This is a genomic window from Paenibacillus ilasis (assembly GCF_043195395.1).
Classification (GTDB): Bacteria; Bacillota; Bacilli; order Paenibacillales; family Paenibacillaceae; genus Paenibacillus_AQ; species Paenibacillus_AQ lautus.
This window is the reverse complement of sequence record NZ_JBHDJG010000001.1, coordinates 1-112892: the sequence shown is the minus strand read 5'-3', so window position 1 is coordinate 112892 and position 112892 is coordinate 1. Positions and strand designations below refer to the sequence as shown.

The 112892-nt window shown below is 50.0% G+C and carries 117 protein-coding genes, 16 tRNA genes, 1 rRNA gene, 1 pseudogene, 3 riboswitches and 1 other annotated feature (1 of these 139 running past the window's edge); of the genes and pseudogenes, 34 read left to right on the top strand and 101 right to left on the bottom strand.

The window, feature by feature from the left end; all coding sequences use genetic code 11:
• Positions 1-302: the start of a hypothetical protein gene (locus tag ACETK5_RS00675; RefSeq protein WP_394054109.1), read on the bottom strand. The gene continues 430 nt to the left of window position 1, outside the view; only the first 302 of its 732 coding nucleotides appear in the window; the start codon lies at positions 300-302; its stop codon lies beyond the left edge, outside the window.
• Positions 303-557: 255 nt separating this feature from the next.
• Between ACETK5_RS00675 and ACETK5_RS00670 the strand changes: the two genes are divergently transcribed.
• Entirely contained in the window at positions 558-656 is a 99-nt protein-coding gene (locus ACETK5_RS00670; RefSeq protein WP_394054108.1) for a putative holin-like toxin, read from the top strand.
• A 194-nt stretch (positions 657-850) separates the two neighbouring features.
• On the opposite strand, the gene ACETK5_RS00665 is transcribed toward ACETK5_RS00670, so the two are convergent.
• The 10 genes and pseudogenes from ACETK5_RS00665 to ACETK5_RS00620 all read right to left on the bottom strand — a co-directional run bounded on the left by ACETK5_RS00665 (position 851) and on the right by ACETK5_RS00620 (position 9444).
• Positions 851-1630, bottom strand: coding sequence for an AraC family transcriptional regulator (locus ACETK5_RS00665; protein ID WP_394054107.1), 780 nt, complete (start codon positions 1628-1630; stop codon positions 851-853).
• 6 nt (positions 1631-1636) lie between these two features.
• A complete protein-coding gene (locus ACETK5_RS00660) occupies positions 1637-2233 on the bottom strand; it encodes a LysE family translocator (protein WP_100539187.1) in 597 nt (198 codons plus the stop codon).
• A gap of 778 nt (positions 2234-3011) precedes the next feature.
• Positions 3012-3317, bottom strand: coding sequence for an ArsR/SmtB family transcription factor (locus ACETK5_RS00655; RefSeq protein WP_243390835.1), 306 nt, complete (start codon positions 3315-3317; stop codon positions 3012-3014).
• Positions 3318-3538: 221 nt separating this feature from the next.
• The gene (locus ACETK5_RS00650; RefSeq protein WP_394054106.1) at positions 3539-4288 is read right to left on the bottom strand and encodes a polysaccharide deacetylase family protein; all 750 of its coding nucleotides are present in this window, start codon (positions 4286-4288) and stop codon (positions 3539-3541) included.
• Complete coding sequence (locus ACETK5_RS00645; protein ID WP_100539527.1) at positions 4285-4875, bottom strand: YkoP family protein; 591 nt, start codon at positions 4873-4875, stop codon at positions 4285-4287. Before ACETK5_RS00645 ends, ACETK5_RS00650 begins: the two co-directional genes overlap by 4 nt.
• 404 nt (positions 4876-5279) lie before the next feature.
• On the bottom strand, positions 5280-6020 hold the full coding sequence (locus tag ACETK5_RS00640) for an ABC transporter permease (protein ID WP_100539190.1): 741 nt from the start codon (positions 6018-6020) through the stop codon (positions 5280-5282).
• On the bottom strand, positions 6013-6936 hold the full coding sequence (locus ACETK5_RS00635) for an ABC transporter ATP-binding protein (RefSeq protein ID WP_096776611.1): 924 nt from the start codon (positions 6934-6936) through the stop codon (positions 6013-6015). The genes ACETK5_RS00640 and ACETK5_RS00635 overlap by 8 nt, the downstream gene beginning before the upstream one ends.
• A gap of 275 nt (positions 6937-7211) precedes the next feature.
• Positions 7212-7477 (bottom strand): annotated as a pseudogene (locus tag ACETK5_RS00630) (alpha/beta hydrolase family protein); the annotation flags it as partial.
• Between the two features lie 336 nt (positions 7478-7813).
• Positions 7814-8746 (bottom strand): sensor histidine kinase, encoded by a 933-nt coding sequence (locus ACETK5_RS00625; protein ID WP_394054105.1) that lies wholly within the window; start codon positions 8744-8746, stop codon positions 7814-7816.
• Positions 8746-9444 carry a response regulator transcription factor gene (locus ACETK5_RS00620; RefSeq protein WP_076324789.1) on the bottom strand — a complete coding sequence of 233 codons (699 nt, stop codon included), beginning with the start codon at positions 9442-9444 and terminating at the stop codon, positions 8746-8748. The genes ACETK5_RS00625 and ACETK5_RS00620 overlap by 1 nt, the downstream gene beginning before the upstream one ends.
• Positions 9445-9659: 215 nt before the next feature.
• Here ACETK5_RS00620 and ACETK5_RS00615 point away from each other — a divergent pair, with 215 nt between their 5' ends.
• Positions 9660-9896, top strand: a complete 237-nt coding sequence (locus ACETK5_RS00615) for a transposase (protein ID WP_394054104.1) — start codon at positions 9660-9662, stop codon at positions 9894-9896.
• Positions 9897-10218: 322 nt separating this feature from the next.
• Here the strand turns inward: ACETK5_RS00615 and ACETK5_RS00610 are convergent, their stop codons facing one another.
• From ACETK5_RS00610 to ACETK5_RS00590, 5 genes are all read right to left on the bottom strand, one after another.
• Entirely contained in the window at positions 10219-10578 is a 360-nt protein-coding gene (locus tag ACETK5_RS00610; RefSeq protein WP_127593457.1) for a DMT family transporter, read from the bottom strand.
• A gap of 4 nt (positions 10579-10582) precedes the next feature.
• The gene (locus ACETK5_RS00605) at positions 10583-11152 is read right to left on the bottom strand and encodes a TetR/AcrR family transcriptional regulator (protein WP_326114144.1); all 570 of its coding nucleotides are present in this window, start codon (positions 11150-11152) and stop codon (positions 10583-10585) included.
• Positions 11153-11315: 163 nt separating this feature from the next.
• A complete protein-coding gene (locus ACETK5_RS00600; protein ID WP_100539195.1) occupies positions 11316-12122 on the bottom strand; it encodes an energy-coupling factor transporter transmembrane component T family protein in 807 nt (268 codons plus the stop codon).
• Positions 12119-13795, bottom strand: a complete 1677-nt coding sequence (locus tag ACETK5_RS00595; protein ID WP_394054103.1) for an ABC transporter ATP-binding protein — start codon at positions 13793-13795, stop codon at positions 12119-12121. The genes ACETK5_RS00600 and ACETK5_RS00595 overlap by 4 nt, the downstream gene beginning before the upstream one ends.
• Positions 13788-14417, bottom strand: coding sequence for an ECF transporter S component (locus ACETK5_RS00590; protein ID WP_100539197.1), 630 nt, complete (start codon positions 14415-14417; stop codon positions 13788-13790). Before ACETK5_RS00590 ends, ACETK5_RS00595 begins: the two co-directional genes overlap by 8 nt.
• 91 nt (positions 14418-14508) lie before the next feature.
• Positions 14509-14621, bottom strand: a riboswitch (TPP riboswitch).
• Between the two features lie 163 nt (positions 14622-14784).
• Here ACETK5_RS00590 and asd point away from each other — a divergent pair.
• Positions 14785-15588: an archaetidylserine decarboxylase gene (gene asd, locus ACETK5_RS00585; protein WP_100539198.1), complete on the top strand. Its 804-nt coding sequence runs from the start codon at positions 14785-14787 to the stop codon at positions 15586-15588.
• A gap of 67 nt (positions 15589-15655) precedes the next feature.
• On the opposite strand, the gene ACETK5_RS00580 is transcribed toward asd, so the two are convergent.
• The 3 genes from ACETK5_RS00580 to pdxR form a co-directional block, all read right to left on the bottom strand.
• Complete coding sequence (locus tag ACETK5_RS00580; protein ID WP_394054102.1) at positions 15656-16510, bottom strand: SDR family oxidoreductase; 855 nt, start codon at positions 16508-16510, stop codon at positions 15656-15658.
• A 581-nt stretch (positions 16511-17091) separates the two neighbouring features.
• The gene (locus ACETK5_RS00575; protein WP_100539200.1) at positions 17092-17877 is read right to left on the bottom strand and encodes a helix-turn-helix domain-containing protein; all 786 of its coding nucleotides are present in this window, start codon (positions 17875-17877) and stop codon (positions 17092-17094) included.
• 59 nt (positions 17878-17936) lie between these two features.
• Positions 17937-19400, bottom strand: coding sequence for a MocR-like pyridoxine biosynthesis transcription factor PdxR (pdxR, locus tag ACETK5_RS00570; protein WP_394054101.1), 1464 nt, complete (start codon positions 19398-19400; stop codon positions 17937-17939).
• 121 nt (positions 19401-19521) lie between these two features.
• Between pdxR and ACETK5_RS00565 the strand changes: the two genes are divergently transcribed.
• From ACETK5_RS00565 to ACETK5_RS00555, 3 genes are all read left to right on the top strand, one after another.
• The gene (locus tag ACETK5_RS00565; RefSeq protein ID WP_326114139.1) at positions 19522-20136 is read left to right on the top strand and encodes a pyridoxamine 5'-phosphate oxidase family protein; all 615 of its coding nucleotides are present in this window, start codon (positions 19522-19524) and stop codon (positions 20134-20136) included.
• A 125-nt stretch (positions 20137-20261) separates the two neighbouring features.
• Positions 20262-21560 (top strand): aminotransferase class I/II-fold pyridoxal phosphate-dependent enzyme, encoded by a 1299-nt coding sequence (locus ACETK5_RS00560; protein ID WP_394054100.1) that lies wholly within the window; start codon positions 20262-20264, stop codon positions 21558-21560.
• A 172-nt stretch (positions 21561-21732) separates the two neighbouring features.
• Positions 21733-21855 carry a hypothetical protein gene (locus ACETK5_RS00555; protein WP_009592125.1) on the top strand — a complete coding sequence of 41 codons (123 nt, stop codon included), beginning with the start codon at positions 21733-21735 and terminating at the stop codon, positions 21853-21855.
• A gap of 130 nt (positions 21856-21985) precedes the next feature.
• Here ACETK5_RS00555 and ACETK5_RS00550 read toward each other — a convergent pair whose 3' ends face one another.
• From ACETK5_RS00550 to ACETK5_RS00535, 4 genes are all read right to left on the bottom strand, one after another.
• The gene (locus tag ACETK5_RS00550; protein WP_394054099.1) at positions 21986-23206 is read right to left on the bottom strand and encodes an ABC transporter permease; all 1221 of its coding nucleotides are present in this window, start codon (positions 23204-23206) and stop codon (positions 21986-21988) included.
• Positions 23203-23955, bottom strand: a complete 753-nt coding sequence (locus ACETK5_RS00545) for an ABC transporter ATP-binding protein (RefSeq protein ID WP_100539205.1) — start codon at positions 23953-23955, stop codon at positions 23203-23205. Before ACETK5_RS00545 ends, ACETK5_RS00550 begins: the two co-directional genes overlap by 4 nt.
• A gap of 116 nt (positions 23956-24071) precedes the next feature.
• A complete protein-coding gene (locus ACETK5_RS00540) occupies positions 24072-25418 on the bottom strand; it encodes a DEAD/DEAH box helicase (RefSeq protein ID WP_394054098.1) in 1347 nt (448 codons plus the stop codon).
• A gap of 258 nt (positions 25419-25676) precedes the next feature.
• Positions 25677-26561 (bottom strand): LysR family transcriptional regulator, encoded by an 885-nt coding sequence (locus tag ACETK5_RS00535; protein WP_394057297.1) that lies wholly within the window; start codon positions 26559-26561, stop codon positions 25677-25679.
• A gap of 209 nt (positions 26562-26770) precedes the next feature.
• On the opposite strand from ACETK5_RS00535, the gene ACETK5_RS00530 reads away from it, so the two are divergent.
• Positions 26771-28051, top strand: a complete 1281-nt coding sequence (locus ACETK5_RS00530) for an adenylosuccinate synthase (protein WP_326117967.1) — start codon at positions 26771-26773, stop codon at positions 28049-28051.
• Here ACETK5_RS00530 and ACETK5_RS00525 read toward each other — a convergent pair.
• Complete coding sequence (locus ACETK5_RS00525; RefSeq protein WP_394054097.1) at positions 28038-28790, bottom strand: alpha/beta fold hydrolase; 753 nt, start codon at positions 28788-28790, stop codon at positions 28038-28040. The genes ACETK5_RS00530 and ACETK5_RS00525 overlap by 14 nt on opposite strands.
• Positions 28791-28938: 148 nt before the next feature.
• On the opposite strand from ACETK5_RS00525, the gene ACETK5_RS00520 reads away from it, so the two are divergent.
• Positions 28939-29880 carry a helix-turn-helix transcriptional regulator gene (locus ACETK5_RS00520; protein WP_394054096.1) on the top strand — a complete coding sequence of 314 codons (942 nt, stop codon included), beginning with the start codon at positions 28939-28941 and terminating at the stop codon, positions 29878-29880.
• A gap of 45 nt (positions 29881-29925) precedes the next feature.
• Positions 29926-30759 carry a nucleotidyltransferase domain-containing protein gene (locus ACETK5_RS00515; protein ID WP_394054095.1) on the top strand — a complete coding sequence of 278 codons (834 nt, stop codon included), beginning with the start codon at positions 29926-29928 and terminating at the stop codon, positions 30757-30759.
• Positions 30760-30770: 11 nt separating this feature from the next.
• On the opposite strand, the gene ACETK5_RS00510 is transcribed toward ACETK5_RS00515, so the two are convergent.
• Positions 30771-31544, bottom strand: a complete 774-nt coding sequence (locus ACETK5_RS00510; protein WP_394054094.1) for an SDR family NAD(P)-dependent oxidoreductase — start codon at positions 31542-31544, stop codon at positions 30771-30773.
• 90 nt (positions 31545-31634) lie between these two features.
• Positions 31635-32093 carry a chemotaxis protein CheX gene (locus tag ACETK5_RS00505; RefSeq protein WP_071222422.1) on the bottom strand — a complete coding sequence of 153 codons (459 nt, stop codon included), beginning with the start codon at positions 32091-32093 and terminating at the stop codon, positions 31635-31637.
• Between the two features lie 418 nt (positions 32094-32511).
• Here ACETK5_RS00505 and ACETK5_RS00500 point away from each other — a divergent pair, with 418 nt between their 5' ends.
• Both ACETK5_RS00500 and ACETK5_RS00495 read left to right on the top strand, forming a co-directional pair.
• The gene (locus tag ACETK5_RS00500; RefSeq protein WP_071222421.1) at positions 32512-33414 is read left to right on the top strand and encodes a LysR family transcriptional regulator; all 903 of its coding nucleotides are present in this window, start codon (positions 32512-32514) and stop codon (positions 33412-33414) included.
• A gap of 53 nt (positions 33415-33467) precedes the next feature.
• Positions 33468-34277, top strand: coding sequence for a histidinol-phosphatase (locus tag ACETK5_RS00495; protein WP_100539213.1), 810 nt, complete (start codon positions 33468-33470; stop codon positions 34275-34277).
• A gap of 232 nt (positions 34278-34509) precedes the next feature.
• Here the strand turns inward: ACETK5_RS00495 and ACETK5_RS00490 are convergent, their stop codons facing one another.
• Entirely contained in the window at positions 34510-35418 is a 909-nt protein-coding gene (locus ACETK5_RS00490; RefSeq protein WP_394054093.1) for a metallophosphoesterase, read from the bottom strand.
• A gap of 97 nt (positions 35419-35515) precedes the next feature.
• On the opposite strand from ACETK5_RS00490, the gene ACETK5_RS00485 reads away from it, so the two are divergent.
• The gene (locus ACETK5_RS00485; protein ID WP_394054092.1) at positions 35516-36895 is read left to right on the top strand and encodes an aldehyde dehydrogenase; all 1380 of its coding nucleotides are present in this window, start codon (positions 35516-35518) and stop codon (positions 36893-36895) included.
• A 72-nt stretch (positions 36896-36967) separates the two neighbouring features.
• Here ACETK5_RS00485 and ACETK5_RS00480 read toward each other — a convergent pair whose 3' ends face one another.
• The 5 genes from ACETK5_RS00480 to ACETK5_RS00460 form a co-directional block, all read right to left on the bottom strand.
• Complete coding sequence (locus ACETK5_RS00480; RefSeq protein WP_100539216.1) at positions 36968-37654, bottom strand: potassium channel family protein; 687 nt, start codon at positions 37652-37654, stop codon at positions 36968-36970.
• Between the two features lie 216 nt (positions 37655-37870).
• On the bottom strand, positions 37871-38671 hold the full coding sequence (locus tag ACETK5_RS00475) for an AAC(3) family N-acetyltransferase (protein WP_326114128.1): 801 nt from the start codon (positions 38669-38671) through the stop codon (positions 37871-37873).
• A 114-nt stretch (positions 38672-38785) separates the two neighbouring features.
• Complete coding sequence (gene sdhB, locus ACETK5_RS00470) at positions 38786-39550, bottom strand: succinate dehydrogenase iron-sulfur subunit (protein WP_076324823.1); 765 nt, start codon at positions 39548-39550, stop codon at positions 38786-38788.
• 19 nt (positions 39551-39569) lie between these two features.
• Complete coding sequence (gene sdhA, locus ACETK5_RS00465) at positions 39570-41312, bottom strand: succinate dehydrogenase flavoprotein subunit (RefSeq protein WP_076324824.1); 1743 nt, start codon at positions 41310-41312, stop codon at positions 39570-39572.
• Between the two features lie 16 nt (positions 41313-41328).
• Complete coding sequence (locus tag ACETK5_RS00460; RefSeq protein WP_100539217.1) at positions 41329-41997, bottom strand: succinate dehydrogenase cytochrome b558 subunit; 669 nt, start codon at positions 41995-41997, stop codon at positions 41329-41331.
• A 348-nt stretch (positions 41998-42345) separates the two neighbouring features.
• On the opposite strand from ACETK5_RS00460, the gene ACETK5_RS00455 reads away from it, so the two are divergent.
• The gene (locus tag ACETK5_RS00455) at positions 42346-43263 is read left to right on the top strand and encodes a LysR family transcriptional regulator (RefSeq protein ID WP_100539218.1); all 918 of its coding nucleotides are present in this window, start codon (positions 42346-42348) and stop codon (positions 43261-43263) included.
• 33 nt (positions 43264-43296) lie between these two features.
• Here the strand turns inward: ACETK5_RS00455 and ACETK5_RS00450 are convergent, their stop codons facing one another.
• Both ACETK5_RS00450 and ACETK5_RS00445 read right to left on the bottom strand, forming a co-directional pair.
• Positions 43297-43971 (bottom strand): potassium channel family protein, encoded by a 675-nt coding sequence (locus tag ACETK5_RS00450; protein WP_009592874.1) that lies wholly within the window; start codon positions 43969-43971, stop codon positions 43297-43299.
• 16 nt (positions 43972-43987) lie between these two features.
• A complete protein-coding gene (locus ACETK5_RS00445; RefSeq protein WP_326114127.1) occupies positions 43988-45328 on the bottom strand; it encodes a TrkH family potassium uptake protein in 1341 nt (446 codons plus the stop codon).
• 64 nt (positions 45329-45392) lie between these two features.
• Positions 45393-45537: riboswitch (cyclic di-AMP (ydaO/yuaA leader) on the bottom strand.
• A 291-nt stretch (positions 45538-45828) separates the two neighbouring features.
• Here ACETK5_RS00445 and ACETK5_RS00440 point away from each other — a divergent pair.
• Positions 45829-47517 (top strand): CPBP family intramembrane glutamic endopeptidase, encoded by a 1689-nt coding sequence (locus ACETK5_RS00440; protein WP_394054091.1) that lies wholly within the window; start codon positions 45829-45831, stop codon positions 47515-47517.
• Here ACETK5_RS00440 and uvrC read toward each other — a convergent pair.
• Both uvrC and trxA read right to left on the bottom strand, forming a co-directional pair.
• Positions 47489-49492, bottom strand: coding sequence for an excinuclease ABC subunit UvrC (uvrC, locus tag ACETK5_RS00435; RefSeq protein ID WP_394054090.1), 2004 nt, complete (start codon positions 49490-49492; stop codon positions 47489-47491). The genes ACETK5_RS00440 and uvrC overlap by 29 nt on opposite strands.
• A gap of 134 nt (positions 49493-49626) precedes the next feature.
• Positions 49627-49944 (bottom strand): thioredoxin, encoded by a 318-nt coding sequence (gene trxA, locus ACETK5_RS00430; protein ID WP_009592891.1) that lies wholly within the window; start codon positions 49942-49944, stop codon positions 49627-49629.
• 253 nt (positions 49945-50197) lie between these two features.
• Here trxA and ACETK5_RS00425 point away from each other — a divergent pair, with 253 nt between their 5' ends.
• The gene (locus ACETK5_RS00425) at positions 50198-50353 is read left to right on the top strand and encodes a hypothetical protein (protein ID WP_006212594.1); all 156 of its coding nucleotides are present in this window, start codon (positions 50198-50200) and stop codon (positions 50351-50353) included.
• Positions 50354-50471: 118 nt separating this feature from the next.
• Here the strand turns inward: ACETK5_RS00425 and dnaI are convergent, their stop codons facing one another.
• The 3 genes from dnaI to ACETK5_RS00410 all read right to left on the bottom strand — a co-directional run bounded on the left by dnaI (position 50472) and on the right by ACETK5_RS00410 (position 53462).
• Positions 50472-51425 (bottom strand): primosomal protein DnaI, encoded by a 954-nt coding sequence (dnaI, locus tag ACETK5_RS00420; RefSeq protein ID WP_100539222.1) that lies wholly within the window; start codon positions 51423-51425, stop codon positions 50472-50474.
• Positions 51426-51458: 33 nt separating this feature from the next.
• Positions 51459-52964 (bottom strand): replication initiation and membrane attachment family protein, encoded by a 1506-nt coding sequence (locus ACETK5_RS00415; protein WP_326117956.1) that lies wholly within the window; start codon positions 52962-52964, stop codon positions 51459-51461.
• 198 nt (positions 52965-53162) lie between these two features.
• The gene (locus ACETK5_RS00410; RefSeq protein WP_015737411.1) at positions 53163-53462 is read right to left on the bottom strand and encodes a YuiB family protein; all 300 of its coding nucleotides are present in this window, start codon (positions 53460-53462) and stop codon (positions 53163-53165) included.
• A 250-nt stretch (positions 53463-53712) separates the two neighbouring features.
• Between ACETK5_RS00410 and hemQ the strand changes: the two genes are divergently transcribed.
• Positions 53713-54462, top strand: a complete 750-nt coding sequence (hemQ, locus tag ACETK5_RS00405; protein WP_100539224.1) for a hydrogen peroxide-dependent heme synthase — start codon at positions 53713-53715, stop codon at positions 54460-54462.
• A gap of 69 nt (positions 54463-54531) precedes the next feature.
• On the opposite strand, the gene ACETK5_RS00400 is transcribed toward hemQ, so the two are convergent.
• Positions 54532-54792 carry a hypothetical protein gene (locus ACETK5_RS00400; RefSeq protein ID WP_076324835.1) on the bottom strand — a complete coding sequence of 87 codons (261 nt, stop codon included), beginning with the start codon at positions 54790-54792 and terminating at the stop codon, positions 54532-54534.
• Positions 54793-55986, bottom strand: coding sequence for an NAD(P)/FAD-dependent oxidoreductase (locus tag ACETK5_RS00395; protein WP_100539226.1), 1194 nt, complete (start codon positions 55984-55986; stop codon positions 54793-54795).
• A 481-nt stretch (positions 55987-56467) separates the two neighbouring features.
• Here ACETK5_RS00395 and ACETK5_RS00390 point away from each other — a divergent pair, with 481 nt between their 5' ends.
• Positions 56468-57469, top strand: a complete 1002-nt coding sequence (locus tag ACETK5_RS00390) for an NAD(P)/FAD-dependent oxidoreductase (RefSeq protein WP_127593487.1) — start codon at positions 56468-56470, stop codon at positions 57467-57469.
• A 195-nt stretch (positions 57470-57664) separates the two neighbouring features.
• On the opposite strand, the gene sda is transcribed toward ACETK5_RS00390, so the two are convergent.
• Positions 57665-57808 carry a sporulation histidine kinase inhibitor Sda gene (gene sda / locus ACETK5_RS00385; protein ID WP_006212600.1) on the bottom strand — a complete coding sequence of 48 codons (144 nt, stop codon included), beginning with the start codon at positions 57806-57808 and terminating at the stop codon, positions 57665-57667.
• A 298-nt stretch (positions 57809-58106) separates the two neighbouring features.
• Complete coding sequence (locus ACETK5_RS00380; protein ID WP_100539228.1) at positions 58107-58769, bottom strand: YheC/YheD family protein; 663 nt, start codon at positions 58767-58769, stop codon at positions 58107-58109.
• A 221-nt stretch (positions 58770-58990) separates the two neighbouring features.
• Here ACETK5_RS00380 and ACETK5_RS00375 point away from each other — a divergent pair, with 221 nt between their 5' ends.
• Positions 58991-59200: a hypothetical protein gene (locus ACETK5_RS00375; protein WP_100539229.1), complete on the top strand. Its 210-nt coding sequence runs from the start codon at positions 58991-58993 to the stop codon at positions 59198-59200.
• Between the two features lie 176 nt (positions 59201-59376).
• Here ACETK5_RS00375 and ACETK5_RS00370 read toward each other — a convergent pair whose 3' ends face one another.
• The gene (locus tag ACETK5_RS00370) at positions 59377-59736 is read right to left on the bottom strand and encodes a HesB/IscA family protein (RefSeq protein ID WP_076324840.1); all 360 of its coding nucleotides are present in this window, start codon (positions 59734-59736) and stop codon (positions 59377-59379) included.
• 392 nt (positions 59737-60128) lie between these two features.
• Here ACETK5_RS00370 and mqnE point away from each other — a divergent pair, with 392 nt between their 5' ends.
• Complete coding sequence (gene mqnE, locus ACETK5_RS00365; protein WP_100539230.1) at positions 60129-61235, top strand: aminofutalosine synthase MqnE; 1107 nt, start codon at positions 60129-60131, stop codon at positions 61233-61235.
• 157 nt (positions 61236-61392) lie between these two features.
• The gene (locus ACETK5_RS00360) at positions 61393-62451 is read left to right on the top strand and encodes an NAD(P)/FAD-dependent oxidoreductase (RefSeq protein WP_100539231.1); all 1059 of its coding nucleotides are present in this window, start codon (positions 61393-61395) and stop codon (positions 62449-62451) included.
• Between the two features lie 58 nt (positions 62452-62509).
• Here ACETK5_RS00360 and ACETK5_RS00355 read toward each other — a convergent pair whose 3' ends face one another.
• Entirely contained in the window at positions 62510-62758 is a 249-nt protein-coding gene (locus ACETK5_RS00355) for a YuzB family protein (protein WP_100539232.1), read from the bottom strand.
• Between the two features lie 82 nt (positions 62759-62840).
• Between ACETK5_RS00355 and ACETK5_RS00350 the strand changes: the two genes are divergently transcribed.
• Positions 62841-63086, top strand: a complete 246-nt coding sequence (locus tag ACETK5_RS00350) for a NifU family protein (RefSeq protein WP_006212609.1) — start codon at positions 62841-62843, stop codon at positions 63084-63086.
• 200 nt (positions 63087-63286) lie between these two features.
• Here ACETK5_RS00350 and ACETK5_RS00345 read toward each other — a convergent pair whose 3' ends face one another.
• From ACETK5_RS00345 to ACETK5_RS00315, 7 genes are all read right to left on the bottom strand, one after another.
• Positions 63287-64060 (bottom strand): SDR family oxidoreductase, encoded by a 774-nt coding sequence (locus tag ACETK5_RS00345; RefSeq protein WP_100539233.1) that lies wholly within the window; start codon positions 64058-64060, stop codon positions 63287-63289.
• A 205-nt stretch (positions 64061-64265) separates the two neighbouring features.
• Positions 64266-65108 carry a MetQ/NlpA family ABC transporter substrate-binding protein gene (locus ACETK5_RS00340; protein WP_394054089.1) on the bottom strand — a complete coding sequence of 281 codons (843 nt, stop codon included), beginning with the start codon at positions 65106-65108 and terminating at the stop codon, positions 64266-64268.
• Between the two features lie 68 nt (positions 65109-65176).
• The gene (locus tag ACETK5_RS00335; protein WP_076324846.1) at positions 65177-65845 is read right to left on the bottom strand and encodes a methionine ABC transporter permease; all 669 of its coding nucleotides are present in this window, start codon (positions 65843-65845) and stop codon (positions 65177-65179) included.
• Complete coding sequence (locus ACETK5_RS00330) at positions 65845-66861, bottom strand: methionine ABC transporter ATP-binding protein (RefSeq protein ID WP_127593495.1); 1017 nt, start codon at positions 66859-66861, stop codon at positions 65845-65847. Before ACETK5_RS00330 ends, ACETK5_RS00335 begins: the two co-directional genes overlap by 1 nt.
• A 107-nt stretch (positions 66862-66968) precedes the next feature.
• Positions 66969-67115, bottom strand: a riboswitch (SAM riboswitch).
• A 121-nt stretch (positions 67116-67236) separates the two neighbouring features.
• Complete coding sequence (locus ACETK5_RS00325; protein WP_100539236.1) at positions 67237-67956, bottom strand: Cthe_2314 family HEPN domain-containing protein; 720 nt, start codon at positions 67954-67956, stop codon at positions 67237-67239.
• 452 nt (positions 67957-68408) lie between these two features.
• Complete coding sequence (locus tag ACETK5_RS00320) at positions 68409-69383, bottom strand: COX15/CtaA family protein (RefSeq protein ID WP_100539237.1); 975 nt, start codon at positions 69381-69383, stop codon at positions 68409-68411.
• A 240-nt stretch (positions 69384-69623) separates the two neighbouring features.
• Complete coding sequence (locus ACETK5_RS00315; protein WP_071222388.1) at positions 69624-69968, bottom strand: thioredoxin family protein; 345 nt, start codon at positions 69966-69968, stop codon at positions 69624-69626.
• A 137-nt stretch (positions 69969-70105) separates the two neighbouring features.
• Between ACETK5_RS00315 and ACETK5_RS00310 the strand changes: the two genes are divergently transcribed.
• Positions 70106-71500, top strand: coding sequence for a DUF2515 family protein (locus ACETK5_RS00310; RefSeq protein ID WP_394054088.1), 1395 nt, complete (start codon positions 70106-70108; stop codon positions 71498-71500).
• A gap of 148 nt (positions 71501-71648) precedes the next feature.
• On the opposite strand, the gene ACETK5_RS00305 is transcribed toward ACETK5_RS00310, so the two are convergent.
• The 3 genes from ACETK5_RS00305 to ACETK5_RS00295 are packed head-to-tail and all read right to left on the bottom strand — an operon-like array spanning position 71649 to position 74564.
• On the bottom strand, positions 71649-73274 hold the full coding sequence (locus ACETK5_RS00305) for a putative polysaccharide biosynthesis protein (RefSeq protein WP_394054087.1): 1626 nt from the start codon (positions 73272-73274) through the stop codon (positions 71649-71651).
• A gap of 56 nt (positions 73275-73330) precedes the next feature.
• The gene (locus ACETK5_RS00300) at positions 73331-73810 is read right to left on the bottom strand and encodes a DUF456 domain-containing protein (RefSeq protein ID WP_100539529.1); all 480 of its coding nucleotides are present in this window, start codon (positions 73808-73810) and stop codon (positions 73331-73333) included.
• Positions 73811-73817: 7 nt separating this feature from the next.
• Positions 73818-74564: a Cof-type HAD-IIB family hydrolase gene (locus tag ACETK5_RS00295; RefSeq protein WP_100539240.1), complete on the bottom strand. Its 747-nt coding sequence runs from the start codon at positions 74562-74564 to the stop codon at positions 73818-73820.
• Positions 74565-74821: 257 nt separating this feature from the next.
• Here ACETK5_RS00295 and ACETK5_RS00290 point away from each other — a divergent pair, with 257 nt between their 5' ends.
• On the top strand, positions 74822-75283 hold the full coding sequence (locus tag ACETK5_RS00290; RefSeq protein ID WP_326117949.1) for an SRPBCC family protein: 462 nt from the start codon (positions 74822-74824) through the stop codon (positions 75281-75283).
• Positions 75284-75344: 61 nt separating this feature from the next.
• On the opposite strand, the gene ACETK5_RS00285 is transcribed toward ACETK5_RS00290, so the two are convergent.
• The 3 genes from ACETK5_RS00285 to ACETK5_RS00275 form a co-directional block, all read right to left on the bottom strand.
• Positions 75345-77405: a peptidoglycan D,D-transpeptidase FtsI family protein gene (locus ACETK5_RS00285; RefSeq protein WP_394054086.1), complete on the bottom strand. Its 2061-nt coding sequence runs from the start codon at positions 77403-77405 to the stop codon at positions 75345-75347.
• Between the two features lie 143 nt (positions 77406-77548).
• A complete protein-coding gene (locus tag ACETK5_RS00280) occupies positions 77549-78697 on the bottom strand; it encodes a transglutaminase domain-containing protein (protein ID WP_100539243.1) in 1149 nt (382 codons plus the stop codon).
• Positions 78698-78802: 105 nt separating this feature from the next.
• Positions 78803-79249 carry a hypothetical protein gene (locus ACETK5_RS00275; RefSeq protein ID WP_394054085.1) on the bottom strand — a complete coding sequence of 149 codons (447 nt, stop codon included), beginning with the start codon at positions 79247-79249 and terminating at the stop codon, positions 78803-78805.
• Between the two features lie 181 nt (positions 79250-79430).
• Here ACETK5_RS00275 and ACETK5_RS00270 point away from each other — a divergent pair, with 181 nt between their 5' ends.
• The gene (locus tag ACETK5_RS00270; RefSeq protein ID WP_100539245.1) at positions 79431-80600 is read left to right on the top strand and encodes an MFS transporter; all 1170 of its coding nucleotides are present in this window, start codon (positions 79431-79433) and stop codon (positions 80598-80600) included.
• A 433-nt stretch (positions 80601-81033) separates the two neighbouring features.
• Positions 81034-81381, top strand: a complete 348-nt coding sequence (locus ACETK5_RS00265) for a toprim domain-containing protein (protein ID WP_100539530.1) — start codon at positions 81034-81036, stop codon at positions 81379-81381.
• Positions 81382-81506: 125 nt separating this feature from the next.
• Here ACETK5_RS00265 and ACETK5_RS00260 read toward each other — a convergent pair whose 3' ends face one another.
• From ACETK5_RS00260 to ACETK5_RS00250, 3 genes are all read right to left on the bottom strand, one after another.
• Complete coding sequence (locus ACETK5_RS00260) at positions 81507-82124, bottom strand: SCO family protein (protein WP_100539246.1); 618 nt, start codon at positions 82122-82124, stop codon at positions 81507-81509.
• Positions 82125-82203: 79 nt separating this feature from the next.
• On the bottom strand, positions 82204-83142 hold the full coding sequence (cyoE, locus tag ACETK5_RS00255; protein ID WP_100539247.1) for a heme o synthase: 939 nt from the start codon (positions 83140-83142) through the stop codon (positions 82204-82206).
• A 285-nt stretch (positions 83143-83427) separates the two neighbouring features.
• A complete protein-coding gene (locus ACETK5_RS00250; protein WP_015737431.1) occupies positions 83428-83646 on the bottom strand; it encodes an alpha/beta-type small acid-soluble spore protein in 219 nt (72 codons plus the stop codon).
• Between the two features lie 121 nt (positions 83647-83767).
• Between ACETK5_RS00250 and ACETK5_RS00245 the strand changes: the two genes are divergently transcribed.
• Positions 83768-83935: a hypothetical protein gene (locus ACETK5_RS00245; RefSeq protein WP_164817467.1), complete on the top strand. Its 168-nt coding sequence runs from the start codon at positions 83768-83770 to the stop codon at positions 83933-83935.
• Between the two features lie 12 nt (positions 83936-83947).
• On the opposite strand, the gene trpS is transcribed toward ACETK5_RS00245, so the two are convergent.
• Positions 83948-84934, bottom strand: a complete 987-nt coding sequence (gene trpS / locus ACETK5_RS00240; RefSeq protein WP_394054084.1) for a tryptophan--tRNA ligase — start codon at positions 84932-84934, stop codon at positions 83948-83950.
• A gap of 90 nt (positions 84935-85024) precedes the next feature.
• Positions 85025-85267 (bottom strand) — a binding site (T-box leader).
• Between the two features lie 177 nt (positions 85268-85444).
• Between trpS and ACETK5_RS00235 the strand changes: the two genes are divergently transcribed.
• Together ACETK5_RS00235 and ACETK5_RS00230 are read left to right on the top strand one after the other, a co-directional pair.
• On the top strand, positions 85445-86428 hold the full coding sequence (locus ACETK5_RS00235) for an aldose 1-epimerase (RefSeq protein ID WP_394054083.1): 984 nt from the start codon (positions 85445-85447) through the stop codon (positions 86426-86428).
• A gap of 223 nt (positions 86429-86651) precedes the next feature.
• Positions 86652-86873 carry an alpha/beta-type small acid-soluble spore protein gene (locus tag ACETK5_RS00230; RefSeq protein ID WP_100539250.1) on the top strand — a complete coding sequence of 74 codons (222 nt, stop codon included), beginning with the start codon at positions 86652-86654 and terminating at the stop codon, positions 86871-86873.
• 93 nt (positions 86874-86966) lie between these two features.
• Here the strand turns inward: ACETK5_RS00230 and ACETK5_RS00225 are convergent, their stop codons facing one another.
• Entirely contained in the window at positions 86967-87371 is a 405-nt protein-coding gene (locus tag ACETK5_RS00225; RefSeq protein ID WP_394054082.1) for an O-methyltransferase, read from the bottom strand.
• A 286-nt stretch (positions 87372-87657) separates the two neighbouring features.
• Complete coding sequence (locus ACETK5_RS00220; protein WP_326117945.1) at positions 87658-89451, bottom strand: M3 family oligoendopeptidase; 1794 nt, start codon at positions 89449-89451, stop codon at positions 87658-87660.
• A 144-nt stretch (positions 89452-89595) separates the two neighbouring features.
• Here ACETK5_RS00220 and ACETK5_RS00215 point away from each other — a divergent pair, with 144 nt between their 5' ends.
• Together ACETK5_RS00215 and ACETK5_RS00210 are read left to right on the top strand one after the other, a co-directional pair.
• Entirely contained in the window at positions 89596-89781 is a 186-nt protein-coding gene (locus tag ACETK5_RS00215; protein WP_100539252.1) for a YycC family protein, read from the top strand.
• On the top strand, positions 89778-90008 hold the full coding sequence (locus ACETK5_RS00210) for a hypothetical protein (protein ID WP_071222370.1): 231 nt from the start codon (positions 89778-89780) through the stop codon (positions 90006-90008). Before ACETK5_RS00215 ends, ACETK5_RS00210 begins: the two co-directional genes overlap by 4 nt.
• A 78-nt stretch (positions 90009-90086) precedes the next feature.
• On the opposite strand, the gene ACETK5_RS00205 is transcribed toward ACETK5_RS00210, so the two are convergent.
• Complete coding sequence (locus ACETK5_RS00205) at positions 90087-90782, bottom strand: DUF2225 domain-containing protein (protein WP_394054081.1); 696 nt, start codon at positions 90780-90782, stop codon at positions 90087-90089.
• Between the two features lie 57 nt (positions 90783-90839).
• Positions 90840-91217: a globin domain-containing protein gene (locus ACETK5_RS00200; RefSeq protein ID WP_071222368.1), complete on the bottom strand. Its 378-nt coding sequence runs from the start codon at positions 91215-91217 to the stop codon at positions 90840-90842.
• A gap of 409 nt (positions 91218-91626) precedes the next feature.
• On the opposite strand from ACETK5_RS00200, the gene ylbJ reads away from it, so the two are divergent.
• Positions 91627-92856, top strand: coding sequence for a sporulation integral membrane protein YlbJ (gene ylbJ / locus ACETK5_RS00195; RefSeq protein ID WP_394054080.1), 1230 nt, complete (start codon positions 91627-91629; stop codon positions 92854-92856).
• Positions 92857-92920: 64 nt separating this feature from the next.
• Positions 92921-93724: an NAD kinase gene (locus ACETK5_RS00190; RefSeq protein ID WP_009591431.1), complete on the top strand. Its 804-nt coding sequence runs from the start codon at positions 92921-92923 to the stop codon at positions 93722-93724.
• A 61-nt stretch (positions 93725-93785) separates the two neighbouring features.
• On the opposite strand, the gene ACETK5_RS00185 is transcribed toward ACETK5_RS00190, so the two are convergent.
• Positions 93786-94325, bottom strand: coding sequence for a YutD family protein (locus tag ACETK5_RS00185; protein WP_394054079.1), 540 nt, complete (start codon positions 94323-94325; stop codon positions 93786-93788).
• Positions 94326-94352: 27 nt separating this feature from the next.
• Complete coding sequence (lipA, locus tag ACETK5_RS00180) at positions 94353-95246, bottom strand: lipoyl synthase (protein ID WP_071222365.1); 894 nt, start codon at positions 95244-95246, stop codon at positions 94353-94355.
• Positions 95247-95503: 257 nt separating this feature from the next.
• Here lipA and ACETK5_RS00175 point away from each other — a divergent pair, with 257 nt between their 5' ends.
• A complete protein-coding gene (locus ACETK5_RS00175; protein WP_394057295.1) occupies positions 95504-96550 on the top strand; it encodes a M23 family metallopeptidase in 1047 nt (348 codons plus the stop codon).
• A 106-nt stretch (positions 96551-96656) separates the two neighbouring features.
• On the opposite strand, the gene yunB is transcribed toward ACETK5_RS00175, so the two are convergent.
• The 6 genes from yunB to ACETK5_RS00145 form a co-directional block, all read right to left on the bottom strand.
• Positions 96657-97619: a sporulation protein YunB gene (gene yunB / locus ACETK5_RS00170; protein ID WP_394054078.1), complete on the bottom strand. Its 963-nt coding sequence runs from the start codon at positions 97617-97619 to the stop codon at positions 96657-96659.
• 162 nt (positions 97620-97781) lie between these two features.
• Positions 97782-98126 carry an ArsR/SmtB family transcription factor gene (locus ACETK5_RS00165; protein WP_100539258.1) on the bottom strand — a complete coding sequence of 115 codons (345 nt, stop codon included), beginning with the start codon at positions 98124-98126 and terminating at the stop codon, positions 97782-97784.
• 3 nt (positions 98127-98129) lie between these two features.
• On the bottom strand, positions 98130-98555 hold the full coding sequence (locus ACETK5_RS00160) for an SRPBCC family protein (RefSeq protein ID WP_100539259.1): 426 nt from the start codon (positions 98553-98555) through the stop codon (positions 98130-98132).
• Between the two features lie 199 nt (positions 98556-98754).
• On the bottom strand, positions 98755-99180 hold the full coding sequence (locus ACETK5_RS00155) for a DUF1801 domain-containing protein (RefSeq protein WP_100539260.1): 426 nt from the start codon (positions 99178-99180) through the stop codon (positions 98755-98757).
• A gap of 234 nt (positions 99181-99414) precedes the next feature.
• Positions 99415-100212, bottom strand: a complete 798-nt coding sequence (locus ACETK5_RS00150; protein WP_394054077.1) for a TrmH family RNA methyltransferase — start codon at positions 100210-100212, stop codon at positions 99415-99417.
• 74 nt (positions 100213-100286) lie between these two features.
• Positions 100287-100949 (bottom strand): potassium channel family protein, encoded by a 663-nt coding sequence (locus tag ACETK5_RS00145; RefSeq protein WP_076324879.1) that lies wholly within the window; start codon positions 100947-100949, stop codon positions 100287-100289.
• Positions 100950-101089: 140 nt separating this feature from the next.
• Between ACETK5_RS00145 and sspI the strand changes: the two genes are divergently transcribed.
• Positions 101090-101326, top strand: coding sequence for a small acid-soluble spore protein SspI (gene sspI / locus ACETK5_RS00140; protein ID WP_100539262.1), 237 nt, complete (start codon positions 101090-101092; stop codon positions 101324-101326).
• A gap of 82 nt (positions 101327-101408) precedes the next feature.
• Here sspI and ACETK5_RS00135 read toward each other — a convergent pair whose 3' ends face one another.
• The 27 genes from ACETK5_RS00135 to ACETK5_RS00005 form a co-directional block, all read right to left on the bottom strand.
• Positions 101409-102989, bottom strand: coding sequence for a peptide chain release factor 3 (locus ACETK5_RS00135; protein WP_100539263.1), 1581 nt, complete (start codon positions 102987-102989; stop codon positions 101409-101411).
• A gap of 121 nt (positions 102990-103110) precedes the next feature.
• Positions 103111-104658 (bottom strand): glucose-6-phosphate dehydrogenase, encoded by a 1548-nt coding sequence (zwf, locus tag ACETK5_RS00130; RefSeq protein ID WP_100539264.1) that lies wholly within the window; start codon positions 104656-104658, stop codon positions 103111-103113.
• Positions 104659-104795: 137 nt separating this feature from the next.
• Complete coding sequence (locus tag ACETK5_RS00125; protein WP_394054076.1) at positions 104796-105644, bottom strand: YwmB family TATA-box binding protein; 849 nt, start codon at positions 105642-105644, stop codon at positions 104796-104798.
• 305 nt (positions 105645-105949) lie between these two features.
• Positions 105950-106600: a response regulator gene (locus tag ACETK5_RS00120; RefSeq protein WP_036644768.1), complete on the bottom strand. Its 651-nt coding sequence runs from the start codon at positions 106598-106600 to the stop codon at positions 105950-105952.
• Complete coding sequence (locus ACETK5_RS00115) at positions 106578-107651, bottom strand: sensor histidine kinase (RefSeq protein ID WP_326096191.1); 1074 nt, start codon at positions 107649-107651, stop codon at positions 106578-106580. The genes ACETK5_RS00120 and ACETK5_RS00115 overlap by 23 nt, the downstream gene beginning before the upstream one ends.
• A gap of 41 nt (positions 107652-107692) precedes the next feature.
• Positions 107693-108337 (bottom strand): cell wall-active antibiotics response protein LiaF, encoded by a 645-nt coding sequence (liaF, locus tag ACETK5_RS00110; RefSeq protein WP_100539267.1) that lies wholly within the window; start codon positions 108335-108337, stop codon positions 107693-107695.
• Positions 108338-108507: 170 nt separating this feature from the next.
• The gene (locus tag ACETK5_RS00105; RefSeq protein ID WP_394054075.1) at positions 108508-109194 is read right to left on the bottom strand and encodes a PspA/IM30 family protein; all 687 of its coding nucleotides are present in this window, start codon (positions 109192-109194) and stop codon (positions 108508-108510) included.
• A gap of 1 nt (position 109195) precedes the next feature.
• Positions 109196-109675, bottom strand: coding sequence for a PspC domain-containing protein (locus ACETK5_RS00100; protein ID WP_100539269.1), 480 nt, complete (start codon positions 109673-109675; stop codon positions 109196-109198).
• A gap of 2 nt (positions 109676-109677) precedes the next feature.
• Positions 109678-110355, bottom strand: coding sequence for a PspA/IM30 family protein (locus tag ACETK5_RS00095; protein WP_100539270.1), 678 nt, complete (start codon positions 110353-110355; stop codon positions 109678-109680).
• A 68-nt stretch (positions 110356-110423) separates the two neighbouring features.
• Entirely contained in the window at positions 110424-110723 is a 300-nt protein-coding gene (locus ACETK5_RS00090; RefSeq protein WP_127593521.1) for a hypothetical protein, read from the bottom strand.
• Positions 110724-110952: 229 nt separating this feature from the next.
• Positions 110953-111032: transfer RNA gene (locus ACETK5_RS00085), tRNA-Leu, on the bottom strand.
• A gap of 8 nt (positions 111033-111040) precedes the next feature.
• A tRNA-Arg gene (locus ACETK5_RS00080) sits at positions 111041-111117 on the bottom strand.
• 12 nt (positions 111118-111129) lie between these two features.
• Positions 111130-111203: transfer RNA gene (locus tag ACETK5_RS00075), tRNA-Cys, on the bottom strand.
• Between the two features lie 11 nt (positions 111204-111214).
• Positions 111215-111289 (bottom strand) — tRNA-Gly (locus tag ACETK5_RS00070).
• A gap of 15 nt (positions 111290-111304) precedes the next feature.
• Positions 111305-111379 (bottom strand) — tRNA-Gln (locus ACETK5_RS00065).
• Between the two features lie 16 nt (positions 111380-111395).
• A tRNA-His gene (locus ACETK5_RS00060) sits at positions 111396-111471 on the bottom strand.
• Between the two features lie 24 nt (positions 111472-111495).
• Positions 111496-111569, bottom strand: a tRNA-Trp gene (locus ACETK5_RS00055).
• 6 nt (positions 111570-111575) lie between these two features.
• Positions 111576-111660 (bottom strand) — tRNA-Tyr (locus tag ACETK5_RS00050).
• A gap of 4 nt (positions 111661-111664) precedes the next feature.
• Positions 111665-111740 (bottom strand) — tRNA-Thr (locus tag ACETK5_RS00045).
• Between the two features lie 22 nt (positions 111741-111762).
• A tRNA-Phe gene (locus ACETK5_RS00040) sits at positions 111763-111838 on the bottom strand.
• 68 nt (positions 111839-111906) lie between these two features.
• Positions 111907-111983: transfer RNA gene (locus tag ACETK5_RS00035), tRNA-Asp, on the bottom strand.
• Positions 111984-112013: 30 nt separating this feature from the next.
• Positions 112014-112090, bottom strand: a tRNA-Met gene (locus tag ACETK5_RS00030).
• Positions 112091-112177: 87 nt separating this feature from the next.
• Positions 112178-112253, bottom strand: a tRNA-Val gene (locus ACETK5_RS00025).
• A 176-nt stretch (positions 112254-112429) separates the two neighbouring features.
• Positions 112430-112504: transfer RNA gene (locus ACETK5_RS00020), tRNA-Glu, on the bottom strand.
• A 16-nt stretch (positions 112505-112520) separates the two neighbouring features.
• Positions 112521-112612 (bottom strand) — tRNA-Ser (locus ACETK5_RS00015).
• Positions 112613-112617: 5 nt separating this feature from the next.
• Positions 112618-112693: transfer RNA gene (locus ACETK5_RS00010), tRNA-Asn, on the bottom strand.
• 72 nt (positions 112694-112765) lie between these two features.
• A 23S ribosomal RNA gene (locus tag ACETK5_RS00005) occupies positions 112766-112892 on the bottom strand; the annotation flags it as partial.

The window sequence follows — 112892 nt, the reverse complement described above, 5'->3', positions numbered from 1 at the left end:
AGCGACAGGTTTTTCGCGGCTATTCCGAGCACCTCTGCGTTAATGTCGGAACCGATGACGCGATGAATGCGCTGCCCGTGCAGCAGGCCCACCACCGTCAACAGATACGCCCCGCCGCAGCAGGGATCGAACAAGGTATAAGGCCCCTGTACCCCTTTTTTCTCCAATAGTTGAAAGCACCGCTGCGCAATCTCACTGGCTAGTCTAACAGGAAACGAAGTCGTTCCCTGCGCATTATACAGAACCCGGCCGCTGGCGAAATCCTCGTAGCTGCGCTGGGCTGACTCATAGATATATTCCATTCGAATGATTCCTTCCATCCGGCTAAAGCCTGAGTTAGTTTCAAATAATCCAAATACAGATTAACATCCCTGAGCCATATATCAAAATCCGCATGCTATACGTAACAGCCGCTGAAGTGGATTGAAGTCACATAGAAAAGCTCTAAATCTTCTCTCGACCAGACCATAATAAGCCCCTAAACGCAGGGCTTGTATGCTATAATTTGGGAAGTACAATATATCGGCTAATAAGGGCGGTCGGCTAATCTCCCCAGGATGGGAGGTGATGCCATGGAAGTATACCAAACATTGACGCTAATGATTTCGTTCGCGACGCTGGTGGTGTTAATACTTTCGTTCCATAAAAAGAAATAGACCGCCCTTGGTCAGGATCACGGTCTATTTCTGATCGGATTTCCTATAGCCGACCGCTCTTATAGCGGTACGTTGTACGCCGGGATCGTGTTCGCGCACGGTCCCTTTTACATTCTATACACATTATAACGGAGTTTATTCACAAATGCCAAGCCTGATTTGAAAAATCGCGCGAATGATCGGCGCCTGCCGCCTCACTTATCCAGATGGGACATATAATCAAATGCCGTCGTGCCGTACACATTCTTGAAATGCCGATTTAAATGGGCAAGATCCGTGAAGCCGCACTGGGTAACGGCCTGATATACATCCCGGCTGTCCTCGATCAGATGCTTGGCGCGTTCCACTTTGCAGTTCAGGTAATACTGATACGGAGACAACCCGGTATTCGCTTTAAACGTACGGATGAACTGATACTTCGACATCCCGAACTCCCCGCTTATTTCGTCCAGACGGAGAACGTGATCCAGATAATCCTGCATCATGTCTTTGGCCTTCCGCGTAAACACGCTGTCCTTCCGGCTGTCCGGGTTCAGAATATCATGGTTAAAATGTTCCGCCAGACCCAGAAGCAGCTCGCTGCTTCTTGCCTCCGGCTGACCGGTGAAGATCGACCTCGTCACATCCAGGATGCTCTTCCGCAGCCCGGCGTGATAGACAATCGGGGATTGGAACCGGACGATATCCTTTTTCTGGATCAATTCCAGGAATAGCTCCGGGTGAATGTAAATCATCACATAATCGATGCCCGTTCGTTCCTGGGACCAGCCATCATGCTTCTGCTCCGGATGGAACAGCATAACCCCGCTTTGGTAAGAGGCCTGCTGACTGCCGTCCAGCGAGTACTTCTGAATGCCGCGCAGCGTGACGCCGAGGGCATACTCCTCGTGATAATGCTTTTTATATTTGAAATCCGTCAGGCTCGCGGACAGCGCCGTAATGCCCACCGCTTTTTTATAAATAAACTGCTCCATCTTCCATCACCCCTTTATGAGCTCCGGTATGCCGGATACGACGATTGCCGAGTACAGCAGAAACAAAGCCAGGATCGTGTTGGTCGTTCTCCGATATTTTTGCATAATTCCTTGAAAAAGGCTACCGCACACGGCCCAGGTCATATACGCGGACAGCCCGATTAATGATACCGCGACAACAAACGCCGAAATGACAGGGCCAGCCGTATAATACGGCATGACGTAGCTGGGAATGACCGTTAGCGTAAACAAGACCACCTTCGGATTGAGAAACTGCATCAGAAAGCCGGACGTGAAGGATGCCGTTTGATTAGCGCCGGACTTGGATACGTCCATGGTATAAACCTGATACGTGAGATACAGCATGAACAGGCAGCCTACGATCCGCAAGATCGGCAGAATGATGGGCATGCCGGTAGACAGCAGCTGGCCCAATACGACGGAAGCAGCGATTAATAAGAAAAACGCGATGGAGGCTCCGGCAATGTAGCGCAAGGTCTTCTTCATGCCGGAGTTTTGAACCGAAGACAGAATGACGATGTTGGACGGTCCCGGCGAGAAAGCCACGATAAAACAGTAAATAAAAAACGAAGACAGATTCATGATGATAGCTCCTAACAAAGGAATTTCCTTTGTCATTATAGAGCTGGAGGCGAAGCGGGGCATAGTACATTATTGCAGCGGAACTAGAGCCGCACGGATACGGCTCTTCCGCAGATTCCAGTTCCTTCTATCGCCCTTAGTGACCGGACTGGTGTTCTTCGGTTGCTCCTGCGCATGCGCGCTGCCGGATAGATTCAGCAGAACGACCCCTGCGATGATCAGCAGGATCGAGAATACTGTCTTTCTTTCATATCCGATATATCAAATGATCCCGGCATGTTTTCGATCGATTCGTCTCGTCATCAAATATTTGAAATGACGTTGTTATAAGAATTACCGATTGGTATTTTGATTCTCAGTTGGGTAAACAAAAGAGCTCCGATGAAAAATCCCAACGAGTTCCATAGATAGAGCGAAACAGCGCCGAGTACAATAATCAAAGCACCGGAAAACGCATTGCGGGCCACTTCGCCACTTCGATACCTTGATAGCAAATGGAGAACAAGGAGTTTCCTTGCGTAAGCAGCTTCTTATCAAGGATTTTGGGAAGCGCCGACATTTGAGCCGGATCTATGTATTAAGCCTTGTTATTCGGACTTTTTGCTGAAACCAGTTTAATGCCTACCGCATATTCCTCGCTGTTAGTCATCTTGGAGGCTGAGGAGAACGCAACCCATTTTTCGAGCAAGACCTGAATTCCGCCATCGTCTCTTCCCTCTGTTCAGGCGAAAGCTGCATACGCAAGTTGATTTTTGTGCTAGAAGCTGCCTCATAATCATCAGCCAGTGCAGGATCGATCAGCTGGGTCCCACAGGTAGTTGAACCATTTGGCCTTGGACTTATAATATTTTTCTACAATACCGCCCACCGTCCGGATTTCCACCAGATCGATCAGTCCTCCATCATAAAGCTTTTGAATATGGTAATGAATGCTGCCCGGGGATTCTCCCAGTTCATAAGCCACCTGCTTGGAGGTTTTCGCCGTTTCAACCAGTGCTCCAATAATTTTAATTCTCTTCGCGCTACCCAGTAGTTTGGCCTGCTCCACGGAAATCTCGACGGATTGTGATTGTTCGTTTTTCATTCATATATCTCCCCGATCTAATTTATAGTTCATTCTATATAATTTATTTGTTCTAATTTTATAGATCAATTAAAGCCATAATAATCCACACTTTTCCATTTGTAAACATGCAAAATAAAAAAGCACAACCTCAAAATCCATAAGGCTGTACCTTTATGTTCGAACACAGCTTTATTAAAAGTATCTGGGGCCATGATCATTCTTTGTTAATATTACACGCATCATCCAACCCGAAAGCCTTTTGAAAGGTCGCTGCGCGAATCATGCGGCTTATGCAGCAGTTCATCGGCGCGGACGCATTCATACCCTTGGTTATGGACCGTGTCAATCACTTTCTCAAGGCTTGCGATCATTCTGCTTGGGGCATCAGGCTCCGCCCCCCAAGTATCTCCGCTGTCATGCAGCAAAATAATCGAGCCAGGTTCAAGCTGATCCAAGATCCGTTCTTTGAGCGGTTTGTTTTTGCTCCCCTTGCCCCAATCCCATCCCATGATCGACCACAGCACGATCCGGTATTTTCGCAAAGCAAATAAATCGCCTAAATTCAAAATCCCCCATGGAGGACGGTAAAATGCCGGGCGCTCGCCCGTGATTCGTTCGATGATATCGGCAGACCGGTGGACATGCTTGTTCCGGATATGGCGCGGACTCATTAGCCAATTGGGAAGATGGGAATAGTTGTGGATCCCGATTTGATGCCCTTCCATGTGGATGCGTTTCATAAGCTCCGGGTATCGCTCCGCTTTGCTGCCCAGTACAAAAAAGGTCGCCTTGATCCTTTTTTTCTTGAGAAGATCCAGCAGTTTAGGAGTATGCTGCGGGTCTGGGCCATCATCAAAGGTAAAAGCGATTTGCCGGCCACGCCGGCCGCGCAGGGTTACCCCAAATCCCCAGATCCGTGTGATAACATATGGAATGATCATATAGATAAAGACAAACATCAGCAGCAGATTCAGCATCACCATACTCATGCCGTTTCCTTAGAATAACGCAAAAGCAATGATTTTCTGGTCAGCATCAGCATTTTGGGCACAAGCTTGGGAGCATTTTTCTTCGTGCGTTCCCGCCCCACCGGATGCAGCACCCTGAGTAAAAGCCGCAAATAATAAGTAGAGAACACGCGAAACCCCTTGGATTCCAGCGGATGCAGCTCAAAACCGAGCCCGTGAATAATACCGCGGTGCAGCAGCGTTATTCCAGTCAAAGCTTTGACCTGCGCAAGCTCCGGTTCCGTCTCCATCGCCTCGCTAATTTGCTTGATCGATCTCCGCAGCATTCTTGCGGTCAAAAGCGCGGCCCGGTCAGCCCCCAGCTCTCTGGAAAGCTCCAATACCTGCCGGTTGTCCAAATGGAGTTCACCGACCCAATCCCCCGAATAAATCCACTCTCCGTCCTGGCACTTCAGGTTTTTTCCATGATGCCGGCGGATGACCAGCTTGCAAATCCCGTATCTTTTTATTCCGGCGCTGCGCAGTTTCGTGATTTGATCAAAAACCGCTTCCCAAGCCATCCATACCGACTGAGCGCTTGCCTTCGTAAGGGTAGCTAACATGTTCATTATGGTCACATCTTTCCTTTCCATTTTTGAATCGGTCTTCTGCAGTTATACCTCGCCTTTATTCCCTGCAGGAAAGGCATTTGTTTAGTTAGATGGCGGCAAACCAAAAACCCATGCCATTATTTTAAAAAATGATTCTATCTTTTCCCTTTCTTGTTTCTTAATGTTTTCTTAAGTCTTAATACTGGGGATATGTACTGAAGTTTGGCGGAAAATACGCGCACCAACAAAGGCATCATGCCCAGCCGGATCGCTTTTTTATCCGAGATGGATATGCACTACAAAATGCCGGAGCTAAGCCGGGCCGAATTCCCCGGAGATGAACACCAAATTCATGTAGGTATCTCCTTAAAAAAGCACCCTTCTTTCAGGCGAAGCTGCCGTTAAGAAGAGTGCTTTTTTAGTTAAGCCACGTCCACCTTATCTACGTTGCGGAACGAGAGATAAGCAATCAGGAGACCGATAACTCCCAAGATCAACGGTATCGTTATATTTCTGCTAAGCGAAAGGCCCTGGCTGTTGTTGCTGACTAAGACCACGATAATGATCGAGGACACGATCGTTGTCGGTACGGATTTTTTTCGCATCCCGAAGAATAAAGGAATGAGGCCGAGACACGCTGCTGACAGTGTTTGGATCAACAATTGGATCCCCGTATGCAGTAGTACGCCGGCCTCCAATTTTCCCGGAATAAACTGAAAATGGCTGTTCAGAGCCAGAATGGATATACAGGTAATAAAAGTCGAGATGAGCATCGCTCCAAACGTAAGAGCCAGAGCCAGCAGCATTTTCGCCATGATCAGTTTTTTACGCTCGACCGGGTACGTAAACAATAAGCTGATCGTTTTATTTTTGTATTCCTCAATAATAAGTCTGCTTAGCAAGACTGAAGCAAACACGATAAATACCGCACGGCAAAGTAGCCCCGCTATCGATAACGCATCGGCGAAACTCGTGAATGCAGGACCTCCACCCCCCTCCGTGTAGGCTATATCGGCGAAACTCCCGAATGCAGGATCTCCGCCCCCCTCCGTGTAGGCTATAAGAAGCATGAAACCGGCGCATAGGATCGTTGCAATAACCGCCCCTCTATAAAACCAGTTTAACTTCTGCTTTTTCATCTCCATACGGATCAGCTTAAGCATACTGCTCACCTCCGCTAATCTGATGCATAAAATACTCCTCGAGCGAAGTATGCTTATGGTTTATCGATTCAATCGCCACATCATTCAGTACCAGCGCTTTGGTCAATTCCTGCTGCGTAAATTTGGACTCGTAAATGCGTATGGCTGAATCACCGACGATTTTGAAATTGCTGACTTTCAGCTGATTTTCCAGTACAAATACAGCTTGTTTGCATTGTGGGGTCACAATTTCGATATAATCTGTGTTTTCGCTGCGCATCTCATCCATAGACACTTCGCGGATAAATTTGCCGCCCTGAAGAATGCCGATCGTATCTGCAACTTGTTCGATCTCACCCAGCAAATGGCTGGAGACCAGCAGCGTCATCCGGTACTCCTTGCTCAACATGCTCAGCAAACTTCTAAAATCCTTAATCCCGACCGGATCAAGTCCATTGATTGGTTCATCCAGAATGAGCAGCTCGGGTTTGGTTATAATGGCGCGGGCCATGCCCAGGCGCTGCTTCATACCAAGCGAAAATTCGGATACCGATTTGCCTTGGATGGAAGTTAGATTAACCATCTCAAGCGCTTCTTTAATTGCATGTTTGTTATAATAACCCATATATTCCGCATGCATCTCCAGATTTTCAATCGCCGTCATTTTATCGTAAAAAATCGGATACTCGATGATGCTGCCAATGCGTTTAAACATTTCAACCGATGAAGGCGTAAGCTTCTCTCCGAATATTTCAATTTCACCGCTGGTTGGTTTGACCAGATTCAGCATCATTTTCATTAGCGTTGTTTTACCGGCTCCGTTTGGACCGAGCAGTCCGTAAATCTGCCCCTGCTTGATATTCATACTGACGTCAGAGACAACATCTTTGCCTTTATAGGTTTTGCTGACATGGCGGGTACTGATGACATAACTCATTTATATTTACCCCTCTCACTTATCTCTTGATCATAGTATAACCGCCAACATTTTCATATTTCTTGCGCAATTCTTACGAATCTCTTAAGTGTAGAAAGCGACTCGATTATAAACAATCATATCACATGGAATAAACAAAGACCGGTTCACTCACAACCAGTCAGATCAATATGATCCAAATTGGTGCTGCTATTGAAAATAAACTCCACTTTAGTCTTCCTTTCTTCTGTATTAGATGTGTTACCTATTCCCTAGCAACTCTTACCTTATTTGCTCTACGGCTTCAGATTTTTATCCAAAAACTTGATCATTGTATTGAAGAAATCGAACAAGTTCTCTTCGTTGGTAAAGCCGTGTCCTTCATCACCCGCGGATCATTCGCCCCTTGAGCCACGAATCATGGCGTTACGATCTTATCGACGTGGAACACTGGCGAAATTTGCTTCAGCATTTCTTTGTCCTTTTCGGCATCACCGACACGTTCGTTTAAGAGATTTCTCATGGTCTCCCAATACGGTGGGATCGTTCCCAAGAACGAGAATCAAACAAAAAACCCTCTGACGCCAGCCATTGTAGCGTGACATCAGAGGGTTATTTCACTATTTATTTACAGCTACGATTTACGTTTGGTTCGCAGCGTTAGCGAGCTTCTTCTTGCGTCCTATTACTAATGAAACAGTTGGGGATGTGTTGGAATAAACAATTGCTACATTTACTTCCGATGCTAGCTTTCCTTCTGAAAGCTTTTAGGCGAATGCAGCAAATGCCTCCAAAGTAGCTTTTTTCCCAAAAATCTTTCAGCTTCGTAAGAATCGATTCCGTCTCCTCCGCTACTTTCGCTTTTTGTCTAGCACTAATATGATGTTAAGAAGCCGCGCTACGATAGCTTCTTTAACGAGATCGTGAAAACGGTCCGTTCATACGGCTTGCTTGCGACGCGAATTTCCCCGCCCATCAGCTCGATCAGTCTTTTCGTAATCGTCAGACCCAAACCGCTGCCCTGGAATCTTTTATTCCTTGAATCCTCCAGCGTATACATCCGCTCGAAAATAAGCTTCTGATCCCGTTCATGAATACCTTTGCCTTTATCCCAAATGTCGATAAGCACCCGGCCCTGTTCATCCCGCAGCTTCATGCCGATCACCCTGCCCTGTGAACCATAACGGATCGCATTGCTCAGCACATTGTTTAATGCGCGTTTTAGTCCTTCTTCATTGCCCCATGCATAAAGCGGCGTTTCCGGAATATCGATGTCAGCCTGCAACCCTTCGGATTCGATCAGATCATAAAACATCAGCATGCTGTTTCTGGAAATTTCATTGATATGTATGCGGGTCAGGGGCATCTCCTTATCCCCCGATTCCAGCTTGGCCAGGTCAAAAAAACGGTTGATCAACTCTACGATCTCTACAGTCTTCGTATGCACCTTATCCAGTAGCCGCTCCCTTTCCTCCATTGGCAAGTCGGCCTTCTGGTTCAACGTTTCGATATAACCGAGCACCACGGTAAGCGGCGTCTTCAAATCATGCGATATGTTTGCCAACATTCGGCGCATTGCGATTTCTGTACGCATAAATCCTGTCTCGGACTGCCTGGTTTGCAAAAGCAAGTGATTGATAGCAATCAACAGTCTACGATATCCTGGATCCTCCGTAAAAAGCAGCAGTTGCTCCTGCGAGGACGAATCCTTAATCGTATTCAGTTTATCGATGATGTAGCCAAGCTGCTTAGCTCTTTTTTTCCGACCCATCCACTGCATCACATTCAGCAACGCCAACATGATCACAACAATCAGCAGAACGGCAACCACTAAAATTCCCCCAAACGGTAGCCGATGCCCCACAGCGTTTTGATGTACTGCGGATCGGAGGGCTGATCTTCAATTTTGTCGCGCAAACGGCTCATATGCACATTAATGACATTTTCATCGCCGAAATAGTCGTCATTCCAGACGGATGTGAAAATGTGCTGCTTGGTGAATACCTTTTTCGGATTCGTCATAAACAACTTTAAGATTTGCAGTTCTTTGGCCGTCAGCTTGATCTCCTGGCCGTTTTTGGTCACGGTCAAATGATCCAGATCCATCTCTAGTTCATGGACCCGGATGATTTTATTTTGCTCAGTTGGGGGTGCTATTGCATAAGCCGTCACGCGGCGGATAGCGGCCTTCACTCTAGCCGTCAGCTCAATCATCGAAAAAGGTTTCGTAATATAGTCATCCGCGCCAAAACCAAGGCCGAGCGCCTTGTCCACTTCCCCATCCTTTGCGGATACGATCAGTACCGGCACATGGCTTTTCTCCCTGACTTTTTTTAGAAAATCCATACCGCTGATCTTGGGCAGCATCATATCCAGCAGTACGAGGTCATAATCTCGTTCGGCAAACCGCTCGAGCGCCTCCTCTCCGTCTTTGGCAAGCACCACCTGAAAACCTTCCATCGTCAAATAGCTCTCTACCATTTCGCCAATCGAGCTGTCATCCTCTACAAGAAGTATGTTCGAAGCCACGTCATTCACGCCTTTCTTTTTACGTCCATAACTCTAATATACTGGAAACAACGGCTCCGAGGTATATTCAGATTCATCTTCAAATAACCGCTCAAACTAAAATAACCCCACAAACTGATCTGTTGCAGCCTTGCGTACCGCCGAGTGTCGCATGAAGCACGTGTACAAAAATACAAATCGAAGGCTGCATGACCCGCATCTTTTAAATGTGAGGGATGCACAATGGACGCTATTTTAGAACGTTGTTGCGGTCTGGACGTTCATCAACTCATGCCAGCTCTTGGGCGGGGGGATGTCCAGGCAACCATGAGAGTGCTGGCAAAAAGAAAAGTTCTCGCATTCCTAAGGGCAAACGCATGCTCAAAGCGGTTTTATGCCAATGCGCATGGTCGGCCTCCATGACAAAAAGCTCTAGAATGCGGGCATTTTTTGACATGATCGTCAAACGATAAGGGAAGACGGATTGTAATATGAAGTGCGACACCTAAAACAAAATGGCCCATGCTGGTTTCGTGTAACATATTCCATTCGACTGATTCCTTCCATCCGGCTAAAGCCTAATTAGTTTCTAATGACTTTGTGTTAATACTTTCGTTCCATAAAAAGAAATAGACCGCCTTGGTCAGGATCACGGTCTATTTCTGATCGAATTCCTATAGTAAGGCCGCTCTTATGGCGGTACGTTGTACTCGGGGATCGTGTTCGCGCACGGTCCTTCTTCCATTCTACGCACGAGTACGGCCCTTCCGCAGATTCCGGTTCATTTGATCGTCCTTAGTGACCGGACTGGTGCGTCTTCGGTTGTTCCTGCGCATGCGCGCTGCCGGATAAATTCAGCAGAACGACACCCGCGATGATCAGCAGGATCGAGAATACTTTCAGGCCATTAATCTGCTCCGCAAAGAACATATAACCGATGACGGTAATGATCATGATGCCAAGTCCCGACCAGATCGCGTAAGCCACGGATATTTCAATCTGCTTCAAGCTCAGCGTCAGGAAGCTCAAGCTGCAAATATAGAACACCACCAGCAGCACGCTGGGCAGCGGTTTGCTGAACCCCTCTGACAGCTTCATGTTCAGCGTCCCCGCCACTTCAAACAGAATAGCCAAACTTAAATATAACCAATGCATAATCTCAAGACTCCTTCCGTTTCTCAGCGGCAATGCCGAACAATAAAATATCCATGACGGACTGCAGCAGCTCCCCCAGCGGCAATTGATGCTTCACCGTCGCCCTCGAATCGTAAATCTGATGAAGCGACCCGAGGTACAGATCGATGAACAGCGGCATGTGAATTCGCTTGATGCTTCCCTCGGCCATGCCCTGTTCCATCAGCTCGGTAACAATGCCCCATTCCTCTCGGAAAAAGGTGTCCAGCTTCTCCCATTGCGGATAATGCGACCGCTTCAAATCCGGCAGCATCCCCAGTTCCATCTTCTCCATCTCCTGGGGCAGACAGATTAGAATCTGGTGAATCTTCTCCAGAACGGTAAGCCCCTCATCCGCCGCAATGTCACGTTCGCGCTGCTGAATGTGCCGGATCATCCCGTCAATGATATATTCGACAATCTCTTCCTTGGATGAAAAATGCTCATAGATTGTCCGTTTGCTAATCGCAAGGCCGCGGGCCAGATCACTGACCGTAAACGTAAAGCCCTGCCGCTGAATCAAGCGGATCGTTTCATTCAATATTCGCTCGCGCACGTGAATAAACTCCCCTTCTGGTACTGAAAATACTTTTCTGGTACCACTAGTATTATAACGCCTCAATCAGCATGAAATCCAGGCCCTCTGAAGTTATTCTGATCTCATAAAAAAAGAACCTGCTTACACACCATAAGCAGGCTCTCATCGAGAAAACAACCGTTTAATCAAACCGCACGTCGCCAATGCCGAACCAAGGAAAATATCCGGCTGCCACATAAGCACAGCAGGCGGCGGCGGCGAGTAATCCGATGATTAGAAGATCGTAGCGGGAATAACGTGACGGGTAATAATACGTTCGAGCCTTCGCCCGATCCCCGTCAAATTGCTTCGCCTCCATCGCCGCGGCCACCCGGTGTGCCCGGCGGATGCTCTGCGCCAGCAGCGGCACCACATACAGTCCTGCGCGGTTCACCATGCCGCGAACGCCGCGAATCGGGCGGACTCCTCGTACCTTCAAGGCTTGGCGGCGGATTACATATTCCTCCCAGACCATGGGCAGCAGCCGGATCGAAGCCATGAAGCTGTAAGCATACTTGGGCGCAAGCCTCAGCTTCTGCATCAGACTGTAGAATAAATCCACCGAGGACGTTGTCGTAACAAGCAGCAGCCCCTCCGAGGCAAAGGCAATTCCCTTAAACCCCAGATGCAGCCCCCGATAAAAGCTTTCTTCCGATACCCGGAACAATCCCCACTCCCACCAGATCGTCTCCCCTTTCCCGAACAGCATCATGGAAGAGGAAGACGAAATAAAGGCAAGCAGAAACGGTATGAAAAACAGCAGCATCTTCCACGGCTTCACCCCGCTGAGCACCACGAGGCAGATCATAAAGATCAACGCCTGATACATGACAAAATCAAGATCATGGGTTAACACCGTCATAAAAAACAGCGCACAGATCAGTCCCAGCTTCACCACCGGATTCGCGCGGTGCAGCCAAGTGATCCGCACGGGATTCCATATATTCATGCGTTCACCCCCGTGAGGCGATGATCGGCCCCGGTTAGGTTTTCGCGAGTCTCATCAGCGCCATTCGCTCCGCCCGTCTCCCGTCCGGATTCCGTCCCGGTACACCATCGGGGGGAAGGCATGCTTGACGTCAACTGCCCCTCCCGGATTTCCCATATATGCGTGGCGACCCGCTGCGCGATCTCCATTTCATGCGTCACCATGAGAATGGCGGTTCCCGCGCGGCGCAGCTGCTCACACATCTCCAGAATCGCAAACGTATTCCGTGCATCCTGTCCGAAGGTCGGCTCATCCAGGAGCAGCACAGACGGCTGTCTTGCCATGGCCGTAGCCACGCTTAAGCGGCGCTTTTGACCTGTCGACAGCTGGTACGGATGCCTGGCCTCCATGCCCTTCAGTCCAAAGCGTTCCAGACAGCGGTCGGCCTGTGCCTTCGCTTCCTCCGGCGGCACATGATCCACCAGCAGGGAGTAAACCACCTCATCGCCGATGCGTTCCGTCAGGAATTGAAGCTCCGGATTCTGAAACACGAATCCGATTTGGCGCAGCTGCTGCTCTCTCTTCTTCCGCACCTTCCTGCGCCTGCCCTGAATGACCTCTTCCCCGCAGAGCACATAGGTTCCTTCGGCGCGAAGCAGCCCCATTAAACTGAGCAGCAGCGAGCTCTTTCCTGCTCCGTTCGGCCCAACCACCGCAATGAATTGTCCCGGAACCACCTCGGCTGAAGGGAGGGTGATGACAGGTTTATCCCATCTCATCCCCCTGAAATCCGCCAGTTGAATGACAGTTTCCCCATGCTGAGCGTATGGCAGAGCAGCCTCATACAGGAGATCACCTGCCTCATTGCCCAGCGCGTCGACCGGGGCGAATAACTCTCTGCCTTCCCGGGACTCCGCGTAATCTTCCCATACGCCGGGATACCAGATTCCGTAGGCTTGGAGTTCCCGCTCATATTCAGCGAATATCGCTGCTGGGGGACCTTCGCCCAGAATCACCCCATCCGGGCTGAACAGCACGACACGATCCACGTATTGGGCCATTTCTTCAATCCGGTGCTCCACGATGATCAGCGTACGCCCTTCCGAGACGGCCTTCACCGCGGACCAGATTTGCTCCCTGCCTTCCGGGTCGAGCAGCGCAGACGGCTCGTCAAGGAACAGGACCTCCGGCTCCAGCAGCAGAGCCGATGCCAGCGCCAGTCGTTGCTTCATGCCTTGGGACAAATGCCCGATCGGCATATGGAGCTCCTCAAGATCAAGTCCCACCTCGCGCAGGGCCGCTTGCATCCGCTCCTTCATCTCGTCGCGTGGGACACTTAGATTCTCCAGCACGAAAGCCAGCTCTTCATCCACGTACGGCATACAGAACTGGGTATCCGGATCCTGAAACACATAACCCCAAGAGCGCGGAACCAGCTGGGCCTCGCATTTCATCGGCACCTCCGTTGCGCGGGGAATCATCCCGCTAAGCACCTGCAGCAGCGTGGATTTGCCACAGCCGCTCGGACCGAGCAGCAGCACCTTCTCCCCGCGGACTGCCGAGAAGGAGAGGTCTTTGAACATCAGCCGCTCCTCGCCCGGATACTTCAGACGCAATCCCTCCACATACACGGCCGGTTCCGGAAGCATCTCAGCGGACTGAGCCGGAACCTGGCTAACCGTGGCATTAGACATGGCGCGGATCATCCAGTGCTTCGTAATCCTTCTTCGACGCAGGACGCAGCAGGGATGTCACGCCTGTACGGTCAAGCGCTTTGGCCAGCAGGAGCATCAGGAGGCCTGCAATGACGGCGCCGCTGAGTACCCGCATGCCGTATTTGGCAAGGAACATCCACGTCTGCAGGTCATCGGTATAGCTGTAATAGAAGTCCATGATCATCGAGCCGATGGCCGCGCCGGCTCCGGCAATCGCCAGCGTCCACGCGGAGGTGCTCCGATAACGGAATGCCGCGAATACCAATTCTGCCCCCAGTCCTTGAATGAGGCCATACAGCAGCAGGGTCAATCCCCAGCCGCTGCCAAACAGCACTTCCACGTGGGCCGCCGCCACTTCCGCGATGATGGCCACTCCCGGCTTGCGGATCAGCAAGTAAGCAAGCGTGGCTGCAGCGAACCACATGCCGTATAACAACTCATCCGCTTCAAAGAACAGCGGTTTTAACAGATTGTAAACCGAACCCCAGAAATGATAAATGACGCCAAGCACCAGCGATACCAGAACCGTCACCAAAATATCGCTTAACCGCAGCCCTTTTCGGGGCTGAACCCCCAACTTCTCTTGCACAGACGTTCCCATAACAACACATTCCCCTCTCCACCTCTATTTTTGTGTAAACACAACAAAAAACCGTCTGGAAAAACGCGCAGACGGAAAAATAGGCCCTATGTAGGCAGGGTCGGATATTCTCTACGCTGGCATTACCCAGTTCAGATTAACGGTCAACAGCGGATAACAGCTGCAATCTCAGCCTGATTCACTCAAGCCCCCGTATTCCTATTCGGTTTCATGTTAACTTTAAAATACACATTCGCTCCGGAATAAGCAAGAGCCTTTTTTCAAAAATGGCTATTTATTGATTTCCATCTCATTCTATGTCAATATCAGAGTGGTTGGCTTTTCCACCAACGTTTATTGCTGACACCTATGCACAAAGGAGAATGACATGGCTAAACAATTGCTGCGTCTGATGACTGAGCTATCCTCCCGCAAGTGGCTGTCCCGAATCATGGGACATTGTTCCCACAGCCGGCTGAGCCGTCATCTAATACCTGCATTTATACGAATTTATCAAATTCCGGCGCATGAAGCGGAGAAAGAAATCCACGAATACCGCTCACTGAACGAGTTCTTTTCCCGCCGGTTAAAAATAGGCCTGCGCGCCATAGATGATACCGCCGACGCTATGGTAAGCCCGGTCGATGCGACGATTTCGGCAATGGGCGCCGTCAACGCCGGCACCATTCTGAGCGTCAAGGGACAGGATTATACCCTGAGCGAGCTGCTCGCCAAATCGCCAAGAATGGAAAACTACATCAACGGTTATGCTTTTGTATTGTATTTAAGCCCGACCGATTATCATCGCATTCATTCCCCGGTAACCGGTGTTCAGGCGGAGAGCGAGCATCTGAAGGGCCGCGTTTACCCTGTGAACGATTTTGCGATGACCCATATTCGGAACGTGCTCAGCCGCAATGAACGCCTCATTACCTATATTGCGCATGAGTTCGGCGAAGTTGCCGTCGTGAAGGTCGGAGCCATGAACGTAAGCAGCATCCGTTATGCTGACGAGAACGTGAAGAAATACGGGATTGGCGATGAGCTCGCGTACTTTGAATTCGGCTCTACCGTCGTGCTTTTGACGGAGAACGGCACGTTTACTCCGCGCGGTGACCTGGAACCCGGCTCCAAGGTGAAGATGGGGGAACTCCTCGGTTTGCTTCATCCGTCCCCAGCCAGAAAAGGGTAATCCCATTCACCTTACCAAACATCGCATTTTACAAGTTAAGGCCATGAATCATTCGCGGCATGAATGATTAACGCCGGCCCAGCATCCGATACATGATCCGCTGAAACAGCCGATCCGGCAGCACGCCCTTGATCCATGCGGTTAGCCGCGTGCCTCGGGGCAGCAAATAGCGGAACCTGGGCTTAGCCATGGACGCAATTTTTGCCACAAGCCTGGCTACCTCCAGCGGATCCCCGCTTCCCCTGGCTGTCCGCTCGGAATACTCCAGCACGCCCTTCAGCAGATCGCTGTAGGGTGATCCTTCCTTTACCGCAAGCTCCCCAAAGCTTTTGTTCCAAATCGGGGTGCCATAGGCACCGGGCTGGATCAGCACGACATCGATGCCAAAGGGCATCAACTCCATGGACAGGCTTTCGCCAAACCCTTCCAAAGCAAATTTGGAGGACGCATAAGGTCCATAACCCGGAAAGCCGACCACGCCGCTAATGCTGCTCATGAGAATGATTTTGGAATGTCCGGTACGGCGGAGCAGCGGCAGCATTTGCTGCGTTACCGATACGGTCCCGAAAAAATTCGTCTCCATCTGCTTTCGCCAGCCGCTGAGCGGCTCTTCCTCCACCATGCCGCCTACCGCCTCGCCGGCATTGTTCACCAGCACGTCCAAGCGTCCATACCTCTGCTCTATCTCCAAAGCAGCGGCCTTGACTTGTTCCTCGATGCATATATCCAGCTGGAATACGTGAATGCGCCCGGCAACATCTGCTTGTTCGGCTCGGGCCAACAGTTCTGCCGCCGCCTCAGGCCTGCGCATACCCGCAGCCACGTCATAACCTGCTTTTGCCAGCTCCAGACTGATGAGCAGTCCGAACCCGCTCGACGCGCCCGTGATCAGCGCAACCTTTCCTGCTCCCGACGCTACCACCGGATCACCGCTTGCTCTGCCAATGCCACTCTCTCCTTCACTCGCGTCACCCTTCCGTTATCCGAAATGCCTGCCTGGTCCATGTTCCTAAGAACCCTGCGTTCAGCGCCTTATACATATTCCTAATATAACAAAATTTCGCAACGTAATCAGAGTCCCTATCCGTATATGCATCCATTAAATAGCCCCACAAAGTGGAGCCTATGCTTCGATGCTTATTCCAAATACTTTGCGGGGACCCCAAAACATATCGAAAAAAGGGAGCTATTTAGCTCCCTTTGCGTTCATCCAGAGAAAAGCGTATATGATAACGGGATTCAACGTTCCCCGTATGTAGGCCAAGTCTCATTAAAACCACACATCCTGATGATTCTGAGTCGTTGTCTTCATGCGGCGCAAGCGATTTCTGAAAATAGCGCAGCCACCACGACTGAAGAAACGTCCACGCACCCGTCTTCTTGGGCTCATTCCTCTCTCCCCCCTTCATAAAATGAAACTGTATTTCGTTTTTACCCTAAATCGCTTGCTATGAAACCCATCTGCCCTTCGGCCACTCAGGTAAGTTATGGAAGGGCGGGGGATCACCGAATCTCGGATGGGCTCTTGCCCGTATACTGCTTAAATTGCCGGCTGAAAAAGAAAATATCGCGGTAACCCAGCGCGTCGGCTACCTCCGTTACGTTCATCCCTTGATGCAGCAGCAGATGCTGCGCCCGCTCAATCCGCATCTGAATGATATAGGATTGCACCGGCGTGCCGATCAGTTCCTTGAACTTGATCGAGAAGTAACGGGGGGACAACCCCGCTCTGGCCGCCAAATCCTCGACCCGATGGGGAATCCCCGGGTGCTGGCGGACATAATTCGCGATTTCATGGATCGCCTCTGACAGCTGATTGCTTGCTTTTTTGACGACCGGCTCAGCGAGATCCGAGCGAAGCAGATGAATCATCAGCTGTTTCAGAATAAGCTGCCCCTCCTCCAATGATCCATAGGGCTTGTCCAGATACAAACGCACGTAACGCGCGAGCAAATATTCGAAATCCATCGTTTCCGTCAGCTTCCGATAAGATGCCGGAATCTCTTGGACCGGGTCGGTCACGTCAAAATGGATATATGTCAATACGAGCGGCTTCTGCGGGTTGTGCGTCGCGCTCGTATGATCTCCGGGTCGGAACAGAAAGCAGCTTCCTTTTCCCACGGCAAAGGGCTCGTCATTGAGCTCGACCGTGCCTTCACCGCTCCATACATAGAACAAATCATAATTCTGCATGGGTCTTTCGCGTTTTTGCCATTTCCAGCCCGGCTCACATACGATTTTGGCAAGCGCAGGCATGATTATAAAAGAAGACGGCGATGCATTCAGCATCACGTCATAACCCCCTCATCTCATTCAAAAATTGACCTCTTTTCCATCATACCCGTTTTTTATGTTTTTTGCATGTCCAGCCACGCCTGCGCAATCCGGGTAACCCCTTCTTCGATGCTGGCTATGTCCAGATGCGAGAAGCCGAAGCATGCCGCAGGTAACCTGGGGGTACGATGATATACCGATGCATCCCGAAACATGACGCCGCGTTTGCGTGCAGCTTCTTGGAGCAGGACATACTCTTCCTCAGAGCGCAGCCAGTTCGCATAAACGTGCAGGCCGGCATCGCCGGGATGAAGACGAAACAGTTCGGAGGCATGGGTATCCATCGCCTGGCGAAGCGCCTCATACCGCGCACCATACAGCCGGGTCATTCTTCTAAGATGCCGACCGTAACCCCCTCGCACAATAAAGCGTGCCAGCGCACGCTGCTCCAATACAGCTGGTGAAATCGGCTCGTAAAGCGCCTTGGCCTGCACAACCGCCTCAACCAGGCTTGGGGGAAGCACGGCATACCCGATGCGGAGCCCGGTAAACATCGTTTTGGAGAACGAACCGACAAAGATGACACGTCCCTCGGTATCCAGCATCCGCAAGGGCTCAATCGGCTTGCCGCCCCAGCGGAACTCGCTGTCGTAATCATCCTCGATAATAAAGGCCTGACGGCTTCGCGCCCAATTCAGCAGCGCCCTTCTTCGCTCCAACGGCAGCACCGCTCCCGTCGGGTATTGACGGCTGGGGCTTACGACAAGCAGGCCGGCGTCCCAGTCATGCGGTATCAATCCGGCATCGTCGACCGGGGATGGCAGCGGAATCCCGCCGCTCAGGCTGATGCCCCGATAGATGCCTTGATAGCCCGGATCCTCCATGACCACCTGATCGCCAGGATCGACCAGCAGCTGAAACATCAGGACAAGCCCCTGCATGGATCCGCTGAAAATCACGATATGCTCGGGGTCGGCCTGGATTCCCCGCGTAAAACGCAGATGTCCGGCTATCGCCTGCCGCAGTTCGAGATCCCCCTCCGGCGGCGCTCCGTTCTGCAGCTCGTTGCCCCCGCTTCCGCCGGCGTAGGATAACGCGCTCCTCCACTCCGAATAAGGAAAATCCTCCATGGGCATCCGTGCATTCGCGAATGAGATTGTACCTCGGGGAGGTTCTCTCAGCATCATCTGTGCCGAGATATAATCCCCGCTTTGGCTCACCAGTCGTTGCCCCCATGCCGAGAGCACCGGCGCTCCCTCGACCGGCGGCGGTTGGTCCACCATAGCGATCCCCTCCGCTACGTAAGTTCCGCTGCCCTGCCTGGATACAACATAACCTTCGGCCATCAGCATGTCATAGCTCTGCGCGGCCGAGCCTCTGGACACGCCATACAGCTTTGCCAGCTCGCGTGTGGCGGGAAGGCGGGTTCCTTCCGGCAGCTTGCCGCTATGAATGGCAGCACGAAGTGCGTGGTATAGAGCCAAATATTTATATCGATATTGTTCCACATACGTCTCGAACGGCAATCCCAGCTCCATAATGACGACTCCTCTATCATTTTTTGAAATTGGACTATATAAATTACTCTAAATTGGCGCTTTTTCCTTGTCAATGATCATCGTATGCTGTTATTCAAAATGATAGGGGGAGCGTTTAATCATGAGAAGAGACGAATTTGCGATGGAGGATCAACAAGAAATCGAGGATTTCCTCAGCGGCATGAGCTTTGGTTTCCTTGGAACAGCCGATGAAGAGGGAATCCCTCGTGTAACGCCATTGAACTTTGCCTATGTTAACGGAGCGTTCTATTTTCACGGCAGCCGGATGGGTGAAAAAATGGATCATCTGCGCCGGACGCCCGCCGTGTGCTTTACCATAGCTGACGAGTATGCACTGATCCCTTCCTATTTCTCCGATCCGGAGATGGCCTGCCCGGCCACGGCCTACTTCAAAAGCGTAACGGCGATCGGCGAGGTGGTGATCGTGGATGATCTGGAGGAAAAGGCGCTTGCGATGGAGGCACTGATGACAAAGCTGCAGCCTGAAGGCGGATACCGCACCATTGACGCGAGTGACCGGGCTTATATCCCCAGACTGAAAGGGGTAGCGGTCATCAAGCTCGCTCCGCAGCGAATGAGCGCCAAGTTCAAGTTCGGCCAGAACCTGAAGCCGGATCGGCTCCAGGCCGTCGTCGAAAGGCTTGAATGCCGCGGCAAAGAGCGGGATGAAGAAACCGCCGGGCTGATATGCAAGTATCATCCTGGACCGCGTTAAAGCATTACAATTATCCGTGACGGTTCCCGGGGTAGGTGGTATAATGTTAGGCAATGAAAACGTAAAGGCAACTTGTCACCTGCTCTTGCCTTAACCAAAAGTATTCGGAAGGAAGGAATCAGTTCATGAACCCATTGGTTGGTCAATTGAATGGAAAAATGCAAGCCGGCAATCCGCATGTGTACGACATGCTCTCCACACTCGGCAAAGAAATCTACTTCCCGAAAGAAGGCATCCTGAGCCAGTCTGCGGAAGCGACGAGCCATGCGAAAAAATATAACGCTACGATCGGTATTGCAACCGAAGGCGGAGTCCCGATGCATCTGGGCGTCATCCAAGACAAACTTTCGGCTTACCAGCCGAAGGATCTGTATCCGTATGCCCCTCCGGCAGGCAAGCCGGAGCTGCGCTCCGTATGGCGAAACAAGATGATTCAGGAGAACCCTTCGCTCGAAGGCAAGAGTTTCAGCAATCCCATCGTCACGAATGCGCTGACGCATGGTCTTAGCATCGTAGCCGATTTATTCGTGGATGAAGGAGACGCCGTTATTTATCCCGATAAAAATTGGGAGAATTATGAGCTGACATTCGGCATTCGCCGCCATGGCATTCATGTAACCTATCCTCTCTTTACGGACGATATGAAATTTAACGCCGATGGACTTCGTCAGGCTCTGCTAAGCCAGAAGGATAAAGGCAAAGCGGTCGTGCTGCTGAACTTCCCGAACAACCCGACAGGCTATACGCCTGGCGCTCAGGAAGGAGCCGCCATCGTGTCCGCAATCCAGGAGGCGGCCGAAGCCGGCATTAATATTGTCGTCGTTACGGATGATGCGTATTTCGGATTGTTCTTCGAAGATTCGTTGAAGGAATCGCTATTCGGACGTCTGGCAGGCCTTCACCCTCGCGTGCTTCCTGTAAAGGTCGACGGTGCGACCAAGGAAGAATTCGTATGGGGATTCCGTGTCGGCTTTATCACGTTTGCGGCAGATAATAAAGACGTGCTGGACGCATTGGAGCAGAAAACGCTCGGCATGATCCGGGCCACGATATCCAGCGCCTCCCACCCTTCGCAAACCTTTGTTCTGGAGGCGCTGAAGGCGCCGGAATTCCACGAGCAGAAGGAAGAGAAATTCGTTATTATGAAAGGCCGAGCCAACAAAGTGAAGTCCATTCTCGACAGCGGCAAATACGGTGATGCCTGGGAATATTATCCCTTCAACTCCGGCTACTTCATGTGCCTGAAGCTGAACACGGTAAACGCCGAGGAGCTCCGTTCCCATCTCATCCATGAGTATGGCGTAGGAACCATCGCCCTTGGCGAGCATGATCTCCGGATCGCCTTCTCTTGTATTGACGAGGAGTATTTGGAGGATCTGTTCGACCTGGTCTATAAAGGGATTCAAGACCTGCAGAAAGCTTAATGATCCACTGCATCTGACAGATATAACCGTTCAAGCATATAAAGACCGGGAAGAACCATCCCCGGTCTTTATTTTTTCTTCTGCCCTATATAAACGCTCGCCCATACACATAGACGATTAGCTACATACAATACCGTGTACTACAAATCAACGAACCGAAAGGGGAATGAACATGGGTGCAGTTGAAGAAGTAAGACACGGCGGATACGGCGGATACGGCGGTGGATACGGAGTTGGAGCAATCCTGGTTCTCTTTATCCTGCTCGTTATCATCACTCGTTCTTTCTGGGTGTAATGACAACTAGATAACAGCCGAACAGAAATCGCAGGTCGCCACACCACGCACTGCGATTTCTGCAAACGGAATAACCCATACTATAATGATAATAGAAGGCCGGGGCGTTAACGTCCCGGCCTCTTCCCATCTATTCGTCGTCATCGTCTTCACGCCGGCTCTTCCGGGCAGCAGCGCTTCGAAACAGAAACACAAGCACGATACCTGCAGCCAGCGTACCCAATATACGTCCGGGGGCACTAAGGATGCTCGGAATCAGTGGGAGCCACAGCAGCACAGCCCAGAACAGCTGCACCTGGAAGATCAGCCTCCCTTCATTGTCGCGGCGCGTTCCTTCCGGAAGCGGATAGACATGCAGCCAGAACGATTCCGGGTGAAGCTTTCGCAGTGCAGACAACTGAAGTCCGATGATCATCAGGCTGACCAGATACACAATCGCCGATACCAGACTATCCCGGGTTGCCCATACAAGAAAAGCACCCAGCAGTCCGACCCGAATCAGTATGCCCAGAATATCACTGCGTGTCAGGCTCTTAATGAGAAGAAAGCGATAGGCGCTTTCCTTCTTCCACGCCAATCCCTTTCCCCATCCGGAGAGCCATTTTCGCGCATGGACACGCTGCCCACGCTGAGGCACATTCACGAACCAGCTCAGCACCATCATCACCCGGCTCGCCTGTCTCTCCTCGACGGCGATTAATCGTTCCCAAGCGACCAGATGCTTGACGGGTACGGACAAGGCGGCAACATACGTGATGCCAAGCAGCGCCATGAATAGGAGGGCACGGCCCGTTGGATGCCATAACCAGGCGGCTAAGCTCAGCGCCGGAACGATCCAGCGGAGTACCCGGTAGGCTGCTGCCGCGTTCCTTGACACCATAAGCTGCTCCTTCCAGCTGCCGAAGCTGGACAACAGTTTAAACAGCGTCAGCACAACAAACGTAGCCAGCAGCGGTTTTGGCGAAACATCGCTGCGTATGTATAGAGGCCATAGGATTAACATCACCAGTCCTAAGCCGATGATTTTATATATGACGCCGCTGAACCATGCTGTACTGAAGTATTCCTTCATCCGGGATTCCTGCGGAATGAGAAACACCGTATCGGCCGGACGCAGATATGTGCGGATGCTGCTGTTGATCATGAGGGGCACAAGGAAAATCATCATGATCCAGCGAATCGGCAGATCCGGCGGGATTTGCTGCAGTAGTGCGGTGTACCAGGCAGCGAATGCAATCAGCAGAAACAGAAATACGACGGCTACCCCGCTCTGTATGACATAACCCAGATAGGGGAAAATTTCACCCCAGAACTGCCCGCGTCGTTTGACATACAGCTCACGCAGATTCATTCGCCTTTACCGTCCTGAATCAGCACATTAAACAGTTCCTCCAGCGACATGCCCGGTCTCCCGGCTTGATCCTGAATTTCCTTCAGCGTCCCCTGAGCAATGATGCTGCCGCGGTGCAGCACGATGAACCGGTCGCAATAATTCTCAATCGTGGAGAGAATGTGGGAGCTTAGCAATACCGAAGCGCCGGATGCCTTCAGCTCCAGCATGAAGTCAAGCAGCGAACGTATCCCAAGCGGATCAAGCCCAAGAAAGGGCTCGTCAATGATGTACAGGGACGGTCTGGCTACGAATGCGCACATGATCATCACTTTTTGGCGCATCCCCTTGGACAAATGCGTGGACAGGCTGTCCATCTTCTCTTCCATACGGAACATCTTCGACAGCTGCTCCGAACGTGCCTCATAATCTTCACGGGATACGCCATAGGAGCGCGCCGTAAATTCCAGATGCTCGCGTACTGTCATCTCCTCATACAGCAGCGGGGATTCGGGAACAAACGCCAAGGCGCCGTGATAGGCTTCCGAATGCTCTGTCCGGCTCTTTCCTTGAACCTGAATGCTCCCTTTTTGCGGATTCATCAGCCCGAGAATATGCTTCATCGTGGTACTCTTGCCCGCACCGTTCAGGCCGATCAAACCCACCATCTCACCCGGTTCAACCTGAAAGGTTACGTCATGCAGAACCGGTCGGTTCATGCTATACCCGCCGCTTAATCCTTGAACAGACAATACCGGCTGTTCACTCATTATCGATCACCTCTTATTCTGAAAAGTCCGGTCCCTATGATGTCGACCACATCCGTTGAATCGGACCCGAAAACAACATATCGGTTGCAAACCCTCGTTTATGGAGCTTACAGCCATTAGCTCCGAGGAGGCTTGTTCTTCAACCATTTCGGAGCGCCCTTGTTCTTGCGGTCCCGCTCCCTTTCACTCTGACGCTCACCTGATGCCTTTCCGCTTCCCGCCTTTCCATTGGCGCTGGTGGAAGCAGGCTTTCGGGCTGGTTTCTCTCTTCGGGCAGGACCTCCGGCTGACCCACTTGGGCCATGTCCTCGATTCTCTGGTGTAGAACGCGGGGATCTAACCTTCCCGCCATAAAGAGCACGTTCTTCAATCGATATGCCCAGCTCGCGATTGAACTTGCGCATGATGAACGTCTGACGATCCGTTACAAGCGTTATCGCCATGCCGCTCCGTCCCATGCGTCCAGTACGTCCCGCGCGGTGCGTATAATGCTCGGCATCAATAGGCGGATCGTAATTGATCACCATGCCGAGCCCTTCGATATCAAGTCCGCGGGCAGCGACATCGCTAGCCACTAAGAGCTTGGTACGCCCTTCTCTAAACGCATTCAGAACCCGGCTTCTAGTCATCTTGTCAGCATCACCATAGATGGCAGCCGCATTTAAGCCGAGGTAGTTTAACTTCGCTTCAACCTCTGCCAAATCCTCGGTGGCATTGACGAAGACAATTGCACGGTCGGGATTGTAATGCCGGACCACGCGGCGCAGCATGTCCAATTTGTCACGCTCTTCCGTCACAAAATAATAATGCTCCAGCGCGGACGGCGTCCGCTGCTCCGGATCGATTCCGATTTCGACCGGCTGATCCATCTCCTTCTTGACGAGCTCCGCCGTCTCCGGACTCACCGTGGCGGATAAGAATACCAATTGACGGTCACGTAATGCACTGCGCAGAATGCGATCCACATCGCCGGCGCCGCCCAAATTAAACACCTGATCCACCTCGTCCACTACGATCGTGGTCACTTGGTGCATCTTCAGTTTCCGGATTTCGATCAATTCCCGCACTCGTCCCGGTGTCCCTACAATCAGCTGCGGATGCAGCTTAAGCTTCTCGATCTGACGCTTGGCCGCGGCACCGCCGATGAGTCCGAGCACACCGATTCCGCGGGCTTCTCCGTAACGCTCGCTCTCTCTCACAATCTGTACGGCAAGCTCTTGCGTCGGCGCAAGAATCAATTTCTGGGCTCCCTTGATCTCCGGATCGATGCCCTGAAGCACAGGCAGCAAATAGGCAAGCGTCTTTCCTGTGCCTGTCTGGGAAGTTGCAAGCACGTCCTTGCCTTCGAGTATGGGCGGAATCGCCTCAGCCTGAACGGGAGAAGGCGTGACAATGCCAAACTCCGTTAATCTGGAGGACAAATCCTCGGCTATTCCTAATGTATGAAATGTAGTTGCAGTCATATGTTAGTCCATCCTTTTTTTAGATATCAGAAGTCTATCATTCCAAAGCGCGTCTGCCTGATATCGCTAGAAAAACCTTCCGATACATGTGGTTTGTTTACTTTTATAGTGGTGGTAGCAGGCGTGTTTCCTAACCAGTCTTGTTCGTCCTTTTTCATTATATGCCAAAACAGGAGTCCTCACCAAATCAAACATCCTAAACGGCAGTGAACAGCACTTCATACAGGGCCATTCGAATAGGCACGGTCACCCGTCTGTTTAAGGCAAAAGAGAAAGAAACGACTTGGCGGCAGAAGATAGCGGAATACCCCGAAGCGTTGCAATTCCTATGCTGCGCTCGGGAATCGGCGGATGGAGCGGCACCTCGATCAGCTGACCTGCTTGCAATTCCTCGTTAGCATAGTCGCGGATGACAAAAGCCAATCCAAAGCCGCTCCGGGCAAACTGAACCAGCAGCTCAATGCTGCCCAGCTCGAACTCGGGTTTGAGCGTGACGCCCTGCAGCTCGGCATATTGATCGACATACATTCTTGTGCTCCCGCCCCTCTCCAGCATAAGCAGCGGGTAGTTCTGGATATCACGCAGGGACAACGGGTGCTGTAACTGGGTCCGTTCCGCAAATGACTTACCGGCAACTAAGCAATCATGGATCGGGGAACTGGCCCGAAAATCGATTTGTTTATCGGAAGCCGGTAAATGAACGATGCCAAAATCAATCTTCCCTTCCTTGAGAAGGGTCAACGTTTCCGGGGTTGTGCGGTTGGAGATATGGATGCGAATATCCGGATAGGTGGCGTGGAAATACTCCAAATACGGCAGCAAGTAATACTTGCACAGCGTATCGCTTGCTCCAATATTGATTTCGCCGCTATGCAAATTATGCATGTCCGCAATCGCCTTCTCCCCGATCTCGATAAAGCTGAAGGCCTGCTCGATATAGCGAAACAGCACATCACCCTCCGACGTGAGTTTAACACCCTTGGTTGTCCGAAAGAACAGTGGTCCTCCGATCGTTCCCTCCAAATGCTTAATGGTATGGCTGACGGCCGGCTGGGTGATATGCAGATGTTCCGCTGCCCTCGATAAACTGCCGAGCCGTGCAGTCCAATAAAAGACACGATACCACTCCATATTGATTTCCATCATGATGACCTCGATTTTATCGAATAATAACGGGAACCTTTATTGAAAGATCAACTTAGAATTCATCCGTTATCCGTATTCTTCTCTACAGAATCGTATAACATAAATGAAACTAATGTCTACTATTACTAATATCAATTTTATTTATGATAATTTTACTCATATAATGAGCCCTGTAAAAGAAAAAGACCGTAGGAGGCGAACACGTTTTGACAGTCACAGCCATAGTAGGAGCCAATTGGGGAGATGAAGGCAAAGGAAAAATGACGGATGTTCTTGCCGCGCAATCGTCGTATGTCGTTCGATTTCAGGGAGGAAGCAATGCAGGGCACACCATTATTAACGATTTTGGCAAGTTTTCGCTGCATATGCTGCCGTCAGGTGTATTCTATCCAAACGTAACGAATATCATCGGTCCAGGAACGGCTTTGGATATGGAGGTATTGATCAAGGAGCTGCAGGAGCTGGAAGCAAGAAATGTCCCCGCCCCCAAACTGTTTATATCGGAGCGCGCCCAAGTCGTGCTTCCGATTCATCGGCTGCTGGATGAACTGGAAGAGGAACGGCTCGGTGCCCGGGGATTCGGTTCTACGAAACGCGGGATCGCACCATTCTATGCGGATAAATATGCAAAACTGGGCATTCAGGTCGCCGATCTGTTCCACCCCGAGCGACTTCGTGAACGGCTCGAGCAGATGCTCGCCATCAAGAACGTGCAGCTGCAGCATCTGTACGGGAGAAATCCGCTAAGTGTTGATGAGATGGTCAAGCAACTGTTGGAGTCCTTCCAGTTCCTGTCTTCGTATATCGAGGATACCACCACGCTGCTGCAGCAAGCTTATATGAAAGGAGATCCTATCCTCGTAGAGGGCCAATTAGGGGCACTGCGGGACCCGGATCACGGGATCTACCCGTTCTCCACCTCCTCCTCCACGCTGGCAGGTTATGCGCCGGTCGGAGCAGGACTGCCGCCGTACGCCATCAGCCAAGTCATTGCTGTGGTTAAGGCTTATTCAAGCTGTGTCGGCGCTGGCCCTTTCGTGACCGAGCTGCATGGAGATGAAGCGGAGGAACTCCGCCGCCTTGGCGGCGATGCAGGCGAATACGGGGCTACGACCGGCCGGCCGAGACGAATGGGATGGTTTGATACGGTAGCCACCCGTTACGGCTGCATGGTGCAGGGAGCTACCGAAGCCGTTCTCACCAACCTTGACGTCCTGGGGTATCTGGATGACATTCCCGTCTGCGTTGGCTACGAGTTAGAGGACGGAAGCATCATCGACCATTTTCCGGTAACGGCCGATCTGCAGTCTGCCAAGCCTGTTCTGAGAACACTGAAGGGCTGGACGTGCGACCTGTCGCACATCCGATCCTTTGACGAGCTCCCGGAAGCCGCACAGCAATACGTGCAGTTCATTGAATCATCCATTGGCGTTCCCATTAAGACAATTTCCGTCGGACCAAGACGGGATCAGATTATGATGAGATAACCGGGTAACGCCTGGCTTTCAGTTGATTTACGAAGCCTTCCAGAATCCGCTGGACTCCACGGGGATCACTCAGCATAGGCAGATGGCCGGTGCTAAGGCTCTCCACCCCATCGGCAATCAGATTGGCTATCATGCTTTCCTGCACGGATAATCCGAACTCTTTGTCTTGGGTGAGCTTCACATAAAGCTTCGGCACATCGGGAATAGACGCTTGAACGCGATCCGTATAGACTTTGCGGGATTCCGGAACAAACTCCGCTACGATTCGGGAGGCCTGCTCCTCCGGCAAATCACTGCACAGCCCAGTACGGATTGCGAATTCAGGCGGCTTCGTGCCTGCCGTTCTTAAGATGATCGGCATGATGACCCTTTGGGGAAACGGAAGCGCCGAAACAAACGAACCGCCGCGCTTAGGAATGGCCGCACCGATGGCAACAAAGCCGGCAACACGGTCGCCTAACCGGGATGCCAGTTCCATAGCCAAAACCCCGCCCAGGGAATGGGCCACAATGACAAACTTGTTCGTCCCCCACGCTCTCACCTGCTCGGTCATATGGTTTACGTAATCCTCCAGCCCCAAATGATGTCCGGAAATCACATTCCGATCCCGCAACGGGTATTCCACTTTCAGACACGGATGACTCAGCCCTTCCACCACGAAATCCCATATTCCTCCGTTCAATCCTGCTCCATAAATAAAAACAAATCCCAGCTCTTCTTTTAACATTTCTTGTTTCATTCTATCTTCTCCTCCCATAATGGACCCCGTTCCAAGGATTCAGCGTGAACCCTTGCTTCTTGAGAACATCATATCGTTTAAATAAGACAAATATTGTCTTATTTAAAGAATAAGATAAAATAAATGATACAGAGACGGAGGTTTGCCCATGCAAAAATCACAGCGCCTGATTCAATTAATGATGATGATCAATGCAAAAAAATCGTTTACCGTAAAAGAGCTGGCCGATGAATTCGGTCTCTCCGTCAGAACCCTTTCAAGAGATTTGGATGAGCTGAGCGGGCTCGGCGTTCCCATCTACTCTGTGCAAGGTCGGGGCGGCGGCTACAGATTGCTGCAGGAGCGGATGCTGCCGCCGATCAGTTTTACGGAAAGCGAAGCGATCGCCATCTTTTTTGCCTGCCAATCCCTAAGCTATTTCAGCACGCTGCCATTCGGTGACGGAGCCACCACGGCGCTCCACAAGTTCTATCATTATTTGCCGGCAGATACCAAGGAGGAGATCGATCGTCTTAAGGATCGCGTTATGATTCACAGTCCATTCCGTGCGATGTCCACCGAGATTTTACAAACGCTAATGGAAGCCGTCATGGTTCGGCAAGCGGTCACCATCTCCTATCGATCATCCGCCGGAAGCAGCCAGCGGCATATTCAGCCAATCGGTTTGTATGCTAGCTCGGGCTACTGGTATTGTCCGGCCTACTGCTTCACTCAAGAGGATATCAGACAGTTCAGAGTCGACCGGATCCTTGCGGCCAGTCCCAATGCGTCCATAGCAATCCGTGAAGATATCGCCAGCCAAACGCTTCGTGACATACCGGAAAACCGGGATGGGGAAATGAAGCCGTTTGAGGTACAATTAACTTCTAAAGGGGTTTGGCTGCTTGAAACGGATACTCGCCTCGGTCCCCATATCCATAAATACAAGGATGGCAGCGGAGTCGTTCAGCTTGAAATACCAGCGAACGACGTCATCTTCTATTCGGACTATGTGTGGCGTCTCGGAGAGGAAGCAACCATCCTCTCGCCAGCTGAAGCGGTTCAATGGACCCGGGAGAAAATTGAATCCATGAGGCTAAGGTATACATAAGGGGAGATCGATTCCGTATGAAACATATAAAGGAGGAGAACATGCATGACTTCACAAGTAGATCGTTTGATTCAACGGATAACGGAAGAACTTCGGGAGTTTCCCGGCGTTATAGGGGTCGTACTCGGGGGATCCAGAGCCAGAGGAACCGCCAAACCGGATTCCGATATCGATATCGGCATTTATTACGATGAATCACAAGGATTCAAGGTGGAGAACATCGCTAGGGTGGCACAGAAATTAGATGACGAGCATCGGGATGGGATTATCACTTCATTAGGCGAATGGGGTGCCTGGGTTAACGGGGGAGGATGGTTAGTGATCGAGGGTTATCATGTGGATTTCTTATTCCGTGATGTACACCGCGTGTCCAGCATCATCGACGACGGTTCCGCAGGCTTGGTGTCAGCCCATTACCAAACCGGACATCCGCATGCCTATCTGAATGTGATGTATATGGGGGAACTTGCGATTTGTCGTATACTCTCAGATTCGGATAACCGAATACAGACCTTGAAAGCCAAAACGGCTCCCTATCCAAAAGCATTAAAGGATGCGATGGTCGGCTTCTTTACCTTCGAAGCATCCTTCTCCTTGATGCTTGCGGATAAAACAGCTGCCAGCGATGATATCACTTATGTTACCGGTCACTGCTTCCGCTGCATTTCGTGCTTGAATCAAGTGCTGTTTGCCAAAAATGAGTTGTACTGCATCAATGAGAAGCGTGCGGTAGCCATGATCGAAACCTTTCCCATCAAGCCGGCAAATTACAAGCAACGCTTGGACCAGGTAATCACACTGCTCTCATCCGATACAGAAAAAACAAAACAAGCCACTGCACTGCTTCAGGAGCTTGTTGCCGAAACCGAAGCGTTGTAGCGCCGCAGCCGTTATTTCTTATTCATCCATTTGTAAGACACGCGGTCGGCAAACCTCGGAAACAGTTGGTACAGCCTTATGCCCAATGAGGCCAGCCTCGGAAGATTGAGTTCTTCCTTGCGCTTTTTCACCAGCTTCACGACCTGATCCGCAACATACTCGGCCTTCATCATAAACCAGCTCACATTGTTGACATAACCGCCTGTCGGATCTGCCAAGGAAAAGAACGGGGTATCAATGGGGCCAGGGTTTACAGTAGATACGGTTATGCCCGTGTTCCGCAGCTCCTGCCGGAGTGAATTGCTGAACCCAAGCACGGCATGCTTGGTGGCCGAATAGGCGGTGGATTTGGCCGTTCCGATTTTTCCGGCCATGGACGCAATGTTGACGATTTGGCCGTCCCCCCGCTTCAGCATCCCCGGCAGCACAGCTTGCGTACAGCGCACGATGCCCATATAATTGACGTCCATCATGTCCTGAAACTCTTCTTGACGCATGTCCATAATAGCTTCGAACTTGCCGTAGCCGGCATTGTTAATCAGCACGTCGATTCTGCCATGGCGGCTAAGAAGGCCTTCCATGACAGACTGCACCTGCTCGGGGCTCTGAACATCCATGGTTGCAAGCTCATGGGGGCTTGGTATTCGTGCACCCACCTCCTGCAGACGTTCTGCCGAACGGGCGCACAGAACCACGTATGCTCCTTCCGCAGAAAGCTTCTCCGCGATCAAGGCGCCGATTCCGCTGGATGCTCCCGTAACGACGATAACTTTATTTTTCAGCATGATTTCATATCCCTTTCTTCGCCGGACAGCTCTTGATTTCTTATCATTAAAGAGCCTTCATACACGGCCATTGGGTTCGGTACTCCTATTTTATGAAATCATGACTTGAATATCCAGCTCTCCGATTCCTTCCATTCTCAGCGGAATACAAAGTGCCTTCTTCTGAATAAGACTGGATGTGCTATCCGACTTCATGACTTTGGGAGGCGTAATATCCACGCTGACGCCCTGGTTCGATAAAATGGTGCTGGCATTGCCGCTGATCATGTTGCCGAGCTCCGATATCGCGCTTTGTCCCATCTCATCCATCTCGGTAATGACATAGCCGCCCATCATCACCGATACCATCTGCAGGGCTACCTGCTCCTGAATTCCAAATACAATGTCACCGTTCATTTGGCCTGTCATGCCGATTTGGATCCAGATATGATTCTCCAAATATCCGATCTCTTTGACCCCAAGATTCCCCGTGGAAGGTGAAACCTGTATGACTTGTTCGATCACGTGTCGTGCGGACTCTAAAAAAGGATTGATGACTTCCGCTTTCATTCCTCATTACGCCCCTTTCACTGGGTTGTTGGTCAGGGTCCCAAAGTCCCACCTATATATTTAAACATTATAATGGATACCTTGTAATAAATCATCACAAAATAGCGACAGCCCTCATTCCAACAACTGTCCTGCCATGTCAGCTATCGCTTGAAACGCTTTAGTACGAAGATAATCCTTTCGCTTAAACGGGCCTTTGGTCTCACCTTTTTTCTATGTCTACTTTACTATTATCGGAAGGTTTCCCCATCTTTTAATAATAATTAAATGGAAATTAAAATATTTTTCATCTTTTTATCCGAAAACCGCTATGTTTTCCCCCTTCGTTGCTCCACCGGGAAGAATAACCTATAATTTAAATCATACAGATTGCACGCGATAGATGAGCGGAAGAATATATCAAGTAAGGAGGAAGGCTATGAACATCAGCCAATTGGAAACGCTTATTACCATCTCCAAAACGATGAGCTTTCGCAAAGCGGGAGAGCTTCTTAATCTGACACAACCGGCGGTATCCGCCCAGATCAAGAGCCTGGAGGAAGAATTTAAAACGGTGCTGGTGGACCGGAGTCAGCCCGTGACGTTAACCGACCGGGGTCAGGTCTTCGTGGACCATGCCGAACAGATCCTCGGGATCGTGGATGAGCTGAAGCAGCGGCTATCCGATCTTGATCAAACTCCCCAGGGCCATATTCAGCTGGGTACAACCACTTCCATAGCGATTCAGATCCTGCCACGGGTACTTTCCTACTTCCAGGATCAATTCCCTCACATTAAAACAACCATTCAATCCATGGCCTCTTCACAAATCTACCACAGCGTGGAGAACGGGCTCATCGACATCGGGATCGGCTATCTGATCGAGCGGAATCCCAACTTAAGCACATCCATTCTGTACTACGATACCTTTGAGCTTGTCGTATCCCCTCAGCATCCGCTAGCCAAACTCTCCACAGCAAGCATGGATGTGCTGGGCGGAACCCCTCTCATTCTGCTAACGCGTGACACCGTCGGCCGCCGCTTCGCAGATGACGTGATGAAGAAACACGGCATTGAGCCGCAGGTTGTCATGGAACTGTCAAGCAGTGAAGAAATTAAACGGATGGTCGAGATCAATTTGGGCGCAGCGATTATATCGAAGCAGTCCGTGGCGACGGAGCTGCGCAACGGCACCCTGCAGATTGTTCCCCTGAGCGAGCTTGAAGTCAGCCACCCTGTCGGCGTAATCTATAAGAGCGGACGATACGTCAGCTCCGCTATGCGTCAATTCCTCAGTGATTTGAAAGGCATGCCCGAGACACAGTTCATCAGCAGCGAATAACGCTTCATCCATCCTAGAATAATAACCAATCAAGCGATATGAAGGAGGTCAACATGAAATTTGATCTGCACACCCATCATTTCCGCTGCGGCCACGCAGACGGCAACATTCGAGATTATATCGAGGCTGCGATTGCGGCAGATTTACAGGTGATTGGAATCTCGGACCACACTCCATACTTCGGGAGCCCGGAAGAGCAGCCCTTTCCGGCCATCTCCATGGCCAAAGCGGATTTTGCGGGGTACGTACAAGAAGTTCTGGACTTAAAGCGGGAATATGAAGGGAAAATCAAAGTCCTGCTGGGCATTGAATCCGATTATTTTCCGAATCATGCCCAGGTTTATCAGCAGGCGTTAACGGCCTACCCTTTTGACTACATCATCGGCTCCATCCATCACGTCAGGGATGTCAGCATCTTCAACAAAAACCGCTGGAAGAAACTGACCCAGCAGCAGCAGGTTGCCGATAAAGAGGAATACTTCAATCTGATCCGCCAATCCGCACGAAGCGGAATGTTCCAGATCATCGCCCATATGGATGCCATGAAGGGTAATTATCCGCTGTTCTCCGAAATCAAGGCCGACGAGGCGATCGAGGAAACCTTGAAAGTCATCGCGGAATCGGGCCTGGCAATCGAGATCAACACTTCCGGAAAAACCAAGCTGTGCGGGGGCTGGTATCCATCGGGCGCCATCTTGGAGGTCGCGCATCATCACGGCGTTGACGTCACCTTCGGCTCCGACGCCCACAAACCGTCACGGGTCGGAGATGAATTTGACGAAGTGGCCAAAGTGCTCAAAGAAATCGGATACACGGAATGGGTATACTTCGAACAAAAACAGAAGGTGACCGTACCTCTTTAATGGGGTACACCTCCTTCTGTTTTTTGTATTTACATAGGAAGCACAGCAAAATAGGCAAAAAAAAGTGGACCCGTTACCGGGTCCAAAACATAATATATATTCTCAAAAGGGGGTCATGTGATAAGTTTAACCCGCGGCTGTTAGAGTTTGATAACAGGTATATTTCATTTGTGTAACAAATTCCAAGTGATCCTATCATCTTGAAATATTCAGATCATATCGTTCATTCCCCTCATGCCATAGAGCGCAAGGTGAGCACGGTAAGCTCCGGTTTGCATAAGAAACGAAAAGGCAGCTGCGTCGTGCCGATTCCCCTGTTTACATAAAGCAGCATGCCTTGCGAGCCGATGGTATATAGACCTTGCACATAACGCTTTGCACCGGGCGGCGTGATCACCTCGCCCACCCAGGGCAAACGGATCTGGCCCCCATGGCTGTGTCCCGACAGCTGGAGATGGAATGAATAGGCTGCCGTTGTGTCTGCATAATCCGGCTCGTGCATCAGCAGCAGCTTGAACATCCCGTCGGGTAAATCCTGAATGGCTGCTTCCGGATCCGGCTGGCCCCAGAAAACATCGTCCAAACCTGCCACAGCGATGACGGCACCATCCCGCCTCAGCTTCACGGCGGTGTTCCGCAGCACCTGAAATCCTGCCTCTTCCTCCAGTGAGATCAGTGTCTCCACGTCCCCGTAATCATGGTTACCCAATATGGAAAATAAGCCGAGAGGGGCTTTCAGCTCGGTGAACGGTTGAATGGCATCCCTCATATCCTCTGTATTGCCGTCCACCATATCCCCTGTGAAACAGATCATGTCCGGTTGCTCGTGTTGAATGGCCTGTACCACACGGGCCACGTCTTTTACCCCGGTGTGAAAGCCCAGATGCATATCGCTAAACTGAACGATCTTCGTCCCATCAAAAGCCTTAGGCAGTGAAGGAAGCGCCAAAGTCAGTCTTTTAACGTCCAATTGATGAGGCTCCCATAAAGATGCGTAAGCCCCGCCTGCAACGCCAACGCCGACCACGGCGGAAACACCGATCTTCAGAAATTGGCGTCTCGACATCTTCGTCTGCATGACTTCTCGCTTTGCCCCGTCATGGGCTTTGTCATGGGGAGCTGCCGAGGATGGATTTCTCATAGGTGGACATCCTCCTATATAATAATAAAAGAGTATAAGTTTTAACGGCCTTACGGTTATTCATATATATGGAATAGCAAGGGAAAGGGGTTTATGTATGACTGTTAACGATTCGATCGCTGCATTAGTTTCAGCTCAGCGGCATTTTTTTCATAAAGACATCACCAAGGAAGTGGATTTCCGTCTGCAGCAGCTGACCAGGCTGCGCCAAGTTCTGATTGCCAGGGAAAACGATATCATCGAGGCCCTTCGCAAAGACTTGAACAAAAGTGAGCAGGAAGCCTTCACGACCGAGATCGGGATTGTCTACAAGGAGCTTTCCTTTATCATAAAAAATCTGAAGCGTTGGGCCAAGCCGCAGCGAGTCAAAACCGCATTGACGCATATAGGCAGCAAGGGAATGGTCTACGCTGAACCCTACGGAACGGTATTGATTATTGCTCCCTGGAATTATCCTTGGCAATTGGCCATCTCTCCGCTGATCGGAGCTTTGGCCGCCGGGAACACCGCGATTGTAAAACCCTCCGAGCTGACACCCAACGTATCCGGACTCATTACGTCCATCATCACGGAGACGTTTGAGCCGCAATACGTGGCTTCGGTGGAGGGAGGACCTGAGGTAAGCACGAGCCTGCTGGAGCAGCCGATGGATTATATATTCTTTACCGGCAGTACCCATGTCGGCAAAATCGTCATGGAAGCCGCCGCCAAGCAGTTGATCCCGGTGACGCTAGAGCTTGGAGGCAAAAGCCCCTGTATCGTCCACGAGGATGCCCCCCTGGCCCTGGCGGCTTCACGTATCGCATTCGGCAAATATACAAATGCCGGCCAAACCTGCGTTGCGCCGGATTATGTACTTGTACACAGCAAGGTGAAGGAGAAGTTCATCGCGCACCTGAAAGACGCCATCACTTCGTTCTACGGCGAGAACCCCCTAACCAATCCCGACTATGGGCGCATTGTTTCGGAGAAGCATTTTGACCGGCTGTCCGGATTTCTGAACAACGGAACCCTGCGCCATGGCGGCAGCATCTCAAAGGAACGTTTGCTCATCGAGCCCACCGTGCTGGACGATATCACTTTTGATATGCCGGTCATGGAAGAAGAGATTTTCGGCCCGCTGTGTCCGATCCTGACTTATGATGATGTACACGAAGCTGTCCAAGCGATTCATCGCCGTCCCAAGCCGCTGGCGCTTTACCTGTTCACAGAGAATGAAGATGTTCAGGATTACGTACTCTCCTCGGTTTCTTTTGGCGGGGGATGTGTCAACGATACGCTGATGCATCTGGCCACTCCCTTTCTTCCATTCGGGGGTGTCGGCGAGAGCGGGATGGGCGCCTACCACGGGGAATACAGCTTCCATACCTTCTCCCATAAGAAGAGTGTGCTCAAGCAGACTAACCGATTCGATTTTAAATTCCGCTACCCTTCCAAGAACGGGCTAAGCATTCTGAAAAAGCTGATGAAACCGTAGCTTTAACTAAGACTTCGCTCACTTGCCCATTTGAACAAATAATAAAGGCGCATCGTCAAAGATGCGCCTCTTTTACATGGATGAATGCTTTCTCCGATGCGGCTTATTGGCCTTGGACTTCTCTTCGCTGCCAGTCACATCCAAGCCGTCATCGCCGGGTGTGAAAATCCGGCGCAGCGTTCCCAGCATGGACAGCGCATACGCAACGGTAATGAAACTGAAGGCAATCTCCAACACCACGACAAGCCGTGACGTATTATCGACTGGGGCTACATCGCCATACCCGACGGTGACAAACGTCGCCATGCTGAAATACAGGAAGGTAATGAACTGGCTCAGCAAATCCTGGCCGATATTCTCGCCTTCGAAGGAAGTGCCTCCGAACAGCTTATAGATCGACATATACACCATCGTGAAAAACAAAACGCACATTCCCGCGGCCGTGCTGATCCGAACCAGGGTTGTTTTCATATCAACATGCCGATGGACGGAGTCTGCAATCTTGTCGAATATGTACAGCACATAGAAAATAACGGAGCATAATGCAAACAACAAGATCAGAGCACGCATGCCGCCTTCTCCGGGCACCACGTTCATCAGATCGATCCACCCCAGCAAATCTTCAACCGATACCAGGACATAAATGAGCAGTGGAGCAAGCAGCAAAGGCCTGCTGGACCACTTCTTGTCCATACTGTAGAACAAATATATCAACAACAGGAAGCCCGTCAAATTGAGCAGCCACATCCACCATGACATCTTCAAGTCCCTCCTTTGGCTTGAGGCCTGAAACTGCAGGCCGTACCATTACATCTTTATTACCCTTGTAACGGTATTTATGCACCTGGAGGTCGCTGGTAGTTGGCCCTTGCTCATTTAAATAAACGTTCATGCCCAACTGAATTTCATGTTAAAAATAGCGTGCCAAAACACCTACAGCGTGTCGAACGAAAGCCGTCCAGCATGCGCTAGCATCTAACGGTTCTTCTCCAACCACTGCACGGCATGGTCCACCATGGCCCTTTGTTCTGCCAACACACAGCCCGCCTTTCCTATACGGCCATGCTTGTATGCATCGGGGCATTGCGCTTCAAACGAGGCGCCAATCGCTTCAAAATCGTCGGAATGATAGTTGATATCCTGGAATGCCTCCCACTCGGTTGCGCCCTGCACCCTGCGTACTGGGGCGTGGGCGGTTACCACCTCCTTCCCTCCCCAATCCGCGCGGTATTCGCTAAGGTGGAAGGAAGTATTATTGCCATAGCTACTACCCAGCATAAGCACGTAGGCCCCCGCTTCGTATAAGCGTGCCAGCGGCGAGGCATCTCCCAAGCCGTAATCTAGCAGATGGGAGTGCATAAGTGCCTTCGCGTCCCTGCCGCGTGCTGCAAACGAAACATGGGGATGAAGGCTTCGAATGACCCCTTCTTGCTTACGGAACACTTCCGGTATGATCCCCATCCCTGTTGTGACGGTCAGATCCGGATCATAGGGAGGCATGTCCTCGCGGATCAAATCCCACCATTTCGGGTCGGCCGGAGGATTTCCCCATGTCTTCGGGTCGGTTAAGTTCGCAGACTGGGTCGGCATCACCAGCGTCCCTTCATCGCCCAGTACGTCTTCCAGGGCCAGTATAACCGCTTCCGGACCGCCAACAATCCATCCGCCCACGCTCTTAAGCGAGGAATGGACCAGCAGAGTCATTCCCTTCCGTACGCCCAGAGCGACCAGGTCATCGCTTATATCCTTTATCGTAATCGGTCTTTCGCTGATCAAGTGACTCACCTCAAATTCAATTTAAAAACACATCATTCCTATCATATAACAAAAAAAAGCGCCTGTACCGAAGTCATGCCCCGGTCAGACGCCTTGGTGTTGAAGCTAAACCGATTAAACGCCAAGCCAGCGCTTAAACAGGTGTTTGGTTGTATCCTTGTTCATTTCCGCAATGGACGTCGTCAGCGGAATGCCCTTCGGACAAGAACGCACGCAGTTCTGCGAGTTGCCGCAGCCCTCAATGCCTCCGTCCTGCATGAGCGCTTCCAGACGCTCTTCCTTGTTCATCTCACCTGTCGGGTGAGCATTGAACAAGCGAACTTGGGAAATAGCGGCGGGTCCGATAAAGTCCGTTTTTTCGTTGACGTTTGGGCAAGCTTCAAGACATACGCCGCATGTCATGCATTTGGACAGCTCGTAAGCCCACTGACGCTTCTTCTCAGCCATTTTAGGTCCAGGGCCAAGGTCGTAGGTGCCATCGATCGGAATCCACGCCTTGACGCGCTTGAGCGCCGTGAACATGCGGCTGCGGTCAATCACCAAGTCTCTTACAACCGGGAATGTCTTCATCGGCTGAATCCGGATCGGCTGTTCCAGCTTATCGATCAGTGCCGCACACGCTTGGCGCGGTTTGCCGTTAATGACCATGGAGCAAGCTCCGCACACTTCTTCCAGGCAGTTGGAGTCCCAGCATACAGGTGCGGTCGTTTGGCCCTGTGCATTTTTGGGATTGCGCTGAATTTCCATCAGCGCACTAATGACGTTCATGCCGGGACGGTACGGAATTTCGAATTCCTCAGTATAGGATTTCGTCTCCGGATTGTCCTGACGTGTAATGATAAACTTAACGCTCTTTGAGGCGGCTGCCGTTTGAGACATCGTAAATCCCCCTTCCTTCTTACTTGTCTTTCGAATAGTCGCGAATACGCGGCGGGATTAAGGAAACATCCACTTCTTCATATGAAATCTGCGGTCCATCAGGCGTCCAGGTTGCTTTGGTTGTCTTGAGGAACTCCTCATCGTTACGATCAGGGAAATCCGGCTTGTAGTGAGCGCCACGGCTTTCGTTCCGGAGAAGCGCGCCCAGCGTCATGGCCTCGGACAGCTCCAGCATGTTCCACAGCTGACGCGTGAACGCCACGCCCTGGTTGTTCCAGCGGGAGGTATCCGTCATATTGATATTGCGGTAACGCTGCTTCAATTCCTTGATTTTGCCGATGGTAGCTTCAAGCTTGTCATTGTAGCGAACCACCGTCATGTTGTTGGTCATCCATTCGCCGAGCTCTTTATGGATCACATAGGCATTCTCGGTTCCTTCCATCTTGAGCAGGCCTTCGTATTTGGTCGTTTGCTCTTTCGCTACGCGATCAAATACCGTGGAGGAAACATCCTCAGCTGACTTCTTCAGACCTTTGACATATTCAATCGCCTTCGGTCCGGCCACCATACCGCCGTAAATGGCGGAGACCAGAGAGTTCGCTCCCAGACGGTTCGCACCGTGATATTGATACTCGCATTCTCCGGCTGCAAACAGCCCTGGAATGTTCGTCATTTGGTTGTAATCGACCCACATGCCGCCCATGGAATAATGGACTGCCGGGAAGATCTTCATTGGAATTTTACGCGGATCGTCGCCCATGAATTTCTCATAAATTTCGATGATACCGCCAAGCTTCACATCCAGCTCTTTCGGATCTTTATGGGAGAGATCCAGGTAGACCATGTTCTCGCCATTGATGCCAAGTCCCATATCGACGCAGACGGAGAAGATTTCACGCGTAGCGATGTCGCGCGGCACCAGGTTTCCGTAAGCAGGGTATTTCTCTTCGAGGAAATACCAGGGCTTGCCGTCTTTATAGGTCCAGATCCGTCCGCCTTCACCGCGTGCCGATTCCGACATCAAGCGGAGCTTGTCATCGCCTGGAATGGCTGTCGGGTGAATCTGGATGAACTCGCCGTTGGCATAATGAACGCCTTGCTGATAAACGGCACTGGCCGCTGTTCCCGTGTTGATCACCGAGTTGGTCGTTTTTCCGAAAATAATACCAGGACCACCGCTTGCAAGAATGACGGCTTCAGCTTTGAACGCCTTGATCTCCATCGAGCGCAGATCCTGGGCAGCGATACCGCGGCACACGCCTTCGTCGTCGATGATCGCATTCAGGAACTCCCAGTTCTCGTACTTGGTCACAAGACCCGCGGTTTCCCAGCGGCGAACCTGCTCGTCAAGCGCATACAGCAGCTGTTGTCCGGTCGTTGCGCCGGCGAATGCGGTCCGGTGACGCTTCGTTCCGCCGAAACGGCGGAAATCAAGCAGGCCTTCCGGCGTACGGTTAAACATAACGCCCATGCGGTCCATCAAGTGGATAATGCCCGGAGCCGCTTCACACATCGCTTTGACTGGAGGCTGATTCGCAAGGAAGTCGCCGCCGTACACCGTATCGTCAAAGTGCTCCCAAGGAGAGTCACCCTCACCTTTCGTATTAACGGCTCCATTGATGCCGCCTTGCGCACACACGGAGTGAGAGCGTTTAACAGGTACAAGCGAGAATAGATGAACGTGAGCTCCTGCTTCGGCCGCTTTGATGGTTGCCATCAGCCCGGCGAGGCCACCGCCCACTACAATAATATTAGATGCCATTTTTCGTTCACTCCCCTTAACTTAAGACTGTCTTAACTACATCGATCGCTGCTGTCGCCGCCTGGAATTCGGAACTGCGGAATGCTGTCATAGCCAGAACGAACAGCAAGCTCATCACTACGAACAAGCCCATGCAGATGTAAGTGGATACCTTCTGCGCGCGTGGACCGACGGTGATGCCCCAGCTAACGAGGAACGCCCACAGGCCGTTTGTAAAGTGGAAGGCTGCCGAAACAACGCCGATGACGTACAGAGTAAACAGAATCGGATTGTTCATGATGCCGTGCATCGTGGCGCCCAAATCGTCATGCGTGATTTTGCCGATCATGATTTGGAAACGCGTATCGTACATATGCCAGATAACAAAAACGAACGTAATAACACCGGTGATCCGTTGGATGGTGAAGCGGATGTTCCGTTCATAGTTGTAATTGCCCACGTTGTTATTCGCCTGGTAAGCGATGTATAACCCGTAGACACCGTGATATAGCAGTGGCAGCCAGATCAGGAACAGCTCGAGGAAAAAAATCAACGGCATGCTGTTCAAAAAATGGACCGCGCTCGCGAAGCCTTCCTTTCCACCCTCGAAAGCCTTAAAGTTGGAAATCATATGGCTGAGCAAAAATGCCCCAAGCGGTATGACACCGAGTAAAGAATGCAGCTTTCTGGAATAATACCCTTTCATCAGTTGACGTTCCCCTTTCCAATGTGCAGCGTTTTCATTTTCAATCTTTCCTATTTTCAGAACAATTACACTTGCCCTGTCCTAAAGAAGGTTGTTCAAAAAGCCCGCTTTTGATCACGAAGTGAATCAGGAAGCCATTCGGCATCTAAACCGACCTTTATGAACACGCATTAACCGTTGCAACGACAAAAAGCTGCCTATTTCGGCATTCGTGTGAACAACTTGTGTCATGTTTCATGTTACTCCTTTTTTTCTTATAATGGAATTGCAATATAATTATTAATCGTTATAATCTATACGCATAAGCAATGTTTTGCACGCATGTCTATTTTATATAGGAGGAATTCCATGTTCGAAGAACTGGACATGTTCGCCGTCGTCGTAGAGCAATCCAGCATAAACCAAGCCTCCAAGCTGCTTAACTTGTCACAGCCAGCCCTGTCCCGAAAAATAGCCAAGCTGGAGGATCAGCTCGGGCTGCAGCTGTTCAACCGCCGGGGCAAACGACTGGAGCTTACCTCCATCGGGCAGATTGTGTACACTTTTGCCTTGGAGCAGAGACAGCAGCAGATCAAATTCATGCAGACTCTGGCCCATTACCGGGAGGGAGATCAGATCTCGATCAACCTGGGCGCCAGTCTGACCACCCTTCAGACTACCTTGCCCCCGCTGGTCAATGCCTTCATGGAGCGTCATCCGGCAGCGGAAATCAAGCTGATCACCGGCAAGACCCATGAAATCGTATCTTATGTAAGGGATAAACGGGTCGATGTCGGCATTGTCGCCTCCTCCATCAACCAGCCGGGCTTGAACTGCATCCCGCTGTTTGATGACCATCTGGAGCTTGTCATCCCGTCCTCACATCCGCTGGCGGAAATCGAGGATGTTGGCATCGAGCAGCTTCAAGGCTTGCCGATGATCATTTTCTCGACCGGAACCTGGTACCGCAAGCTGACGGATGACCTGTTCCACCGCTGGGGTATTATGCCGGATATCCGGATGGAGATCGACTCCTTCGAAGCGATTGTCAGGCTCATCCCGACCTGCAAGGCGGCCGCGCTGCTGCCCAAATCCTATCTGAGGCCGCAGCTGTTGTCCGATAACGGGCTTGTTGACATTCATATTCCGGCACTCATTGAAACCCGGCGAACGACTTCGCTGATCTACGGCCAGGCCTCGGAGCTGAGCAAGGCGGCCAGCCGCTGGATTGACGAAACGGAAATTCTGTTCCGTAAGCTCGAAGAGGATAAAATGAAGAAAACCTGACGGATATAAGGTCGTCAGGTTTTTCTTCTATATTTATTTTTCCAGCATATTCACGACCTCAGACTCAAAGCGATCCACATTATCATTGGACCCGATAACCACCATAATGTCGCCGGAGTTCACCACATCCATGGCTGTCGGGGCTACGATAATGCCGGATTGTTTATTCAGGGCCACCACGCTGACACCGTAGCGAACCCTCGTATTGAGCTCACTAAGCGTTTTTCCGTCCATGCAGTCCGTGACCGTCATCTCCACAATCAGATAGTCCTTGGATAATTCGATATAGTCGAGCAGGTTGGGCGTGACAAGCTGATGGGCTACCCGAATCCCCATATCCCGTTCCGGAAAGATCACCCGGTCCACGCCCAGCTTCTCCAGTGCCCGGCCGTGCAGCACCGAAATTGCCTTGGCAACGACCATGGCAACACCAAGCTCTTTCAACAAGATGGCAGATAAGATACTCATCTGAATATCGTTTCCGATCGCAACAATCCCGCAGTCGAAGTTACGGATACCGAGCGATTTAAGCACCTCTTCATCCGTAGCATCCGCCACCACCGTGTGCGTCAGCAGCTCGCTCATATCCTCGACGACCTCTTCATTGCGGTCGATGCCGAGCACCTCATATCCCTGTTCCATCAGCTCAAGCGCCAGGCTGGCGCCAAATCGTCCCAAACCGATGATTGCAAATTGCTTTGGTTTCATGTCTCTCCTGTACTCCTTATCCAATAATCATTTTGCCTTCCGGATGACGATATAATTCTTTACCCTTTTTCGGCCCCAGTGCATAAGCAAGCGTCAAAGGCCCCAATCGCCCTGCAAACATCGTAATGCTGATCAATACCTTCCCAAACACCGTCAGATCAGGCGTTAAGCCCATGGAGAGACCCACCGTACCGAAGGCGGACGTCGTTTCGAAGAGGATCTCCAAGAAGTCCCCTTCCTCTGTCGTCGACAGAATCATCGATACGGTTAGAACGAGCAGCAGGGCCAGTAATGCAATGGTCAGTGCCTTCAGCACCCGCTCCTGGGCCAGGCGATACCGGAACATGACGATGTCTTCACGCCCGCGCATCATGGCGATGACCGCCCCCACCATAATGGTGAAGGTTGTGGTTTTGATACCGCCCCCGGTTGAACCTGGGGATGCTCCGATAAACATCAGAATCACGATAAAAAATTGCGTGGCCTGTCTAAGCCCCGTAATATCTATAGTATTCGCGCCGGCTGTACGCGGCGTTACGGATTGGAATAACGCGCCGAAGAATTTTCCGCCCCAATTCAGGGAGCCGAGCGTCCTCGGATTGGTGAATTCGAATATAAGAATGACGATAAATCCAACCAGCAGCAGGGTAGCCGTCATGGTGAGCACCACTTTGGAGTGCAAGGAAAGTCTCCGCTGTTTCCGGAAATCAATCAGATCGGATAGGACGATAAATCCAATGCCGCCTGAGACAATCAAAAACATCACGACAACGTTGACTACAGGATCGTAGACATACCCGGTCAAACTCCGAAAATCACCAAACAAATCGAAACCGGCGTTGTTAAACATCGTGACCGCATGAAAGACACCGTAATAAATCGCCTGGCCAAGCGGCATATCGAACGCCCAACGAATCGATAGAATGACAGCGCCGCAGGCCTCGATGATGAGGGAGTACAGCAGCACTCTGCGAATCAGCCTTACGATTCCTTCCATCGAGGACTGATTCATCGCTTCCTGCAGAATGAGACGATCCTTGAGCGATATGCGCCTTTTGAGAGCCAAGGCAAATAAAGTGGCCATCGTCATGAAGCCGAGCCCGCCGATCTGGATCAGCAGCATGATCACGACTTCTCCGAAGGAACTGAATGTCGTTCCTGTATCCACCACAACCAGCCCCGTTACGCAAGTTGCCGATGTCGAAGTGAACAAGGCATCGATAAACTCAAGCGGTTCACCCGTACTTGTGGAAATCGGCAGCATTAGCAGCGCCGTCCCGATGAAGATAATAGCTGCAAACCCAAGCACGAGAATCTGCGGCGGAGACAGCCTGAGCCAGTTAAATTTAGAGTTCAATCGGTCACCTTCTTAAAAAAAATCAAGAAAAAAAGACACTGGAAAACGCAGTGCCCTTACGGTCTGGTTCCTGTGCTGCAGCCTACGAGGTTAGCTGACGGATTCGGGCATTTCCACAGGTCGCCCTATTCATTATTCTAGGAATAATGAAATTCACCCCAATTACATGGTTCCCCCATTTTCAGTACGAAATTCGGCTGGAATATTCGGTTCCTTGAAGCATGATGTGATTATAACGCAATCCGGTACGTAACCCAATGCCGTTTTTCACCCAAAAAATCTTTAAAAGAACGCGAATTGGGCATATTCAAGAATACAAGCATAGGGTTCTCTAACGTTTTCGAAACCTTTCATTCATTTTCATCGATTTATTTCATTATTCCGGATATTGGGATAAGCTGCTAATGACTTTCATAACTATGTTATATTGACTCTATGCGTTCTTAATCAGGCATATCGAATACCAGTGGGAGTATCAACTTTCTTAGAGGAGGAATTTCATGAATCGTGCAAGAGAGGCCTTGAAGCTGAAGCCCAATCTGAAACAGCTCATCGCGCCTGCCGCAGTCGGCCTGATTCTGTTCCTATTATTTCAGGTGTTTCCGTCGACGAATCCGGATTCGACCGAGATGGCAACCCCGAATATCATATCCAAGGAGCAGGCTCGGCAAGCGGCTTCAAGCTTTGCTCAGGAGTTTTTGCAGTTTACGGCTGCAAAAACGGATGACGCATTGGTTACATATCAATCCAAATCGGAACTTTACGGATATCTGGCGAAGGAAAAGAAACTTTCGGAATACAACAAAACCTATGAAGCCAAATATCCCTATGACGTATACCGCGTTCGCTTCAGCGAACCGGGAGGCGATGCCCTCAATGTGGACGTGCACATGCAAAATTCAGGCATCGTCGGCTTCTCGTACGATTTCGCCCGCTCCAGCTATGAACGGATTGAGCTGAACAAGGGCGATGTACAAAGGCAGATGCTGCTTGTCGTCGAGGACGGCATGTCATTAGCCGAGAAGCAAGCTCTCGCAGAGCCTTGGCTCCAACGAGCGGGCTATGATCCGTCGCAACTGGAGCTGGTTACGCGGGAAGGGGAACCCCGGCTCCGGTATGTGGACCCGGAATCCAAGATTGGCGATTCCAGATTGGAGCACCGTTTCACCTTCGAACAGGGGAAATTACGCTCCTATGAGCCATCCTTTTCAGTCCCGGCCGCCCATTCCGCCTATGTCAACAAACAGACCCAGGATGCAACGCTGCTGACGCTTGCAGGGTATGGCCTGTTCACCCTTATCCTTGGCATTCTTGCGATTGTATACAGCGTGAAGACCAGAGCCTATACGTCCTTTAAGCGCGGCCTGTTCCTATCGGCGCTGCTGTTTATCATTCAGATGTTGAATACGTATAATCTGATTCCCGTTTTCCAATCCGAGGGGATGTCGCAAACCGGTATAATCGGAATGATGATTTTTTATGCGGTCTATTCGCTTATCTTCTCCGCGCTGCTCTATTTCTCCCTTGTCGGGGGCAACGGGCTATGGCAAAAAGAAGACGGACTCAATCCATGGCCTCGAGCCAAAGAACCCGGATACGGACAGTATGTACTGGACAGCATGAAGCTGGGGTATATGTGGGCTTTCATCCTGCTTGGGGTCCAATCCATTATCTTTGTCGTTCTGGGCCTAACCTTAAATACATGGTCCACCACGGATGCCACACAGTCTCCTTATAACATGCTCTATCCTTGGCTGTTTCCACTGATGGCTTGGCTGGCCGGCATATCCGAGGAGGCCGTCTATCGACTGTTCGGCATCAAAATGGTGAAAAAGATCGTCCGCAATACGTTTGTGGCCAGTTTAATTACCTCGCTCATTTGGGCGCTTGGGCATACGCTCTATCCGATATACCCTGTAATTTCCCGGCCCATTGAACTGGTTATCATCGGCTTGCTGTTCAGCTACATCTTTTTGAAATACGGGTATTTGGCGGCCATGTTCTCCCATGTCATCTTTAACAGCATCTTGATGGGCATTAGCCTGATCCTGCTCAAGGACACCAGCAACTTGCTGATCGGTGCTTTCTACATGGTACTTCCGGCGATGGTCGCGTATGCGATTTACCGTTTCAATCCAACAAAAAAAGAGAAGCCGTATGTCACGACTCCTCCTCACGAAGTACCTTAAGAATTTCCGTTGCTAATTTCTCACCGATTGAAAGGGGCTTGAAGTCTTCGACTGAAGCCTCTTTTATTTTTTTGACCGAGCCAAAATGCTTCAACAGGAGCTTGCGGCGCTTCTCTCCAATGCCCGGGATGGAATCCAGCTTAGAGGATACCATCGATTTGCCGCGCTGTTCGCGGTGGAAGGAAATCGCAAAACGGTGAACCTCATCCTGAATGCGCTGCAGCAAATAGAACTCCTGGCTGTCCCGGGGCAGCGTAACCGGCTCCGGCGGGTCTCCGACCATGAGCTGCGCTGTTTTATGCTTGGCATCCTTCACAAGCCCGCAGACCGGGATAAACAACCCCAGCTCATTCTCCAGTACATCGATGGCGGCGGAAATCTGTCCCTTCCCTCCATCGACCACAATCAGATCGGGAAGCGGCAAGTTCTCCTTCAAGACGCGCTCGTACCGCCGCCGGATCACTTCACGCATCGTATCATAATCGTCGGGTCCCAGCACGGTACGGATCTTGTACTTGCGGTATTCCTTCCTGTCCGGTTTCCCATTGGTAAAGACGACCATGGCCGATACCGGATTGGTCCCCTGAATGTTCGAGTTATCAAATGCCTCGATCCGGTTCAGCGACTGGAGGCCGATCACTTCGCCCAGATTTGCCGCTGCGACCGAGGTGCGTTCTTCATCGCGCTCAATCAAGCGGAATTTCTCGTCTAAGGACACCTTCGCATTATCCAATGCCATGCCCACCATCTGTTTCTTCAAGCCGCGCTGCGGGACATGCACCTTCACGCCGAGCCATTCCTGCAGGGCGGCAGCCCCTCCGGCTGCATCCACGATGCCAGCAGCTTCCGCCTGCTTCTCCTGTGCCTCGGCAAGGGCTGCCTGCTGTTCATCGGATATCCCTGCGGAAAGCGGATTCGCCGTAACCACGGCTGCCTCGGCGTTTCGTCCACCTTCATCCGCAGCCGTTCCCGCAACCGACTCTGGATCAGCCTCGTCTATCCACAGAGGCTCAGGCAGCAGAATTTCCTGCGGCAATGCAGGATTATCACTGTAATACTGGGCAATAAAAGACATAAAGTCGCTGTGCGCATCGCCGTAGAACGGAAAAACGGACTTGTTGCGCTGCACCATTTTCCCTTGGCGCATGTACAGAATCTGTACGCACATCCAGCCTTTATCCACAGCGTAACCGAATACGTCGCGGTCCCGCGTATCCGTTGTTGTAATCTTCTGCTTCTCCATTAGCGTATCGATATGGATGATCTGATCCCGCAGTTCTTTGGCACGCTCGAAATACAAGTCCTCCGCGGCCTCCTGCATCTTGCGCTGCAGTTCCTTCTTGATCTCTTCATGCCCGCCGCTCAGGAATGACGTAATCTCCCCGGTGATCTGTTCATAAGCAGACTTCGGAATTTCCTTCACACATGGAGCCAAGCATTGGCCCATATGATAATACAAGCACACTTCTTTTGGCATGACGCCGCATTTGCGCAAAGGGTACATCCGGTCCAGCAGCTTTTTGGTCTGCTGTGCCGCATAAGCATTTGGGTAGGGGCCAAAGTATTTGGCTTTATCTTTAAGCACCCTTCTGGTCACTTCCAGACGGGGATGCTCTTCATTCGTTATTTTAAGATACGGATAGGTTTTATCATCCTTCAGCAGCACGTTGAATCTTGGCTGATGGGTTTTGATGAGGTTGCATTCCAGAATCAAGGCTTCCATGTTGCTGCCGGTCACAATGTATTCAAAATCGCGAATTTCCGAAACCAGCATCTGGGTCTTCCCGTTATGGCTTCCGGTAAAATAAGAGCGTACCCGGTTCTTCAGCACTTTGGCCTTGCCCACATAAATAATCGTGCCTTCATGATTCTTCATCAAGTAACAGCCGGGCTGGTCCGGCAGCAATGCCAGCTTGTGGCGGATATTCTCCAGCGCCTTCTCCTGCTCCTGAAGCTGTTTGGCATAATCGTCCATGCTGTTCCTCCTCTCCAAGGAGATTATATAGTATTAACCCTAAATATAAACCATTATGAATAACCACACAAAGCGCCTCCGGGTTTAACCGAAGGCGCTGTATGAAAGCAGATTGTATCTATGGACAATTCTGCTTATTGATGTTTTGCAATGATGCCCTTCAAGGCTTCTTTGGAGTTCAGACCTACCACTTTATCGACAGGCTGGCCGTCTTTAAAGAAAATCATGGTCGGAATGCTCATCACGCCGAAACGTGCTGCGGATTCCGGATTCTCATCCACGTTCACCTTAGCAATTTTTACATCATCGCCGAGTTCTGAAGACAATTCGTCCAGAATCGGAGCAAGCATTTTACAAGGGCCGCACCACGGCGCCCAAAAATCAACTACAACCGTTCCTTGACCTTCAACTTCATTCACGAAGGTTTGGTCGGTAACATTGACGATAGCCATTGTATTCTCCTCCTCACAGGATAAGATCAGGTATAGTGCGAATCATAACTGTCGAATGGGTCGACGAATTTAGTATACCACAATCGGCCGGAAAAAGTGAAATATACTCACCTAAAGAAAGAGGATTTCACGGGATTTTTATGCAATCTTTACAAATGATTTGCGCATTGGGTATACTACTAGTAACAAGTCGGGTGACTGTCAAGTTTTTCGTGTTGGCACGGCATGTTCACCTTTTGAGGAGGCAAGCACCATGGATGTAAACGTACGCGTTAACGATCCACGGGAGCACATCAATGAAGAACCACGCAATGACTTTGGCGATTTGATGATGGGCTTCGTGGGGATGTTCGGTTTCATGACCATCATCTTTTTCGGATTCGTCATTATCAAGTTCTTGGTCGGCTAATACTTGATGACTCCTTGTGCACAAATAAAAAGTCTGATCCTGCCGCGTTCCATACGCTAACGGGATCAGACTTTTTACAATTTAGGGAAGTTTGTCCATAGGAAGTTTGCTTGCCATGCTAGAATTTCCCTCTCTGGTTCTCGCCAAATAAATGAACGACATCCACAAAAGGCGCAATCCGGTTCATCAACCGCTGCCCTTTGTGAAGCTCCTCCCCATCCTTGCTCGTGAAGCTGAGATGCTGTTCAAGCCCGTCGAGCGGATAGTTCGACGTATAGAAGGTCGGCAGCCGGTTCATCCGGAAATTCAGGATGGAACCGAGGACATGATCCCGAACCCACGGATTCAAATTCTCCGCTCCGATATCGTCAAAGATCAGCAGATCGCAATGCTTCATCGTCTCGACCATGTCCTTCAGCTTCTGGCCGTCCTGCATCATGGTCTTCAGATCTTCCACGAAATCGGGCATATACACGATAACGCCCGAATGGCCCACTTTCGCGAGCTCATGCATCAGGTAGCCCATCAGGTAGGTCTTACCCGTACCAAACGAACCGGTGAGATACAAGCCGCGCGGGGACAAGCCATTCTCCTTCGTATCCCGGATGTACTTAAAGACCTGGTGGACCGCAGGTGCACGCAAGCGATCCTTCGCCATAATCTCCATATTGTCATAACCTTCGTTCAAGGCATGCTCATCGACATAAAAGCTGCGAATCCGTTTTTTGATCTGATCCTCATTGGTTTTCGCCATCTGCAGGGAACACGGCGCCTTTCGCTCATAGATCTCCACGGTTCCGTTCATCCGCTGGATGTCCAGCTTGCTGAAATGTCCCTGGAAATCATTCGGACATCGGTCCAGACCCGGACACGCCTTGCAATGGGCCTGATCTCCAGCATATTGATACAGTTTGCTTAAATTCAAACGTATAACCCGATCATCGATCTCCGGGTATTCGCTCCGCAATGCTTGAATCAGAGGATTCCTGAGCAAATCCTCCGTAATCTGCTCGGTTCTGCGCCGGAGCGCAGGACTTTTCATGCTTTCCAGCAGTTCACCAAGGGACTCCATCTCTTGTTCCCTCCTCTCTACAGCAGAATTTCTTTATCCGCCCTTCTTGTTGCCAGCCTGCATTTCTGCCGCAAATCGCATCATTTCCTCGAATTCCTCATCCGATACGGCCTCCGCCTGATCGGTCTCCAGAGCTACAGGAATTTCCGGCTTCACCTTTCCGCCTTTAGCGTATGTACGCGTACGTTGTGTGGTTGCCTTCTGCTTGCCTTTCATCTTGGCTTGATCACGTATATACTGAACAGCTTTCTCATAGCTGTTCACCTGCTTCAGCAGCATATTGGAAGCAATGGCCTCCACGAAATTACGGTTGATGCGCTGCTCGCCGCCTGCGGCCATGAGTGACATTAAATAATGAATGAGCACGTTGATGACTTCACCCGGCAGCTTGTAGCTCAAGTCGATTTTTTCGAAGATGTCCAAAAACTGCGCGGGAACCGAGCCCGGGAAGAAGGTCTGCAGCAGCCGGGTATAAGGCTCGTTGCGAAGCATCATATTATATTGGTGAATATCGCATTTCGATTGGAACTGAGCAGGAACCTCTACATAATATTCCATCTCTACCGCATGCTCCTGTGCCGGCTCTTCCGGATCGGCCGTCATCTCCTGATGCAAGGCAACGACCTTGCCCGCCGTAATCTGCCGCTTCTCCTGCATCTTCATTCCCTGCCTAAAGTGAAGACTGGCCTTGTGCTGAAGATCATCCAGCACGACCTCGCCATGCTCGGTAAAGATGCCGTCCTCGTCCAGCAGGCGGCACAAATCCTGCGTGCTGAGATCGTATTTGCGCACCACGTAATTCACAATGCCCATCTGCTCATGGTCGTAGCGAAGACGCTCCACAAAGACCCGATTGCGGGATTCACGCGGGAAACGGAGAATAATATCCGCATAGTTCAGACCTTCACCTTGCGGATTTGGCGGCACCACGGACTTCCGTGACACCGCGACCTCTTCCAGCGCTTGCTCCAGTTCATAATCAATGACATGCGTGTTCAGCTCAAAAATATCATAAAAGGGAACCGAAATGTTCTCCTTGTTAAAGGAAATACCGGACCATTCAAGGGGTTCCTTGCTCCAAAGCTCTTCTCTTAACGACAGAACGGCGAATTTCCCCACCTTGTCGCGAAGCAGCAGCGTCAGATGCTGGGTGTTAAAGAACTCGGCTGGACTGAGCGGTGCTTGCAGCTCATATTCATAGATATGGTCATCCGTCTCCGGGACAAACATCCGGCTTGTCTGCAGTAAACCTACCGCTTCCAGCTTGGAAGTTTGCTCAATGAGAAAGCGGCGTCCTTTTTCACTAGGCTCAAGCCCTAATGTCAAAAACAATCTACGCTGCTGTTCAATGGCCGAGTAACCCACCTTCTCCACCGGCACATGCGATACGAGAAGACGGTACAGACTGACAGCAAACGCGCCAACCATCGGTTGATAAATCGAACCAAGCATTTTGTCATCCAGGCCGCTTAAGCAGAAGTCACGGTATACGCAGTAACGGTGGTTCTCGGTAAAATGTAAAAAATTAGTCATGCGCATCGTTTATGCTCCCCCTGTCGCCCAAAAATAGACTTCCTCTATTCTATCATAAATCCGTCGTTTCGAAGTCGGTTCTTTCGCATCAAAAATTCTGGAATTCGTGCGCCTGCCATTTGCATGCTTCCACAAATAATAAATGACGGCCCCCAGGTATTGCAGAGCCGCCATCAACACTACATTCAATTTGCGCCTAGCGCGTTAAAACATTCTAAAGCCTTTAATACGCAATGTCTTAATGGTCCATCCGCTCATGTAGGCACCAATCAGACCTGCAACTCCCGTTAAGTAATCCACCAGTTGGAATGATCCGACGTGAGTCCAGAACGACATTTGGCCCCGATCCCACAAGCTGTATACAACGACCGGCAAAATGACAATCACGAACAGAAAGCAAGGAAACCAGGTCGTCTTCATCAACATATTTAGGATAAAACCGATACCGAACATCATGACAAAAAACAAAATCATCAGCACGAGCACAGGAATAAATTGAAGCATGATCGCTGTTTTCACCTCTTCTTTATCACCTACGCGTAGCAGCTATTCTACTTTATTGCAGCAAGAAACAGCACACCAAGCTTTAGCTAATAGCTAGTTTACTAAAAAACATGTCACAGATCAACGAACAATCGTGAATACATTGTGTCGGCGTTTGCCCTTCCGACTGCGCTTACAGTACAATATAGGAAGTTAATGCAAGCGGTCATCCGCTTCAATTATAACGAACATAACGTTTAGGAGTGATCACATGAACGAAGCTGCAATGACGCTTGAGGGCTGGTATGCGCTGCATGATTTCCGCACCATCAATTGGCCTGCCTGGAAAGCTGCAGATGAAGAAGTACGTGCTTTTGCGTTGGACGAGCTGAATGCGTTCCTCGAGGAATGGGATGCCGTCGAAGCTGCCCAGCAGGGCAGCACCGCTGTATATACCATCGTCGGTCAAAAAGCCGATTTCGTATTCATGCTTTTGCGCGAGACGCTGGAAGAGCTGAACGCGATCGAGAATGCCTTTAACAAAACAACGTTCGCCCAGTTCACCACCAAGGCTTACTCTTATGTAAGCATTGTCGAGCTGAGCAACTACCTGGCCGGCTCCTCCGATGAGGATCCGATGCAGAATCCGCATGTCATTGCCCGTCTGAAGCCGGCTCTGCCAAAATCGAAGCATATCTGCTTCTATCCGATGAACAAAAAGCGGGATTTGTCGGACAACTGGTACATGCTGAGCATGGATGAACGCAAATCGATGATGAAGAGCCATGGGATGATCGGCCGCGGTTATGCCGGCAAGGTCAAACAGATCATCACCGGTTCCGTTGGATTCGACGACTGGGAATGGGGCGTAACCCTGTTCAGCGACGACGCGCTTCAGTTCAAGAAACTCGTGTACGAAATGAGATTTGACGAAGTCAGTGCGCGTTTCGGCGAGTTTGGTCCTTTCTATGTTGGCAACCTGCTCGATCAGGCTTCATTTACAGATTTAATGAAGGTATAATTCCTTCTGCACATAAAAAGCATGCACACAAAAAGGGATGCTCTCACCATGAGAGCATCCCTTCTTCTATTACTCACTGTCGTCCTCATCTTGCTCTTGCTTTCGCAAGGTTTCAAGATATTCAGCCGTCGCCCGGTCCCGGGCACGTCCTTTATCCTTGAGCCGCTCAATAGCAGGAAGAATGAGAATGTCGACTTCCTGCTGAATGGTATAGGCCAGATCGTACCGCTCTTGCGACTCCAGATAGGAGCCGACCTCCATCAGCGCATTATAACGATCCAGCTCATCTCTTGTGAGCAGCCCCCGTACTTGAACGCTGCAGTGTCTCATTTATAGAAACCTACCTTTTTTCAGGACGAGCGGAATTCCTCCAATAATGAAGAGGTAGCGCAGATCAACCAATTTTTTCAGCTGAGCCGCTTTCCATCCCTGATATTTCTTATCTCCGACAACCGCAATGCCTTCGCCCCGGCCGAGGGAAGCAACCGTGCCTTTATTATGGAACTCGAATTTGCGCATCGACTTGTCCCGAATCGCCGCAACGATATTTTGGGCGCAGCATACGCCTTGCTGCATCGCCATTTGGGCGGTTGGCGGATAAGGTCTGCCTTCCTCATTAAAAATCAGGGAGTTATCGCCGATAATATAAATGTTCTCGTATCCGGGAGCACGCAAATATTCATCAACCTTGACGCGGCCTCTCATCGTTTCGAAACCGGCTGCTTCCACCAGACGGTTCCCGCGGATGCCGCCGGTCCATACCACCGTTGCCGCCCGGATCTCTTCGCCATTGTTCAGAATGACTCCGCCCGGCAGGCATTCCTTGATCGCAATGCCCATCTTGAAGGTAACGCCTTTCTTCTCAAGAACGTTCATGGCGTACTCCACCAGCTCCGGTGCAAACCCCGGCAGCGCGGCAGGGGCGGCTTCGACATTATAGATATTCACCAGCGTCGGATCGACGTCATATTCCTTGCACAGTCTCGGAATGCGGTCCGCCAGCTCGGCTACAAACTCGATGCCGCTGAATCCGGCGCCGCCAACCACAAAGTTAATGCGCTCTTGCGGTCTGCGTTCATTTTTATATAAAGCAAATTGATACTCAATATGCTCACGAATCAATCGTACCGAGTTGATGCTTCGGATTGTCATCGCATGCTCTGCAAGACCTGGAATGCCAAAGGTTTCCGGCTCTCCGCCGAGTCCAATGACAAGATAATCATAGGATAACGTTCCATCTTCAAGAATAACCTTCTTATCGTGAAGGCGGATTTCCTGAACCGAGGATTTGACCAGGTCGATTTTGAATTCGTCTATCAACTTGGAAATGGATACCCGGGTGTTCTCAATGCTGTCTGTTCCTGCTGCCGGCATATGCAAATGCGTTGTAATATAATGATAATCATGGCGATTCACCAATGTAACATCGGCCTCATTATAATTCAGCTCTTTTTGCAGCCGCTGCGCTGTCAATATGCCCCCGTAACCCGCGCCAAGGATTACGATCTTCGGTATGCTGCTCATTCTATTGCTCCTTCCAGCTTACTCTTTATATATACAGTATGGTGCACATGTTAACATTCTGTGAAATTGCATCCAAAAAAAGAGAAGAGCCCTTATCAGAGCCCGTTTCATCATTTGACCTGATGGTTCATTAAAGGTTCAAAAATAGCTGCAAGACTAAGGTTTCCCTTACTGTTGCACCAGCTGACAATATATAGGACTACCCTGTAATGAACACAAGTTATCACGTTAATCATATGCATAAACTATGCAAATATCAAGAATTTTTTTGCCATATAATGTGCAAATGATTCCGCCATTTATCCCCTTACTTGCTAAGTAAGCGCATCCATTCCATTGTTAGGTATTTTAACTCAATTCTCGTCTTTTCATGCCGGTTCGGGACGATTATAATAGGTAAGGAATTCTTGAATCAGCTTTATCCGGACAAGAACGTCTGTCTGATTCGAATATAAACTCATTTTATGGAGGTGCTTACCGCATGACAACGATGCCACAAGACAGCAATATGACGGATCTTTTGATTATCGGTGGCGGACCTGCAGGTATGTTTGCTGCTTTTTACGGCGGAATGCGCCAAGCTTCGGTAAAACTTATCGAGAGCATGCCTCAGCTTGGAGGCCAATTGGCTGCGCTGTATCCTGAGAAATATATTTATGACGTAGCAGGCTTTCCGAAAGTAACCGCTCAAGAGCTTGTGAACAATCTGTCGGCCCAAATGGAGCTCTTTAAAACGGACATTCGTCTTGAAGAGAAAGTACAGGCTGTCGAAAAACTCGAAGAACGTCATTTTGTCGTAAAAACGAATCTGGGAGAACACCATGCCAAAGCGGTTATCATTACAGCTGGTGTAGGAGCGTTCCAACCTCGTCGACTGGAGATTGAAGGGGCAGAAGCATACGAAAAGACCAACCTTCATTATTTCGTCAACGATCTCAGCCGCTTCAAAGGTAAGAAGGTTCTCATCAGCGGCGGCGGCGACTCCGCGGTAGACTGGGCGCTCATGATCGAGCCGATCGCCGAGCAGGTTACACTGGTTCACCGCCGTGACAAATTCCGTGCCCATGAGCATAGCGTTGAGCAGCTAATGGCATCGAAGGTGAATATCGTTACGCCAACCGAAATCACTGAATTACACGGTGAGGACACGATTACGAAGGTTACGCTTTCGCATATTAAAACCAAAGAGACGCAAGAGATTGAAGTGGACGATGTCATTGTCAATTTCGGGTTTGTGTCCTCCCTCGGTCCGATCTCCGAATGGGGCATCGCCATCGAAAGCAACTCCATTGTGGTGGATTCCCGTATGGAAACAAGTATCCCGGGTATTTTTGCAGCCGGCGATATCACCACCTATCCGGGCAAGGTCAAACTGATCGCTGTTGGATTTGGTGAAGCACCTACCGCCGTGAACAATGCCAAGGTTTACTTCGATCCTGAAGCCAGATTGGCTCCGGGCCACAGCAGTAACATGAAATTGTAAGGTCATTGAGGATTTTACCTTCATATACATCTATATTCATAGAAAAAAAGGTATCTTCATTCCGAGGGGTTGCGCCGCCCCGGAATCGAAGATACCTTTTCTATTCTTCAAACCATATGTAGAACTTGGTTGAAAGCTCCCACATTATATACGTATCATGTCGTAATTTATCTATTCTATATACGAAAAATCTGATTAATGCAGGATGCTGCCGGAATCGGTGTCCAAGTTCCGTTTATGAATTTCGGCTAGCAGTAGAGTGATGAACTCTCGCTCCAACTTCAACTCAACAGCCATATGATAGGAATCGAGAAGCATCTCATCCGTCAACATAGCCATCCCTCTCACACCCCTTCCTCAAATTTCCTGAATCTATCATATCAGACATGCTAAAACGGAACAACTGTTCGCTTATCCACAACCTCTTGTGGAAATCCTGTGTATAATTTGTTGGTAAGTGTAAAAAACAGGGTCATATCAAAGTGGATTATGGGGATAAATGTTATACACAGGATATGGGGAAAATCTACTATAAAAAAAATTGATCAATTATAATATCGGTAGATTGTGGTTATTTTTTTATTACCCTATTAAAAAATCATATAAACGATTTCATTTGGGATTATTAAACAAAAATTCAGCCTGGTCTTGTATTAACCTCCAAAATCCAAATCTTGCCCTCGTTGTCTAATCCGTAATCAAATCCCAATTCCCCGATCCCTGGAAAATGGGATTCCAGTATCGCTATGCACTGTCTGGTTACGTGGCGCATTTCATTGCGCTTTTCCTTTGCATTAATATGGGGCAGTGACAGCCGGAGTGCAGGACCACAACGAAGCAGCGTCCCCCCTTTACAAATATTCGTCACGAAAAGCCCTGGGCTCGCGAGCCGCCCAAGCATGGCCCGGAATACCCATCTCCCTCGATCCTTGACTACCTTTACACGGTAATCCAGCGGACGTCCCTGAATTTTAGCCAGATGAATACCCTGCTGTATCATATAGCGCCGTCTCAGTCTCATTCTGCTCAATACGTATAACAGGGAATTCAATGTATCTACATGAACAGTACGCCTCTTATGGGTTACCAAGTATCCCGTTCCGTCCTTCTGTATTCGGATGACTCCGTTACCACCGGTTCCTATAATCGGCTTGATCACGACCATTTCGTGTTCGGCCAGCATTGAGACCAGGGTATCCCCTCCATACGACTGGGTAGCCGGAATGTAGGGAGCAACCTGCGGATCGGTCAGCAGCGCTTCCGTCTTCAGCCACTTGCTGGCCAGTTGTCTTCCCGCCATGCTGCTTTCGCCTCCTTTTATTCATGACATACGTTATCCTATTCCCCTATCCGCTTTTTGTCTTGGATGATTGTCCGTGATGGTATGCCTAATAATTGGGGTTCTTGTGGCCTCACGGCAGCCTCCCTTTGCAAATGATGTGATCTATCGTATAGTAAGAACAGAGCTTTGTCCGTAATACATCCACCACCATGGATACCCATAAAGGAGGCTTTGTCACCTTGGCAGCGTTGTTTGAAATATTGTACTGGATTGCCATTGTCGGCATGTCGGTTGCCCTTGCCGCCATCACCGTTCTTATCTTTATCATGGGCTTCAAGTTCATCAAGGATAAGCGCAGAGGACTCGGAGCGGGCTGCATCGTATTTTCGCTTGTGGCCGCCGGCATGATTGTGCTGATGCTGAACGATACCTTCTTCTTTCCGGTTTGATCGGATAGGTAGAACCCAAAAAAAAGCAGCCTCCCCTTTACACGGAGTTGGCTGCTTTTTGGGTTCAAATGGCTCTAGCTAATGTTTCCCATAGCACAAAAAAGACCTCTGCGACAAAGATTGTCGGGAGAGGTCTTTAACTGTTGACTTAGGCTTAACCCTCTAGAGCGTCCTTATTAGCAAGGCTCTTCGTTCGGTTTGCCCGCATCCGTTGCCGTACGGAATGACGAACCGCAGCCGCACGTTACGGTCGCGTTCGGATTGTGGATGGTGAAGCCCCCGGTCATGCCGGATTCCTCAAAATCGATTTCCAGACCGTTCAGGTATTTCAGATCGTCCTTCTCGACAACGACCTTCATATCCTGCAGATCCATATATACGTCTGCTTCCGTTTCATTATCGTCAAAGCCCATTGCATATGAAAAACCACTGCAACCGCCGGCAGTGACACCCAGTCGAAGGAACATATTGGGCGTTTCCTGTTCAGCAAGCATTTCTTTTAAACGTTCTGCAGCTGAGTCGCTGATTGTAATCATAGGTCACCCTCCTTTTCGTTCACTCTTTAAGTATACTCCTCTTCGCGAATTCGCTCAAGGTTGTTATGATGGCTTTTGATATGTAATGACAAACCTATTTTCAATTCCTCTATTTGTGTTGCTACCCCGAGGGGTCAGGTTTATAATAGGGAAGGAACATGGGCGGCAACTGTTGGATAATTGTCACATACCCCGGTTAAAAAGCGGCAAAGGTTATGGCTGGTCCACAGTTGTATATTTTTTCACAAACTTATTTAATTATTCAGCCCATTATTGATGTTTGTTGTTACACCACTATAAACGGACCGTTCCCTTAGGGGAGTGATTCACTTTATGATCGCTTTTTCTGCTGGATCTTCTATGCAGGTCAAGTGTGAACAGGAGGATTGAACATGTCCACAATTGTGACACCATTTACCGATCAGAGAATGGCCGAGATCGTTGCGAAAGTCCAAAGCGGCGAACGCCTGAATCTTGAAGACGGTGTGTATTTGTATCAAACCGATGACCTGCTGACCCTCGGGCAGCTGGCTAATGAAGCCAATTTGCGCAAGAACGGGAAAAAAGTTTACTTCATTGAGAACATGAGTCTCTATTTCACGAATGTATGCGAATCCCACTGCGCTTTTTGCAATTTCCGGAAAGATCAAGGCGAGGAAGGCTCCTATACCCTGTCCGGCGCTGAGATGATCGAGTATGTCGAGCAGCATATTCATCCCGGCATTCGTGAATTTCACATCGTTGGCGGACATAATAACCATGTGCCGTTCCAGTACTATGTAGATTCCCTGAAGGCATTGAGCGAGCGTTTCCCGGAAGTAACTCTGAAAGCCTATACCGCGGCAGAGATTGAATTCTTCACTCGCATTAGCGGACTTAGCACAAAGGAAGTACTCCAAGAACTGCAAAAAGCAGGTCTCCAATCCTTAACAGGCGGCGGCGCCGAAATTCTGTCTGACCAATATCGTCAGAAGATGAAGGTGGACAAAGCCAACGTCGATCAATACCTCGACGTTCACCGTACCGCACATAAGCTTGGTATGAAGACGCACACCACCATGCTGTACGGATCGATCGAAAGCCATGAGGACCGGATCCGCCATATGCTGCAAATTCGGGAACTTCAGGATGAAACCAATGGATTCATGGTATTCATTCCGCTGTCCATGCAGCCGAAGAATAAGAATGCAGGCATCATGCGTCGCAACTCGGCCTACGAAGATTTGAAAACCATTGCCATCAGCCGTCTGATGCTCGATAATATCGACCACATCAAAGCGTACTTCATTAATATCGGGCCGCAATTAACTCAAGTGGCTCTCAGCTTCGGCGCTTCCGACGTCCATGGTACGATCCTGAAAGAACGTATCAGCCATGCTGCAGGAGCTTTAACACCGGAAGGGCTGACACGCAAAGAGCTCGTCTGGCTCATTCAAGGCGCAGGCCGGATTCCGGTTGAACGCGATACCTTCTACAACGAGATCAAGGTTTACGAATAAGTCTTACCAGCAGGGATTTAAGCAAACGAGAGACGTTCCAAAAAACGGAAAACAGGTTAAAGAGATAATATAGCGTGGGTAACCTAAGCCGCTTCTAGCGGCGTTTTTCTTGCGAATCGGCGCTCACCTTCTTATCTCTTGAGAAAGGAAGAAATTTATGAAAAAGCTCGTCATTCTCGGCGGAGGCTATGGTGGTCTTGCCCTAATTCAAGAATTATTCAGCAGCTATCTTCCTCCGGACGTGGAGGTCGTGCTCATCGACCGCATGCCGTACCAAGGACTCAAAACCGAATATTACGCGCTGGCAGCAGGCACCGTGGCCGATACCGCCGTTCGTGTTAAATTCCCGGTGTATGACCGCCTCCAAATTGTATATGGTGAAGTCACATCCATTGATCTGGAGAAGAGGCTTGTTAACCTGACGAACAACGATCCCGTGGAATACGATCAACTCGCCATTGCTCTGGGATGTACGGACCGTTATCATGGCGTACCGGGCGCTGAAGAATTCACGTTCAGCCTGCAATCTTTCTCTGCATCCCGGGAAACCTATTTGCACCTGAACAACCTCAGACCTTATGGTCATGTTCATATCATTGGCGGAGGCTTAAGCGGCATCGAACTCGCTGCCGATCTTCGTGAAAGCCGGCCTGACCTTAATATCGCCATCTTGGACCGGGGACAGCGGGTACTTTCTTCTTTTCCTAACCGTTTGTCTGCTTATATTCATCGCTGGTTTGAGGAACACCATGTGGATATCCACAGCGGCGTTTCCGTATCCCGAGTTGAGAAGGACGCCGTGTACAATCTGGATGTGCCTATCCCAACCGACTTGGCTGTATGGACGGCGGGCATTCAGCCCGTAAAGGTCGTACAGGATCTCGATCTGCCAAAAGACCGCAGCGGACGTATTCTGCTGAACGAGTGGTATCAGGTTCCGTCCCATCCGGAAGTATACGTGATCGGCGACTGCGCAAGCCTCCCGTTCGTCCCGAGCGCGCAAGCGGCCGGGGCTCAAGCCGAGCAAGTGGGACATGTCATGAAAGCTATATGGCGTGAGGATACGCCAAAGGTATCTCCGCTGAAGCTCAAGGGAACCCTCGGCTCCCTCGGCAAACATGCAGGCTTTGGACTCATGGGCAGCACTTCGGTGCTGGGCCGGGTACCAAGGATATTGAAGAGCGGTGTTCTCTGGAAATCCAAGCGTCACTACTAGCTCCCGGCAGGTTGCAGACGCGTTGTTGCTCCTTACGGAATATGCCAGGTATCCAGCGTCAGCTTTCCTCTTCGCTGTCCTGAAAGCTTTCGAGCCTAGCTTTGACAACGTCAAGCAGCTCTTCTGCCGTAGGGGCCTCGACCCATTCGCCATCCACATAAGCGAAGGGCATCAGGTAGCACTGACCGCAGCTGGTCAGACAGCCGTATTCGATGACTTGACAATCGTACTCGGCTTCAAGCGTCTGGAGAACTTTATCCGTGCCGAAATAGGAATTGCTTGTGCAAAACTCAATGATAATGGACATTGTTATAAGACCTGCCTTAAGATTGGCATTTTATTTTGCCGGTTTATGTACTATAATATAGGGAGGAAAGGAGTTGAACAAGATGAGTGAAAACACGCAAACCACTGTATATGATGAAGTGGCTGAAGTGCTTGATAAACTTCGTCCGTTCCTGCAGCGCGACGGCGGTGACGTGGAACTGGTTGACGTTGAAGACGGCATCGTTAAGCTGAAATTGATGGGTGCATGCGGCAGCTGCCCTAGCTCCACCATTACTCTGAAGGCAGGGATTGAACGCGCCCTGGTTGAAGAAGTAGAAGGCATTCAAGAAGTAGTTCAAGTATTCTAAATCTTCTTTAACTATAAAGAGTCTTGGTTCCCTCGTGGAATCAAGACTCTTTTTTTTGAGATTAAAGAATGTATAAGTTTTCAGCGAAGCGTAAGCCATTCTTTAATCGCATTTATGTGTTTTGGGGTCCCCTCAAAGTATTTGGAATAAGAATCGGAAGCATAGGCTCCACTTTGCGGGGCTATTTAGAGAATGATATGTTATTCCGGTTTAATCAACGGGCGGATCGGGTCCAGCCCGCCGGATATATCCATAATATTGCCGGTAATGAAATCCGACTTATCCAGGCATAGGTATTCGATCACTCTCGCAACGTCTTCCCCGCTTCCCGATCGTCCGCGCGGGGTCAGCCCATCTTGAATGCCTGACACTTCATCGATGGTCTTCTCTTTATTTGCTCCGCGGATGTCCCCCGGACATATCATATTCACGGTGATTCCATACGGTGCTTCTTCCACCGCAAGCGTCTTCGTAAAGGAAACCAGGCCCACCTTGGCAGCCGCGTAGGCTGAACGTTGAGGCCACGCGCGGGCTTCTCCGGCATGTCCGAAACCGAAGTGGATGATGCGTCCCCACTTTTTCTCCCGCATGGCTGGCAGAACGCGGTGGTCCAGCAGCATGACGCCGGTTAAATTGCCATTCACCATATGTACGATTTCGTCGCGGCTGTACTCTGAGAACAGACGACGCTCCCGAATGAACGGTCCCGCATTATTAACAAGGATATCGATGCTGCCCAGCCGCTCCTCCGTCTGATCGACCAATGAATACAGCTCACGTTCGCTGGCGATATCGGCTTTAATTGCAATGGATTTCACGCCAAACCCCTCAATCTCACGGGAAAGCGCCTCCGCTTCATCCTTGCTGTTTACATAATTTATGGCTAGATGACATCCCTGCCGGGCTAACGACAAAGCCGTCATTTTCCCCAAACCTGTCGCACTGCCTGTAATCAGCGCCACTTTTCCCTTCAAGGCTTTCCCTCCTTAGATGGATATCCTTCCTTCAGTATAAAAGATTTGATAAGGCCTAACAACTTGCAACCCGGCAGAGATGGGCGTAGACACAAAAAAAGAAAGGGCTTATCCTTCAAGACCGATAGGTCTCTTTTGGGATAATGCCCTCTCTTTACAAATACGAAAAATTTATTTTCAGCATAATCGAGCTTTGGAACTCGAATTAGAATGCCGGGATGACGGCCCCTTTGTACTCTTCTTCAATGAAGGTTTTCACGTCCTCGGAAGTCAGCGCCTTTGCCAATTTTTGAATGGCGTCGGAATCCTTGTTGTCCGGACGAGCTACCAGCAGGTTGGCATAAGGGTTCTCTTTGTCTTCGATAAAGAGTGCATCCTTCGTTGGGTCCAGTCCCGCTTCAAGCGCGTAGTTCGTGTTGATGACAGCCAGATCCAGCTCATCCAGCATACGCGGCAGCATGGCAGCTTCAACTTCCTTGAACTCCAGGTTCTTCGGATTTTCTACGATATCCTTGGCGGTAGCTTCAAGCTTGGTTTCATCCTCGAGCTTAATGACGCCATTCTTGGACAGCAGGGTCAATGCACGGCCCGCATTCGAAGGATCATTCGGGATGGCTACAACAGCTCCATCCTTCAGCTCATCCGCAGATTTAATGGTTTTGGAGTACGCACCAAGCGGCTCCACATGCACGGCGATCACGGACTCAAGATCCAGTTTGCGCTCTTTGATCTCGTTATCCAGGTAAGGCTTGTGCTGGAAGAAGTTCGCGTCGATTTCTTTGGAATCCACTTGCGTGTTAGGCAGAACATAATCCGTGAACTCTACGATTTCCAGGTTCACGCCTTCTTTTTCAAGCGCTGGTTTGACATGCTCCAAAATTTTGGCATGCGGTGAAGGCGAAGCCCCTACTTTCAAGGTCACGGTCTCTTGACCGCCGCCTCCCGTTGTTCCCCCTGGCTCAGCTGCGTTATCCGCAGGCTTGCTGCCGCACGCAGCCAGCACCGTAACCAAGGTCAAGCTGATCAATGCTAATGTCCATTTTTTCATTCTAAAACTCTCCCTCCGAAAAAATATATTATTTATATGTTGTCTTCCTTGAAGCCTCATCAATCCCGTTATTTTCTTGTAAAATGCCGCACCAGGCGATCTCCTGCCATTTGCAGCAGTTGTACCAGCACGATCATCAACACAACGGCCAGAATCATGATCTCGGTCTCATAACGGTAATAGCCATACTTGATGGCCAAATCCCCTAATCCGCCGCCCCCGACTTGACCGGACATCGCGGTATAAGATACCAGGGTTACAATCGTGATGGTCATCCCCGCCAGCAGACCCGGACGTGCCTCCGGGAGGAGAACCCTCCATACGATTTGGCTTGTCGAGGAGCCCATGGCATGAGCCGCCTCAATCACGCCTTTATCCACTTCATTCAAAGCCGTTTCCACGAGCCTGGCGAAGAATGGGGCAGCGCCGATCACGAGCGGCGGAATGGTTCCTAGCACGCCGTACGAAACACCTACGAGCGACTTCGTAATCGGGATCATCGCAACGATCAGGATAATGAACGGAACCGAACGCAGGATGTTCACAATGAACGACAGGATCGTGTAACCGAAGCGCACCAAACCGGATGTAGATCTTGCAGCCATGTAGAGCAGCACGCCAACCGGCAGTCCGATGATGAAGCTGAACAATGCCGAAGCCCCCAGCATCCGAAGGGTATCCAATGTTGCCGTCCATATCTCTTTCCAGTCGATCTGGGTAAAATCAAGCCCGAACATTAATGAATCACCTCCACGTCTAATCCTTGTTCCAGCAGCTTCCGGATCGTATCTTCTATGGCACGCTCTTCCCCTTCGAAACGGACGATGAGCTGGCCATACGGCGTTTCTTTGATCGTGGAGATCGTGCCCTGCAGAATCGCAAAATTCACGCCCGTCTCATGAACGGTATGGGACAGAATCGATTCGTACGTTTTCGATCCAAGGAACGTAATCTGAACCGCCTTTGAAGGTCCATTCGCCTGGCCCTGAATGGCCAGCCGCAGCGCTTCGCCGCTGTCCATCTCCTGGCGGATAAATTCCTGGGTCACTTCATGCTTCGGCTTCAGGAACACTTCCGTTACCGGCCCTTGCTCCACAATGCCGCCTTGATGAATGACGGCGACCCGGTCGCATATGCTCTGAATCACATGCATCTCATGGGTAATCAGCACGATCGTCAGATGAAACTTTTTGTTAATGTCCAGCAGCAGGCGCAGGATCGAATCCGTGGTCTGCGGGTCAAGCGCCGAAGTGGCCTCGTCGCACAGCAGCACTTCGGGATCGCTTGCGAGCGCTCTGGCTATGCCGACCCGCTGCTTCTGACCGCCTGATAGCTGGGACGGGTATTTGTCCCGATGCGCCTCCAAGCCGACCAAAGCCAACAGTTCGGATACCTTGCGTTCCATCTCAGCCTTCGGCGTCTTGATCAGACGCAGCGGAAACGCAATGTTATCGTACACCGTCGCGGAAGATAACAGGTTAAAGTGCTGAAAAATCATGCCGATTTTGCGGCGTTCCGTCTGAAGCTGCTTCTTGCCAAGCGACGTTAAGTTCTTACCGTTCACCCACACCTCGCCCGAGGTGGGACGCTCCAACAAATTGATACAACGGATCAATGTACTTTTACCTGCACCGGAGTGTCCGATCACTCCGAAAATTTCTCCTTTTTCAATCGACAAATCCAATTCGGACAACGCAGTGGTTAAGGTTCCGGCTTTTCCGTACTGCTTCGTCAATTGCTTGAGCTCAATCAATCCGATAATCCTCCTTTTTCCGTAGCTTCATATCTATTTACCCAAAAGAAAAGAGCCTCTTTTTGTAGAATCAAAAAGGGCCCTCTTTACGTAAAAGTCAACGCCTTTTCTCATCTGTCAAAGCCAAGGGATATCCTGCAGCTTTGAAGGAATTAGCACCATGTCACTCCAAGCGTCACTGCGTTAAGCAATTACACGCTGGAGTCGGTTGCCGGGCTTCATCGGGCCTGTCCCTCCGCCTCTCTCGATAAGAAAACATCGATATGAAATTTTTCCGATTAATTTGATCTGATTTAATAACATTTAATGAATGCAATAGTTAGTATAGATTCTTTTCAGGTTTTTGTCAAAAGGAATTTCATGGCGATTTTGTGCCTAAGCCCTGACTCCATTTTTCCCCCAAAGCTCGTTCGTATATTTATAAGAGGCCGCCAGACTCCGGCATACCATATCGACACCTTGTTTGAGATCGTCCAGGTGCTGATCGATATCCTCCAGCTCGATCTTGTCCGACAGCCCTTGATGACGCTGCCATAAATCATCCTGCATCTCGGAATTCATGTAATGGATTTCGGCGTTTCGCCGTTTCCGAAGTGTGTTCAGCGGTGTTTTGTAACGCTCCTTGATCGCTTCCAGCTCTTTGGCCAGCTCTCCGTGGGCCTTCAGGAATTTAAACTGCCGCAGGACCGTAAAATAAGAGAAATGCGCCTTCACCTTGGAGGTATGAAGATCGTACAAATCGTTCAACACCGTCCCCAGCTTGTCAAGGATCGAGAATACCCGTATGAAGCCGTTTTTGTAAAAATACACATATCGTTGATATTCCCCTTGCTCCTGAATCGACATGTCATCGATGTAACCCGATTTGACCGATTGACTGAAATGTCTTGCCGCATTCCAGCTCTGTTCCAGCTCATCCAGGGAAACGATCAACCCCCGGGTCCAAATTTCAAGCTTGCGAAAGTCATGCGTCGGATCCTGATTTTTCTCCATTTCCTTCTGCAGCAGCCGGGTTGTCTTGACCATCGATTCGATGGCTTCCTCAAGCAGTCCGTTATTGTGCCGGGGCTGTTCCCCAAGTAACATACGAAGCATGGCGGTACCCCCTCGCGTCATCAAATTAATCTTGGTTCTTCTTGGACCGCTATTTGTCTAAATAGTGATTCCACCGCGTTTCAACCGTCTCTTCACGTTATCCTCACGCGGGAATAACTCACCGGGGTATCCCGGTTGTGTTTCAGTTCGTTCACATAGAATGCCCACGAAACGACCAGACAACCCCCACAGAATGGAGCGACTTGAGATATTCCCTGGTTATCGGCTTCGTCAATATTATTAAATATAAACAAATTCGTTGCCGAATCAAACCTTTCCAGTACTGCTTCGAGCGTCTTCCTTAAATCAGACAGGTTGAGCGGACGGTTAGACGGTTGGCATATCAATTCCCTCTCTATACAACAAAGCCCTCGAACGTTGGCTCGGGGACTTTGCTTAACATATGTTGCCTTACATTCGATCTCTTTGTTTCATGGTTTTTGCTTCTTTACTTATACGATCTTTTCACGAGGCATGTTGTGACCCGGCCGCATCTCAGCTTCAAGCGGCTTGCTGAGCTGCCATACCCGGACACTTAAATAACAGAGTACGCCGAATAAGGCCGAGATCAGCAGTGTGTGTCCCAGTGCGGAGAATACGTAAACCTCCTCGTTATGCATCGTTGCCATAATGAGGGCACCGCTAAACACCTGCAGCAGACAGAGCACGGTTGCCGAAATGCCCAGCATCTGTACCTCCCGGTTGTCGCGGTTCCGCCAATATGCAAAATGCCCCATCACCGCCACCACGATCAGCAGCAGAAGCGCTGCCACCCGGTGCATAAAAGCGATGCCGACTCCACCGCTCAGCTCCGGGATCACTTCCCCGTTACACAGCGGCCAGCCGGAGCAGCCTTCCCGGGAATCGGTGTGGCTAACGAATGCACCAATATAAACGACGATATAGCTATACAGGGTTGTGCCCCAGACTAGATTACGGAAACCCTTGCTTACCCGAGGCAGACGTTCCAAGTCTACGGGCCCCTTCGCCTGTTCTACCCGCCGCATACCCAGAGCCAGCATGACGGAGCTCGCAAAAGCAATTAGCGAGAAGCCAAAATGCAGCGCCATAATCGCGGCCGATTGAGGCTTAACCACCGCTAGCGCCCCCATGATCGCCTGCACCACGACGAATACCGAGGTCCCGATAACATAAGCCATCAAATCCCGGCGATCCCGCTTGTACTTCCAGAACGCAATCAGCGAAGCCAGCGCCGCCAAACCCGCCATTCCGCTGACAGCCCGGTGGGAATACTCAATCATGGAGGATACCGTGTAAGCGGGAACAAATTTACCATTGCACAGCGGCCATTCCTGACCACAACCGAGTCCAGAGCCCGTCTTAGTCACAACCATGCCCCCGAAAGTCGCGCAGAACATAATTAAGCATGTTATGTAACTCAGCCATTTTAATTGTTTATCATTCACTTATCTCACCTGCTGCTCATATTCACTATTTAAACCTTTACAGGATCGCATCGTACACAGTCCACATTTCATTATACCTGATTCTACGGCTACGGTCACTTGAGCGATTGTGACAAAATGTTCAAAAATGAGAAAAACCTTCATGATGCAAGTACTTGACTTCGTAGCCCTACCTCTATCCGATATGTAAAACAACACCGCCGCCAGTTATAGATCAAGGCGGCGGTGCTATGGTCACTCTTACTTATGAATCGTACTGTATACGTCCACGGCACGCTGCAGGAAATCTTCAATCTCCTCGCGCGATTTGCGGAGTTTGTTAACGTAGCGAACCAGCTCACGTCCATCGGAATATGCAACAAAGCTGGGGATCCCCAAAATATTTTGCTGCTGACTCACGTCACCGACAGCATCGACGTCAACCTCTACCAGAGTCAATTGGTTTGAGAACTTCGTCTCAACCTCCGGCATGAATGGATCGATAAACTTGCAATCGCCGCACCAGTCTGCTTTAAATACGGCAACAGTCAGTCGCGGAGACTGGATTGCAACCTGAAATTCTGCTTCTGAAGTGATTTTTTCCATTGATTATCTCCCCTTTACGTCGAATTCCTTCACCCTTAGTGAATCAAAATGTTGAGTGGAAGTCAAATTTTAGAGCATACTGACATTATGATGTTCACAGGCTGGGATTAACCATTAGAAAGTGCAGGTGACCCCGAATGCACTCGAACGGAGTCAAAGATAAAAAAAACCTGGGCAAGGATGTACGGTCATGGACGGCAACCCTTCCGCTAGCCCTGACAGAATCATGGTCGGGAATGATCGCATCGTGGAGATTCTCCTTAAAACTCCGGACAAGCAGACATGAATTGCAATGGGATCCCACAGCCGTTAGAACGATTCGCAGGCAGCTCAAGAACATTCTCTCCTCTCATCCCTATCTCCAGCAGAGCGTTTCCCCGTTTCCGTACCCTTCTATGCAAGGGTATAGCGACATTCGGATTCATGAGCCAGGTGCAGATGTTCAGCTATCTCAAGATGAGCAGGAGCTGATTCATCATATTCAAGAGGCCGCAGCCGAAGCCAACCGCAGCAATGTGACTCGTACGCAAGCCTATTTGGACTGTTATGTGTCACACCCTGAGCTGCATTGGGCCTTGCTGGCCCATATGGTCTCGCGTAATGCCGGGTGGAGTATGAGCGATCTGAAGGGCGGATTGATGTCGGATCTCATGGATCCCACATTCAAGAGCAATTTGTATCGTTTCTTGGAACGCTGCAATGCGCTGATCTTCCAGGACGCCTACCCCCAGCTGCTTCTCTATATACACAGTCGAAAAAAAGGGAAGCCCCTATTTCATTTGCTCCCCCACTTTCATGTTTCATCGTTCATGACACCGTTCTGGGAGCAGTTCTGGCAGGATCAGGGCAGTTCGCTGCTTACGGTGGGTCTCATCATTAATGAACAGAATTATATTGAGGGGCGTGTGGCGAGACATCCTTTTTACCGACAGCATATTCTACAGGATCCCTTCTTTCGGATGCATGAGCTGACCCGGTTGAATCAAATCGTGTTTCCGTTGGGCCAAGTCCATCGAACGGAGTCGGGCGCAAGCCCTGCCCAAAAGCCCCTTTCCCCAGCCAGGCCGCTGGCCGGACTTACCCTACCCAAGTTTGACGACCTGTCCATTCGGATCAAGGCAGGCCGTTCGCTGTATGCTTTATTATTTGGATATGAGGAGATATACCGCGCCGTGCTGGCATTCGCACGGTCCACCAAGCACCAGGGATCGCGCGCCGAATATTGGCCGGCCTTATTTACGCCGACCCTTGAGCAAGCCATGAATCATGGCCATGAGGGATTTGACCTCATCACATCGGAATGGCTCCCGGGTGGCCAACGTCTGTATAGCCCTCAGCTTGAAGAGATCTGGAAGGATGAAACTCCCGAGCCGATTCCCCGGTACGACTGGTATCAGGGCCGCGCGGTGTTCAGGCATATCCGTAAACCGTTACGGCCGCTGCTGCCGGATATCACCCACGCCCATCGGGCCGCTCTGGAGAAAACCTCCATCGTCCATGATGTGTCTGATCCGTTCGAGCGGCGGCATTAAAATGAAAAGAGACCGTCCCGATACTGCAAGGAAGGTCTCATTTCGGTTCTATTCACACGATAAGTGCGTGTTCAAAAAGGTCGATTTTCAGCACCAAAGCTTATGCTTCCGATGTGCGTTTTTTCAAAACGCTTCAGTGTCTATGTCTTTATCCCCGCTCCCGCATACGTGCAGGCTGCAGTCTCATAAGCGGACGGAACACCTTCTGCAAAAGACGCGGGTAACTGCTCAGCTCCGATTGGCGCAATACGCCAAACACCACCAGCAGGACAAGATATATAATGACCACGGCCACGCCTACAACCAGGCAAGTCAGCAGGAATGCCAACCGTGCCGGCATGACATCAACCATCTGAATACCGGCCAGATTCAGGCCATATCCGATTCCACCGGCGGCAAGCACCGTCAGTACGAAGCCCGTCCAGCGTTTGCCCAGGATGGAGAAGGATACAATCGCTTTAATCGATCTTATATTCAGTATCGTAATGACAAGGAAACAAAGAGCCGTACTCCCAATGATACCGTAAATCCCAAAGAACGGAGCAAGCAGGAAGCTGGCTGCAAGCTTGACCACAACCCCGATCATCACGTGAATCATCGAAAGCTTGGCCTTGCCGATTCCAAGAAGAATGGAATTTGTCGTCATCATCGTGATCTGGAAAATCGTACCGAACGTCAGAAATCCAATAATCCCGCTGCCGCCCAAGGAACTGAACAGTAAACCATTGATGGAATAGGATGCAACGCATAGCGCAATCACCGTCGGCATCCCCGTCAATATGGCTATACGCATAGCCAGCGATACTTGCTGTTCCAAATGCTCCTTATCTTTCTTCGCAAAAGCGGCAGAGATGATCGGAATGAGCGAGGTGCTGAGGGCAATGGCTAGAATCGGCGGAATTCCCGCGACGCTCTGCGCCCGGTTTCCTAATACCGCGAGGGCTGCGGTGGCTTGTCCCAGACCAACCTGCCCGATCAACAGCGGTTTCACGATGGAGCTGTCAATAAAGTTAACTGCCGGAACCGCCAGGGAAGACAGCACAATCGGTATAGACAGCGTGAATATATCCCTGTATATCCCGCCAAGCGGAATGGAGCGGTCCGCCGCCGGCATCTTGAGCTCACGATCACTTCGGCGAAGTTTTACCGTGAAGTACAGCATGACGGCAAATGCTCCGATACTGCCGAGTACGCCCCCGAAGGAGGCGCCGGCCGCGATCCAGGTATCGTCGTATCCCATCCGCAGCAGCATGTAGGCCAAGCCGATCGCTGTCAGAACCCGTGCAATCTGCTCGATAATCTGCGATATGCCACCAGCCGTCATATTATTGCGCCCCTGGAAGTATCCCCGCATCATGGCGATGGCTGGGAACAGCAGCAGCGCTGGGGCGAGTGCCTGAATGGCCGCGGCTGCCTCCGGCTGCTTAGCAATATGGGTCGCATAATAAGGAGCTCCGAAATAAAGCAGCAGCGTCATAATTACACCCGCTGCTCCGGCAAAAATAAGTGCAGCATGATAGACACGCCGGGCCTCCGCAGGCTTGTTCAAAGCATGACGCTCGGATACCATTTTGCTGAGCGTGCTGGGAATGCCGGCCGTTGCTACCGTTAACAGCATTAAATATACGTTATTGGCGATCGTAAATGAGGCATCCCCAATATCATTCAGCATATGCTCCAGGGGCACCCGCTGAGCAAGGCCCAGCACCCGGGCTACCAGCGCAGCAGCGGCCAAGATGATGGTGCCTTTAATAAATGACTCTTTCTTTGACAAAACCGTACCCTTCTTTCTCCTCCAAAGCGCCTCTTACAGCGATTCCTAAGCGTCTATTAGAAAATCCAAATGAAGAAAATAACAATCATCGCGAGCTGTAAAATAACCTTCACCACAATGCTGCTGAACAATCCAATGACCGATCCGAAACCAACCTTCATGGATTTGCTCGGTCCCGAGCCTGCCAGCATTTCACCCAGAAATGCCCCGATGAACGGTCCGATAATCAATCCAAAAGCGGGAATGACGAACGGTCCGATAATCAGTCCGATGGTGCTGCCCCATATCGAGGCTTTGGAACCGCCAAGCTTCTTAACCCCCCAGGCGTTAACCGCATAATCGGCAATGAACAGCACCACCAGAATGATGGTCTGAATAATCCAGAACCATGTATTGTAATGCTCGAATGTAAAGAACCAGCCGTAAACAAACAGCGCCAGGTAAATGGCGATAACCCCCGGCAGAATAGGGTAAATCGCTCCGGCCATCCCAATGATAAACAGAGCGATGACGATAATCCAGCCCAATACGTCCATCAACATCTCACCCTTCGATCAAAATATGATCCCTGATGACCTCAACGATACCGTCCTCATTGTTGCTGGAAACCACAAGGTCCGCTTCATCCTTCACCGTCTGCTGGGCATTGCCCATAGCCACGCCGAGTCCGGCCTGCTGAATCACAGCCAGGTCGTTCAAGCTGTCCCCTACGGCTACGACCTCGGACATGCTGATTCCGAGCAGTTCGCACACCTGTCCGATTCCGGTCGCTTTGTTAACGCCGAGCGGATTAATTTCCAGGTTATCCGGCGAGGAGTTCGTGATCTCCAATCCACCCATATCCTGCAGGCGCATCAGAATGTTGTGGCGTACCTCATGATCATTCGTGGTGTAACCGAACTTCAGCCACTCCTGATTCGCGACATCGCCGATCCAGTTCTCAGAGTTATACAATCTTTCTACTGAATACGCCCAGAACCATGATCCGGTTTCAATGGCAAGTGCGTGCATTTGCTCCACAAGCTTGCTGTCGAGCAGCGCCCGGCGGTGCAATTCATATGGCGCGCGCCATACCTCCCCGCCGTTCACCGTTACCATCGGTGTCGTCAGTTCAAGCTGCTTGGCATACGGATAAGCATCCTGAAACGGCCGGCCTGTCGAGAGGCAGACGTGAATGCCGTGCCGTACCGCCTCTTTGATCCACTTCACCGTTTCCTCGGACACCTCATGATCGTCCCGCAGCAGCGTACCGTCCATATCCAGTGCCAACAATCGATATTTATGTTTCATGGTATTAACCCCCTTACGAATCACAAGCAAACATAACGACATTTTACCACAAAAGGCAGGTCGTCAAAACATCCCTCATGAATAGCAGCCCCCAGACGGGCCAAAACGGAGGAAAAGCTAGGATCAACTAGGATTCCCCAAGCGCTCGAACAAATCACACGCCCTTGAAATGAATGAGCAATGTAAAAGAAAGAATATGATTTCTTTTATGCTACGATACTTACTGAAGACAACCCCGAAAGGAGTCATAAAATCATATGACCAAACTCAATGAGAAGCCCGTCGTAACGGCAGAGATGCTGATTCGAAGACCGGTAGCCCAAGTATTCGAGGCTTTCATCGACCCTGAGATCACAACCAAGTTCTGGTTTACCAAAAGCAGCGGCAAGCTTGAGGAAGGCCATCATATCCGCTGGGATTGGGAGATGTATGGGGTACATGATGACGTGTACGTTCAACATATTGAAGTGAACCGCCGCATCGCAATCGAGTCTTCGGACCAAACCAGGACCGAGTGGGCATTCACGTCACGCGGCGATCATGAAACCTTCGTTGCCATTACCCATTCCGGATTTACAGGCAGTGCGGATGAAATGGTGCAGGGAGCTATGGATTCCATGGGAGGATACACCATGGTGCTCTGCGGACTCAAAGCGCTGCTGGAGTTTGGCGTCGTCTTGAATCTGGTAGCGGACAAGGCTCCGGACGCCCATGTGTAACAAATAAAGAAACGGCAGCCAACCCATTGAGGGCTCTTGGCTGCCGTTTTGCTATTTCCTATTATTCGTTGGAACTGCCATCCTCATTTCCACCCTCGGTTTGTTTAGGGTGAGGCGTACCGTCGAGTCCGTAAATTTCGTCATACGCATCGAAAATTTTGCGGGCAACCGGCGCGGCACTCTGGGAACCGAAGCCTGCTTCCGGTATGACGACGGCGACGGCCAGCTTCGGATTTTGCCGTGGTGCAAAGGCGATGAACACCCCATTTTCCACCCGGATCCGAGTACCGTTTTTATAAATATCCTGCTCGGATGTTCCTGTCTTCCGTGCAAAATCATATTTAAAATCTTCAAAAGCCCGAAGTCCCTGCGTATTCATCCCTGCAATGACTTCATTCCAGTACTGCTGCGGGAATTCCGCTTTATTCAATACCTCGCGTTTGAATTCCTTGATCACATTGCCGTCCTGATCCACAATCTTGCTCGCAAGCTGCGGCCGAATGCGTTCTCCCCGATTGGCAAGCGTGCTGGCATACTGTGCCAATTGGAGCGTCGTATATTTACCGGACTGTCCGAATGAAGCGTATGCCATGGCAGCCAGATAACTTCCCGCCTGCTCGATATTGGTATACTCGATGATTCCTTTATGCTCCTTCGGCAGGCCGGATTCGGTAGATACCCCAAGCCCGAATTCCCTCATGTATTCATCCCATTTTTCAACGGATTTGGAGCCGTATTTGTTATACAGTCGTTCCCCGATCCAGTCAACCATAAAGGCGTTGGAAGAATGCTCGATCGCTTGTCGGGCATTCAAAGATCCATAGGCTTTACCGCCTGAGTTCCGAACTCTCGTATTATCCTTACCGAAAAATGCTGCACCGCCATCATAATAATAATCGTTAGGTCCAAACAATTTTTCATTAAGTCCAATCAATACCGTCAAAGGCTTCATGGTGGAGCCGAGCAGCACAACCGATTCCAGATTGTTCCCGGATCGACCGGAACTGTATGGAGAGATCGTCCCGTTGCCGTAATACTTCATGACGGTTTCCCAATCAGTATCATCGGCCCCATTCTCCCACACATTCGGGTCATAATCCGGCATACTGGCCATGGCAACAATGTTTCCGGTGTCCACTTCCATCGCTACGGCATAACCGGTTTGCGCATTCGGATGCGTTTTACCGGAAACCGTATTGGTATGAAGCCATTTCAGCTGATCGATGATCGCCTGCTGCGTAGCCTTCTGAATATCCTTGTGGATCGTCGTATGAATATTGTAACCCTTCTCCGGGGCGATCATGGTTGGCACCCCGTCCGCCATGTTCTGCGGATTAATCGGAATACCAATATATCCGTTCTTGCCGCGCAGCTCATCCTGGAACATCATTTCAAGTCCGTCTACACCGACCTTCTCCTGCTCCGTATAGATGAGTCCCGGATCCTTTTGCTTCTTGTTCTGCTCATCGATCTGTTTATATTTATCCAGTGTCTTATTTCCGCGGAACTCTCTCAAATAACCAATGGTTTGAACGGCAATTTTATCCTGGTTATATTGACGCTGGCTTTCTTCAACAACCTCTAAACCAGGATACTCGTTCTTATGCTCCATAAAGTAAGCCACTTCTTTGGTCGAGAGATCTGCCTTAATGCGTCTCGGCTCATAACCCGGCTGCTTGTTAAATTCCAGGTCCATCGCTTTGATCACATCATCCACCGTCAACTTTTCGGCTTTTGGATCACCATACTGTTCGAAGACCTTGACCATTTCCTCGGCCAGCTTTTCGATCTCCGGACGGTTCTTCTTCCCTCGTTCGGATGAACTGTAATCCTTTAACAGCGTTAAATACAGTGCTTGGGAGGGTGTCGAGTAGGCAAGCGGCGTTCCGGAAGCATCGATGATGCTGCCCCGGATCGGCTGAAGCGGGAAATTTTTAACCTGCCCGCCGGTTTCGAGCTCTTTTAGCTCAGGCCCTTCAACAAACTGCAGTATAGCAAGACGTATAATAATGACACAGAATATGATAAAAGTGCTGAAAAAAAATAGATTAACCCGCAAGTTAAACTGACTGCCGGCATCTCGTTCTTCTTGTTTGCGCTTATCCGGCCTAAACCCTTTCACGTATGCTTCTCCCCTTTATCCACAATCACATAAACCCATATTAACATAAACGCCCCCCCACTTCATCTGGAAGGGCCCTCCTGATAGGCAAGGGCGGACTTCCCTTGCTCAAAAGTCCGCCCTTCTCCATATCAACACACCGATCAAAACACTTGCTCTTTAATATGCGTCTCGTTGAAGCGCGGCGGGTTAAACCAGTTGCCGCTTTGTGCCCAGGTCGGGTCCAGCGGTATCCATCGCTTCTCTTCACTCAAGTAGACCTCATTCCAGGCATGCGGGCCATAACCGCCTTGCCCATTATATCCCCTGCCGGTTACGACCCGGACTTTCAGATCCTGAGACCGGGCCATCATGGCATACAGCCGGGCATAATCAATGCACACGCCTAATCTTGTATCGTACGTATCCTGTGGTGTCTGCTCTTTCCATATCCGCTGCTCTTCATACAGCGTCACTTTGTCGTGATCATATGCGATCCGGCTGCCAACCCAATCATAGAGCTTTCGCGCTTTCTCTTCATCGGTTGACGCGCCCTTCACGACATGGGCTGCCGTCTGCTCAATGCCCTCGGGTATCTTGTGGTCGATGACCTCATACTTCCGCTGAATGATCCCATTCAATTCTTCCTGTACCGATTGGGTAAAGACCGGCAGCTTCTCGCGGACGAGAGAACCCGACAAAGGCTCTATTACAGCCCTCGCTCCCTGCTGATAAACCGGTGAAGCCTCAACATACCGGCTAAAGCCGTGATCGGGATTCAGACTGACGTAGATGAATAAGATCGCAATGACAATAATGCTCCGCGCAGCTCCCATGATGACACCAATTCCAGCCCCTGTTAGCCGGCTCAGCAGTGATGCCGAGGTATCTTTTCTCGTTCCGAAAAGTCCCAGCCTGCCTCCCATGATCAGGGAAACGAGCAGACGCAGCATAAATACGATAAGGGCGTAACTTAACATAAACAGCACCGCAAACCGCAGCAGCGGGAAATCCGCCAGCGATTTTACGGCTGTATAATAAACCTGTTCCCAGAAGCGCAGCTCCCGATTCGGTAAACTTGCGGCCGTGCCCAGCCAATCGCCTGCTTTAGGCGATAACCATAATGTAAAAGGAACGGAGATCGCAAGCCCGACCAGGCGCAGCACCGCATCCCCCAGAAAAAAAACAAGCTTCCCGGCTGACCGGGAGGCTCCGCGACTCCATCCCTGCAATAGTGAAAAAGCCACAATCAGCAGCAGCAAGATGGTGATTCCGTTCCCACTCAGCACACTATCCTTCCATGCCGACATCAACGGTATCCCCTCCTCTCCCCATGATGTCTTGTCAACCGATGTAGCGAGCTGCAGTACTATAAAGCTGCTGCCCCCGTACATCGCTTCCGATTGCGTTTCATCTTTTTATTTCGAGGCCGTATTGCTCTTGGCATCGTCGATAAAGCTCTGAATCGTATCGTTGATATCCCACTTTCCTACCGAAACACCGCGGAACGTCACTTCAACCTCTTCAGAACCAGAACTTCCTTTCAACTCCAGATTGGGAGCTTTAATGGAGTAGGTACCGTCCCGATTCGAAGTATATTTCGCTTCCTTCGCTTCTTTCATCATCATGTTCAGCGCTTCTTTTTTTATCGTATCCACCGTTTCTTCCTTCACCGTGGTTACAACCTCGCCGATTTTATCGAGGGAAATTCCGCTGTACACCAGCAATCCCACGATGATGAGTACGGCAAGCGCCCACTTAATAACGGTTCTCACCACATTCAGCACAATAAACAAGACAATTAAGGCGATGGCAATGACCAGCCAGTTTTGTTTGAGAAATTCAATCCAGACCTGTGTATCCAATTCAATTCACTCCCGTTCATCGTTTCAAAAACGGCGGTTCATGGCCGTCTTATTAATTATACATGATACCCCGCAATACTGTCAGCCAACCGGGTCTTTTCACAAAAAGGTATAAGCTTGCCCTTTCGAACGTACAAGTAGTAGTAACATATCAACTTTTGCCGGATAGGAGGGTGCCATATTGAAAACCGCTTTATGGCTCTATATGTTTTTGTTTCTGGCGTTTTTTGATTTGCATGCTCAGTATCCTGTACTGACGCCCTTTGCCATCTCCCTTGGCGCAGCCCCTACGTTCATCGGCTGGATGATGGGCATTTATGCTTTAACCCATCTGCCTGGCAATTTGCTTGCAGGCAATCTGATCGATCGGCACGGCAGCAGACGCTACATTATTTTCAGCTTAACCGCTGCTGGTGTTATTCTGCTGCTCCAGGCTCATGTCCAATTGCCCTGGCAGCTGCTCGTGCTCCGCTCGATCAGCGGTTTCGTCTTGGCCTTTTTGTCACCTGCCTGTCTGGCACTGCTTGCGTCACTCTCCCGGGATCCTGTTACGCAAGGCAAATATATGTCCGGTCATGGCGTGGTCCACACCCTTGCCTCTGTCTTGTCCCCGGCCGCCGGAGCTTTCATTGTAGCCAAAGCAGGATTTTCCGGTACATTCCAGAGTCTGGGCTGGCTTTTGATTTTTACCGGCTTGATGGCGTTTCTCAGTCTCCCGAAGCCTCTGTCAGCCAACGCTAAAGATAAGGGGCAGGCTGTGCCGATCAACAATGGGACACCAGCGCGGCTTCCTTTTAGTTTGCGCTTATATTTGATCCCGTTTGCTATCGCATGCTCTCAAGGAATCCTGTTCTTTGAAATACCGCTGCGGGAAAGCGGGCTGGCAAGCATTATGTCCACCGGACTTCTATTCTCCGTCATTAGTCTTGGAGCATTGGTCACATTAAGCATGCTGTTTCTCAATCGTTATGCGCCCCATATCAGAGTGGCCGTCGGCGTACTGGGGCTGGCTATTTGCTTCTACGCCCTCGCTGCCGCGCATCAAGTACCGATTATGATCATCCTGTTTGCACTCGGGCTTGCTAAAGGATTGCTGTTTCCGGCATTATCTTCACTGTTCATTGAGCTAAGCGGCGGAGGCAGACTCGGGAAAGTATTCTCATTGCAATCCATCGCCATGTCGCTGGGTTCCTTTGTAGGTCCTATTGCGGCTGGACAGCTCCGAACGGTGGTGTCCCCTTATTTTATCGCGTTTCTGATGCTGATGACCGTGCTCCTGCTGCTCCCCAAACGCAATCGTGAAGCACCTTTAACAGCCATCTCACCAGAAACCCCAATCTCAACCGTCTAAGGAAGCTGTACCGGGCTTGAGCCAGCGCCCAAAAAGATGCGGATGGGCCAATACACAATCCATATGGGTATATCCACATAAGATACAGTGTGGCAAATGACCACGGACATCTAACCAAGGGGTGAAGTAATCATGAGTCATGTTCATCATCATAAACATTGTCATACAGGAGGCCATGGAAATTCTGTAGGGATGGTTCTTGTATTGTATATTCTGCTCGTCATCATCTTGAGCTGTTTCTACTAGAATACATGGGTTAACCTTGTTACGGCCATCCAGTGGATGGCCGTTTTATTTTGCCTGCTTTGCATGATCGGTAAAAAACAAGTTACACTATACATACACCATTCGACACAACCATCATTCGACGGCAGATCATCATTTCCCGGGGAATGCTGCCAAGGATCTCCGTATCATGACAGAGGTGAAAAAGATGCCGATATTCCTCATTGTAGAGGGCAAGAACGACCGGAGCCGACTACGCCGATTGCTGACATCGGATATAACCATCCTGTGCACATTCGGAACGTTAAACACCGCCAAGCTGGAAAGCCTTCATAAACAGGTGAAGGATCAAGAGGTGTATCTTTTTATGGATAACGACAGCTCCGGCAAAAAAATTCGCGGTGCCCTGCGCGACGTCTTTCCTGATGCCGAACACATCTATACACGCCGGGGATACGCCGGAGTTGAAGGAACGCCTGACGAATACCTGATTGCCCAGTTAGAGAAGGCCGGGCTGGAAGAGTTCATCATTTACCCGCCTCCTGCTGAGTTCTGATGAACCTTGTCTAATTTGTCCAAAATCTCATTCACAACGTATATACATCCGAAATCCCTATTTAAATAAAAAAAGGCGTCCTCCATCTTTAACGATAGAGCGCGCCTTTTGGTTTTACCTATAAGTTATTCCTTAATTAAGGTCTTAATGTCCTTCACAATATCCTCGGTCTTCACTTGGGCCGGGTCTGCTGCATTATAGGTCTTCCGAATATTGTTATTCCGGTCAACCAATGCAATCGAATTGCCATGCGTGAAATTCGTCGAGTTATTGCCGAGCAGCGGGATTTTGAAAGAGTCCTGCATCAGCTTCCGCGTTTCCTCCTGATCTCCGCGCAGGAAGTACCAGCCGTTATAATCCGCATAGAAACGGTCCCCGAACTCCTTAATCTTCTCTTTCGTATCGGTTTCCGGGTCAAAGGAAATGGACACGAAGTTAACCTCTTTTCCGAAGAGGCCCTCTTTCTTCAAGTCTTCCTGTATTTGCGAAAGAACCAGTGTCGTAATCGGGCATACATCCGGGCAGCTGGTGAAATAGAAGTACATGAGTTTCACCTTGCCCTTGGTATCGTCCGATGTGATCGTCTTTCCATCCACATTCTCCATGGAGTAAGCGGCAACCTCACGAACGATAGGAAACTTTTCTTTTCCGAATCCTAGCGAGTTGTACACCAGGTAAATAGCTGCTATTACGCATACAGCGAGTAGTACCCAAGTCCATTTGTAACGTTTGAATGCATTCATGACCTTCCCCGTTCTCCCTTCGTCTCAGGCAATCCCTGTTCTTGTCAGGTTTAGTGCAGCGTTAAAGCCCTTCCACCTATTAAAAGGTGGTATTGAGTATGAGAACGATCAGGCTCAAGGTCAAGTAGTTGATGGAGATAATAAATACTTTTTTGGACCAAGCTTCATCGTCCTTGGCACGGAAACCTTGGAGTGCGGCGTAGAGCCACCAAATTGCCAGAAGGAGTCCGATAACCAGAAAGAATATACCGGCATACCCATACGCGTACATCAGGATGGGGATCGGTATAAGAAGTACCAGGTAAGGGATCATCTGATACTTTGTGCGTTTAATTCCTTTTACGACCGGCAACAACGGGAAGCCTGCTGCGCGGTACTCTTCCACGCGGCGAATGCCCAGCGCCCAGAAATGCGGGGGCTGCCAGAGAAACAGTAGAGCGAACAGCAAAACCGCAGCCATATCTACGCTTCCTGTTACGGCCACATAGCCGATCACCGGAGGCATCGCTCCGGAAATAGCGCCTACCGACGTGCTCCATGTTGATGAGCGCTTTAACCATAATGTGTATACTACAACGTATACGAACATTCCAATCGCTCCGAATATACCTGCCAATACCCCTGAGAACAGGAATAACATGGCTAGTCCAACGATTCCAAGAATGATGGCATACCAAAGAACAACCTTAGGTGTCAGCCGTCCGGTTGGAAGTGAGCGATTCCGTGTACGCTCCATCTTCATATCGAGCTCTCTGTCGAAATAGTTATTGAAAACACAGGACGAAGCCATAACCAGAACGGTTCCGAGAAGTGTCATAATCATCAATCCAAATTGGATATCCCAACGCGATGCTAGCCAAAATCCGGCAAAAGCCGCTATCAAATTTGACCGGATGATTCCGGGTTTCGTCACCGTGATAAAATCTTTCCAAGTCCCCGCCTTATCGGGAGGTGCAGGCGCTGCCGAGGCAAGTGCTGCGGATTCTGAAGGAGCCTGGTATCTCAAGTGATTATCCACGTGTAAACGTTCCTCCTTGTATCTGTCGTTATGGAGGAAGTACTGCCTCCGCTATAAAGTTTATCATATCATTAGTAAAAAGTGTTTAGCAATCCTTCGGAATTCGTTCCATCTATATGACAATTCAGTGACATTTGGAAGCGATATAATCTTGACGTTATGCCGTTGTTTAAGGCACAATTTGTCTATGTAGCAAAGGCGGGTGTCGAATCCTTAATATGAATACAAAGCCCGGAGCGCAATCATAGCGCTCCGGGCTTCCATACTCACGTTATGAGAAAGAGATTACAGCGTGCGGCCAGACCCTGAAAGAGCCTGTTCTGCTTGCTGTACCAAACGTTTTGTAATGTATCCACCCAGGGACCCTGTTTCACGGGAAGTATAGTTACCATAGTAACCGTCCTGAGGAATCGTTACGCCTAGTTCTTGAGCAGCCTCGAGTTTCAAACGTTGTAATGCTGCAGTAGCTTGAGGTACAACCAAATTGTTGCTGCGGCGTGCCATATTAAATATCTCCCTTCACTGAATGTCTGTTATTCCAGTGCAAGCTTGCAAACTTATTATGGCTCCTTCTTGCAGCGTTATACGTATTTTTTTAATTTTTATCTATGGAGGTTTTTTTCATATGAGTAAAGGCTTATCCCTATGGTTTGCGGTCTCTTCGATCGTCCTGCTGACCGCTTCGGCCATATCCATCAGTTACAACGGATTTCTGGCCGTCGGTCTGGCTCTACTCTCCATTCTCAACATAGGCTGGGGATTCATTATCAAATCCAAACGCAGGCCTTCTTAGGAAGAATCCTGCTTATTTAGAAGCCAGAAAGCCCATTTTGTCCTTGACGCCATCCAGTATTTGAGCTGCGGTCTTCTGTGCCTGCTCTGCTCCCTTGGCCAGAATGTCATGGATTTCACCGGTTTGGCGAATTTCGTAGTATCTGTTTTGAAGGGGTTCCAGAGCGGCTACTACAACTTCGCCAAGCTCCTTTTTGAATGCCCCGTACATCTTTCCTTCAAAACGCGCCTGCACTTCCTGCAAGGACACCCCAGCGCACTCCGAGTAGATGCTCATCAGATTGCTAACCTCTGGTTTAGCGGACGGGTCATAGACCACTTCGGCCCCGGAGTCGGTTGTAGCCCGGCTGATTTTTTTGCGGATTTGGTCCGGCGTATCCAGCATCGCAATATAACTGCCCTCCACCGGATTACTCTTGCTCATCTTTTTAGAAGCATCATCCAGCGACATAATTCGTGCGCCTACTTCCGGAATGAACGGTTCCGGAATATTGAAATAGGAACCGAACCGATGATTGAACCGTGCAGCTAAATCGCGCGTGATTTCCAAATGCTGCTTCTGGTCATCTCCGACCGGTACCAGATTGGCATTATACAGTAATATATCTGCAGCCATGAGCGCTGGATAGACAAACAAACCGGCTCCTACGGAATCTTTACCTTCCGATTTGTCCTTGAATTGCGTCATCCGTTCCAATTCGCCCATATTTACCATCGTTGTCATAATCCATCCGAGCTCGGCATGCTGAGGAACATGGGACTGCAAGAAGATATTGGCACGATTCGGGTCGATACCGGCTGCTACGTACAGTGCCGCCACCGATTCGGAGCGATCTCGGAGCGAGCTTGGCTCCTGCGGTACCGTAATGGCATGCAGATCGACAACCATAAAGTAACAATCATGCTCGTCTTGGAGCTTAACAAAATTTTTAATGGCTCCGATGTAGTTGCCCAGTGTCAAATTACCGCTCGGCTGAATTCCCGATAATACAGTTTTCATGACTTGCCCTCCATTTATTTAAATATTTTTTAATCCAAAGTCTGCCCCGCTCCAGGGGAACATATAGGAACGCAAAAAGGCCTCACATCCGCAAGGGACGTGAGACCGTGGTGCCACCCTTATTCGCTGCAGCAACTCTAATACTTAAACTGCAGCCTTCCATTCTTGTAACGGAGAATCCCCGGCCGGCATATTAAGGAATAACAGTATAATCCCTGTTCAGCCTAGCACTCAAAGGTCCATTCAGCAAAGCGGATCCACCGGTTCACATCAACCACCGGCTTTCTGAAGGATGGGCCGCACCTGCTTACTTGTCCTTGTCATCGTGTTTCAATCATTTTTGGATCACTATTACATGCAATGATAAAACTCTTGCTCTGCCTTGTCAATTCCATTTTAGAATCAAGTCGCCCAATGTTTTGAAGCATTTCTTTTACCCTTTCCGCAAAAATCTGTTATGATGTGGTTAATCGTCCAGACCATGATTTCTGTTAGTAAAGGAGCATCGATATGAATCAAGTGACCAAAGGCCAGTGGAATGGTTACGACACCTATATTTTAAACAGCGGCCGTCTTGAAGTGACTCTCCTTCCTCGTCTTGGTAACAATGTCATTGGAATCAAAGACCTTGAAAACTCACGCGAAATCCTCCGAAAACCAGATGAAAGTGAGCTTGCCTTCTATCTTCAGAAGCCATACCACTTCGGCATCCCGATGCTCATTCCGCCAGGCCGGATTTCCAAAGGCCATTTTGAGTACGGCGGAACATCGTACCAATTTGATCAAAATACCGCGAACGACAATCATATTCACGGTCTCCACCGATCACAGGCTTGGTGTGTCAGCGACATAGAGGAAGAGGATGATGGGTGCGCCGTTTCGACAGAGTTCATATCATCGGATGATCCGAAATGGATTGCCCAATTCCCAGTACCGTTGAAGCTGGAAATGACCTTCCGTCTTCAGGAGACCCGCTTCTCGCAGAGTCTTCGTGTAACGAATCTGGGTTCCAGCCCTGTCCCGTTCGGCATGGGTTACCATACGTGGTTCCTGCTTGATGGTGAACCGCAGCGCTGGACGCTGGATCTGCCTGTAGAAGGCGTTTACACCTTGAATAACGAACTGATTCCAACCGGAGATCTTTCACCGCTTGGCCATCTGGAACCTCTGAATACCGGACTCAACCTGAAGGAAGCCGACCTTGACACGATATTGAAAATCCCAGAGGGCAAACCAGCCGAAGCCAGGCTTCAACGGGATGACGGTTATCAAATTCATTATTCGGCAGACCGTGCCTTTTTCAAGCACTGGGTGCTTTATACAAAAGGCGTCGCGGAGGAATTCCTCTGCATCGAGCCATATACCTGGCTTCCGAACGCACCCAATTTGAATCTGCCGAACGAAGAAACCGGACTGATTCATCTGGAACCGGGACAGACCGTGGACCTGAATACCCAGATCAGCATCCAAAAAACGTCGCCAGAGGCGGAGTAAGGGGAATTCAGCCATTCCATACGAACCCTATAATCTTTATATACTTAATGTTTCAACAAGAGCAGCCCTTTGATTTCAAAGGGCTGCTCTTGTTTGTCTAAGATAAAGGACCATTTCAGTGATACGGATAATTTTACCAACCAATGATATGCCTCAAGCACGAATGAGATTCCTAGGATTCAGTCATAATATCCACATACAACATCAAAGGAGGTGACATGACATGGCTCAAGGTCGTTCTTCTAACAATCTTGTCGTACCTCAAGCAACTGCAGCTCTTCAACAATTGAAGATGGAAGCTGCTCAAGAACTGGGCGTAACGATTCCACAAGACGGTTACATGGGTAACTATACTTCCCGTGAAACCGGTTCTTTGGGAGGTTACATCACCAAACGTCTGGTACAATTGGCTGAGCAGCAATTATCGGGTCGTTCGAACCTGTAATTCGCATCTCTTCCCTCCAGCCGTAATTAGAAAGAGGCGATCTTCTCCCCAAAGATCGCCTCTTTCGTTATATGTTCTATATGATAAATGATTTCAGGATTCCGAAGCAGCTTCGGCATATGTATTACGAGGGTACCGAATCATCAAGTTGGCCATGTTATAGTTGGATTCAAGTACAGCATCTACAACGACAATGCCCTGTCGTACCATAAATTCATAACTGATTTCGCCGTGTGTCCAGTGGCGTTTATGTTTCAGACTTTCAAGCGCCATCGTACGAAAAGAGAATTGTTGAGCTTCACTTAGCCCCTCCTCAAGTGGAGCTATGACCCCGTTACGCCCAGCCAATGGATTATGCCGTATGCCAAATTTACCAATTACATTGTTTCGTATTTGTACAAATACTGCCCCTGAACTTAGACCTCCCAACTCTTCTTCCAGCTCTTTAAACACGATGTCCAATTGTCTAGCCAGTGATAATTGATCTAGTTTTACCATCTCTTCTCCCTCCTTTATTAGTAAATCTTCCCTATTATTAGGGCTTATGACTCATTATAGGGTAAAGGAATCAATGTATCAACAATATTCAACACATTTGGGTATTTATTACTAAAATTGCACAAATAATTTAGTTTTCGGCTCCTTTTTTGCGTCAACTTTCAATCTTTTACGACAAAAAAAGAAGCCCCAGAGGGCTTCTTCATAGGTTGGAATTTGCATGCATTGGGAGGCAAAAGTCCTCTAACAAATTCTTTCATCCCTTTTTCCGATGAAAATCAACAATTCACGCCATATGTTCTGTCATTTGCAAGAATTGTCTAATATCGGATACACAGGAATCAGCCGCACTTTGCCAGAAATCGCGCTGGGTCAGATCCACATTCAGATGTTTCTTTGCCAGATTCTCCACGGACATTATGCCGGTGTCACGAAGCAGGGCATCATATTTATCCGCAAAGGTCGGACCTTCTTCCAATGCCCGAACGTAGAGGCCCGTACTGAACATATAACCGAAGGTGTACGGGAAATTGTAGAACGGCGTACCCGTAATATAGAAATGAAGCTTAGATGCCCAGAAATGCGGATGGTACGATGTCAGAGCATCACAGTAGGCTTCCTTCTGCGCCTCCACCATCAATTCCGAAATTTCCTCGCTGCTGAGCAGACCGCTCTTCCGTTTGTCATAGAAGCGAGTTTCGAACAAGAAACGTGCATGAATATTCATAAAGAAGGCTACGCTGTTCTGAATTTTCTCTTCCAGCAGAGCCAGCTTTTCTTCTTCGCTGCCGGCGCCCTTCACCATCGCATCAAAAACAATCATTTCGGCAAAGGTAGATGCCGTCTCAGCAACATTCATCGCATACTTCTGGTTAAGCACCGGAATTCCGCCCATCAGATGCTGATGGTAGGCATGGCCCAGCTCATGCGCAAGGGTCGAAACGTTCGAAGCCGTTCCGCCAAACGTCATGAAAATCCGGGTCTGGCCGCTGGCCGGGAAGGAAGTACAGAAACCGCCTGGTCGCTTGCCGGGACGATCCTCGACCTCAATCCAGCTCTTGTCAAACGCCATTTGCGAGAAATCCGCCAATCTTGGGCTAAACTTACGGAATTGCTCCACAATGTTAACCGCGGCATCGTCATATGAGATTTTGGTTGCGGAAGTGCGCAGCGGGGCATCTACATCCGTCCAAGACAAGCCTTCCAGACCGAGCAGCTTCGCTTTGCGGTTCAGGTACTCCACAAGCACCGACTTCGTGTCCTGGATGACAGCCCACATGGTATCCAAGGTCTCGCGGCTCATCCGGCCAATCGCGAGCGGCTCCTTCAAGACATCATCCCAGCCGCGGTTCTCGTACAGCTTCAGGCGGTAGCCGGATAAATGGTTAAGAGTATCCGCACAGTAATCGGCGGAGTCTCCCCATGCCTGCTCCCACTTCTCAAACATGGATTGACGTACTTCCCGGCGAGGATCATGCATTTTATTGAACGCCTGTCCTGCGGACAGCATGACCGTTTTACCGTCTTCCTCATATGGAATTTGGATTTTCTTCACGATGGTATCGTAGAACTCTCCCCATCCATGATAACCGTCTACGCCAAGCGACAGAGCCAGGCTTTCTAACTCAGGACTCATCTTATCTTTCGCAAGATTACGGCTTTCGTTCAATACGAAATCAAGCTCGGATACCTTATCCGTACCGGTCCAAGCGGTCCAGAGCTCGTCATTCATACCACGAAGAACGTTGTCGAATTGGTTCTTAACCGATTGCAGGGTCGCGGACAACGAAGTTACCCGTCCGGATAATTGAACCGCCTTCTTGTCATTCACATTCTGCGCAGTCAGGCAGCCCACGAATGCAGAGACTTCGCGGATACGGGCATAGGCACTCTGGAACTGCTCAAGGAAGCGTTCAAGGCTGGATGCGCCCTCCATGGTTTCCGGAACGGTTAATGCTTTAACGGCTTGCTGAAGATTATGTACATCCTGCTCAAGAGCCTCAAGAAAGCTCACGAGCTGTGGTGAGGAAGAGCCTCCGGGAAATATCGATTCCAAATCCCAAGTTTGTTGAAGTGCCATCGATCATTCATCACCTTTCTAAATAAAATATGAATTCAAGCGGAATATCATTTGTGTGGACTTAGGGAAAAGTGTATAACTATATATAACTCAATTTATGTTATCACTGCTACAACCAATTTACTGCTGGAGGAGCTAGAAGCCATGAGACCTTTGCAAATATCACCGGAGACGGCGGTTACATTGTCCAAGCAGCTGGGCGTTCCGCTGGAACAGCTGATGCATATGCCTCAGCATATATTAATGCAGAAAATTGCCGAGCTTGCCAAGAATGAGGAAGCGACTGCAACAAAAAAAGACGATGAGTCCCCATCATCGGAGAACTCATGATTCCTTTTTCCAATACTTGGCCTTATGATGTCGTTGGAAACGACGTGTATGTACACAGCTGCCCATTTTGCGGAACCGACAATGTATTGCTGCCGATGAAACCCAAAGAGCTGATAAGCGTAAGGGAAGGGAAAAAGAAGCTGCTGATCTTCCCCTGCTGTCACAACAAAGTAACCGTGCTGGACAGCGACATCGACTACTTGCTCACGGATCAGCGATTACGCTGACTTCACCGTAGAGCATAAGTTTAGCCTATACGTAAGATCCAACAGCCTGCTGACCCACCCTTCAGCGGGCTGTTGGCTTTAGGACTCCGCCTGGAGTGCCGCGTTCTTCTGCTCCCGTATCTGCTCGGATATCAGCTTCCATTGCTCTCTGGATGCGCGTATCATCGCGGCATCCATAATCTTGTCATCCTGGACCACTCTGGAGAACCATTGAACCGCCTCCTGAAACTGGCCCAGCCTGCGATGGATCTCCCCGATCAGATACAGCAACCTAGCATCATTAGCCCCTACCCCTTCCAGCTCAAACACTCGGATATAGGATTCCAGGCTATAACTCAAAAACCGCTTCTCTTGATCCTCGTTACCCTGATATCGGTACAGCCAAGCGATATGATGCAGCAGGCTGGCCACAATGCGATCCCGCTCCCCGATCACTTGCGCGCAGAGGAGAGCCAGCTTGTACGACTCCAGAGCATCCTCCAGATTGCGGGACCCGCCCATTTCCCTCTTCTCCCAGCGGCATCCGACTTGCTCGTAAAAGAGCGACTTCTGCCGTTCGTTCAATTTCAGGGTCGAGTTTTCCGTGGAGGCAAAACCGCATTCAGGACAGATCCGCACTACGTAAAAATCGGGATTCTCCGATTTATAATAAGCGCAAAAATCCGTATCTGTACGGTATGCCTTTTTAAAGCTGGGTCTCACCCTGGATGTTACATATTCATGCTCACAGTGCGCACAAATTACCTTGATGGAATACAAGGGTTCCAATTTCACGCCATTCGCCATCCCTTCATTCGCCTCTAATTCCTGTTTAGATGTAGGTCTATGGCACTAAGGAGTATTCACGAAATGGTGGGCGGGGCCGGACAGACGCTGCAGCACAAAATCACGTAATTCATCCTCCACGCCAATTTCGATTAGGGCTCCTGCCATGCAGCCAAGCCATTCTTCGGCATGACGATCCGTAATCGGGAATTTCATGTGCCTGGCCCGCATCATCGGATGTCCGAATGCTTCCGAGAACAAGGCAGGCCCTCCAAAAAACTGGCTCAAGAACATATATTGCTTCTCCATCACCGGCATAATATCTTCCGGAAACAATGGGGAAAGCAGCTCATTTTGCTGCACTCTCGGATAAAACGCTTCGACGAGCGAACGTACACCCTCGGCACCCCCGAGGTTATCATAGATGCTTAAGTTCGGATTCATATCCGCTAATCTCCCATCTGTTTTTATGATTCGCTTTTGATTGGATGTACCTATCCATTATAGCAAAAAACAACAAAAAAAGGCGCTAAGCAAGGGTTAGCACCTTTTAGAACTTATTAATAACTGCGCCAGTCCTCTTCACTCTGGACGAGAGAAGCACGTATAACATAAACGAAGGCGCATACTAGGATACCTGCGACTATGCTCATGATCATCACTCCATCCAAACATAATACGAAAGATGTGCTTTGATGTTTTTTATTATAGCACAATATCCCCGAAAATAAAGCACAAATGTAACCGCTTTCTCATGTTTTTTATACTGTTTGTCCTATAACCTGCATAGATTTTTAACAACGGACCTATATTTCTATCATTCACATCGATGCCAGGGGGCGTATTCCTTATTATGACCATGAAAAAAATGGGCTGGCTCATGCTCGTGGCGGCACTGCTCAGCGTAATTGTCCTAATGGCTTTATTTCCCGAAGCGGCGCTTCAATCCGCACTCCGTGGCCTGTCGATATGGTGGGACGTGCTGTTCCCTTCCCTGTTCCCGTTTTTTGTTATTTCAGAGGTGCTGCTGGGGTTTGGCGTGGTGCACCTGATTGGCACCCTCCTGGATCCTTTAATGAGACCGTTGTTTCGTATTCCGGGCGCAGGAGGATTCGTTGCAGCAATGGGATATGTTTCAGGATACCCGGTCGGTGCCAAATTAACCGCCAAGCTTTGGGAACAAAAAATGGTAAACCGGGAGGAAGGTGAGCGGCTTGTTGCTTTCACCACCTCTTCTGACCCTATATTTTTAATTGGAGCGGTCTCCATCGGCTTCTTTCATGACCCCAAGATCGGTTTGATCCTTGCCTTGTCCCATTATGGCGGAGGTTTCCTGGTGGGGTTGATTATGCGATTTCATGGCAGACATGAATCCAAAACAATAACCGACTCACTTCGTCTGTCCCAGGCTAAGACAAGCAGGCTCAGGTCTGCCCTGCATGCCATGCATGCTGCGCGCGAGCAGGATGGCCGGGACCTCGGCACCTTGTTAAGACAAGCGATACAGTCATCGCTTCAGCTTATTATCGTTGTCGGCGGGCTCGTCGTTTTCTTCTCCGTGTTTCTTGAACTCTGGACCCGCGCCGGTGTCATGCCTGCGCTAACCGAGGTTATCAGTTTGCTGTTATCTCTGGTTGGGATGCCTGAATCCTTATCCACTGCCATCGTAGGCGGATTGTTTGAGGTCACACTCGGTGCTCGATATGCCGGCGAAGCGGGAGCTGCAATTCCATTGCCATACAAAGCGGCCGCGGCTGCCTTTATATTGTCATGGGGCGGTTTGTCCGTTCATGCCCAGATCATCAGCATCCTGAACTCTACCAACCTCAGATATTTCCCTTTTGTCATTGCAAGACTGATTCATGGTGTGATTGCCGCAATCGCTGTATTGCTGCTCTGGAGAAGTGTCATGGGATCTTCGATACCGACTATGGCGCTGCCGGCTGTTTCGGATTCCGCCCTAAACGGGTATACCCATATTATGGCGGCTTTCTGCATCCTGCTCGGTTTCCTGATTGCGGTTGCGTTGTTTATTCAGATCATTCGAGAACTGCAGCAGAAAATCCGCAAATTCCCAAGGTGAACATTGTGTTCTTCTCCAAGATTGATTATCATCTTTATATAACCTTACAAAGGAGCTTATCAACTTGAGATATTATGTTCTGGACCGCGGTGACCCATTGTCTGTCGAGCTGACCCAGCAGTTTCACAAGCTGGCGGAACAGCGGGGGTTTGTGCTGGATGCAGAATCTCCGGAGATTGTGGTCTCGATCGGCGGAGACGGTACGATGCTGCATGCTTTCCATACTTTTATTGACCGTATTCCTGACCTCGCTTTTGTCGGTGTCCACACGGGCCACTTGGGATTCTATGCTGATTGGAAGGCCGATGAACTGACAGAGCTAATTGATCATATGAGCGGAGAAGGCGAACACGGCAACGTGAAGCCGCGCCTCGTCAAGTACCCCCTGGTTCAACTGGAAATTCATAAAAAATCAGGAACGTCCTCTTACATTGCCTTAAACGAATTTACGCTTAAAGGCGTTGACGGTACCGTTGTCGCGCAGATTGACATCAACGATGTAACCTTTGAAATGTTCCGAGGAGACGGGATCTGCGTGTCTACGCCGTCCGGAAGCACGGCCTATAACAAAAGTGTCGGCGGAGCGATGGTGCATCCTTCCATCGATGCTCTGCAAATCGCGGAAATCGCCTCGATTAACAATCGAATTTTCCGTACACTGGGCTCACCGCTGCTTCTGCCCAAGCATCATCACTGTGATATATTCTCGCGTAAAGAACAGCGTCTGCTGCTTACGATCGATCATGTGAATATCTCGATTGACGACCTCGTATCCGTCCGCTGTCAAGTGGCGGAACAGCAGGTCAGTTTTGCACGCTATCGGCCGTTCCCGTTCTGGAATCGTGTCCGTGATGCATTTCTTGGCTAATACTTTCCGATATCGAATAAAAGAAGAACGGCCACCTGTCTTAGAGGTGGCCGTTCTTCTTTTATTGCGGTTGTTCAGCCGGGGGATTAGGCTCCTTGGAAGGCTTTGCTTCCTTCTCCTTGGATTCCTTAGGATCAGGCGGCTCGCGTCTGGATTCCTTGGCTTCACGCCGCTCGCGTTGGTCCTTGTGCTCCTTGCCCGGTTTAGGTCCCTCCTGCGGGGTCTCCTTGCTTCCCTTCACTTCCCCCTCACCCTTGGTTTCCTTGGGGGGTGTTTCACGAATCTCCACAGGTTCTTTGGAATTGGCGTGCTCTTTGCTATCCTTCTGCTCCTTCGTTTTCTGAAGCACAAAGTGAGCACAGCCAAAATTGCAGTATTCGTTAATGTAATCGGACATGCTGGAGAAGGTAGAATCCTTGGCAGCTTTAGGATGATTATCCCGATAGAAACCTTTAAGCCGAAGCTGATTGTAACCCCAGTCTCCCACGATGTAGTCATAACGGTCCAGCACCTCGCTGTACCGCTCCCGGAAAGCTTCCAGATTCCAGCCGTTTCGATGGTCCTTTAACACTTCATAACTTTTGTTTCCGATAACGATCATTGAAAGCTTCCCCTGCCTTTCCAAAGGTTAAGACTGCACGGTCTCTTCCTTGTTGCGCTCTGCAGATTTCACTTGCTCGTGTGCATGGTAGGAGCTGCGCACCAGAGGACCGGATTCCACGTGACTGAATCCGCGCTTCATTCCCTCTTCCTTTAGAATCGCAAACTCTTCCGGCGTATAGTATTTTTCCACATTCAGATGCTTCGGCGAAGGCTGCAAATATTGGCCGATCGTCATGATATCGCAACCCACCGAACGCAAGTCGTCCATCGCTTCCAGAATCTCATGCCATTGTTCGCCGACACCCAGCATAATGCTGGATTTGGTCGGAATATCGGGCTGCATCGCCTTGGCATTCTTCAGCAATTGCAGCGAACGGGTGTACTTGGCTTTGGCGCGTACCCGATCCGACATTCGCTCCACCGTCTCAATGTTATGGTTCAGAATGTCCGGCTTCACATCCATTACGATCTTAAGCGCTTCTTCGCTCCCCATAAAATCCGGAATCAACACTTCCACCGAGCATAGCGGCAGACGTCTGCGAATGGCTTTAACCGTTTCAGCGAATATGTAAGCCCCGCCATCTTTCAGATCATCCCGTGCTACGCTTGTTACTACGCAGTGACGCAGGTTCATCTGTTCCGCCGCTTCCGCTACGCGTTCCGGTTCCTGAAGATCCAGTTCCGTTGGAAGTCCCGTATTAACAGCGCAGAATCGGCAGGCCCGGGTACAAATATCACCCAGGATCATGAAGGTTGCCGTACGGTTAGCCCAGCATTCATAAATATTCGGACAGCGAGCCTCTTCACACACCGTGTGTAGTGTCTTGGATCGCATCATGCTTTTGATTTCTTTATAATTATCGCCAGTAGTCAGCTTGATTCGAATCCAGTCAGGTTTTGGCTGTTTGGTTTTAGACAAAGAAAAAACCTTCTTTCGAATTTATTGATGTAACTCAAGACATACCCCATCGTTTGCTGTCCCATATTATATCATGAAAACCATCATATTACTTGTTTCGCATCGATATGAGATTGATCTAGTTGCGGCATGGATAAAAATCCTTGTTTCGATTCACCCTACAGTGTAGGCATAACTGTCCGTCCTTAATTATGACAATCCAAAAGGAGGAGAAGGACACATTGAGGATTTTTCAACCATTGAGAGCAAGCAGCATCATGATTCGCTGCACGGCTGCAGCTGTGGCTGCCTTGACAGCGGCCTGCTGCATGTGCGGGCCTGTGTCCGCATCCGCCTCTATTGCGACCAGCACGGCAGACGATACGGTGAAAACAACGGATGCTAAAGCCATATTTGAAGACCGGAAGTCGTTATACGATGAGATTTCCACCGTTACCCAAATTCCCTGGTATCGCCTGGCTGCCATTGACCAGTATGAACGAACACTGACTAGAGTCCACCCCAAGGATCGCAAACATCCGGACCGGACGCTCGGAATCTTCATCCCCTCCACAAGATGGGCCGGCGCGTTAAATCCCAATCAGGAAGATGTAAATCCAACGTCGATCAGCGTGTTTTCCGGCATCGGGCTGGATGGTGACGGGGATGGCAAGGCAGATCGGAATAATGATACCGACCTGCTATATACCGTTGCAGCGAGACTTTCCCCCTACGGGCATGCTGCTGATGATTTCAGCATCGGGCTCTGGTCATACTACCAGAACACGCGGGCGGTTCAGCGCGTCATGCAATACGCCAAATTGTACGAGACCTTTGGGAAGCTGGACTTGTTCGACCATGCATTTCCTCTTCCGGTCAAAAGCAACTATTCATACCGAAGCACCTTTGGCATGGGACGCAATTGGGGAGGAAGAAGGGTTCATGAAGGAACGGACTTATTTGCCAGTTATGGAGTCCCTGTCCGGAGTACGTGTTACGGCATCGTTGAAATCAAGGGCTGGAATAAATATGGCGGGTGGCGTATCGGCATCCGTGATTTGAACAATCATTACCACTATTACGCCCATCTGCAAGGCTTTGACAAAGGGATCTCCCTCGGGGACGTCGTTACGCCGGGTCAAACCCTTGGCTGGGTTGGCAGCTCCGGTTACGGCAAGCCGGGAACCCAGGGCAAATTCCCTCCACACCTCCATTACGGCATCTACCGGGATACCGGATTAAACGAATGGGCTTTCGATCCTTACCCGCTGCTGAAGCATTGGGAAACGGAAGAAAAACGCTCGAAGAAAAAAACGCGCTCCTAAGTTCAACCCAGGGGGCGCGTTTTCTCCGTTAAGGACATACATAAATAGCAACTGAATCATGGTGCGGCTTCCATACGATAGTGCCAAAAGTGAAATTAAACAGCACTTAGCCGCCGGTGTTGTTTCCCCCCGTTTGCCCGGATAAGTCCGCTCCGCCAGGTGAAGGTTCCAGAGGTGTCGTTGTTCCGTCTGCAGGTTGGTGCGGCGTTGTTGCAGGCGGGGCTTCCTGCTCCGAATGATGGCTGTTCTCATTCGTAACGGGCGGCGGTATCGCTATGCTTGGCGCGCTTGCCTTGTTCTCGCCGACGGCCTTTCCTTGACCGTCATAATAATACATCGGCACATCGCCGACCACGAGCAGATAAGAGATGGGAATATCGGTTTCCACAATCTGCGGCTCCATGTCAAAAGGAACAACAACCGCTACCTCCGTTACAATGTGGACAAATACCTCAACCAAAATCATGTTGATGCCCGCACCCTGCTGTCTTGTATCCAGTTGAACCTTTACCGCTCCCTGCGGTTCGATCTTCAATGGAATTTGTGGACCGAATGACGCGATGATCGGGCTTTTTAGCACCTGTCCCAGCGGAATTTGCTCTTTGCGCTTATGGATTTCGTCCAGCGTGCTCTGCACGACCTGCGTCGTATGGGATGTGATTTTCAAATGCTCGGCATAATTCAGCATGAATCCCGTCACTTTGCCGGAGCTATCCGTTTTCCAATTGACCAGATTATCAAAATCCTTACCCTGCGTCACCTGAGAGGTGATGGCTTTATTAATGGCTTCAGTGGCAATCTGTTTTACCCTGATTTGGGCTAAATGCATGATCGGCGGCCGCAGATTCTGCTCAATATACATAAAAAATTCAACGATCCCAAACACAAGGAGCAGAGCGCCGATCAGCCACCATTTTTTCACGCTGCGCCGTTTGGCAGCCTGAGGACGCCCCCGATGCTGTGGTACGGGCCGAAAACCTCTCCGCGGTGGTCTATAAGCTCTCCTTGGTTTGGGCCATGACAGGGACGGAAAGGATAAACGTCTGCTTCCCCATCTCTTTCGTCTCATGCTTGGTCCCCCCTATTTACGCCCCGAGGAGCATGTTTACCATGGCAAGCTCTCCTGTATAGAGGGTATGCGGACAAACAGCAAAAAAGAAGAGCAAGGATGGGTAATCCTCACTCTTCTCCCTTATAGATTCTCATTTTCAAGAAAGACTGCACCAAGAATCTACTTGTCGTTCTTCGGATTGTCTTCTTGATCTTCCACATAATACTTCAGCATCGACAGTTTATTCTCCCAGAACCGGTCGAAATAAGCGAGCCAATCCTTTAATTCCTTAAGCGGCTCAACATCCAGCCGATAGCGGGTTTCGCGTCCAACCTTGCGGTCCTGCACAAGTCCCGCTTCCTCCAGAATTCGGAGATGCTTGGAGACGGCGGTTCGAGTCATGGAGAAGTGCCCTGTAATTTCTTTAACCGGCATTTCCTTATCACTTAACAAGCCTAGCAGCTTACGGCGTGTCGGATCCGCGATCGCTTGATAAACATCATGCTTCGGAGCAGGCTGCGACATGGATTAGGCCTCGACGTATCCCGCAAGCTTCTGAACAATGCCTGCCCAGCCGTTGTCCATACGGCCTCGTACGATATCGTGAGCTTCCCCGAACTCGGTCACTTGATCCGCTGTCCATCCGCCGTGAATGAGCGTGAATTCCGTATGATCTCCCTGCTGTACCAGTTCGAACGTAACATTCCAATCCTTGCCCCAGTTAAAAGATAAACGGTTAGGCTCGTCAATAAGCGTGACCTTGCATGGTGAATTCCCGAAAGGGCCTGCATTCAATTGAAACTCAAAGCCTTCCACCGGTTCAAAATTGTTGGGCATGAACCAAGCCGAAATCCCTTCAGCCGTAGCCACGGCTTTCCACACCTTCTCAATAGGCGCTTTCAGCACAAGCGTATGACGAATATCCGGCAGCTTTCCGTTTGATACGTTGTCCATATTTGATTAATCCCTCGCTTAGGTTTAAAATTATGAAACCATTTGGTTTCCCTTCATGCATTATAGGACACCAAATGGTTTTATGTCAAATACCAATATTCACCTTTTTATCCATTCAACACACCCTAAGGTCCAGCTTTCGTAACCAGGCATTCCAGGCCATCCATGCATCTTGTCAGCATCTCATGACTTAAACTCGCTAGGGCTGAGCCGGGTAGGTCTTGTTCAAGAAGGCGATCGATTCGCGAATTAGCTGCTTCAGGACTTCCCTATCAATGTCCGCCACTTTATTAATGTAGACGCAGCCTTTCCCGGCCGTATGTTTACCGAAACTCGTCAATAGCTCCTCCCGCTTCTCATCGCCCGGCGCAAAATACAGGCTGATTTTCGCTTTGCGCGGCGAGAAACCCACAAACGGGGCATCTCCTTCGTGTCCGGAAGCGTAGCGGTAATGGTAGGAGCCGAAGCCGATGATGCTGGGTCCCCACATCTTAGCCGGAAAACCGCTCGTCTCCTCAAAAACCTCCAACAAACGATAAGCATCCTCCCGTTTTTTCGGCGAATCCACTTGCTCTATAAACTCCACCACGCTGTGATCGGTTTCTTTGGTTTTTTGCTCGTACATTGGGATTTACTCCTTTCAAACATACCCATTATTGTTTCCAGCCCAGACAAAAATAAAAAAACGTCATCGACGTACTTTCATAGAAGGCAGACCGCATTTCGCGGAAGTTTTTCTTGCGAGATAAGGAGGGTAAGCCTCTGAAGTTTATGCTTTCTTATCTCTTATATAAAAAAAGCCGGATATGATTAGCCATTGCTTTCTAATCACTTCCAGCCTTGTCGAGCCGTCCTGTCTTTATTGGCCAGGGTACTCTCTTTGCCGTAAAGCCTCGTACATCAATACCGACGCCGCCATAGCCGCGTTCAACGATTCGGCTTTCCCCGGCATGGGAATACGGATCGCATCGTCCACGAGTTCCGCGACCTCAGGTGAGACCCCCCGCCCTTCGCTACCAATCACGATCCAGCTTGTCCCTTTGAAATCATACTCAAAGCAGGAACGTTTCCCTTCCAGCATGGTGGTGACCAATCTGGCACCTCGTTCCCTGGCTTCCGGCAAAATGCTCAGCAGATCGCCCTCCAGCACCGGTAGATGAAACAGGGAACCCATGGTAGAACGCAGCGTCTTAGGGTTATACAAATCCGCGCAGCCGCGTCCCAGAACCACGCCAGCAGCTCCTACGGCATCAGCGCTTCGTATGATGGTTCCCACATTCCCTGGGTCCTGAAGACCGTCCAGAACGACAACCAAACCGTTCTCGCGCAGGATCAGGTCCTGCCATTGACGTGCTTCTTTGCGGACCACGGCAAACACCTGCTGCGGTGACGGCGTATCGCTGACCTTCGAGATGACGGCATGGGATACACCGATCCATTCGGCACCTTGTCCTGTATCCGATATAAAACGAAGTTCTTGGGGAATGCCCTTCTCGACATCATAAGCGACGCACTCGATGTCCGCCCCGGATGACAGTGCTTCCTGCACGAGATGAATACCTTCCACCACATACTTGTTCTGCTTGTCTCGATGTTTCTTCTCCTGCAGCTGTGCCCAGCCCTTCACTCTGGCATTCTGAGGCGATAGTATCTCCATGGTTAATCCATCCGTTCTTTACTTATATACAAAACCGAGTCCAGCTCAACCAGCATACCCGCTAGTGGACAGCCTTACTTCGGATAAGCAAGCTCCAGCTTCGTTAAGTCATTCTTGTGTCCCACAATAACGAGAATATCGCCTTCCTCAATCCGGTCATCCGGACTTGGCGAAATGTTCATGTCCGCATCACTTCGAATCGCCATGACATTGCAGCCGAATCGTGCCCGAATGTCCAGCTCTATCAGATTGTGACCAACCAGATCTCCTGTAGCAAGCATCTCCATAATGCTGTAGTCGTCCGACAAATCGATATAGTCCAAAATATTTGGTGACACCAGATGGTGGGCAACCCGAAGCCCCATGTCCCGCTCAGGGAAAATCACCTTATCCGCACCGATTTTGTTCAGCACTTTTCCGTGCAGCTCATTCTTCGCTTTCACGATAATGGCCGGTACGCCAAGATCCTTCAATATCAGCGTAGTCAAAATACTGGATTGAATATCTTCTCCGATCGCTACGACAACCACATCGAAATTCCGTATGCCCAGCGCCCGAAGCGCCTCTTCATCGGTTGAATCCGCCGATACGGCATGCGTGACCATACTTGCGATTTCTTGAATGCGCTGTTCGCTCGCGTCTACGGCTAATACATCAAATCCCATGCTGCTCAATTCCTTGGCAACACTCGTGCCAAAACGCCCCATACCGATTACTGCGTACTGCTTCTTAGCCATTTATATATCCCCCCACGAGCCTAGGTCATCCATAATCATCATGATAATAGTATATCATACTGTCCCGAATACTTGAATGTAACTGCCCTGGAACGGGCACATTACACAATGACCCTTTCATAACAAGGAGGAACATGTCCATGTCCATATTGTTAGATCTAAGGCAGGCCGTCATTCATAAAGTCCACAATCAGGACGAAGAAGAGCTGCGCTCCATGATCGAGGGTTCCGTTGACGGGCCTGAAGCTGCCCTGCCGGGACTCGGTGTAATGTTTGAAATGATGTGGAAAGACATGGATGCTTCCCAGCAGAACAGCCTTGTCTCTTCCCTCCATGATCATTTGAAAACCGTTACGCCTGGCAACCTTCAAGGATAAGCCCATGGTCAACAAACAAGAACAATCCCCCAAGCTGTGAAGCTGGGGGATTGTTCTTTACATTGCATATTTATAACATCGCTTACGGAGCGGTCTCAAGAAACTGGGCGGTTGGATTCTTATCGATGGCGGTTCTCATCGCGTACTCATTTTCGAACAAGACAACGTAGTTATCCTTCTTGTCTTTGACCAGCGTTGAGTTAATCCGGAACTTGGACGGATCAATATTGTCATCCACGATCCAGCGAGCGAACTGATACGGCATCCGTTGAAGCTGGACATCAACGCCGTATTCCCCCTTCATCCGGTACTCGAAGACCTCGAACTGGAGCTGCCCGACAACCCCGAGAATGGTCTCGTCGAAACTCACGGTGCGGAATACCTGAATGGTACCCTCTTCCGTCAGCTGATCAATCCCTTTCTGATATTGCTTATGCTTCAGCGCATTCTTCACCGTTACTTTGGCGAAGATTTCCGGTGAGAACGTTGGAAGCTCATCGAATACAACTTCACGTCCCTGACTAAGCGAGTCCCCGATCCGGAAAATGCCCGGGTCAAACAGACCGATAATATCACCAGGATATGCCTCCTGCACAATATCTCGATCCTGCGCCAAAAACTGCTGCGGCTGCGCCAGCTTGATTTCCTTGCCTACCCGAACATGCTTCACGCTCATACCGCGTTCGAACTTGCCCGATACGATCCGCAGGAAAGCAATACGATCCCGGTGAGCCGGATTCATATTGGCTTGAATCTTAAATACGTATCCGGAGAACTTCTCATCGGTTGGCTCCACCACACCGTCCGTGCTGCGGCGCGGCTCCGGCTTCGGCGCAAGCTGAAGAAAGTTTTCCAGGAAAGTCTGGACGCCGAAATTGTTAATCGCACTTCCGAAGAATACAGGTGTTAACTGACCCTGCATGACTTTCTCCAGATCGAATGGGTCTCCGGCAACATCCAGCAGCTCGAGGTCTTGACATAACTGATCATGCAGGTAATCACCTGCCATCTCCCGAATAATCGGATCCTCATAGCCTTCGACCTTCTGAACCTGAATCGTGGAATGGTCGTCGCCTTGGAACAATTCCACCTGATTCTTGACCCGGTCGTACACGCCGCACAGGTCACGCCCGGAGCCGATCGGCCAATTCATCGGTACGGAGCGGATGCCGAGAACCTGCTCAAGCTCCTCCATCAGATCGAACGGGCTGCGCCCTTCGCGGTCGAGTTTGTTGATAAAGGTAAAGATCGGAATGCCCCGCTTCGCACACACCTGGAATAATTTAATCGTCTGAGCCTCGACCCCTTTGGCTACGTCAATCAACATGACGGCGCTGTCAGCGGCCGTCAGCGTACGATACGTATCCTCACTGAAGTCTTGGTGACCCGGCGTATCCAATATATTAATCCGATGCCCTAAATAATCAAATTGCATAACAGACGAGGTAACCGAGATCCCCCGCTGCTTCTCAATCTCCATCCAGTCACTCGTTGCATGCTTGCTCGCTTTACGAGCTTTAACCGATCCAGCCAGACGAATGGCGCCCCCGAACAAGAGCAGCTTCTCGGTCAGTGTTGTTTTACCGGCGTCAGGGTGGGAAATAATCGCAAACGTGCGGCGCTTATCCACTTCCTGCTGCAGTTCATCTATTAGCTTTGCCATTTCACTTATCCCTTCGTAACTAAAGTCATGTATATCATTGTACCACAATTCATACGCAAATCATCCCCATGCGCCCTGCGCATGAGGATGATTTTTAACACGTAAATTATAGAAAATGATCTTAGTTTTTCAACCACACCACATTATCCTCGAGCTGACCGTTAACCGGCCACCAGTGGAATCCGTCTTCCTTCAACAGCTCATCTGCTTTGACAGGTCCCCACGAGCCCGCAGGATACGATTCCAGCTCGCCCTGGTTCTCTCTCCATGCACTGGCGATACGATCCACGAAGGACCATGCCGAAGCCACTTCGTCCCAGCGCGTAAAGTAAGTGGAGTCTCCACGAGCCGCGTCATGCAATAGACGCTCATACGCTTCAGGAGAGTTAATGCCCACGATGCAGCTTTGGCAGAAGTCCATCGCTACAGGAGCGATCTCGGATTCGGATCCCGGCTTTTTCGCATTTATCTTCACGTAAATGCCTTCCATCGGATTCACGCGGATGACGAGCAGGTTAGGTTCCAGGGAATGCTTTTGTCCCAAGTAAACGTTGGTTGGCATCCGTTTGAACTCGACAACCACCTCGGTTGTCTTAACCGGCAGACGTTTGCCCGTGCGGATATAGAACGGTACGCCCGCCCAGCGGAAGTTGTCCACGAATACTCTGGCCGCAAAATAGGTTTCCGTATTGGATTCCGGATTCACTTTGTCCTCTTCACGGTAAGCCGGCAGATCTTTACCGCCCGCCGAACCGTTCGTATACTGACCGCGAACCACGTTGTTCTTCACTTCTTCATGTGTGGCATACGGACGCAAGGAACGAAGCACTTTTACCTTCTCGTCGCGGATATCCTCTGCGAGCAATCGGCTAGGCGGCTCCATCGCAATCATGGTCAGCAGCTGCAGCATATGGTTTTGGCCCATATCCCTTAGAGCCCCGGCATGATCATAGTATCCGCCGCGCTCCTCGACACCAACCGTTTCACCAAGCGTAATTTGGATGTTGGCGATATGCTTGTTGTTCCAAAGCGGCTCAAAGAAAGCATTCGCAAAACGCATAACCTCGATGTTCTGTACCATTTCTTTACCAAGATAATGGTCAATCCGGTAGATCTCTTCTTCCTTGAACACTTTACGGATCTCTTCGTTCAGCTTGGCAGCCGACTCCAGATCGTAACCGAACGGCTTCTCGATCACAAGACGGTTCCAGCCTTCTCCGTCAAGCATACCGCCCTTCATCAGGTTAAACGATACGCTGCCGAACAATTCCGGTGCAAGCGCCAGATAAAATAGGCGGTTACCCGGTATATTAAATTTCGTTTCCAATTGCTCCGTTTGTTCACGAAGCTCACGGAAACCGTCAATATTGTTAATATCTAAAGATTTATATTCAAAATGCTGTGCAAATGCATTCCATTCACTATCCTGTTCCGAACTATATCGGCAGAATTCCTGAATCGAACGATACACGTCCTCCCGAAACTCTTCCTGGGTGCGCGGACGCCGCGCCACGCCGATTACCGCAAAATCCTCATCCAGTTTTCCTTCACGATAAAGACTGTAGATCGCCGGAAACAACTTACGTCTTGCCAAATCACCAGTCGCTCCAAAGATGAAAAATACAGCTCCCGGTGTCTTCATTGTATCTAGATTTTGATTTTCAGCCATGGCTCCTCATTCTTTCTATGAATTATAGTGTATTTTTATGCATCGGCACTTAACTCGATGTGATGACATTTTAGCATATTCATTTCAAGTATGCTATCTCAATCCGCATTTTTTCATCGGAGTTTCAGAAATCATTTTCAATATTCTATTGTAATGACGGGAAATCCGATCGTTATTCTACTACTTTTCTTCATCGAATCTTCATGCACTGCGATCTGCATATGAATCGGCGTGTCGCCACTTATCACAGAAGCATGCAGTGAAGGAGCCTCATATGAACGGCTTCGTGTGTTGTCATCAGCATAATCCTCAACGGAGCGAAGCGGGAACTTTTGGGCTACATTCTCTTCTACCTGAGCCATCGTCCCATCAACGCTTGCGGTTTCCGATGCATACCCTTGAATGGACGCATTCCATGTGTTCGGTATGCCTGCTTGCTTCATCATCTCTTGAATCTGCTGCTGTAAGGCGATCATTTCCCGGGTCTGCCCAGCCGCTTCTCCGACAAGCATAGCTCTGACATAACTATGGCCCGCCTTCGTGAGGGCCCAATCCAGATGGACGGATACACCGGAGAGCACGCCTTCTGCTTGGAACACTTCATTTCCCTGAAGCGGGGACGTCGTAATCCCCGAGAGCCCCATGGTACGAGCCAGCTGCTCAGCTGCTGTCTTAGCTTGATCTTCTGGTATGGAATTTATCATTTCACCTTGAATTTTTACCGTGAGCATGGCCGAAGCCTCCATATGCTCTTGCCCAAGCGCTGCCAGAAGCGTTAAATCGCTATCTGCAGCTACCCCGGCTCCAGCTGTTTCATCGACACCTTTTTCTCCCGTTCCATTTGAAACTGAAGTTGACGCTTCTATCGCGTGCGGAACCGATTCGTTTCGTTTGCTTTCCGTTGTTCCCGCAAAACCCGCCATCATGCCTGCTGCCCCGCACAGCAACAACATCATCACAACGATCTGTAAACGCATCTTCCGCATGGTCAGTCACGCCTCCCCGTTCGAATCTATCAATCTAGTAAAAAGGATGGCCTCGTTACCGCAGATTTATACCTCGCTTGTTAAAAAGAGCCTTCACCGGGCTTTATGTAAACATTCTTGCTTCCCCGTCCCTAAATAAAAAAAGCTCCCGATCCGGGAGTCTTTAAGCCTGCCTCTCATGGTTACATGGATATGTTTATAACTCACGCATCGCATCATGGATCTTCTTTTGTACCACGCTCAACGTCTCAGCATCTTGGATCTGTTTATGTCGCGATCATCGCATAAAAAAGAGCCGGCATTCCTTACTCAGCCAGCCCATTTTTATAAGCGTAGATGGCAGCCTGGGTTCGATCCTCTACCCCCAGCTTGCCTAAAATATTCGTTACATGAAACTTCACGGTTTTGATGCCGATAATCAAATCATCGGCAATATCCTGATTCGACTTGCCTTGCGCCACCAGTCGGAGCACTTCCATTTCCCGGTCCGTAAGGTCGTTATGCGCCGGTGCTTCATTTTGCGGATGCCGGAATCGATTCATCATCTTGGAGGCAACCTGCGACTCCAGCACCGACTGCCCGCGTGCGGCTGCACGTATAGCATCAGCTACTTCAGAAGCACGGGATGTCTTCAATAAATAACTGAACGCACCTGCTTCAATAACCGGATACATCTTCTCATCGTCCAGATAGCTGGTCAGTACAATGACCTTAAGATTCGGAAACTGATTCATCAATTGGCGCGTCGTCTCGATTCCATCCATCCCGTCCATCACCAAGTCCATCAGCACCACATCAGGATGATATTCCTGCGCTAAGCGTATCCCTTCCTCGCCGCTGCCCGCTTCACCAACCACCTCGATGCCGTCCTCTGTACCAAGCACAGCCGCTAAACCGATCCGGACCATCTCATGATCATCCACCAGCAGCACCTTAATCGGCGTTTCCATCTCCATCCCCCCGTTTACGTTCATCATTTATGAGTGGCACAACGATCTCAATTCGAGTCCCTTTACCCGGTGCTGTTATGAATTGTACCGAGCCCCCGATCTCCGTCACCCGTTCCTGCATCGTCGATAGACCGTAGGAAGTCTGTTTCTTATCGTCCAGTTCAAACCCGATTCCATCATCACGCAGCATCACCCGAACAGTGTTCTGCCTGCGATGAATACGGATGTCCATCTTCTCCGCTTTGGAGTGCCGAAGCGTATTTGACATCGCCTCCTGAATGATACGGAACAGATGATTTTCGATCCCTTTAAGCAAATGTATGTCATCGTCCATTTCAAACGTAATTTCCATAGGTACTTTAATCCGCAATTCCTTGATCAGATCCTTCAGCCCTTGCTCCAGTGCTTTCCCTTCGAGATAAACCGGCCGCAGATGAAGAAGAAGCGCCCTCATCTCGGACTGGGCCACAGCCGACATTTCCTCGATCAGAGCCACCTGGCGCTGCGCTTTGTCAAAATCCTTATCCAGCGTCCTGCCCACAGCGGTTGCCGTCATCGAGATGGCAAACAGCTGCTGAGAAACCGCATCATGGAGCTCGCGCGCCAGACGCTGCCTCTCTTCCACAATTGCTGTTACCCTGGCCTGCTCGGCAAGCTGGGCATTGTTCGTTGATAACCGCTGCAGGGAAGACACTTGATCCTCCCAGCGTTTGCTGATCTTCACCAGCTGTTCTCCAAGCCGGCCCACTTCGTCTTCACCGATGTCCGGCATCACATCCGTAAGGCTGCCTTTTTCCCAGTTTACCAGCGTTTCCCTCACGAGATCGACCCTCCGTTTTACCCGGTATCCCTGGAAGAAGCCATAGATTGCTCCCAGCCCAATCGGCAGCAATACCAGGGTAATGCCGGCTTCGATCCGGTTCTTCCACGTCTCAAACGGTTGAAGATAACCATATGTATATAATAAATATAGGACAACCAGCATGACAACCAATCCCAGAAGGGTCCCCTCACGCATACTTCGGGTAATCATATTTGCTTTCTTTTCCGTTTCCACGGGGCAACCCTCCTGAATGGTTTACACAAAACATACGTTGATTATGTCATTCTTATATTCAAATCTCCGCCCAAATAAGAAACAATAAATTTCACTTTATATTCACTGGTCTCATAATTGGGTGATTGATACCGCACGCGGTTTAATATGCCGGTTTCCTTCCGGTCGTCCATATGAATCGAGCCAAACAGGATCGATGCTTCGATCTCCACTCCATAATAGTCCGGGATCATCAGATCAATATCCCCCAGTATCCCATGGAACATAAGGACCGTTTGGCGTTCCTCCGGAAGCGCCAGGGATAGATCCACATCCGCCTCTCCAAGCACATGCCACACACTCAGACTGCGCATCACCCACGGAGCCCGGTCCCAATCAAAGTTGGACATAAAGTTCTGCTTCTGAATGTACTTTGTCGTCGTATGGGCTCGCTTCGACTTGCCATAAAAAATACCCAGTGATATCAAGCTGATGCCGATAATCAACATGAGATGCTCCAGCAGCAGCAGTACGGCACCTACTCCGAGCAGAATGTATCCCTTCTTCAAATGGCCTTGTCTGACCTGAAGGACACCTGCGAACATGAGTATCAGGGCGACAATGGTGAAGAAACCAAGCCATCGGCCGAAAAGCATAATAATACCCAAGCTGATTAAACCAACTGCTATCCAGCGGTTTCTGTCCATGTCGCACCTCCTTGATGACCAAGATATAAGCTCGGAAAAGCCATATCAGTGAGACGTTCCCCACTGTATGGCTTTGCCTGTACTATACGACAATCTCATTCGTATAGCATATCATATGAACATGGTGTTCGAATACGGTTTAATCTTATTTTGCTGACTTGCTAGAGGAATTACTCGGACTTCGAAGAATTCCCCATTTTGTTTTTCAAAGCTTGCAGTTGCTCATCCACCTTCAATTGCTTCTCAGCATCTACGGGGCTTGTGTATACTGCGTTGTTAGGACGGTATGGGGCACGAAGCACATCCGCTTCTGCTTCCATTTGCATAATTTTTTCCTCCATGCGGTGGAAGCCCATCGACGCACTGCCGCTTTCGATCGTGTTCAGGCTGCTCACTTGAGACATTTGCTTCTTCGCTTTAGCCATTTGAGCACGGGCTACGAGCTCATTACGCTTGTTGCGCATTTTGTAGAACTCGTCTTTCATTTCATGCAGCTGAGCTACAAGCTCTTTCGCTTGAGCCTCGGATTGCAGGTGCAATTCCACGTACTCGGTTTCTTTTTGATCGAAATAGATTTTTTCTTCAAGCAGCTTGCGAGCCACTTCTTCTTGACCATTTTTCAGAGCCAATTCAGCTTGGGCTTCACGTTGTGCCGCCATCTTCACAGCCTCATCGACGCGCTGCTTCATACGACGCTCGTTAGCCATTTGCTTCGCAACCGTTACCTCTGCTTCGTGAATTTCTGCCTCCATGTCGCGCAGGTACTGGTTCAACATTACGATCGGATCCTCTACTTTATCCAGCAGTTCATTCACCGATGCTTTCGTCATATCCTTAATTCTTTTAAATACTCCCATGTTATTTATCTCCCTTCTCATAGTTCGAAAGTTTTTTCTTTAATTCTTCGATTTCTTTTTGCATGGCTTTTCTCTCAATATCCTTCATCATCGCATCCAGGTCGGAATCCGCTGGCGCGTTGTTTCTTGTGCCATTGGGACGGTCATATTTGGGACCAAAATTTCCATGCTCATTAGGATAGCCTTGACGTCCATAAGCATCGTTATAGCTGTTGTAGCCTGGTCCAGGGCCCGGATGATCGTTGTAACGGTATCCGCCACCATGTCTTCCCTGCGGACCGTACGGATCGTGATAATACGGCTCCTTAGGTACTACAAGGGATGCAATCAGATAGATCAACAGCGTTGTACCGCCTGTGAAAAAGATACTGACTACAAATATGACTCTAAGTAGGGTAGATTCGACTCCGAAATGATCGGATATACCGCCGATCAACCCTGTGAACATTTTGTCTCGGGTGGAACGGTACAATCTAGTCATGGTTACTCCTTTCCGCTGTTATTCAGCTTCTGCTTCAGGCGGGCAAGTTCTTTTTCTAATACAGTGGAGACCGATTCACCAGCCTGTTCCATGTATTCCTGCCCCATGCGGCGTAAATCGCGAAGACTTCTGGCTTCGAGTTCCCAGTCGCTGATACGGTCTTCGAGGCGATTGAACATCTTCGGTACGTCATGGCCGCCGCCGTAGGAGCCCGTACGTTCATTCATTTTCTGCTGAAGACGAAGGGTTTCCACTCGGGCAACATAATATTGGCGTTTGCTGTATACCGTCTGATATTCCATCCGCAGCTCGCCGAGCTGCTCCTCGATTTCTTTTAGCGACTCCAGGCTTGAGGATAACAGGCCTTGATACTGCTCGATCTTTTCCTCATAGATCAGCTTCTCCTGCAATGCCAGCTTGGCAAGATGTTCTTCGCCGGCCTTCAATGCAAGCAGCGCCTGCTCTTCGCGTTTATAGCGCATGGTTTCCGCTTGATCCACCTGCTGCTTCAGCTGTCTGGAATGTACTTGGCATTGCTGCTGCAGCTTCTCAGCCTCTGCAATGTCCTGTCTGGTTGAATGTAGGAACTGGTCGATCAATCGAACCGGATCCTGGCTCTGCTCGAGCTTTTCATTCAATGTTGCTACGGTTATGTCTCTTATCCGCCGGAAAACACTCATATTGGCTTAGCCCTCCTCATCTATCATGATCTGTTGTTCATGCATGTTATTTAATGTAGTGGTTTTTATCAATAACGGGGTCTGCCATTCTTCAATCGGGACACCCCGTAGATGATTAAGATAACTCCAAGGATCGGACCGATCAGCCAAGACAGTTTACCCATCAACCAGATCACACCGATACCGAGAATAACCCATCCCATCAAGGTGTTACCTCTCCGGATCCCGTAGTATCCCAACGCGACCATCAGTATTGGAATTAGAAGACTGAACAACCATCCAAGCAGAGGACCGAATACTCCCAGGAGAACCAAGATCCCTAAACCAATCAACAGGATACTCATTCCATTTCCTTTTGAATTTCTCATTTATACACCGCCTTTCTGTTGTTTGATCGTTGTTTCATTTGTTCAACCTTATGACTCTATTCTAGGTAATTTCGAGTTTCACTAAAACGGCCTGGGGACGGTTTTTAGACCTAGACCTAAGGCGGGGCCTCCTACAGACCTACGTCCAACCCTGCACTGGATCTCTATCGATCTAGATGCAACAAAAAAAGGAATGCAGACGTTGATAGTCTACATTCCTTTTGGATGATGCCGGTGAAGGGACTCGAACCCCCACGGTTTCCCTCACGATTTTGAGTCGCGCGCGTCTGCCAATTCCGCCACACCGGCTTACATAATGGCGTGCCCTAAGAGATTCGAACTCCTGACCTTTTGATTCGTAGTCAAACGCTCTATCCAGCTGAGCTAAGGGCACATAGTTTTGTTATGGAGGCGCCACCCAGATTCGAACTGGGGATAAAGCTTTTGCAGAGCTGTGCCTTACCACTTGGCTATGGCGCCAGAAATAAAAATGGAGCGGACGACGGGAATCGAACCCGCGACCCTCGCCTTGGCAAGGCGATGCTCTACCGCTGAGCCACGTCCGCAAACATAAAAATCAATGGCTGGGGATATAGGATTCGAACCTATGCATGACGGAGTCAAAGTCCGTTGCCTTACCGCTTGGCTAATCCCCAATATGATTTTGTAATATGGGGCGATCGAGGGGAATTGAACCCCCGAGTGCCGGAGCCACAATCCGGTGCGTTAACCACTTCGCCACGACCGCCATATTAAAACACTGTGATACGATTGGCAGGGGCAGCAGGAATTGAACCCACACTAACGGTTTTGGAGACCGCTGTTCTACCTTTAAACTATGCCCCTAAAAACTGGTGGAGGATGATGGATTCGAACCACCGAACTCGAAGAGAGCAGATTTACAGTCTGCCGTGTTTAGCCACTTCACTAATCCTCCAGAATGGTGCCGGCGAGAGGACTTGAACCCCCAACCTACTGATTACAAGTCAGTTGCTCTACCAATTGAGCTACACCGGCATATAAAGTTATAAAACGTACATGGTGGCTCGGGACGGAATCGAACCGCCGACACGAGGATTTTCAGTCCTCTGCTCTACCGACTGAGCTACCGAGCCTTAAAGCTCTTCGCGAACTTTGACGGAACCCATATCGGATACTCATCTCATCCCAAAGTTGTAAAGAATGGCGGAACTGACGGGATTCGAACCCGCGATCTCCTGCGTGACAGGCAGGCATGTTAGGCCTCTACACCACAGTTCCACGAGGCATTATCGCTATCGCGATATAAATTGGTTGCGGGGGCAGGATTTGAACCTACGACCTTCGGGTTATGAGCCCGACGAGCTACCGAACTGCTCCACCCCGCGTCATTATAAGGATTGCTTGTATAGGATCCCCGAAAAGCAATCGGAATTACCAGCGAAGCATGAGCTTCACTTCTTGGGGATGATTGATGGTGGAGGCTGAGGGGATCGAACCCCCGACCCTCTGCTTGTAAGGCAGATGCTCTCCCAGCTGAGCTAAGCCTCCGTAACAAAGCGACTTTTATCATATCAAAATCTGATATAAGAAGCAAGTGTTTTTTTAAAGAAAGTGGTGACCCGTAGGGGATACTCTCACTTCGTTTGAGACTGCGAAGCCTCTGCTTACGAAGTTATCCTCCGACGAACCGACGGGATTCTCATCCCCTGGTGCAATTAAGATAGTGGTGACCCGTAGGGGATTCGAACCCCTGTTACCTCCGTGAAAGGGAGGTGTCTTAACCCCTTGACCAACGGGCCTTGCTTGAAATAATAGTGGCGGAGAGAGAGGGATTCGAACCCTCGAGACGCTTTTGGCGCCTACACGATTTCCAATCGTGCTCCTTCGGCCAACTCGGACACCTCTCCATAAATGGCTCCCCGAACAGGACTCGAACCTGTGACAACTCGATTAACAGTCGAGTGCTCTACCAACTGAGCTATCAGGGAACATTATTCAATTCAAGTGATTGATCACCTGAAAACTAGATACGAAACGAATTTGCAGCACATTGAAATATGTTGGATAAGCCCTCGACCGATTAGTATTGGTCAGCTCCATGCATTGCTGCACTTCCACCTCCAACCTATCTACCTCGTCGTCTTCAAGGGGTCTTACTAGTTGGGAAATCTCATCTTGAGGGGGGCT

Coding starts and splice junctions, on each gene's coding strand:
- ACETK5_RS00670 (WP_394054108.1), top strand. CDS start 558: ATGGGAGGTGATGCCATGGAAGTATACCAAACATTGACGCTAATGATT.
- ACETK5_RS00665 (WP_394054107.1), bottom strand. CDS start 1,630: ATGGAGCAGTTTATTTATAAAAAAGCGGTGGGCATTACGGCGCTGTCC.
- ACETK5_RS00660 (WP_100539187.1), bottom strand. CDS start 2,233: ATGAATCTGTCTTCGTTTTTTATTTACTGTTTTATCGTGGCTTTCTCG.
- ACETK5_RS00655 (WP_243390835.1), bottom strand. CDS start 3,317: ATGAAAAACGAACAATCACAATCCGTCGAGATTTCCGTGGAGCAGGCC.
- ACETK5_RS00650 (WP_394054106.1), bottom strand. CDS start 4,288: ATGAGTATGGTGATGCTGAATCTGCTGCTGATGTTTGTCTTTATCTAT.
- ACETK5_RS00645 (WP_100539527.1), bottom strand. CDS start 4,875: ATGAACATGTTAGCTACCCTTACGAAGGCAAGCGCTCAGTCGGTATGG.
- ACETK5_RS00640 (WP_100539190.1), bottom strand. CDS start 6,020: ATGCTTAAGCTGATCCGTATGGAGATGAAAAAGCAGAAGTTAAACTGG.
- ACETK5_RS00635 (WP_096776611.1), bottom strand. CDS start 6,936: ATGAGTTATGTCATCAGTACCCGCCATGTCAGCAAAACCTATAAAGGC.
- ACETK5_RS00615 (WP_394054104.1), top strand. CDS start 9,660: ATGCACAATGGACGCTATTTTAGAACGTTGTTGCGGTCTGGACGTTCA.
- ACETK5_RS00610 (WP_127593457.1), bottom strand. CDS start 10,578: ATGCATTGGTTATATTTAAGTTTGGCTATTCTGTTTGAAGTGGCGGGG.
- ACETK5_RS00600 (WP_100539195.1), bottom strand. CDS start 12,122: ATGAATATATGGAATCCCGTGCGGATCACTTGGCTGCACCGCGCGAAT.
- ACETK5_RS00595 (WP_394054103.1), bottom strand. CDS start 13,795: ATGTCTAATGCCACGGTTAGCCAGGTTCCGGCTCAGTCCGCTGAGATG.
- ACETK5_RS00590 (WP_100539197.1), bottom strand. CDS start 14,417: ATGGGAACGTCTGTGCAAGAGAAGTTGGGGGTTCAGCCCCGAAAAGGG.
- asd (WP_100539198.1), top strand. CDS start 14,785: ATGGCTAAACAATTGCTGCGTCTGATGACTGAGCTATCCTCCCGCAAG.
- ACETK5_RS00575 (WP_100539200.1), bottom strand. CDS start 17,877: ATGCTGAATGCATCGCCGTCTTCTTTTATAATCATGCCTGCGCTTGCC.
- pdxR (WP_394054101.1), bottom strand. CDS start 19,400: ATGGAGCTGGGATTGCCGTTCGAGACGTATGTGGAACAATATCGATAT.
- ACETK5_RS00565 (WP_326114139.1), top strand. CDS start 19,522: ATGAGAAGAGACGAATTTGCGATGGAGGATCAACAAGAAATCGAGGAT.
- ACETK5_RS00560 (WP_394054100.1), top strand. CDS start 20,262: ATGAACCCATTGGTTGGTCAATTGAATGGAAAAATGCAAGCCGGCAAT.
- ACETK5_RS00555 (WP_009592125.1), top strand. CDS start 21,733: ATGGGTGCAGTTGAAGAAGTAAGACACGGCGGATACGGCGGATACGGC.
- ACETK5_RS00550 (WP_394054099.1), bottom strand. CDS start 23,206: ATGAATCTGCGTGAGCTGTATGTCAAACGACGCGGGCAGTTCTGGGGT.
- ACETK5_RS00545 (WP_100539205.1), bottom strand. CDS start 23,955: ATGAGTGAACAGCCGGTATTGTCTGTTCAAGGATTAAGCGGCGGGTAT.
- ACETK5_RS00540 (WP_394054098.1), bottom strand. CDS start 25,418: ATGACTGCAACTACATTTCATACATTAGGAATAGCCGAGGATTTGTCC.
- ACETK5_RS00535 (WP_394057297.1), bottom strand. CDS start 26,561: ATGGAAATCAATATGGAGTGGTATCGTGTCTTTTATTGGACTGCACGG.
- ACETK5_RS00525 (WP_394054097.1), bottom strand. CDS start 28,790: ATGAAACAAGAAATGTTAAAAGAAGAGCTGGGATTTGTTTTTATTTAT.
- ACETK5_RS00520 (WP_394054096.1), top strand. CDS start 28,939: ATGCAAAAATCACAGCGCCTGATTCAATTAATGATGATGATCAATGCA.
- ACETK5_RS00515 (WP_394054095.1), top strand. CDS start 29,926: ATGACTTCACAAGTAGATCGTTTGATTCAACGGATAACGGAAGAACTT.
- ACETK5_RS00510 (WP_394054094.1), bottom strand. CDS start 31,544: ATGCTGAAAAATAAAGTTATCGTCGTTACGGGAGCATCCAGCGGAATC.
- ACETK5_RS00505 (WP_071222422.1), bottom strand. CDS start 32,093: ATGAAAGCGGAAGTCATCAATCCTTTTTTAGAGTCCGCACGACACGTG.
- ACETK5_RS00500 (WP_071222421.1), top strand. CDS start 32,512: ATGAACATCAGCCAATTGGAAACGCTTATTACCATCTCCAAAACGATG.
- ACETK5_RS00495 (WP_100539213.1), top strand. CDS start 33,468: ATGAAATTTGATCTGCACACCCATCATTTCCGCTGCGGCCACGCAGAC.
- ACETK5_RS00490 (WP_394054093.1), bottom strand. CDS start 35,418: ATGAGAAATCCATCCTCGGCAGCTCCCCATGACAAAGCCCATGACGGG.
- ACETK5_RS00485 (WP_394054092.1), top strand. CDS start 35,516: ATGACTGTTAACGATTCGATCGCTGCATTAGTTTCAGCTCAGCGGCAT.
- ACETK5_RS00480 (WP_100539216.1), bottom strand. CDS start 37,654: ATGTCATGGTGGATGTGGCTGCTCAATTTGACGGGCTTCCTGTTGTTG.
- sdhB (WP_076324823.1), bottom strand. CDS start 39,550: ATGTCTCAAACGGCAGCCGCCTCAAAGAGCGTTAAGTTTATCATTACA.
- sdhA (WP_076324824.1), bottom strand. CDS start 41,312: ATGGCATCTAATATTATTGTAGTGGGCGGTGGCCTCGCCGGGCTGATG.
- ACETK5_RS00460 (WP_100539217.1), bottom strand. CDS start 41,997: ATGAAAGGGTATTATTCCAGAAAGCTGCATTCTTTACTCGGTGTCATA.
- ACETK5_RS00455 (WP_100539218.1), top strand. CDS start 42,346: ATGTTCGAAGAACTGGACATGTTCGCCGTCGTCGTAGAGCAATCCAGC.
- ACETK5_RS00450 (WP_009592874.1), bottom strand. CDS start 43,971: ATGAAACCAAAGCAATTTGCAATCATCGGTTTGGGACGATTTGGCGCC.
- ACETK5_RS00440 (WP_394054091.1), top strand. CDS start 45,829: ATGAATCGTGCAAGAGAGGCCTTGAAGCTGAAGCCCAATCTGAAACAG.
- uvrC (WP_394054090.1), bottom strand. CDS start 49,492: ATGGACGATTATGCCAAACAGCTTCAGGAGCAGGAGAAGGCGCTGGAG.
- trxA (WP_009592891.1), bottom strand. CDS start 49,944: ATGGCTATCGTCAATGTTACCGACCAAACCTTCGTGAATGAAGTTGAA.
- ACETK5_RS00425 (WP_006212594.1), top strand. CDS start 50,198: ATGGATGTAAACGTACGCGTTAACGATCCACGGGAGCACATCAATGAA.
- dnaI (WP_100539222.1), bottom strand. CDS start 51,425: ATGGAGTCCCTTGGTGAACTGCTGGAAAGCATGAAAAGTCCTGCGCTC.
- ACETK5_RS00415 (WP_326117956.1), bottom strand. CDS start 52,964: ATGCGCATGACTAATTTTTTACATTTTACCGAGAACCACCGTTACTGC.
- ACETK5_RS00410 (WP_015737411.1), bottom strand. CDS start 53,462: ATGCTTCAATTTATTCCTGTGCTCGTGCTGATGATTTTGTTTTTTGTC.
- hemQ (WP_100539224.1), top strand. CDS start 53,713: ATGAACGAAGCTGCAATGACGCTTGAGGGCTGGTATGCGCTGCATGAT.
- ACETK5_RS00400 (WP_076324835.1), bottom strand. CDS start 54,792: ATGAGACACTGCAGCGTTCAAGTACGGGGGCTGCTCACAAGAGATGAG.
- ACETK5_RS00395 (WP_100539226.1), bottom strand. CDS start 55,986: ATGAGCAGCATACCGAAGATCGTAATCCTTGGCGCGGGTTACGGGGGC.
- ACETK5_RS00390 (WP_127593487.1), top strand. CDS start 56,468: ATGACAACGATGCCACAAGACAGCAATATGACGGATCTTTTGATTATC.
- sda (WP_006212600.1), bottom strand. CDS start 57,808: ATGGCTATGTTGACGGATGAGATGCTTCTCGATTCCTATCATATGGCT.
- ACETK5_RS00380 (WP_100539228.1), bottom strand. CDS start 58,769: ATGGCGGGAAGACAACTGGCCAGCAAGTGGCTGAAGACGGAAGCGCTG.
- ACETK5_RS00370 (WP_076324840.1), bottom strand. CDS start 59,736: ATGATTACAATCAGCGACTCAGCTGCAGAACGTTTAAAAGAAATGCTT.
- mqnE (WP_100539230.1), top strand. CDS start 60,129: ATGTCCACAATTGTGACACCATTTACCGATCAGAGAATGGCCGAGATC.
- ACETK5_RS00360 (WP_100539231.1), top strand. CDS start 61,393: ATGAAAAAGCTCGTCATTCTCGGCGGAGGCTATGGTGGTCTTGCCCTA.
- ACETK5_RS00355 (WP_100539232.1), bottom strand. CDS start 62,758: ATGTCCATTATCATTGAGTTTTGCACAAGCAATTCCTATTTCGGCACG.
- ACETK5_RS00350 (WP_006212609.1), top strand. CDS start 62,841: ATGAGTGAAAACACGCAAACCACTGTATATGATGAAGTGGCTGAAGTG.
- ACETK5_RS00340 (WP_394054089.1), bottom strand. CDS start 65,108: ATGAAAAAATGGACATTAGCATTGATCAGCTTGACCTTGGTTACGGTG.
- ACETK5_RS00335 (WP_076324846.1), bottom strand. CDS start 65,845: ATGTTCGGGCTTGATTTTACCCAGATCGACTGGAAAGAGATATGGACG.
- ACETK5_RS00325 (WP_100539236.1), bottom strand. CDS start 67,956: ATGCTTCGTATGTTACTTGGGGAACAGCCCCGGCACAATAACGGACTG.
- ACETK5_RS00315 (WP_071222388.1), bottom strand. CDS start 69,968: ATGGAAAAAATCACTTCAGAAGCAGAATTTCAGGTTGCAATCCAGTCT.
- ACETK5_RS00310 (WP_394054088.1), top strand. CDS start 70,106: ATGCACTCGAACGGAGTCAAAGATAAAAAAAACCTGGGCAAGGATGTA.
- ACETK5_RS00300 (WP_100539529.1), bottom strand. CDS start 73,810: ATGGACGTATTGGGCTGGATTATCGTCATCGCTCTGTTTATCATTGGG.
- ACETK5_RS00295 (WP_100539240.1), bottom strand. CDS start 74,564: ATGAAACATAAATATCGATTGTTGGCACTGGATATGGACGGTACGCTG.
- ACETK5_RS00290 (WP_326117949.1), top strand. CDS start 74,822: ATGACCAAACTCAATGAGAAGCCCGTCGTAACGGCAGAGATGCTGATT.
- ACETK5_RS00265 (WP_100539530.1), top strand. CDS start 81,034: ATGCCGATATTCCTCATTGTAGAGGGCAAGAACGACCGGAGCCGACTA.
- ACETK5_RS00260 (WP_100539246.1), bottom strand. CDS start 82,124: ATGAATGCATTCAAACGTTACAAATGGACTTGGGTACTACTCGCTGTA.
- ACETK5_RS00250 (WP_015737431.1), bottom strand. CDS start 83,646: ATGGCACGCCGCAGCAACAATTTGGTTGTACCTCAAGCTACTGCAGCA.
- ACETK5_RS00245 (WP_164817467.1), top strand. CDS start 83,768: ATGAGTAAAGGCTTATCCCTATGGTTTGCGGTCTCTTCGATCGTCCTG.
- trpS (WP_394054084.1), bottom strand. CDS start 84,934: ATGAAAACTGTATTATCGGGAATTCAGCCGAGCGGTAATTTGACACTG.
- ACETK5_RS00235 (WP_394054083.1), top strand. CDS start 85,445: ATGAATCAAGTGACCAAAGGCCAGTGGAATGGTTACGACACCTATATT.
- ACETK5_RS00230 (WP_100539250.1), top strand. CDS start 86,652: ATGGCTCAAGGTCGTTCTTCTAACAATCTTGTCGTACCTCAAGCAACT.
- ACETK5_RS00225 (WP_394054082.1), bottom strand. CDS start 87,371: ATGGTAAAACTAGATCAATTATCACTGGCTAGACAATTGGACATCGTG.
- ACETK5_RS00220 (WP_326117945.1), bottom strand. CDS start 89,451: ATGGCACTTCAACAAACTTGGGATTTGGAATCGATATTTCCCGGAGGC.
- ACETK5_RS00215 (WP_100539252.1), top strand. CDS start 89,596: ATGAGACCTTTGCAAATATCACCGGAGACGGCGGTTACATTGTCCAAG.
- ACETK5_RS00210 (WP_071222370.1), top strand. CDS start 89,778: ATGATTCCTTTTTCCAATACTTGGCCTTATGATGTCGTTGGAAACGAC.
- ACETK5_RS00200 (WP_071222368.1), bottom strand. CDS start 91,217: ATGAATCCGAACTTAAGCATCTATGATAACCTCGGGGGTGCCGAGGGT.
- ylbJ (WP_394054080.1), top strand. CDS start 91,627: ATGACCATGAAAAAAATGGGCTGGCTCATGCTCGTGGCGGCACTGCTC.
- ACETK5_RS00185 (WP_394054079.1), bottom strand. CDS start 94,325: ATGATCGTTATCGGAAACAAAAGTTATGAAGTGTTAAAGGACCATCGA.
- ACETK5_RS00175 (WP_394057295.1), top strand. CDS start 95,504: ATGATTCGCTGCACGGCTGCAGCTGTGGCTGCCTTGACAGCGGCCTGC.
- yunB (WP_394054078.1), bottom strand. CDS start 97,619: ATGAGACGAAAGAGATGGGGAAGCAGACGTTTATCCTTTCCGTCCCTG.
- ACETK5_RS00165 (WP_100539258.1), bottom strand. CDS start 98,126: ATGTCGCAGCCTGCTCCGAAGCATGATGTTTATCAAGCGATCGCGGAT.
- ACETK5_RS00160 (WP_100539259.1), bottom strand. CDS start 98,555: ATGGACAACGTATCAAACGGAAAGCTGCCGGATATTCGTCATACGCTT.
- ACETK5_RS00155 (WP_100539260.1), bottom strand. CDS start 99,180: ATGTACGAGCAAAAAACCAAAGAAACCGATCACAGCGTGGTGGAGTTT.
- ACETK5_RS00150 (WP_394054077.1), bottom strand. CDS start 100,212: ATGGAGATACTATCGCCTCAGAATGCCAGAGTGAAGGGCTGGGCACAG.
- ACETK5_RS00145 (WP_076324879.1), bottom strand. CDS start 100,949: ATGGCTAAGAAGCAGTACGCAGTAATCGGTATGGGGCGTTTTGGCACG.
- sspI (WP_100539262.1), top strand. CDS start 101,090: ATGTCCATATTGTTAGATCTAAGGCAGGCCGTCATTCATAAAGTCCAC.
- ACETK5_RS00135 (WP_100539263.1), bottom strand. CDS start 102,989: ATGGCAAAGCTAATAGATGAACTGCAGCAGGAAGTGGATAAGCGCCGC.
- zwf (WP_100539264.1), bottom strand. CDS start 104,658: ATGGCTGAAAATCAAAATCTAGATACAATGAAGACACCGGGAGCTGTA.
- ACETK5_RS00125 (WP_394054076.1), bottom strand. CDS start 105,644: ATGCGGAAGATGCGTTTACAGATCGTTGTGATGATGTTGTTGCTGTGC.
- ACETK5_RS00120 (WP_036644768.1), bottom strand. CDS start 106,600: ATGGAGATGGAAACGCCGATTAAGGTGCTGCTGGTGGATGATCATGAG.
- liaF (WP_100539267.1), bottom strand. CDS start 108,337: ATGGACAGAAACCGCTGGATAGCAGTTGGTTTAATCAGCTTGGGTATT.
- ACETK5_RS00105 (WP_394054075.1), bottom strand. CDS start 109,194: ATGGGAGTATTTAAAAGAATTAAGGATATGACGAAAGCATCGGTGAAT.
- ACETK5_RS00100 (WP_100539269.1), bottom strand. CDS start 109,675: ATGACTAGATTGTACCGTTCCACCCGAGACAAAATGTTCACAGGGTTG.
- ACETK5_RS00095 (WP_100539270.1), bottom strand. CDS start 110,355: ATGAGTGTTTTCCGGCGGATAAGAGACATAACCGTAGCAACATTGAAT.
- ACETK5_RS00090 (WP_127593521.1), bottom strand. CDS start 110,723: ATGAGAAATTCAAAAGGAAATGGAATGAGTATCCTGTTGATTGGTTTA.